This window comes from Streptomyces flavochromogenes (genome assembly GCF_000717595.1).
Lineage (GTDB): Bacteria > Actinomycetota > Actinomycetes > Streptomycetales > Streptomycetaceae > Streptomyces > Streptomyces flavochromogenes.
The window spans coordinates 1-108,167 of the sequence record NZ_JNZO01000023.1 but is presented as its reverse complement, the minus strand read 5'-3'; the positions used below and the strand labels follow the sequence as shown (position 1 = coordinate 108,167).

Annotated in this window: 90 protein-coding genes; 32 read left to right on the top strand and 58 right to left on the bottom strand. The window is 71.6% G+C overall.

Features of this window, described 5'->3' with window-relative positions; genetic code table 11:
• Positions 1–321 precede the first annotated feature (321 nt).
• The 3 genes from IF00_RS0127260 to thyX all read right to left on the bottom strand — a co-directional run bounded on the left by IF00_RS0127260 (position 322) and on the right by thyX (position 3,926).
• A complete protein-coding gene (locus IF00_RS0127260) occupies positions 322–2,007 on the bottom strand; it encodes a ribonuclease J (RefSeq protein WP_030322473.1) in 1,686 nt (561 codons plus the stop codon).
• A gap of 99 nt (positions 2,008–2,106) precedes the next feature.
• Entirely contained in the window at positions 2,107–3,006 is a 900-nt protein-coding gene (dapA, locus tag IF00_RS0127255; RefSeq protein WP_030322471.1) for a 4-hydroxy-tetrahydrodipicolinate synthase, read from the bottom strand.
• Between the two features lie 179 nt (positions 3,007–3,185).
• Positions 3,186–3,926 carry an FAD-dependent thymidylate synthase gene (gene thyX / locus IF00_RS0127250; protein WP_030322469.1) on the bottom strand — a complete coding sequence of 247 codons (741 nt, stop codon included), beginning with the start codon at positions 3,924–3,926 and terminating at the stop codon, positions 3,186–3,188.
• Between the two features lie 155 nt (positions 3,927–4,081).
• Here thyX and IF00_RS0127245 point away from each other — a divergent pair, with 155 nt between their 5' ends.
• Together IF00_RS0127245 and IF00_RS0127240 are read left to right on the top strand one after the other, a co-directional pair.
• On the top strand, positions 4,082–4,321 hold the full coding sequence (locus IF00_RS0127245; protein ID WP_030322468.1) for a hypothetical protein: 240 nt from the start codon (positions 4,082–4,084) through the stop codon (positions 4,319–4,321).
• Positions 4,322–4,375: 54 nt separating this feature from the next.
• Entirely contained in the window at positions 4,376–4,936 is a 561-nt protein-coding gene (locus IF00_RS0127240) for a membrane protein (RefSeq protein WP_030322466.1), read from the top strand.
• Here the strand turns inward: IF00_RS0127240 and IF00_RS0127235 are convergent.
• From IF00_RS0127235 to eccD, 6 genes are all read right to left on the bottom strand, one after another.
• Positions 4,926–5,378, bottom strand: coding sequence for a hypothetical protein (locus IF00_RS0127235; RefSeq protein ID WP_030322464.1), 453 nt, complete (start codon positions 5,376–5,378; stop codon positions 4,926–4,928). The two genes, IF00_RS0127240 and IF00_RS0127235, sit on opposite strands and share 11 nt — an antisense overlap.
• A gap of 5 nt (positions 5,379–5,383) precedes the next feature.
• On the bottom strand, positions 5,384–6,136 hold the full coding sequence (gene dapB, locus IF00_RS0127230; protein ID WP_030322462.1) for a 4-hydroxy-tetrahydrodipicolinate reductase: 753 nt from the start codon (positions 6,134–6,136) through the stop codon (positions 5,384–5,386).
• 25 nt (positions 6,137–6,161) lie between these two features.
• Positions 6,162–7,541, bottom strand: a complete 1,380-nt coding sequence (locus IF00_RS0127225; RefSeq protein WP_030322460.1) for a M16 family metallopeptidase — start codon at positions 7,539–7,541, stop codon at positions 6,162–6,164.
• Entirely contained in the window at positions 7,538–9,757 is a 2,220-nt protein-coding gene (locus tag IF00_RS0127220) for a polyribonucleotide nucleotidyltransferase (RefSeq protein ID WP_030322457.1), read from the bottom strand. Before IF00_RS0127220 ends, IF00_RS0127225 begins: the two co-directional genes overlap by 4 nt.
• Before the next feature lie 283 nt (positions 9,758–10,040).
• A complete protein-coding gene (gene rpsO, locus IF00_RS0127215) occupies positions 10,041–10,331 on the bottom strand; it encodes a 30S ribosomal protein S15 (RefSeq protein WP_015036567.1) in 291 nt (96 codons plus the stop codon).
• A 182-nt stretch (positions 10,332–10,513) separates the two neighbouring features.
• Positions 10,514–11,992, bottom strand: a complete 1,479-nt coding sequence (eccD, locus tag IF00_RS0127210; protein ID WP_030322455.1) for a type VII secretion integral membrane protein EccD — start codon at positions 11,990–11,992, stop codon at positions 10,514–10,516.
• A 183-nt stretch (positions 11,993–12,175) separates the two neighbouring features.
• Here eccD and IF00_RS0127205 point away from each other — a divergent pair, with 183 nt between their 5' ends.
• Together IF00_RS0127205 and IF00_RS41610 are read left to right on the top strand one after the other, a co-directional pair.
• Complete coding sequence (locus IF00_RS0127205; protein ID WP_030322453.1) at positions 12,176–16,144, top strand: type VII secretion protein EccC; 3,969 nt, start codon at positions 12,176–12,178, stop codon at positions 16,142–16,144.
• A 99-nt stretch (positions 16,145–16,243) separates the two neighbouring features.
• Positions 16,244–16,537 carry a DUF397 domain-containing protein gene (locus IF00_RS41610; RefSeq protein WP_030322451.1) on the top strand — a complete coding sequence of 98 codons (294 nt, stop codon included), beginning with the start codon at positions 16,244–16,246 and terminating at the stop codon, positions 16,535–16,537.
• A 92-nt stretch (positions 16,538–16,629) separates the two neighbouring features.
• Here IF00_RS41610 and IF00_RS0127195 read toward each other — a convergent pair whose 3' ends face one another.
• From IF00_RS0127195 to eccB, 4 genes are all read right to left on the bottom strand, one after another.
• The gene (locus IF00_RS0127195; protein WP_030322450.1) at positions 16,630–16,917 is read right to left on the bottom strand and encodes a WXG100 family type VII secretion target; all 288 of its coding nucleotides are present in this window, start codon (positions 16,915–16,917) and stop codon (positions 16,630–16,632) included.
• Positions 16,918–16,964: 47 nt separating this feature from the next.
• The gene (locus IF00_RS0127190) at positions 16,965–17,315 is read right to left on the bottom strand and encodes a WXG100 family type VII secretion target (protein WP_030322449.1); all 351 of its coding nucleotides are present in this window, start codon (positions 17,313–17,315) and stop codon (positions 16,965–16,967) included.
• A gap of 190 nt (positions 17,316–17,505) precedes the next feature.
• Entirely contained in the window at positions 17,506–18,624 is a 1,119-nt protein-coding gene (mycP, locus tag IF00_RS0127185; RefSeq protein ID WP_425338344.1) for a type VII secretion-associated serine protease mycosin, read from the bottom strand.
• A 195-nt stretch (positions 18,625–18,819) separates the two neighbouring features.
• Entirely contained in the window at positions 18,820–20,376 is a 1,557-nt protein-coding gene (gene eccB, locus IF00_RS0127180) for a type VII secretion protein EccB (RefSeq protein WP_030322447.1), read from the bottom strand.
• Positions 20,377–20,567: 191 nt separating this feature from the next.
• Between eccB and eccE the strand changes: the two genes are divergently transcribed.
• From eccE to IF00_RS0127140, 8 genes are all read left to right on the top strand, one after another.
• Positions 20,568–21,869 (top strand): type VII secretion protein EccE, encoded by a 1,302-nt coding sequence (gene eccE, locus IF00_RS0127175; protein ID WP_030322444.1) that lies wholly within the window; start codon positions 20,568–20,570, stop codon positions 21,867–21,869.
• Positions 21,869–22,684, top strand: coding sequence for a hypothetical protein (locus IF00_RS0127170; RefSeq protein ID WP_030322443.1), 816 nt, complete (start codon positions 21,869–21,871; stop codon positions 22,682–22,684). The genes eccE and IF00_RS0127170 overlap by 1 nt, the downstream gene beginning before the upstream one ends.
• A 227-nt stretch (positions 22,685–22,911) precedes the next feature.
• On the top strand, positions 22,912–26,295 hold the full coding sequence (locus IF00_RS0127165) for an SCO5717 family growth-regulating ATPase (RefSeq protein WP_030322441.1): 3,384 nt from the start codon (positions 22,912–22,914) through the stop codon (positions 26,293–26,295).
• 192 nt (positions 26,296–26,487) lie between these two features.
• A complete protein-coding gene (locus tag IF00_RS0127160; protein WP_030322440.1) occupies positions 26,488–28,323 on the top strand; it encodes an ABC transporter substrate-binding protein in 1,836 nt (611 codons plus the stop codon).
• Between the two features lie 3 nt (positions 28,324–28,326).
• Positions 28,327–29,388, top strand: coding sequence for an ABC transporter permease (locus IF00_RS0127155; RefSeq protein ID WP_030322438.1), 1,062 nt, complete (start codon positions 28,327–28,329; stop codon positions 29,386–29,388).
• The gene (locus tag IF00_RS0127150; RefSeq protein ID WP_030322436.1) at positions 29,385–30,299 is read left to right on the top strand and encodes an ABC transporter permease; all 915 of its coding nucleotides are present in this window, start codon (positions 29,385–29,387) and stop codon (positions 30,297–30,299) included. The genes IF00_RS0127155 and IF00_RS0127150 overlap by 4 nt, the downstream gene beginning before the upstream one ends.
• Positions 30,296–31,270, top strand: coding sequence for an ABC transporter ATP-binding protein (locus tag IF00_RS0127145; RefSeq protein ID WP_030322434.1), 975 nt, complete (start codon positions 30,296–30,298; stop codon positions 31,268–31,270). Before IF00_RS0127150 ends, IF00_RS0127145 begins: the two co-directional genes overlap by 4 nt.
• On the top strand, positions 31,267–32,277 hold the full coding sequence (locus tag IF00_RS0127140) for an ABC transporter ATP-binding protein (protein WP_030322433.1): 1,011 nt from the start codon (positions 31,267–31,269) through the stop codon (positions 32,275–32,277). Before IF00_RS0127145 ends, IF00_RS0127140 begins: the two co-directional genes overlap by 4 nt.
• A gap of 69 nt (positions 32,278–32,346) precedes the next feature.
• Here IF00_RS0127140 and IF00_RS0127135 read toward each other — a convergent pair whose 3' ends face one another.
• The 9 genes from IF00_RS0127135 to rimP form a co-directional block, all read right to left on the bottom strand.
• Complete coding sequence (locus IF00_RS0127135) at positions 32,347–33,315, bottom strand: bifunctional riboflavin kinase/FAD synthetase (protein WP_030322431.1); 969 nt, start codon at positions 33,313–33,315, stop codon at positions 32,347–32,349.
• Positions 33,316–33,346: 31 nt separating this feature from the next.
• Entirely contained in the window at positions 33,347–36,991 is a 3,645-nt protein-coding gene (locus tag IF00_RS0127130; RefSeq protein WP_030322430.1) for a S1 family peptidase, read from the bottom strand.
• Between the two features lie 226 nt (positions 36,992–37,217).
• A complete protein-coding gene (truB, locus tag IF00_RS0127125; RefSeq protein ID WP_030322428.1) occupies positions 37,218–38,117 on the bottom strand; it encodes a tRNA pseudouridine(55) synthase TruB in 900 nt (299 codons plus the stop codon).
• Positions 38,114–38,554, bottom strand: a complete 441-nt coding sequence (gene rbfA / locus IF00_RS0127120; RefSeq protein WP_030322427.1) for a 30S ribosome-binding factor RbfA — start codon at positions 38,552–38,554, stop codon at positions 38,114–38,116. Before rbfA ends, truB begins: the two co-directional genes overlap by 4 nt.
• Positions 38,555–38,585: 31 nt before the next feature.
• Complete coding sequence (locus IF00_RS0127115; RefSeq protein WP_030322425.1) at positions 38,586–38,879, bottom strand: DUF503 domain-containing protein; 294 nt, start codon at positions 38,877–38,879, stop codon at positions 38,586–38,588.
• A gap of 148 nt (positions 38,880–39,027) precedes the next feature.
• Complete coding sequence (infB, locus tag IF00_RS44050; RefSeq protein ID WP_078944866.1) at positions 39,028–42,141, bottom strand: translation initiation factor IF-2; 3,114 nt, start codon at positions 42,139–42,141, stop codon at positions 39,028–39,030.
• Positions 42,142–42,287: 146 nt separating this feature from the next.
• On the bottom strand, positions 42,288–42,569 hold the full coding sequence (locus tag IF00_RS44045; RefSeq protein WP_078944865.1) for a YlxR family protein: 282 nt from the start codon (positions 42,567–42,569) through the stop codon (positions 42,288–42,290).
• A 74-nt stretch (positions 42,570–42,643) separates the two neighbouring features.
• Positions 42,644–43,639, bottom strand: a complete 996-nt coding sequence (gene nusA, locus IF00_RS0127100) for a transcription termination factor NusA (RefSeq protein ID WP_030322420.1) — start codon at positions 43,637–43,639, stop codon at positions 42,644–42,646.
• A 2-nt stretch (positions 43,640–43,641) separates the two neighbouring features.
• Positions 43,642–44,148, bottom strand: coding sequence for a ribosome maturation factor RimP (gene rimP / locus IF00_RS0127095; RefSeq protein WP_030322419.1), 507 nt, complete (start codon positions 44,146–44,148; stop codon positions 43,642–43,644).
• A gap of 179 nt (positions 44,149–44,327) precedes the next feature.
• Between rimP and IF00_RS0127090 the strand changes: the two genes are divergently transcribed.
• From IF00_RS0127090 to IF00_RS0127075, 4 genes are read left to right on the top strand one after another with little or no spacing between them, the layout of a single operon-like run.
• Entirely contained in the window at positions 44,328–44,906 is a 579-nt protein-coding gene (locus tag IF00_RS0127090; protein ID WP_030322417.1) for a hypothetical protein, read from the top strand.
• Positions 44,903–45,319, top strand: coding sequence for a ferritin-like domain-containing protein (locus IF00_RS0127085; RefSeq protein WP_030322416.1), 417 nt, complete (start codon positions 44,903–44,905; stop codon positions 45,317–45,319). Before IF00_RS0127090 ends, IF00_RS0127085 begins: the two co-directional genes overlap by 4 nt.
• A gap of 31 nt (positions 45,320–45,350) precedes the next feature.
• Complete coding sequence (locus tag IF00_RS0127080) at positions 45,351–46,250, top strand: aminoglycoside phosphotransferase family protein (RefSeq protein WP_030322414.1); 900 nt, start codon at positions 45,351–45,353, stop codon at positions 46,248–46,250.
• 45 nt (positions 46,251–46,295) lie between these two features.
• Positions 46,296–47,252: a slipin family protein gene (locus tag IF00_RS0127075; protein WP_030322412.1), complete on the top strand. Its 957-nt coding sequence runs from the start codon at positions 46,296–46,298 to the stop codon at positions 47,250–47,252.
• 61 nt (positions 47,253–47,313) lie between these two features.
• Here IF00_RS0127075 and IF00_RS0127070 read toward each other — a convergent pair whose 3' ends face one another.
• The 10 genes from IF00_RS0127070 to IF00_RS0127025 form a co-directional block, all read right to left on the bottom strand.
• Positions 47,314–49,014, bottom strand: coding sequence for a proline--tRNA ligase (locus IF00_RS0127070; protein WP_030322411.1), 1,701 nt, complete (start codon positions 49,012–49,014; stop codon positions 47,314–47,316).
• A gap of 69 nt (positions 49,015–49,083) precedes the next feature.
• Positions 49,084–49,629 (bottom strand): GNAT family N-acetyltransferase, encoded by a 546-nt coding sequence (locus IF00_RS0127065; protein ID WP_030322409.1) that lies wholly within the window; start codon positions 49,627–49,629, stop codon positions 49,084–49,086.
• A 28-nt stretch (positions 49,630–49,657) separates the two neighbouring features.
• The gene (locus IF00_RS0127060) at positions 49,658–50,503 is read right to left on the bottom strand and encodes a GNAT family N-acetyltransferase (RefSeq protein ID WP_030322408.1); all 846 of its coding nucleotides are present in this window, start codon (positions 50,501–50,503) and stop codon (positions 49,658–49,660) included.
• 169 nt (positions 50,504–50,672) lie between these two features.
• Positions 50,673–51,830, bottom strand: coding sequence for a flavodoxin-dependent (E)-4-hydroxy-3-methylbut-2-enyl-diphosphate synthase (gene ispG, locus IF00_RS0127055; RefSeq protein WP_030322406.1), 1,158 nt, complete (start codon positions 51,828–51,830; stop codon positions 50,673–50,675).
• Positions 51,831–51,933: 103 nt separating this feature from the next.
• Complete coding sequence (locus tag IF00_RS0127050; protein ID WP_030322405.1) at positions 51,934–53,241, bottom strand: M50 family metallopeptidase; 1,308 nt, start codon at positions 53,239–53,241, stop codon at positions 51,934–51,936.
• Positions 53,238–54,488, bottom strand: coding sequence for a 1-deoxy-D-xylulose-5-phosphate reductoisomerase (dxr, locus tag IF00_RS0127045; RefSeq protein WP_030322403.1), 1,251 nt, complete (start codon positions 54,486–54,488; stop codon positions 53,238–53,240). Before dxr ends, IF00_RS0127050 begins: the two co-directional genes overlap by 4 nt.
• Positions 54,489–54,522: 34 nt before the next feature.
• The gene (gene aroA, locus IF00_RS0127040; RefSeq protein WP_030322401.1) at positions 54,523–55,773 is read right to left on the bottom strand and encodes a 3-phosphoshikimate 1-carboxyvinyltransferase; all 1,251 of its coding nucleotides are present in this window, start codon (positions 55,771–55,773) and stop codon (positions 54,523–54,525) included.
• A gap of 240 nt (positions 55,774–56,013) precedes the next feature.
• Positions 56,014–57,936: an acyl-CoA dehydrogenase family protein gene (locus tag IF00_RS0127035; protein WP_030322400.1), complete on the bottom strand. Its 1,923-nt coding sequence runs from the start codon at positions 57,934–57,936 to the stop codon at positions 56,014–56,016.
• Between the two features lie 183 nt (positions 57,937–58,119).
• Positions 58,120–59,565 (bottom strand): aldehyde dehydrogenase family protein, encoded by a 1,446-nt coding sequence (locus IF00_RS0127030; RefSeq protein ID WP_030322398.1) that lies wholly within the window; start codon positions 59,563–59,565, stop codon positions 58,120–58,122.
• A gap of 303 nt (positions 59,566–59,868) precedes the next feature.
• Complete coding sequence (locus IF00_RS0127025; protein ID WP_245234651.1) at positions 59,869–60,933, bottom strand: EamA family transporter; 1,065 nt, start codon at positions 60,931–60,933, stop codon at positions 59,869–59,871.
• A 165-nt stretch (positions 60,934–61,098) separates the two neighbouring features.
• Between IF00_RS0127025 and IF00_RS0127020 the strand changes: the two genes are divergently transcribed.
• Positions 61,099–61,296, top strand: a complete 198-nt coding sequence (locus tag IF00_RS0127020) for a hypothetical protein (protein WP_030322395.1) — start codon at positions 61,099–61,101, stop codon at positions 61,294–61,296.
• 120 nt (positions 61,297–61,416) lie between these two features.
• Here the strand turns inward: IF00_RS0127020 and IF00_RS0127015 are convergent, their stop codons facing one another.
• Together IF00_RS0127015 and IF00_RS0127010 are read right to left on the bottom strand one after the other, a co-directional pair.
• Positions 61,417–62,973 carry a PucR family transcriptional regulator gene (locus IF00_RS0127015; protein WP_030322393.1) on the bottom strand — a complete coding sequence of 519 codons (1,557 nt, stop codon included), beginning with the start codon at positions 62,971–62,973 and terminating at the stop codon, positions 61,417–61,419.
• Positions 62,974–63,124: 151 nt separating this feature from the next.
• On the bottom strand, positions 63,125–65,296 hold the full coding sequence (locus tag IF00_RS0127010) for a type IV secretory system conjugative DNA transfer family protein (protein ID WP_063740695.1): 2,172 nt from the start codon (positions 65,294–65,296) through the stop codon (positions 63,125–63,127).
• Positions 65,297–65,813: 517 nt separating this feature from the next.
• Here IF00_RS0127010 and gabT point away from each other — a divergent pair.
• Both gabT and IF00_RS0127000 read left to right on the top strand, forming a co-directional pair.
• Positions 65,814–67,148 (top strand): 4-aminobutyrate--2-oxoglutarate transaminase, encoded by a 1,335-nt coding sequence (gabT, locus tag IF00_RS0127005; RefSeq protein WP_030322389.1) that lies wholly within the window; start codon positions 65,814–65,816, stop codon positions 67,146–67,148.
• A 292-nt stretch (positions 67,149–67,440) separates the two neighbouring features.
• Positions 67,441–68,205, top strand: coding sequence for a phosphatase PAP2 family protein (locus IF00_RS0127000; protein WP_078944864.1), 765 nt, complete (start codon positions 67,441–67,443; stop codon positions 68,203–68,205).
• On the opposite strand, the gene IF00_RS0126995 is transcribed toward IF00_RS0127000, so the two are convergent.
• The 8 genes from IF00_RS0126995 to IF00_RS0126960 all read right to left on the bottom strand — a co-directional run bounded on the left by IF00_RS0126995 (position 68,141) and on the right by IF00_RS0126960 (position 78,006).
• Positions 68,141–69,991 carry a chitinase gene (locus IF00_RS0126995; protein ID WP_245234650.1) on the bottom strand — a complete coding sequence of 617 codons (1,851 nt, stop codon included), beginning with the start codon at positions 69,989–69,991 and terminating at the stop codon, positions 68,141–68,143. The two genes, IF00_RS0127000 and IF00_RS0126995, sit on opposite strands and share 65 nt — an antisense overlap.
• 179 nt (positions 69,992–70,170) lie before the next feature.
• The gene (locus IF00_RS0126990; RefSeq protein ID WP_030322384.1) at positions 70,171–70,641 is read right to left on the bottom strand and encodes a bifunctional DNA primase/polymerase; all 471 of its coding nucleotides are present in this window, start codon (positions 70,639–70,641) and stop codon (positions 70,171–70,173) included.
• Positions 70,642–70,766: 125 nt separating this feature from the next.
• A complete protein-coding gene (locus IF00_RS0126985) occupies positions 70,767–72,185 on the bottom strand; it encodes an NAD(P)/FAD-dependent oxidoreductase (protein ID WP_030322382.1) in 1,419 nt (472 codons plus the stop codon).
• A gap of 37 nt (positions 72,186–72,222) precedes the next feature.
• The gene (locus IF00_RS0126980) at positions 72,223–73,017 is read right to left on the bottom strand and encodes an ABC transporter permease (protein ID WP_015036516.1); all 795 of its coding nucleotides are present in this window, start codon (positions 73,015–73,017) and stop codon (positions 72,223–72,225) included.
• Positions 73,017–73,949: an ABC transporter permease gene (locus IF00_RS0126975; protein ID WP_030322380.1), complete on the bottom strand. Its 933-nt coding sequence runs from the start codon at positions 73,947–73,949 to the stop codon at positions 73,017–73,019. The genes IF00_RS0126980 and IF00_RS0126975 overlap by 1 nt, the downstream gene beginning before the upstream one ends.
• Positions 73,946–75,124, bottom strand: coding sequence for an ABC transporter ATP-binding protein (locus IF00_RS0126970; protein ID WP_030322379.1), 1,179 nt, complete (start codon positions 75,122–75,124; stop codon positions 73,946–73,948). The genes IF00_RS0126975 and IF00_RS0126970 overlap by 4 nt, the downstream gene beginning before the upstream one ends.
• Positions 75,125–75,167: 43 nt before the next feature.
• Entirely contained in the window at positions 75,168–76,415 is a 1,248-nt protein-coding gene (locus IF00_RS0126965; RefSeq protein ID WP_030322377.1) for an ABC transporter substrate-binding protein, read from the bottom strand.
• 73 nt (positions 76,416–76,488) lie between these two features.
• On the bottom strand, positions 76,489–78,006 hold the full coding sequence (locus IF00_RS0126960; protein WP_030322375.1) for a gamma-aminobutyraldehyde dehydrogenase: 1,518 nt from the start codon (positions 78,004–78,006) through the stop codon (positions 76,489–76,491).
• 175 nt (positions 78,007–78,181) lie between these two features.
• Here IF00_RS0126960 and IF00_RS0126955 point away from each other — a divergent pair, with 175 nt between their 5' ends.
• Positions 78,182–78,733: a riboflavin biosynthesis intermediates N-glycosidase gene (locus IF00_RS0126955; protein WP_030322372.1), complete on the top strand. Its 552-nt coding sequence runs from the start codon at positions 78,182–78,184 to the stop codon at positions 78,731–78,733.
• Positions 78,734–78,903: 170 nt separating this feature from the next.
• On the opposite strand, the gene IF00_RS0126950 is transcribed toward IF00_RS0126955, so the two are convergent.
• Positions 78,904–79,596 carry a DUF4190 domain-containing protein gene (locus tag IF00_RS0126950; protein WP_030322370.1) on the bottom strand — a complete coding sequence of 231 codons (693 nt, stop codon included), beginning with the start codon at positions 79,594–79,596 and terminating at the stop codon, positions 78,904–78,906.
• A 75-nt stretch (positions 79,597–79,671) separates the two neighbouring features.
• Between IF00_RS0126950 and IF00_RS0126945 the strand changes: the two genes are divergently transcribed.
• The 6 genes from IF00_RS0126945 (at position 79,672) to IF00_RS0126920 (ending at position 85,499) form a co-directional block, all read left to right on the top strand.
• Positions 79,672–80,703, top strand: coding sequence for an adenosine deaminase (locus IF00_RS0126945; protein ID WP_030322368.1), 1,032 nt, complete (start codon positions 79,672–79,674; stop codon positions 80,701–80,703).
• 38 nt (positions 80,704–80,741) lie between these two features.
• Positions 80,742–81,485, top strand: coding sequence for a glycerophosphodiester phosphodiesterase (locus IF00_RS0126940; RefSeq protein ID WP_051820637.1), 744 nt, complete (start codon positions 80,742–80,744; stop codon positions 81,483–81,485).
• Positions 81,482–82,267 (top strand): SAM-dependent methyltransferase, encoded by a 786-nt coding sequence (locus tag IF00_RS0126935; RefSeq protein WP_030322364.1) that lies wholly within the window; start codon positions 81,482–81,484, stop codon positions 82,265–82,267. Before IF00_RS0126940 ends, IF00_RS0126935 begins: the two co-directional genes overlap by 4 nt.
• Positions 82,268–82,302: 35 nt before the next feature.
• Complete coding sequence (locus IF00_RS0126930) at positions 82,303–83,493, top strand: sensor histidine kinase (RefSeq protein WP_425338343.1); 1,191 nt, start codon at positions 82,303–82,305, stop codon at positions 83,491–83,493.
• Positions 83,490–84,203: a response regulator gene (locus IF00_RS0126925; RefSeq protein ID WP_030322361.1), complete on the top strand. Its 714-nt coding sequence runs from the start codon at positions 83,490–83,492 to the stop codon at positions 84,201–84,203. The genes IF00_RS0126930 and IF00_RS0126925 overlap by 4 nt, the downstream gene beginning before the upstream one ends.
• 96 nt (positions 84,204–84,299) lie before the next feature.
• The gene (locus IF00_RS0126920) at positions 84,300–85,499 is read left to right on the top strand and encodes a serine hydrolase domain-containing protein (protein ID WP_030322359.1); all 1,200 of its coding nucleotides are present in this window, start codon (positions 84,300–84,302) and stop codon (positions 85,497–85,499) included.
• Here IF00_RS0126920 and IF00_RS0126915 read toward each other — a convergent pair.
• From IF00_RS0126915 to IF00_RS0126900, 4 genes are all read right to left on the bottom strand, one after another.
• The gene (locus IF00_RS0126915) at positions 85,496–86,035 is read right to left on the bottom strand and encodes a hypothetical protein (protein ID WP_030322358.1); all 540 of its coding nucleotides are present in this window, start codon (positions 86,033–86,035) and stop codon (positions 85,496–85,498) included. The genes IF00_RS0126920 and IF00_RS0126915 overlap by 4 nt on opposite strands.
• 30 nt (positions 86,036–86,065) lie before the next feature.
• Positions 86,066–86,596 (bottom strand): HXXEE domain-containing protein, encoded by a 531-nt coding sequence (locus tag IF00_RS0126910; RefSeq protein ID WP_030322356.1) that lies wholly within the window; start codon positions 86,594–86,596, stop codon positions 86,066–86,068.
• Positions 86,597–86,608: 12 nt separating this feature from the next.
• On the bottom strand, positions 86,609–87,775 hold the full coding sequence (locus IF00_RS0126905) for a polyamine ABC transporter substrate-binding protein (protein ID WP_030322354.1): 1,167 nt from the start codon (positions 87,773–87,775) through the stop codon (positions 86,609–86,611).
• Between the two features lie 143 nt (positions 87,776–87,918).
• The gene (locus IF00_RS0126900; RefSeq protein WP_030322352.1) at positions 87,919–89,355 is read right to left on the bottom strand and encodes a gamma-aminobutyraldehyde dehydrogenase; all 1,437 of its coding nucleotides are present in this window, start codon (positions 89,353–89,355) and stop codon (positions 87,919–87,921) included.
• 205 nt (positions 89,356–89,560) lie between these two features.
• Here IF00_RS0126900 and IF00_RS0126895 point away from each other — a divergent pair, with 205 nt between their 5' ends.
• The 5 genes from IF00_RS0126895 (at position 89,561) to IF00_RS0126875 (ending at position 94,755) form a co-directional block, all read left to right on the top strand.
• Positions 89,561–90,052: an Lrp/AsnC family transcriptional regulator gene (locus tag IF00_RS0126895; RefSeq protein ID WP_030322349.1), complete on the top strand. Its 492-nt coding sequence runs from the start codon at positions 89,561–89,563 to the stop codon at positions 90,050–90,052.
• Entirely contained in the window at positions 90,037–91,416 is a 1,380-nt protein-coding gene (locus IF00_RS0126890) for an aspartate aminotransferase family protein (protein WP_030322348.1), read from the top strand. The genes IF00_RS0126895 and IF00_RS0126890 overlap by 16 nt, the downstream gene beginning before the upstream one ends.
• Before the next feature lie 214 nt (positions 91,417–91,630).
• Positions 91,631–92,359: an ABC transporter ATP-binding protein gene (locus IF00_RS0126885; RefSeq protein WP_030322347.1), complete on the top strand. Its 729-nt coding sequence runs from the start codon at positions 91,631–91,633 to the stop codon at positions 92,357–92,359.
• Entirely contained in the window at positions 92,341–93,492 is a 1,152-nt protein-coding gene (locus IF00_RS0126880; protein ID WP_030322345.1) for a hypothetical protein, read from the top strand. Before IF00_RS0126885 ends, IF00_RS0126880 begins: the two co-directional genes overlap by 19 nt.
• A 99-nt stretch (positions 93,493–93,591) precedes the next feature.
• Positions 93,592–94,755 (top strand): LOG family protein, encoded by a 1,164-nt coding sequence (locus IF00_RS0126875; RefSeq protein ID WP_037639155.1) that lies wholly within the window; start codon positions 93,592–93,594, stop codon positions 94,753–94,755.
• A gap of 495 nt (positions 94,756–95,250) precedes the next feature.
• Here the strand turns inward: IF00_RS0126875 and IF00_RS0126870 are convergent, their stop codons facing one another.
• The 11 genes from IF00_RS0126870 to rpsB all read right to left on the bottom strand — a co-directional run bounded on the left by IF00_RS0126870 (position 95,251) and on the right by rpsB (position 107,409).
• On the bottom strand, positions 95,251–95,898 hold the full coding sequence (locus IF00_RS0126870; protein ID WP_030322339.1) for a dihydrofolate reductase family protein: 648 nt from the start codon (positions 95,896–95,898) through the stop codon (positions 95,251–95,253).
• A gap of 78 nt (positions 95,899–95,976) precedes the next feature.
• A complete protein-coding gene (locus IF00_RS0126865; protein WP_030322337.1) occupies positions 95,977–97,005 on the bottom strand; it encodes an ABC transporter ATP-binding protein in 1,029 nt (342 codons plus the stop codon).
• Positions 97,005–98,618: an ABC transporter permease gene (locus IF00_RS0126860; RefSeq protein WP_030322336.1), complete on the bottom strand. Its 1,614-nt coding sequence runs from the start codon at positions 98,616–98,618 to the stop codon at positions 97,005–97,007. Before IF00_RS0126860 ends, IF00_RS0126865 begins: the two co-directional genes overlap by 1 nt.
• A gap of 38 nt (positions 98,619–98,656) precedes the next feature.
• The gene (locus IF00_RS0126855) at positions 98,657–99,751 is read right to left on the bottom strand and encodes a thiamine ABC transporter substrate-binding protein (protein ID WP_030322333.1); all 1,095 of its coding nucleotides are present in this window, start codon (positions 99,749–99,751) and stop codon (positions 98,657–98,659) included.
• A gap of 237 nt (positions 99,752–99,988) precedes the next feature.
• A complete protein-coding gene (gene rlmN, locus IF00_RS0126850; protein ID WP_030322331.1) occupies positions 99,989–101,095 on the bottom strand; it encodes a dual-specificity RNA methyltransferase RlmN in 1,107 nt (368 codons plus the stop codon).
• 47 nt (positions 101,096–101,142) lie between these two features.
• The gene (locus IF00_RS0126845) at positions 101,143–102,759 is read right to left on the bottom strand and encodes an MFS transporter (protein ID WP_030322330.1); all 1,617 of its coding nucleotides are present in this window, start codon (positions 102,757–102,759) and stop codon (positions 101,143–101,145) included.
• A gap of 119 nt (positions 102,760–102,878) precedes the next feature.
• The gene (locus IF00_RS0126840) at positions 102,879–103,982 is read right to left on the bottom strand and encodes a phosphatidate cytidylyltransferase (RefSeq protein ID WP_078944862.1); all 1,104 of its coding nucleotides are present in this window, start codon (positions 103,980–103,982) and stop codon (positions 102,879–102,881) included.
• Entirely contained in the window at positions 103,982–104,539 is a 558-nt protein-coding gene (gene frr, locus IF00_RS0126835; protein ID WP_030322321.1) for a ribosome recycling factor, read from the bottom strand. Before frr ends, IF00_RS0126840 begins: the two co-directional genes overlap by 1 nt.
• Positions 104,540–104,633: 94 nt before the next feature.
• The gene (gene pyrH / locus IF00_RS0126830) at positions 104,634–105,398 is read right to left on the bottom strand and encodes a UMP kinase (protein WP_030322320.1); all 765 of its coding nucleotides are present in this window, start codon (positions 105,396–105,398) and stop codon (positions 104,634–104,636) included.
• Positions 105,399–105,561: 163 nt separating this feature from the next.
• Positions 105,562–106,398 (bottom strand): translation elongation factor Ts, encoded by an 837-nt coding sequence (tsf, locus tag IF00_RS0126825; RefSeq protein WP_030322319.1) that lies wholly within the window; start codon positions 106,396–106,398, stop codon positions 105,562–105,564.
• A 102-nt stretch (positions 106,399–106,500) separates the two neighbouring features.
• Positions 106,501–107,409, bottom strand: a complete 909-nt coding sequence (gene rpsB / locus IF00_RS0126820) for a 30S ribosomal protein S2 (RefSeq protein WP_030322316.1) — start codon at positions 107,407–107,409, stop codon at positions 106,501–106,503.
• Positions 107,410–107,664: 255 nt separating this feature from the next.
• On the opposite strand from rpsB, the gene IF00_RS0126815 reads away from it, so the two are divergent.
• Positions 107,665–108,114, top strand: a complete 450-nt coding sequence (locus IF00_RS0126815; RefSeq protein ID WP_030322314.1) for a murein hydrolase activator EnvC family protein — start codon at positions 107,665–107,667, stop codon at positions 108,112–108,114.
• The last annotated feature ends 53 nt before the right edge of the window (positions 108,115–108,167 follow it).

Genomic DNA, 108,167 nt, shown 5'->3' with positions numbered 1-108,167 from the left:
GACGCTTCCTTTGTACTCACCCTCTCGGGCTTTCCTCCGGGCTTCCCTTCGGTCTTGCGTTTCCGACTCTATCAGATCTTTCCGACCCGATTTCCTCGGTGCCTTCCGGTCCCTTTTGTTTTCACTCCGGGGGCCTTTCGGCGATTCCGACTTTATCAGAAGATCCGAGTCGGTTTTTCCGCCTCCCGGTGAAGCGTTCGGACGCACGTCGGCGCCGGGGCTTCCCGTTCTGGCGGAGCCGTAAACGTACTGGAGCGGGGCGCCCCGATGCAAATCGAGGGGCCCCGCTCCGGTGCTGCGCTGGTCAGGCCGTCAGACCTGTCAGACCTCTACGACGACCGGGAGGATCATCGGGCGCCGGCGGTAGGTGTCGGAGACCCACTTGCCGACGCTGCGGCGGATCAGCTGCTGGAGCTGGTGGGGTTCCACGACGCCGTCCTGGAACGACTTGTTCAGGGCCTGGTCGATCTTCGGGAGCACCGCGTCGAACGCGGAGTCGTCGATGCCCGAGCCACGGGCGTGGACGTGCGGGCCGCCCACGATCTTGCCCGTCGAGGAGTCGACCACGACGAAGACCGAGATGATGCCCTCCTCGCCGAGGATCCGGCGGTCCTTGAGGGAGGTCTCGGTGACGTCGCCGACCGAGAGGCCGTCGACGTACACGTAACCCGCCTGGACCTTGCCGGTGATCCGGGCGCGGCCGTCGACCAGGTCGACGACGACGCCGTCCTCGGCGATGACGATGTGGTCCTTGGGGATACCCGTCATCGCGCCGAGCTCGGCGTTGGCGCGCAGGTGGCGCCATTCGCCGTGGACCGGCATGAGGTTCTTCGGGCGGCAGATGTTGTAGAAGTACAGCAGCTCGCCGGCCGAGGCGTGGCCCGAGACGTGGACCTTGGCGTTGCCCTTGTGGACGACGTTCGCGCCCCAGCGGGTCAGGCCGTTGATCACGCGGTAGACCGCGTTCTCGTTGCCCGGGATCAGGGACGACGCCAGGATCACGGTGTCGCCGGGGACGATCCGGATCTGGTGGTCGCGGTTGGCCATGCGGGACAGGGCCGCCATCGGCTCGCCCTGGGAACCCGTGCAGACCAGCACGACCTCGTCGTCCGGCAGGTCGTCGAGGGTCTTCACGTCCACGACGAGGCCGGCCGGGACCCGGAGGTAGCCCAGGTCGCGGGCGATGCCCATGTTGCGGACCATCGAGCGGCCGACGAAGGCGACCCGGCGGCCGTACTCGTGGGCGGCGTCGAGGATCTGCTGGATGCGGTGCACGTGGCTGGCGAAGCTGGCCACGATGATGCGCTTCTGGGCGTTCGCGAAGACCGTGCGCAGGACGTTGGAGATGTCCTTCTCCGGCGGGACGAAGCCCGGGACCTCGGCGTTCGTGGAGTCCGAGAGGAGGAGGTCGATGCCCTCCTCGCTCAGACGCGCGAACGCGTGGAGGTCGGTGAGGCGGCCGTCCAGCGGGAGCTGGTCCATCTTGAAGTCGCCGGTGGCGACGGCCATGCCCGCGGGGGTACGGATCGCGACCGCGAGCGCGTCCGGGATGGAGTGGTTGACCGCGATGAACTCGCAGTCGAACGAGCCCAGGATCTCCCGGTCGCCTTCCTTCACCTCAAGGGTGTAGGGGCGGATGCGGTGCTCCTGGAGCTTGGCCTCGATCAGGGCGAGGGTCAGCTTGGAGCCGATCAGCGGGATGTCCGGCTTGAGCCGGAGCAGGTAGGGGACGGCACCGATGTGGTCTTCGTGGCCGTGCGTGAGCACGATGCCTTCGATGTCGTCGAGGCGGTCCCGGATGATGGTGAAGTCCGGGAGGATCAGGTCGACACCGGGCTGCTCCTCTTCGGGGAAGAGGACGCCGCAGTCGACGATGAGCAGACGGCCGTCGAATTCGAAGACCGTCATGTTCCGGCCGATTTCACCGAGCCCGCCGAGCGGGATGACGCGCAGGGCGCCCTTCGGCAGCTTCGGCGGGGCACCGAGTTCAGGATGCGGATGACTCAAAAGACTCTCCTCACCACGCACGCCACGTACCCCTTGGCACGTGGCGCGCATGACATTCGTGCACTTGCTGTTGTCAGTGTTCAGTTGTGAAGTCCGTTGTCAGAGCTCTACCCCGCCGGCGGCCAGGTCGATCTTGAGCTGGGCGGTCTCCTCGGGGGACAGCTCCACGAGGGGCAGCCGCAGGGGGCCGGCCGGGAGGCCCTGGAGGGCGAGGGCGGCCTTGGTGGTCATGACGCCCTGGGTGCGGAACATCCCGGTGTAGACCGGGAGCAGCTTCTGGTGGATCTCGGTGGCCTTCTGGATCTCGCCGCCGAGGTGGGCTTCGAGGAGGGCGCGGAGCTCCGGGGTGACGACGTGGCCCACGACGGAGACGAAGCCGCAGGCGCCGACGGAGAGCAGGGGCAGGTTGAGCATGTCGTCGCCGGAGTACCAGGCGAGGCCGGAGCGGGCGATGGCCCAGCTGGCGCGGCCGAGGTCGCCCTTGGCGTCCTTGTTGGCGACGATGCGCGGGTGCTCGGCGAGCCGGACGAGGGTCTCGGTGTCGATCGGGACGCCGCTGCGGCCGGGGATGTCGTAGAGCATCACCGGGAGCTCGGTGGCGTCGGCGATGGCCGAGAAGTGCCGGTACAGGCCCTCCTGCGGGGGCTTGTTGTAGTACGGCGTGACGGCGAGCAGGCCGTGCGCGCCGTCGCGTTCGGCGGTGCGGGCGAGCTCGATGGAGTGGTGGGTGTCGTTGGTGCCGATGCCGGCCACGACGTGGGCGCGGTCGCCGACCGCCTCCAGTACCGCTCGTACCAGCTCCGATTTCTCCGCGTCGCTGGTGGTGGGGGACTCGCCGGTGGTGCCGTTGATGACGAGGCCGTCGTTGCCTGCGTCCACCAGATGGGTGGCCAGTCGCTGGGCACCGTCGAGGTCGAGTGCGCCGTCCGCCGTGAAGGGCGTGACCATGGCGGTGAGGACCCGCCCGAAGGGGGTCTGCGGAGTGGAGATCGGAGCCATGGGTAACACGCTACTCGCTGCTCAGCGCCGGGTGTCCCCCTGGGGGGACAGGAGAAAGGGAGCCCGGCGCTGCCTGCTCGGGGGTTCAGGCAGCGCCGGGTCCGTTTGATCAGCCTAGATGAACTTCACGAAACGTCGCAATACGGACACTTCGCTCGGGTGGTTCGGACATCTGTGCCCTATGGGGCCACACGGCCGTTCTTGTTGAAGGCTCCATGAGTCAGCGGCATCAGCCGGGCCCAGTGCTCCTCCATCTTCTCGCCGACCATCTCGATCTCCCGCTGCGGGAAGGACGGGACCGCGGCCAGCTCGTGCTGGGTGCGCAGACCGAGGAAGTGCATCAGCGAGCGCGCGTTGCACGTGGCGTACATCGAGGAGAAGAGACCGACGGGGAGGACCGAGCGGGCGACCTCGCGGGCGACGCCGGCGGCGAGCATCTCCTGGTAGGTGGCGTACGCCTGACGGTACGAGTCCTCCATCGCGCGGCTGACCAGGTCGTGCTGCTCCTGGGTGCCGTCGACGAAGACGTACTTGCCGGGGCGGCCCTCCTGGACGAGCTTGCGGGAGGCGTCAGGGACGTAGAAGACCGGCTGGAGCTCCCTGTAGCGGCCCGATTCCTCGTTGTACGACCAGCCCACGCGGTGCCGCATGAACTCGCGGAACACGAAGATCGGGGCGCTGATGAAGAAGGTCATCGAGTTGTGCTCGAAGGGGCTGCCGTGGCGGTCCCGCATCAGGTAGTTGATGAGGCCCTTCGAGCGCTCCGGGTCCTTCTGGAGCTCTTCGAGGGACTGCTCGCCCGCCGTGGAGACCCGGGCTGCCCAGAGGACGTCGGAGTCGGCCGCCGCGCTCTTGACCAGCTCGACGGTGACGTCGCTCCGGAAGTCGATCTTCACGTTCTCGGTGGGGCTGTCGGTCACCAGCGGTCCTTCCAATCGGCTGTTGCAGTCGCCCACTCTAACGACGTCCTACCGGAGGATGAGATTCGGCTGCTTTGGTGAAATAGGGCACCAAAACCCCGGTTCTGTCGTCTCTCCCTGTGACGCATGACGACAACCCGAGGAGAGTGGCTCCGATGTTCAGCCGGAACGAGTCCGTACCGTTCGCGTTCGTCGCGGAGGCCGACCACTTCCGCAGTAACGTCACTCCACCACCCCGGGAGCGCCTCGGCGCCTCGCAGATCGTGGGCCGTACCCTGCTGGGCCTGACCGTCGTGGCCGGCCTCGTGGGCTCGTTGATCTTCGGGATGCCGTCCCTTGAGGCGGGCGACTCCGCCACTCGTCAGCAGCAGTCCGAAGCCTCCGACAACCGCTGAGGTAGCCTCACCGGGCACTGCCCCTTCGAGCGTGCTTGTGAGTGAGGACCTGTCGTGCCCCTGCCCTTTCTGACGGCCGACCGTGCTTTTGACACGACCGACCACGTCGCCCTGCCGTTCGACGACCACGACCAGTGGCGCCGTCCGTACCGGCCGGGGTCCTGGCGGGTCGGGGCGGCGGCGCTCGCGCTGCTGCTGGCCTCTTTCGTACTCCTCGCCGCGGTGATCATCACCGCGGCCGGAGGATTCAGCGGTGGGGCCGCCACCCTGGCCACCGCCGTACTCGTCATCCTGGCCGCCCTGCGGATGCTGCGCATGGGCACCTGGGTGAGCCGCGCCGGGATCCGCCGCGTGGCCTTCTTCTCGACCGTCACCGTGCCGTGGGCGAAGGTGACCTCCGTCCGCACCGTGCAGCAGCCGGTGCGCTGGCTGGGGCTCCCGCGTACGGTCCAGGGCCAGGCCCTGACGCTCGGCCGGCTCGGTGGTGAGCCGCTGATGCTGCTCACCGACCACAACGCCGACTTCCTCTCCCGTGTCGAGGCCTTCGACCGGGCGGCCGACACGGTCGAGGCCTGGAACGCCGAGTACGGCGTGACCCCGGCCGCTACGCGCTGACCGGACGCCCCTCGTGGAGGGCGATGGCCCGCTGCATCGCCTTACGGGCCCGCGGGGTGTCTCGGGCGTCGTGATAGGCCACCGCGAGCCGGAACCAGCAGCGCCAGTCGTCCGGCGCGTCCTCCGTCTCGGCCTTGCGCCGGGCGAAGACCTCGTCGGCCGAGTCGCGGTCGATCCGGCCGCCCTCGGTGCGCTTCAGCTCGTCGACGGGCAGGCCGCCCTCCGCCTCCAGTTCGGTGGCGAGGCGGCCGGCCCGGCGGGCGAACCGGGTGTTCTTCCAGAGGAACCAGCCGCCGACCGCGGGCAGCAGGAACGCCACCGCACCCATGCCCATGGCGGCCGGCTCGCCCGTGAGGAGCAGCAGGACGCCCTCCATCGCCACCACGCCGAAGACGAGCACGAGCACGGTGGAGAGGAAGATGTACGTGATCTTTCCGCCCATGGCCGTCAGCCCAGGTCCAGGAAGTGCTCCAGGCCGAAGGTGAGGCCCGGAGTGCTGGGGACACGGCGGGCGCCCAGAAGGATGCCCGGCATGAAGCTGGAGTGGTGCAGCGAGTCGTGGCGGACCGTCAGGGTCTCGCCCTCGCCGCCGAGCAGCACCTCCTGGTGGGCCAGGAGGCCCGCCAGGCGTACGGAGTGGACGCGGACGCCGTCGACGTCGGCGCCGCGCGCCCCGTCCAGGGCGGTCGCGGTGGCGTCCGGCTGGGCGCCGAGTCCGGCCTCGGCACGGGCGGCGGCGATCAGCTGGGCCGTCCGGGCGGCGGTGCCGGAGGGGGCGTCCACCTTGTGCGGGTGATGCAGCTCGACCACCTCGACGGACTCGAAGTACGGGGCCGCGAGCTGGGCGAACTTCATCGTGAGGACCGCGCCGATGGAGAAGTTCGGAGCGATGAGGACGCCGGTCTCCGGAGAGGCGGCGAGCCAGGTCCGCAGCTGCGCGAGGCGCTCCTCGGTCCAGCCGGTGGTGCCGACGACCGCGTGCATGCCGTGGCGCACGCAGAAGTCGAGGTTCTCCATGACCGAGGCCGGAGTGGTCAGCTCGACGACGACCTGGGCGTCCGCCTCGACGAGGCGCTCCAGCTTGTCGCCGCGGCCCAGGGCCGCGACCAGTTCCATGTCCTCGGCGGCCTCGACGGCCCTCACGGCCTCGGAGCCGATACGGCCCTGTGCACCGAGGACCGCCACGCGCAGCTTGCTCATTGCTCTTCCTTAGGGGACTTGTGGGTCAGGAGACCGCTTGGTGGAGGCGGTCCGCCTGCTTGTCCTTCAGCGGGCCGATCACCGAGAGCGAGGGCCGCTGGTCCAGTACATCGCGCGCGACCTCCCGGACCTCGTCCGGGGTGACGGCCGCGATCCGGTCCAGCATGTCGTCGACCGACATCTGGGTGCCCCAGCAGAGCTCGCTCTTGCCGATGCGGTTCATCAGCGCGCCGGTGTCCTCGAGGCCGAGCACGGTCGAACCGGAGAGCTGACCGACGGCGCGGGCGATCTCGTCGTCCGTGAGGCCGTCGGACGCGACCTTGTGGAGCTCGTCGCGGCAGATCTTCAGGACGTCGTGGACCTGGCCCGGGCGGCAGCCCGCGTACACCCCGAAGAGGCCGCAGTCGGCGAAGCCCGAGGTGTACGAGTACACGCTGTAGGCCAGACCGCGCTTCTCGCGGACCTCCTGGAAGAGGCGGGAGGACATGCCGCCGCCGAGGGCGGTGTTCAGCACGCCGAGAGCCCAGCGGCGCTCGTCGGTGCGGGCCAGACCCGGCATGCCGAGGACCACGTGGGCCTGCTCGGTCTTGCGGTTCAGGAGCTCGACGCGGCCCGCCGCGCGCAGGGTGCGCAGGCCGTCGCGCGGGGCGACGGGGACGGCGTCGGTACGGGTGAGGGCGCCGGCCTTCTCGAAGGCGCGGCGCACCTGGCGTACCACCGTGGCGTGGTCGACGTTGCCCGCGGCTGCCACGACCAGGTGGGTCGGGTCGTAGTGCTTCTTGTAGAAGCGGGCGATCTGGCCGCGGCTGAGCGCGTTGACCGTGTCGACGGTGCCGAGGACCGGGCGGCCCAGCGGGGTGTCGCCGAACATGGTCTGCGCGAAGAGCTCGTGCACCACGTCACCGGGGTCGTCCTCGGTCATCGCGATCTCTTCGAGGATGACACCGCGCTCGGCGTCCACGTCCTCGTCGAGGATGAGCGAGCCCGTGAGCATGTCGCAGACGACGTCGATCGCCAGCGGCAGGTCGGTGTCGAGGACCCGGGCGTAGTAGCAGGTGTACTCCTTCGCCGTGAAGGCGTTCATCTCGCCGCCGACCGCGTCGATCGCGGCGGAGATGTCGAGGGCGGACCGCTGGTGGGTGCCCTTGAAGAGGAGGTGCTCCAGGTAGTGGGTGGCGCCGTTGAGCGCCGGGGTCTCGTCACGGGATCCGACGTGCGCCCAGATGCCGAAGGTGGCGGAGCGCACGGAAGGAAGGGTCTCGGTGACGATCCTGAGGCCGCCGGGGAGGGTCGTACGGCGAACCGTGCCGATGCCGTCCTTGCCCGGGAGAAGCGTTTGGGTACGGGCGACGGCCCGCCCCTCCGAGGAGGGGCGGGCCGTCGCGCGGGAACTACGGGACGTCACTGGTCGGTGTCGCCCTTGTCGTCGGCGGCGCCGTCCTCGTCCGCGATCACGGGGATCAGGGACAGCTTGCCGCGCTGGTCGATCTCGGCGATCTCGACCTGGACCTTGGAGCCGATCGCGAGCACGTCCTCGACATTCTCCACGCGCTTGCCACCGGCGAGCTTGCGGATCTGCGAGATGTGCAGCAGGCCGTCCTTGCCCGGGAGCAGGGAGACGAAGGCACCGAAGGTGGTGGTCTTGACGACCGTACCCAGGTAGCGCTCGCCGACCTCCGGCATGGTCGGGTTGGCGATGCCGTTGATCGTGGCACGGGCGGCCTCGGCGGCCGGGCCGTCGGCGGCACCGATGTAGATGGTGCCGTCGTCCTCGATCGTGATCTCGGCGCCGGTGTCCTCCTGGATCTGGTTGATCATCTTGCCCTTGGGGCCGATGACCTCACCGATCTTGTCCACCGGGATCTTGACGGTGATGATGCGCGGCGCGTTCGGGGACATCTCGTCCGGAACGTCGATCGCCTCGTTCATCACGTCGAGGATGTGCAGACGCGCGTCGCGGGCCTGCTTCAGCGCGGCGGCCAGGACCGAGGCGGGGATGCCGTCGAGCTTGGTGTCGAGCTGGAGGGCGGTCACGAACTGCTTCGTGCCGGCGACCTTGAAGTCCATGTCGCCGAAGGCGTCCTCCGCACCGAGGATGTCGGTGAGGGCGACGTAGTGCGTCTGGCCGTCGATCTCCTCGGAGATCAGACCCATGGCGATACCGGCGACGGCGGCCTTCAGCGGCACACCGGCGTTCAGCAGCGACATGGTGGAGGCGCAGACCGAACCCATCGACGTCGAGCCGTTGGAGCCGAGGGCCTCGGACACCTGGCGGATCGCGTAGGGGAACTCCTCGCGCGTCGGCAGCACCGGCACGATGGCGCGCTCGGCGAGCGCGCCGTGGCCGATCTCGCGGCGCTTGGGCGAGCCCACGCGGCCGGTCTCACCGACGGAGTACGGCGGGAAGTTGTAGTTGTGCATGTAGCGCTTGCGGGTCACCGGGGAGAGGGTGTCCAGCTGCTGCTCCATGCGGAGCATGTTGAGGGTGGTGACGCCCAGGATCTGGGTCTCGCCACGCTCGAACAGCGCCGAGCCGTGCACGCGCGGGATGGCCTCGACCTCGGCCGCGAGCGTACGGATGTCCGTGAGGCCACGGCCGTCGATGCGGACCTTGTCCTTGATGACGCGCTCGCGGACCAGCTTCTTGGTCAGCGCGCGGTAGGCGCCCGAGATCTCCTTCTCCCGGCCTTCGAAGGCCGGGAGGAGCTTCTCGGCGGCGAGCTCCTTGATGCGGTCGAGCTCGGCCTCGCGCTCCTGCTTGCCGGCGATGGTGAGCGCCTTGGTGAGCTCACCCTTGACGGCGGCGGTGAGCGCCTCCAGGACGTCGTCCTGGTAGTCCAGGAAGACCGGGAACTCGCCGGTGGGCTTGGCGGCCTTGGCGGCGAGGTCCGACTGGGCCTTGCAGAGGACCTTGATGAAGGGCTTCGCGGCCTCGAGACCTGCGGCGACGACCTCCTCGGTCGGCGCCTCGGCGCCGCCCTTGACGAGCTCGATCGTCTTCTCCGTGGCCTCGGCCTCGACCATCATGATCGCGACGTCGCCGTCCTCGAGGACGCGACCGGCGACGACCATGTCGAAGACGGCGTCCTCGAGCTCGGTGTGCGTCGGGAACGCGACCCACTGGCCCTTGATCAGGGCGACACGGGTGCCGCCGATCGGGCCGGAGAAGGGCAGGCCGGCCAGCTGCGTGGAGCAGGAGGCGGCGTTGATCGCGACCACGTCGTACAGGTGGTCGGGGTTGAGCGCCATGATCGTCTCAACGATCTGGATCTCGTTGCGCAGGCCCTTCTTGAAGGAGGGGCGCAGCGGGCGGTCGATCAGGCGGCAGGTGAGGATCGCGTCCTCGGAGGGGCGGCCCTCCCGGCGGAAGAAGGAGCCGGGGATCTTGCCTGCCGCGTACTGCCGCTCCTCGACGTCCACCGTGAGGGGGAAGAAGTCGAGCTGGTCCTTGGGACGCTTCGAGGCGGTCGTCGCGGAGAGGACCATGGTGTCGTCGTCCAGGTAGGCGACGGCCGAACCGGCGGCCTGCTTGGCGAGGCGGCCGGTCTCGAAGCGGATGGTGCGGGTACCGAAGACGCCGTTGTCGATGACGGCCTCGGCGTAGTGGGTCTCGTTCTCCACTAGCGGTTTCTCCTACGTGTTCGTCTTTGCGTCCGGGGCCCGTGTGGCCGGGGACGGTGTGCGACGGGGGCGGAGAAGCACGCCTCGGGTGCTGGCCGGTCTTCGATCGAAGCACCCGGGGATTCGTTCCGGGGGCCACTACCGAGGACCGGCGGCGAGCCGGCGGCTCCTCGCTCGTCGTTATGGGGGTTGTGCGACCAGCCTACGGGCCGATGCGCACTTTGTGCACGTACAGCAAAGGGAGCGGCCCCCTGAAAGGGGGAACCGCTCCCTCAACGGCGTCTTACTTGGCGCCGCCGGCCGCACCGCGACGGATGCCGAGGCGGTCGACCAGCGTACGGAAGCGCTGGATGTCCTTCTTGGCCAGGTACTGCAGCAGGCGGCGGCGCTGGCCGACCAGGATCAGCAGACCACGACGGGAGTGGTGGTCGTGCTTGTGCTGCTTGAGGTGCTCGGTCAGGTCCGAGATGCGACGGGACAGCATCGCGACCTGGACCTCGGGGGAGCCGGTGTCGCCCTCCTTGGTGCCGAACTCGGCCATGATCTGCTTCTTGACAGCGGCGTCGAGAGCCACGCGGATCTCCTCTTGGGTGTTCGTGCGCCCGCGAGTGCCCCTGGTCTTGATCTCAGGGGAAGCTTCCGTGACTCGACGGGCGAAGGTCCGATGGGCGCAGCTTCCAGAGGATTCCGGGAGCGCGTACACAAACGGCCGTCACACAGCGTACCAGCTCGCCGGAGCGCCCCCGGAGCAGACCCCTACTTGCTGGTCAAGGACCGGACCGTGGAGAAGACGTCGAGGACCGCGAGGCAGAGCGGGACGAGGGAGAGCAGGACGAAGCCCTCGGCCAGGTCGAGGAGGCGGCCCCAGAACGGGGAGAGGCCCTTCCTCGGGATGATCAGGCCGATCGCGGTGATCAGCGCGGCTCCGGCGGCGACCGACGCGGTGAGCCAGATCGTACGGATGTCGAGGCCGCCGCGGTCGCCGTACATGAGGAGGTCCTTGACCAGGTCCGCCGGCGGGTTGAGGGAGAGGCCGAGGACGAGCAGCGCGATGGCGGCGATGCCGGCGACCAGGACGCAGACGACCTGCGAGGTGTAGCGGAAGAGGCGGGCGCGCAGCAGCATCGCCAGGCCGGCGGCGAGGGCGAGGAGCTGGCCCCAGACGTTTCCGGCGAAGCCGAGGACGGCCGCGGAGCCGACGACGACCGCGGCGCAACCGCCGACCAGGCCCAGGAGCATCTCGTGGCCGCGGCGGGCCTGGAGTGCGATGCGCTCCCCGTCGACGGGCTGCAGGTCGTCGCCGGCCGGCTGCTGCGGGTCGCCGTGGAACTCGTCGTCGACGGCGCTGCGGGGGGCGGCGTAGCCGATGGGGAGCCGGGCGAAGCGGGCGGAGAGGCCGGGCAGGAAGGCGACGAGGCCGATGGCGACGGGGGCGCAGGCGGCGGCCGTCTCGGTGGCGGTCGACTCGGTGAGGATCGCCACGAAGGTCGCGAGGGTGCCGACGGTGGCGAGGAAGGTGGCGGCGACGAAGGGTGCGTCGCCGCTCGGGGTGAGTGCGACGAGCGCCACCGAGGCGACCAGGACGGTGACGCAGCCGAGCAGGAACTGGAGGCGGCCCGGGCCCTGGCCGGCGTCGGGACCGACGATGCCGGAGCCGGCGATGAGCAGCAGCGGCAGCGCGCCCAGGCCGAGGGCGACGGCGGTGGCCCGGTCGCCGTAGACGCGGGCGCGCACTCCGGCGAAGGCGGTGAGGAGGAATCCCGCGGCGCCCGCGATGATCCCGGGCAGGCTGTGCATGTCGTGCCGGATCGGGTCGGCGAACCAGAGCACGAAGCCCATCAGGACGAGGAGCAGCACGCCGCCGAGGAGTCCGGCGCCGCGCAGCAGTTCGTCGCTCCACAGGTGCCGGTCGCGGGTGACGGCTGAGGCGACGGCGTCGGACACGTCGTCGTAGACGGCCGGCGGCAGGGACTGGGCGAACGGGCGCAGGGAGAGCACCTCGCCGTCGAGGACCTGCTGGGCCGCGAGGGTGCGGGCCCCGTCGAGGACGGATCCGTCGCGGCGGACCAGGTGGTAGCCCGTGGGCGTACCGGCGGCCTGTGTCTGTCCGGTGAGGCGCAGGATCTCCGGGTAGACGTCGGCGACGGCGATGTCCTCGGGGAGCGCGACGTCGATGCGACTGTCCGGCGCCACGACGGTGACGCGGCAGAAACCGGTCGCTGCGGTCGTACTCACGTGTCTGGACCCCCTGATTCGCGGTTGCGCACGATGCGCGCGCCACCCTACCGGGGACGGCGGGTGAGGGCTGCAAGTAGGATCGCCGTCCCATGGGGGAAGTCCGTGTGCCCGGCTGCCGACAGGGGCGCCGGGCGGATGCTCCCGCCACGAGCCCGCCTCCAACGAGGGATTGATGCGCCGGTGAGCCAGATCGTCGTCAAACGCCCGCCGAGGTCTCTTCCGCCGGAAGTGCCCGGTGGGGAACTGGTCCTGGAGTCTCCGCCGGAACTCCCGCGGGGACAGCAGGAGTCGGCGTTGATGCAGCTCCTGCCGATGCTCGGCATGGGTTCTTCGGTGGTGTTCTTCTTCATGACGCCGTCGCCGATCATGCGGATCATGGGCACGCTGATGCTTGCCTCGACGGTCGCGATGGCCGTCGCCCAGTTCGTGAGATTCCGTCGCGGTACGCAGGGGCAAATGTCCGATGTCCGCCGCGACTACCTCAAATACCTCGCGCAGACCCGGCGTACGGTCCGGCGCACGGCCCACAAGCAGCGGGACGCGCAGCTGTATCTGCACCCGTCCCCCGAGCAGTTGTGGTCGGTCGTGGCCGAGGGCTCGCGGGTGTGGGAGCGCCGGGTCGGCGACCACGACTTCGGGCAGGCGCGGATAGGGCTCGGGGCGCAGCAGTTGGCGACGCCTCTCGTGGCGCCGGACACGGCTCCGGTGGACGAGCTGGAGCCGCTGTGCGCGGGTGCGATGCAGCAGTTCCTCGCGGTGCACGGCACCCTGGACGGGCTGCCGATGGCGGTCTCGATGCGGGCGTTCTACCACGTGACGGTGTCCGGTGAGCCGGAGTCGGCGCAGGCGGCGGCGCGTGCCCTGGTGGCGCAGCTGGTGACCCTGCACTCCCCCGATGACCTGATGCTCGCGGTGGTCGCGGCCCGTCCGGCGCAGGAGCGCTGGGACTGGACGAAGTGGCTGCCGCACACGCAGGTGCCGGGGCAGGTCGACGGGGCGGGCACGAAGCGTCTGTTCGGCGACGACCTCGGTGAGCTGGAGCAGTTGGTCCGCTCGAAGCTGGACGGCCGGCCGCGGTTCTCCCGGGAGAACCAGCCGGTGCTCGACCAGCCGCACGTGGTCGTGGTCCTGGACTCCAATTCCACCCGCGGTGGTCTGGTGCCGCCGGACTCGCTGCTCGCGGCCGCCGAGGGCCTCCAGGGCGTGACGATCGTGGAGGTCGTCTCCGGCGACCTCGACGAGCCGCGCGGTGGTCTCTCCGTGGTCGTACGGCCGGGCCGGCTGCGGCTGGAGTCGGGCGGCGGTTTCGCGTACGAGGGTCTGCCGGACGGCGTTTCGCTGCCCGCGGCGGAGGCGCTGGCGCGCCAGCTGGCCCCGCTGAGGATGGGCGGCGGGGACGACGACGAGCCGCTGCTCGCCAATCTGGACTTCACGGATCTGCTGAACCTGGGCGACGCGGCCTCGGTGGACGTGGCGCGGACCTGGCGGCCCCGATCGGTGGCCGAGCGCCTCCGGGTGCCGATCGGTGTCGGCGAGGACGGCCAGCCGGTCATGCTCGACCTCAAGGAGGCCGCTCAGGAGGGCATGGGCCCGCACGGTCTGTGCGTGGGCGCCACAGGTTCCGGAAAGTCGGAGCTGCTGCGGACGCTGGTCCTCGGCCTCGCGGTGACGCACTCCTCGGAGACGCTGAACTTCGTCCTCGCGGACTTCAAGGGCGGCGCGACCTTCGCGGGCATGTCGCAGATGCCGCACGTGGCGGCGGTCATCACCAACCTGTCGGACGACCTGACGCTCGTCGACCGCATGGGCGACGCGATCCGCGGTGAGCTGCAGCGGCGTCAGGAGCTGCTGCGGTCGGCGGGCAACTACGCCAACATCCACGACTACGAGAAGGCGCGCGCGGCGGGCGCCCCGCTCGAACCGCTGGCCTCGCTGGTCCTGGTGATCGACGAGTTCTCCGAACTCCTCACCGCCAAGCCCGACTTCATCGACATGTTCATCCAGATCGGCCGCATCGGCCGCTCGCTGGGTGTGCATCTGCTGCTCGCCTCGCAGCGCCTGGAGGAGGGCAAGCTGCGCGGCCTGGACACGTACCTCTCGTACCGGATCGGTCTGCGGACCTTCTCGGCGGCGGAGTCGCGGACGGCGATCGGTGTGCCGGACGCGTACCACCTGCCCTCGGTGCCGGGTTCGGGCTATCTGAAGTTCGGTACGGACGAGATGACCCGCTTCAAGGCGGCGTACGTCTCGGGCACGTACCGGACGGGCGGGCCACGTCTGGAGATCGGGCACATGCCGGTGGAGCGGCGTCCCGCGCTGTTCACGGCGGCTCCGGTGCCCGTCGTGTACGCGGCGCCGGACCCGGCGTACCTCGCGCGGCAGCGGGCGGAGGAGGACGACGCGCTCGCGGACACCGTCCTCGACGTGATCGTGCGCCGTCTGGAGGGCCAGGGCGTGCCCGCGCACCAGGTGTGGCTGCCGCCGCTCGACCAGGCGCCGTCGCTCGACCAGCTGCTCCCGGGTCTCGCGCAGACCGCGGACCGGGGGCTCACGGCGACCGAGTACACGCGTCAGGGCGGGCTCACGGTGCCGCTCGGCCTCATCGACAAGCCGTTCGAGCAGCGGCGTGAGGTGCTGTACCGGGACTTCTCGGGCGCGGCGGGCCACATGATGGTGGTCGGTGGTCCGCAGTCCGGCAAGTCGACGATGATGCGCACGCTCATCTCGTCGTTCGCGCTCACCCACACCCCGGCCGAGGTGCAGTTCTACTGCCTGGACTTCGGTGGCGGCGGCATGGTGTCGCTCGCCGATCTGCCGCACGTCGGCGGGGTGGCGTCCCGGCTGGACCCGGAGCGGGTGCGGCGTACGGTCGCCGAGGTGATGGGCGTCCTGAACCGGCGCGAGGAGTTCTTCCGCTCGCACTCCATCGACTCGATCGCGACCTACCGGCGCAAGCGGGCCGCGGGCGAACTGCCCGGCGAGGCCTGGGGCGACGTCTTCCTGGTCGTGGACGGCTGGGGCGGTTTCCGCAACGACTACGACGTCCTGGAGCCGATCGTCTCCGACATCGCCGCGCGCGGTCTCGGCTACGGCATCCATGTGGTGATCACCGCCTCCCGGTACATGGAGGTGCGTGCGGCGCTGAAGGACCAGATGCTGGGCCGGCTCGAACTGCGGCTCGGTGACGTCATGGACTCCGAGTTCGACCGCAAGGTCGCGGCGAACGTGCCGGCCGGCGTGCCGGGTCGTGGCCAGGTTCCCGAGAAGCTGCACTTCATGGGCGCGCTGCCGCGGATCGACGGATCGAGCTCGGCCGCCGACCTGTCGGACGGCACGGCGGCGTTCGTACGGTCGGTGCAGGCGTCCTGGACCGGTGCTCCGGCCCCCGCGGTGCGGCTGCTGCCGCGCAAGCTTCCGGCGGAGCGGCTGCCGAAGGGCTTCGAGTACCCGCAGCACGGCATCGCGATCGGCATCGACGAGACGAACCTGGAGCCGGTGTTCGTCGACTTCGAGTCGGACCCGTTCTTCCTGATCTTCGGCGAGAGCGAGTCCGGCAAGACGGCGCTGCTGCGGCTCATCGCCAAGCAGCTGTGCGAGCGGTACACCCCGGAGCAGGCGCGGATCGTGGTGGGCGACTACCGGCGGACGATGCTGGAGGCGGTCGCGCCCTCGCACCTCCTGGAGTACGCGCCGATGGCCTCCGCCATGCAGATGCACATGGAGGCGATCAACACGGTGATGACGAAGCGGGCGCCCAAGCCCGACATCACACCGCAGCAGCTGCGTGACCGCAGCTGGTGGACGGGTCCGCAACTGTACGTCCTGGTCGACGACTTCGAGCTGGTGGCCACCAACTCGGGGAACCCGCTGGCGCTCCTGGTGGAGAACCTGCCGTTCGCGCGGGACGTCGGCATCCGGTTCATCGTGGCGCGCAGTGCCGGTGGCGCCTCGCGGGCGATGTACGAGCCGTTCATGCAGCGCGTGAAGGAGCTGGGCGCGCAGGGCGTGATCCTCTCCGGCGACCCGCAGGAGGGCGACATCCTCGGCAACGTCCGGGCACGGCCGATGCCTCCGGGCCGGGGCACGTTCGTGTCGCGGAAGCGGGGCGCACCGCTGGTGCAGCTGGGCTGGCTGCCGGAACAGCACTGACGGAGCGGGCCGGACGGGCGGGGCGATTCCCGCCGACCGGGTACGGCGGTCCCACTACTGTGGGAGGGACCGCCGTACCACCGCGAAGGGAACGCGCCGATGACCGACGCAGACACGAGCACGACCGGCGCCGACGGCGCCGCCGACGCCGCTCGGGCCGCCGAGAAGCAGCGCCAGAAGGACGAGCTGTACGCGCTCGACATCTCCGGCGTCTCGTGGGAGGGCGCTCCCGGGACGAGCCCGGACGAGGAGCGTGTGGAGATCGCCCGGCTCCCCGAGGGGGCGGTGGCGATGCGGTCGTCCCTCGACAAGGACACGGTGCTGCGGTACACGAAGGCCGAGTGGGACGCGTTCGTCCTCGGGGCCAGGGACGGCGAGTTCGACCTGCGGTGACCCGCGGGCGTACGTGCCTGCGGTGACCCGCGGACAAGCGTGAGGGGGTGGCCCGTCGTACGGGCCACCCCCTCACGCGTGCTCGCCGGATCTCACATCCGGAACCGGGCGGCGTTGCCCCGGTCGGTGTCCTGGTAGCCGACGACCGACTCGTCGAGGAGCTGGGCGATGCGCGCCAGGTCCTGGTTCATGCCGGCCATGTCGCGGGTCAGGCGGTCCTGCGTCTCGCGGTACGCGATCTTGGCCTCACCCTCCCAGTTGTTGGCGACGCGGTTGACCTCGGCCATGAGGTCGTCCAGCTTCTGGGTGAGGGTGGTGGAGGTCAGGCGGGTGTCGGCCGCCGCCTGCGTCACGGTGTCGTAATTGACCGCAGTGGTCATGATGATGACTCCTGAGTGAGAGTGGCCCGGTGGACTGGTCGAGTGGCTCAGACGCCGAGGATGGCGCTCTGGTTGCCGCCGGAACCGGCGCCGCCGCCGGTGTCCATCGAACGGAAGGACCGCAGACGGTCCTCCTCCTCGCGCGAGAACCCGTCGGCGCTCATGCGCATCATCTCTTCGAGGTTGGAGAGCTCCTGGCGCATGCTGCGCAGGCGCTGGTTCAGGTCGTTCTGGACCCGGTCGTACTCCTTGCTCGCAGCACCCTGCCAGCCCGCCTGGACGCGGTCCACCACGCTGTTGAGCGAGGTGATGCGGGACTGGAGCTCGTCGGAGAAGTCCTGGATCCGGCCGGCGAGCTTGACTTGTTCGGCACTGGTTACGTTCAGGTCTTTCGACATCTTGCCCCTTCTTCCTTCGGTGACGTCGACGGCTGGGCCGTCGGGCCATCCGGTCGTGATGCGGACGGGAATCTTCTGATGCCGCCCCCGTGCTGGGATCGCACTGCCGTACGCCCCGCGGTCACTTTAGCCATTGACGGCGGCAGTTCCAACTGCAAAGGGGGGTCGGGATACTTGACCGATACGCCGGTCAACGGGCCCCCCTTCGCCGTCGGCTGTCGCGGATCACGATGGCGGTCCCGGCGACCACGGCCACCAGGACGACACCGATCCCCAACGTGTAGGTGGCGAGCCGTTCGGAGCGCTCCTGAGGCGTCTCCGACAGCGCCAGACGCGCCGGCTCGGGAGCCGGCGGCTTGGGCGGGCGGGGGTCGGGCGTGGGCGCCGTGGGCGGCGTCCCCGGGGTGTCGGCGAGCGCCCGTACCGGGTCGACCACGCCCCAACCGACGTAGTCGTCGCGTCCGTTGATCGAGCGGACGGCGGTCTGCTCGATCCGGGCGACGATCTGGGCCGCGCTCCAGTCGTGGTGCTTCGCGCGGAGCAGGGCGGCGACACCGGCGACGTACGGCGCGGAGAAGCTGGTGCCGTTGTCGACGCACTGGCCGCCGCCGGGAACCGTGGAGACGATGTCGACGCCGGGGGCGGCGACACCCACCATGGGGCCGGCCTGGGAGAACGCGGCGCGCTCGTTGTTCCGGTCGGACGAGGCGACCGCGAGGACACCGGGGAAGGCGGCAGGGTAGGTCTTCTTGAGGGTGCCGTCCATGCCGTCGTTGCCGGCGGAGGCGACGACGACGACATCCCGCTTGATCGCCTCGGCCACCGCCCTGCCCATCGGCGAGTCCGGCTTGAGCGCCTGGGTGGTGTCCTGCGAGATGTTGATGACGTGGGCGCCCTTGGCGACGGCCCACTTGATGGCCTCCGCCATCGTGTCGGACTGGCCGCTGTTCTTCTCGTCGTTCTGCCGGATCGGGATGATCGTCGCCTCGGGCGCGAGCCCGACGAATCCGGTGCCCTCGCGGGGGCGGGCGGCGATGATGCCGGCGACCTTGGTGCCGTGGCCGACCTGGTCGACGGTGCCGTCGGTCTTGCCGCGCTGCTCGTCGCCGAAGCCGGGGTTCTTCTTGTCGGGCTTGAGGTAGTCCTTGCCCGCCTTGGCGTCGACGGCCTTCTGCAGCTGCGGGTTGACGTCGTCGACGCCCGTGTCGATGACCGCGACCCTGACACCCTTGCCCTTGGTGTCCTGCCACAGCTCGTCGAGGAGGACCCGCTGGAGCGGCCAGGGGGTGTCCGCGATCTGCTTCCTCATGGGGAAGGTGCACTCGCCGCTGCCGTCGAGGACGGGTCCGTCGCCGCGCTCCGCGGCGGGCGCGGCCGAGGCCGCGCCGGGTGCCGCGAGGAGGGCGGTGAGGGTGCCGGCGGCCAGCAGCGCGGCCGTACGGGACGGCGTGCGGGACGCCCCGCGGGGCGTCGTGCGGTGGTTCTTCTTCACCGGTGCCACCCCCTAGGAACCCTGCGGCTGACGCGCGCTGTTGGCGTCGAGCCGGGGGCCCTTCGAAAGGAACTCGGACCATTCGATGGGGACGCGGGCCGGCACGACCTTGTCGTAGCCGAGACGCTTCTGGGCGTCGCTGGGTTCCGGGCGTCCGTCGGTCGGCTTCTCCTTGGCCCCGGTGCCGATCTCGGAACGGGCTGAGTCGCTGTCGCCGTTGGCCTGGACCGCGTAACGGAGGCCCGTGTCGGTGACGAGGAACAGCGAGCCGCCGGGCGTCTTCTGCTTGCCCTGGATCTGGGTGTAGAGCAGGCCGGTGCCGGGGGTGACGTACGTGCTGCTGCCGCCCGCGGTGATGTCGGCGGGGTACTGGGTGCCGGCCCAGGTCGTGAGGGTCGTCTGGCCCTGCTCGCCGACGCTGGTGAGGACGCTGCAGACGGTGTCGCGGGCGTCCGCGCCGGTGACGGAGTTGGCCTGCGCGGACCTCGCCTTCGGCCAGTTCACGCCGCCGTGGAAGACGGTCGGGTCCGGGACGAAGTCGGAGGCGTTGGCAGGGGTGGCCTTGCCGTCCATGTCGAGGGAGCTGGTCTGCGGGGAGTTGATGAGCAGCCAGGCGGTGAACGGCGTGACCGGCTGCACCTTGCCGGCGAGTACGACGTAGTGCTGGGGCCCCGATCCCGTCGGTGCGAGCAGGACGTTGCCGATCCGGCTCTCGGTGTCGGACAGGGTGGCGCCGGGGATCCGGGTGTGGCGGCCGACGTCACCGCCCTCGATGCGCGGGAAGTCGATCTCGTCGCCGGTCTTCAGCGTGGCGAGCCAGTCGTCGGTGACCGGCTGCGGCTCCTTGCCGAGGCCGACGAGCGCGGTGAGCAGCCCGGTGGTCTCGGACTTCACCGGGTACTTGGTGCCGGTGTGGTCGACGAGGAACTGGGCGGCACCCGTCTGCCCCTTGACGTACAGGATCTGCCCGTCCTTGAGCTGGTTGGCGCCCTGGGTGAGCTTCTCGTCCCGCTCGGCGAAGATGAAGGTCGCCTTCTGGACGCTGGCGCCCGCACCGCCGCCGGGCTGTTCGCAGACCGCCCAGCGCTTGGGCTTCCCTGCCTCTTCCGCAGTGGGAAGCCGGTCGGGGGCGTACGGGATGCCGAGGATCGGGCCGCGCGGGGGCGTGCCCTTGCCCTGGTCGAGCGTCTTGTCGGCGACCTGGACGACCTGGAACTGCTCGGGGTCGAGGAGGAGCCGCGCGGAGGCGAGGTTGAGCACGGGGTGGAGCAGCTTCTTCGCGTCCTTGCCCTTGCCGGTCTCCAGGACCACGTACCGGGACGTCGACTGCTTGCCGACGATCACCCGGGTACCTGGGGTGTCCCAACCCTTCGGGGCCTGCGGGCTGAACATGCCCCAGGCGCCGAAACCCGCCGTCACGAGCGCGGCCGCGATCAACCCGGGAAGGATCGCGCGCAGCGGCTTCGGTGCCCCCTCCTCCGTGCCGGAGGGCGAGGGTTGCAGGAATGCCGCCACCGTGCGCTTCTTCGCAAAGGTGTACGCGTTGAGCTCGTCCCGCCGCGATGCCATGAGTCCCCATTCTCGTCAGGCGCGATCTTCGCGCGGGAGCCTGGGGGAGATGACACCCGGGCCCCGGCCGTCGGACCGGCCCCCTACTATGCCTGCTGTCCCGTGGGGTTCGTGGGGCGGGTAGGGTGATCCGGCCGCCAAAGCCCTGGCGGGCCAGGGTGATCGGGATGAATTGAGGGGGATTCTCCATCATGGTTTCCGCGACGCGGACGCGGCCCGCCGCGGCCACCGCCTCCGCACCCCCGTCCACGGGGCCTGTTTCCTCGGTCTCGCCGAAGCTCCAGGCGCGCCCGGGACACTTCGGTTCGTTCCAGTTGCAACAGCTCGTACTGATCGAGGTGGCGGCGGCACTGATGCTCGTCGCCTGGGTCGTCGAGCCGGTGCTGATGGTTCCCGCGGGCGTGGTCGCCGTCGTGCTCGTGCTGATGGCGGTCGTCCGCCGGCACCGCCGCTCGCTTCCCGAGTGGCTCGGAACGTTCCTCGCGCTGAGGACGCGTTCCCGCAAGGCGTCCTCGTTCACGGTGCCCGAGGGCACAGAGCCGGGGCTCGCGCCGGTCGTGGAGTGCGACCCGGCCCTGCGGACCTACACGTACAGCGATCGCGACCGGCGGCCGGTCGGCATGGTCGGCGACGGCACCTTCCTGACCGCGGTCCTGCGGGTCGAGGCGGACGGCACGGCACTGCGCCCGGACCGCGCGGCCGCGCCGCTGCCCGTCGGGCTCGTCCGGGACGTCCTGAGCGTGGACGGCATCCGCCTGGAGTCGGCGCAGATCGTGCAGCACACGCAGCCCGCTCCCGCGCCGCACCTGCCCGCGCAGTCGATGGCCGCACGCAACTACGGGCCGCTCCAGGCGCAGACGGGTTCGCCCGCCGTACGGATCACCTGGATCGCGCTCAAACTCGACCCCGAGCTCTGCCCGGAGGCGGTCGCCGCGCGCGGCGGCGGCCTCAAGGGCGCGCAGAAGTGCGTGGTGCGGGCGGCGGACCAGCTGGCGAGCCGGCTCGCGGGCGCGGGGTTCTCGGCGAGCGTGCTGACGGAGCAGGAACTCGTCTCGGCGCTGGCCACCTCGACCTGCGCCAGCCCGATGGCGATAGCGCAGGCGGGCCGGGGTCAGACACAGGGGCGCCGGACCCAGGAGACCGCGCGGACCCTGCGGGTGGACGACCGGCGGCACACGACGTACTGGGTGGGGCGCTGGCCCCAGCTCGGCGGGCAGGGCGGCTCGGGGGCCTCGATGCCGCAGCTGGTGGCCCTGCTGACCTCGCTGCCCGCGCTCGCGACGACGTTCAGCCTGACGCTGAGCGGCGGGGACCGGCAGGAGGTGACGGTGACCGGCCACGTACGGATCACCGGGCGCAGCGACGAGGAACTGGTGGCCGCGCGGCACGAACTGGAGCGCGCCGCGCGCGGGGTGAGGACGGGACTCGTGCGACTCGACCGTGAACAGGTGCCGGGCATCCTCGCGACTCTTCCGCTGGGAGGTGCGCGCTGATGTCCCATGCCGCCTCCTCTCCCTCCTTCGGCACGCCGGCCCGTCCGGGCGCCGGTGGCACCGGCCGGGCCGCCTCCCGGGGCGCCGGTTCCCGGGGTACGGGCCGGGGCACGAAGCCCCGCTTCGGCTTCGGGCTCGTCGGGCCGCGCCGCGACCGGCACTCCGTCCCCCTCGACCAACTCGAGGCGCTGGCCCTGCCGGTGGGTGACGACGGCATGGTGATCGGCGTCGACGCCGAGAACCGGCCCGCCGTGCTCGGCATCAACCGGCCCGTCCCGTACGACATCACGCTCATCGGCGGTCTGTGGACGGCCCAGGTGCTGGCGCTCCGGGCCGCCGCCACGGGCGCCCGGGTGGCGGTCGAGACCGGCCGCGCGCAGGCCTGGACGGCGCTCGCGCAGGCCGCCGGCGGCGGCCAGCCGTGCATCTCGCTGCACGACGTGGGGCGGGTGCCGCCGCAGGGCGCGTCCGCGGGCAGTCCCGTGGTCGTGATCCGCGACTGCGGCATGCGGCCGCCGCGTGGCCGCGTCGTGTCGGCGCCCTGGCAGTCGGTGGTCACGCTGCTGCCCTATCTGAGCCCGGTCGCGCCCCGGCTCCTGGAGAAGTCCTCGCTGGTCGGCGTCCAGCGGGTCTCCCCCGACGAGGCCACGCAGATCGGCCGCATCATGAGCCTGCCGCGCCACGAGTACGAGGCGCTCTCCACGCTCGCGGACGGAGTGACGCTCTGGTGCACGCCGAGCGACCGCCAGTTCGTCATGACGCAGGGCACCGACGCCGAGACCGGATTGTTGGGCGCCGCGCGCAGGATGGACTGAACGGCACCGAACGGCATGAAGTCGTTCAAGTACGTCCGTTTTTGCATCGTTTTGAACGGTGGGGGTTCTCACTCTGCGGCGCGGTCAGGTCACTTGGTGACCGGGCCGGGTCACGGGGACGGGCGCGGAGGGGCTGTCGGGCCTGCCCGGGGGTTGCCCGCGCCGATTAGGGTGGAAGAGCCCCGCCCACAACGGCACAAGGGTGCTCGACCACACCAGGAGGCAAAGTGAACGGCGATCGCGACGAGATCCACGGGGGTTGGAGTCCGCCCGCCGACGATCAGTCCGACGCGGATCCCGCCGAGATGACGGGTGAGTTCACCATCGACTACACCCCGCCGGCCTGGTACACGCAGAACGCGTCGGGCGGTGCGGGGGCCGGCGGTGCCACTCCCCCGCCACCGAGCGGGGCGCCGGTCCCGGTCCCGGGCCTCCCGGCGGGCAGCGGCTTCGAGCCGAGCTGGAACACGGGGACTCCGGTGGCGGGTACGCCTGCCGGGGGCACTCCCGTGGCGGGCACGCCCGTGGTGGGGGGACCTGCGACGGGTACGCCTCCGGCTGCCGGGCACGTGCCTCCGGCGGGGATGCCTCCGGTCGCGACGCCTCCTGTGGCCGGGTCTCCTGCTGTTGCCCCTCCCGCCGTGACGCCTCCGGTCGCCACTCCCCCGGTCGCCACTCCCCCGGTGGTCACGCCTCCCGTCGTCACGCCTCCCGTCGTCGCGGCTCCCGACACCTCGGCGCCGGGTGCCTTCCCGCCGCCCGCCCCGCTGCCGGGTGCTGCGGTGCCCGCGCCCGCGGCGCCGTTCGGGGGCGGGGACGTCGAGAGCGGCTCGACCATGCGCTTCTCCCCCGCCGCGCTCCAGCGCGAGATCGCGGAGCGTTCGGCGGAGGCCGCCCCGGCCGCTCCCGCCGCCTCGGCGACGCCCGGGGCCGGCGCCGAGGAGCCGACCGCGACCGCCGACGACAGCGCGCCGGCCGAGGCCGATGCGGCCGACGTCGAGGCGGCGGACGTGACGGAGTCCGGCACGCAGGACGCCGTCTCCGCCGCGGAATCCGAGGCGCCCGAAGCGCCCGAAGCGCCCGAGGTGCCGGAAGCCCACGGCGAGGCCGCGTCCGGCCTGGCCGCCGACGCCGCGGTGAGCACCAGCCCGGAGGACGCCGGGGCGGACTCCGACGCGGACTCGGGACCCGTCACCGACGCCGTACCCGCGGACGCCACCGGCGACACGGCGCTTCCGGACGCCGTCCCGGCCGCTCCCGAAGCACTGACGGAGCCGATGGCACCCGTCCCCTACCCGCCCGCCGACGCCGCGCCGCAGGGCTTCGGTCCGGATGCCGCTCCCGGTCCGTTCCCCGGTGCCGCTCCGGCTCCCGCGCCCGGGCAGCCCTTCCCCGCCACCGGGCCGCAGGCCGGCGCCGGTCTGCCCCCGCTGCCGCCGTCGTTCCAGCCGGCCGCTCCCGGGCCCGCCCAGCAGTGGCCCGCGCAGCCGGGCGCCCAGCCGCAGCCCCAGGCCGCGCCGTTGCCGCCCGCCGCGGCATGGCCGCCGCCCGGCACTCCCGGCGCGCCCGGCCCCGTACCGCCGCAGGCCCAGCCCCAGGCGCCCGGCGCCTACGGCTACCCGCAGGCCCCACAGCCGCCCCACGCCCAGCAGGCGCCGCACGACCAGCCCCCGGCTCCCGGCGGTTACGGCTACCCCCAGGCCCCCCAGGCTGCCCAGGCCCCGCAGCCCCAGCCCTCGGCTCCGGCTCCGGCCCCCCAGGGCGGCTACGGCTTCCCGCAGCCCGGGACGCCTCCGCAGCAGGCCGGTTACGGCTACCCGCTGGGGGCACCTCCCGGGCCGCAGGGCCCGGAGGGCCGGCCCGGGACTCCCGGTGGCGTGCCGCCGCAGGCCCAGGGCGGTTACGGCTACCCGCACCCCGCCGCCGTACCCCCGCAGGCCCCGGTCCCCCAGCCCCCGCACGACGGGCAGCCCGTCGACCCGCGGACCGGGGCCGCCTGGCCCTCGCCCGTGACGCACGATCAGCGGGAGCGGTCCGTGCCGGGCGCCCCGCTCGGCTACAACGCGGCCGTCGAGCTGTCCTCCGACCGCCTTCTGCGGAACAACAAGCAGAAGCCCAAGTCCAGCCGGACGCCCGGCGGCGGCGCCGCCCGCTTCAAGCTCGGCGGCAAGAAGGAAGAGGCGGAGCGGCAGCGGAAGCTGGAGCTGATCCGGACGCCCGTCCTCTCCTGCTACCGGATCGCGGTCATCTCGCTCAAGGGCGGTGTCGGCAAGACCACGACGACGACCGCGCTGGGCGCGACCCTGGCGACCGAGCGGCAGGACAAGATCCTGGCGATCGACGCCAACCCGGACGCCGGCACCCTCGGCCGCCGTGTGCGGCGCGAGACCGGAGCGACCATCCGCGACCTGGTGCAGGCGATCCCGTACCTGAACTCGTACATGGACATCCGCCGCTTCACCTCGCAGGCGCCCTCCGGTCTGGAGATCCTCGCCAACGACGTGGACCCGGCCGTCTCCACGACGTTCAACGACGAGGACTACCGACGCGCGATCGACGTCCTCGGCAAGCAGTACCCGATCATCCTCACGGACTCGGGTACGGGTCTGCTGTACAGCGCGATGCGCGGGGTGCTCGACCTCGCCGATCAGCTGATCATCATCTCCACGCCGTCCGTGGACGGCGCGTCCAGCGCGTCGACGACGCTGGACTGGCTCTCGGCGCACGGCTACGCGGACCTGGTGCAGCGTTCCATCACGGTCATCTCCGGGGTCCGCGAGACCGGCAAGATGATCAAGGTCGAGGACATCGTGCAGCACTTCCAGACCCGCTGCCGCGGTGTCGTGGTCGTGCCCTTCGACGAGCACCTGTCGGCCGGCGCCGAGGTGGACCTCGACATGATGCGGCCGAAGACCCGGGAGGCGTACTTCCACCTCTCGGCGATGGTGGCCGAGGACTTCGTACGGGCGCAGCAGGCGCAGGGCCTGTGGACCGGCGACGGCCAGGGCGCGCTGCCGCCGCACATGGCCCCGCCGATGCCGGGCCACCAGATGCCCGGACAGCCCATGCCCGGTCAGCAGATGCCCGGCCAGCCGGTGCCCGGGCAGTTCACGCCCGGACAGCCCGTACCGGGGCAGCCGTACGGTGCCCAGCCGATGCCCGGACAGCCGGCGCCCGGACAGGCGTTCCCGGGGCAGCCGATGCCCGGCCAGCCACCGACCGGTCAGCCGTACCCGCCGCAGCAGCCGTACGGTCAGCAGCCGACGCCGGGTCAGCCGTACGGCGCGCCTCCCGCGCCCGGACAGCCCTACGGGGCCCCGCCCGCGCCGGGGCAGCCGATGCCCGGGCAGCCGGCGCCGGGTCAGCCGTACGGAGCACAGCCCGCGCCCGGACAGCCGTACGGCGCGCCTCCCGGCCAGCCCGGTATGCCGCAGGGCTGGCAGCAGCCGCAGCCGGGCCAGCCGCTGCCCCCGCACGCCGATCCACAGGATCACGGTCATGGGCAGCCGCAGGGTCAGGGGCAGGGCCATGACCAGGGACAGGGGCAGGTCCCACCGCCGAACTGGTCGCAGGAGCAGCCTCCACAGGCTCCGCCAGCCCCTCAGCAGTAAGGCGTCACAGGAGTAGACCAATGAGGCCCCGTACCGGTTCACCGGTACGGGGCCTCTTGGCATTCCCGCAGCCCACAAGGGGTTTGAGGGATCGTTGACGACGGCAGACCACCGCTGATAAACCTTCGCTTCACTCACCGTCAGCCCAAGATCCACGACAGATCCCCCGACGCGAGGTCACGTCCCATGGTCATGGTCACGAAGGTCCCACCCCGTCACACCCCCCCTCACAGAGCGCTCCGCCTGCTGCTCGCCTCCGGTGTCACCGCCGTCTCGCTCGTGGCCGTCCCCGGTACCGCCGCCGCCGAGGACGACAAGTCCGCGGGGAACACGCTCACCGTCGCCGTCTCGCAGAGCATCGACTCGCTGAGCCCCTTCCTCGCCCAGAAGCTCACCTCGACCAGCATCCACCGGCTGGCGTACGAGTACCTCACCAACTACGACGCGAAGGACGCCCGCACGGTCCCGGGCCTTGCGACGGCGTGGACCCCCTCGGCGGACAAGCTGACCTGGACGTACACGATCCGCGATAACTCGAAGTGGTCCGACGGGAAGCCCGCCACCGCCGAGGACGCGGCCTGGACCTTCAACAAGATGATGACCGACCCGAACGCCGCCACCGCCAACGGCAGCTTCACGGCGAACTTCGCGCAGGTCACCGCACCCGACCCGAAGACGCTCGTCATCCGCCTGAAGAAGCCGCAGGCCACGATGACCGCGCTCGACGTGCCGATCGTGCCGAAGCACGTCTGGGAGAAGGTCGGCGACTTCTCGAAGTTCAACAACGACAAGCAGTTCCCCATCGTGGGCAACGGGCCGTTCGTCATCACCGACTTCAAGGTCGACCAGTACATCAAGCTCAAGCCGAACAAGACGTTCTGGCGGGGCGCGCCGAAGTTCGACGAGCTGGTCTTCAAGTACTACAAGGACGGCGACGCCGCCGTCGCCGCCCTCCAGAAGGGCGAGGTGTCCTTCGTACCGAATCTGACGCCCGCCCAGGCCGCCGCGCTGAAGACCCAGAAGAACATCAAGGTCAACGACGCCCCCGGCCGCCGCTTCTACGCCATCGCCACCAACCCCGGGGCGAAGGCCCAGGACGGCAAGACCTTCGGCAACGGCCACAAGGCGCTGCTCGACCCCGCCGTCCGCAAGGCGCTCTTCCTCGCGGTCGACCGCACCACCCTCGTCGACAAGGTCTTCCAGGGCCACGCCGTCGAGGGCGAGGGCTACATCCCGCCGCGCTTCGGCTCGTACTTCTGGAAGCCCTCCGACGCCCAGAAGCGGTCGTACGACCCCACCGCCGCGGACAAGGTCCTCTTCGCGGCCGGCTACCGGAAGAACGCCGAGGGCAAGCGGGTCGGCAAGGACGGCAAGCCGCTGGACTTCCGGATCCTCTGCCACGCCACCGACCCGAACGACAAGGCGGTCGGCAAGTACCTCCAGGAGTGGTGGGGCGCGCTGGGCATCGGCCTGAAGGTCGACTGCCTGGACAGCGTCTCGGACCCGTGGGTCAAGGGCGACTACGACCTCGCGTTCGACGGCTGGTCGGTCAACCCCGACCCCGACTACGTCCTGTCGATCCACACCTGCGGCACGCTCCCCGCGACGCCGAAGGACTCCGGGGCCACCGACAACTTCATCTGCGACACGGAGTTCGACGGGCTCTACGCACAACAGGCGGTGGAGTACGACACCGCCAAGCGGGCGGATCTGGTGAAGCGGATGCAGTCCCGGCTGTACGACACGGGGTACATGAACATCATGGCCTACCCGAACGCCCTGGAGGCGTACCGCACGGACCAGATCGCGTCCATCACGACCATGCCCGAGGCCGCAGGAAACCTGTGGGGCCAGGACGGCTACTGGAGCTGGTGGTCGGCCACGCCCACGGCCTCCGCGTCCGACGGCGACAGCTCCGGCTCCTCGACGACCGTCTGGCTGATCCTCGGCCCCGTCGCGCTCGTCCTCGTCGCCGTGGGCGTCTGGACCGCCCGTCGCCGTCGCACCACCGCCGACGACCGCGAGTAGTCCGTGACGACAGCGAGCACCCCCGCCGACGTGGTGCGGGCCGAAGAGGCCCGCGCCACGGACGGCGCACCCCGCACCGGTTCCTCCCTCGGCTATCTCCGCCACGCGGCGGGCAAGCTGGGCGGCGCACTCGTCTCCCTCTTCGCCGTCCTCGTCACCAGCTTCTTCCTGTTCCGGATCATCCCCGGCGACCCGGTGAAGGCGATGACACACGGCGTGCCCACCTCCGCCGAACAACTCGCCACCCTGCGGCGTCAGTTCGGGCTCGATCTGCCGCTGTGGCAGCAGTTCACCGACTACTGCGCCAAGGCACTGAGCGGCGACCTCGGCACCTCGTTCCAGTTCCGCGCCCCGGTCGGCGACCTGATCGCGGAGAAACTGCCCGCGACGCTGCTGCTCACCGGCGTCGCCGTGGTGATCTACTCGGCGCTGGGGCTCTGGCTCGGCACCCGCTCGGCCTGGCGCCACGGCGGGCTCGGCGACAAGCTGAACACCGGGATCGCACTGACGCTCTGGTCGGTGCCCTCCTTCTGGCTCGGGCTGCTGCTCATCATCGTGTTCTCGGTCGGCATCGGCCCGATCCCGGGGCTCTTCCCGACCGGCGGCATGGAGTCGGGCACGGGCGAGACCGGCTTCGCGTACGTCCTCGACGTCGCCCACCACCTCGTCCTGCCGGTCGTCACGCTCGTGGCCGTCGGATACGCGCAGACCCTGCTCGTGATGCGCTCCTCACTCCTCGACGAGATGGGCGGCGACTATCTGACGACGGCGCGCGCGAAGGGGCTGCGGGACGACGACGTACGGCGCCGGCACGCCGTGCCGAACGCGCTCCTGCCGACCGTGACCATGATCTTCATCAACCTGGGCCATGTGGCGGCCGGCTCGATCCTGGTGGAGACGGTGTTCTCCTGGCCGGGGCTCGGCGGGCTGTTCTACCAGGCCCTGAGCGTGCCCGACCTGCCGCTCGTCCAGGGCCTGTTCGTGGTCTTCGCGGGAGCGATGATCCTGATGAACCTGATCGCCGACCTGCTGTATCCGCTGCTCGACCCCAGGGTGGGCCGATGACCTCGACCGAGCCGACACTGCCGTCGGCGGCCTCCCTGCGGTGGGAACGCCGCCGGAGTTCGGTGTCCCGCTTCTGGAAGGCGTACCGCACCCACCGCGCCGGACTCTACGGCCTCGCCGGGCTCGCCCTCATCGCGCTGCTCGCGCTGACCGCCCCACTGACCGTCGGCGCCGACGTGCAGTCCGTGACGCAGGCCCCGGGCACCGCCCTGGAGTCACCGAGCTCCGAATTCCCGCTGGGAACGGACCAGTTCGGGCGCTCGCTGCTCGGCCTGCTGATCTGGGGAGCGCGGATCTCACTGCTCGTCGGGCTGCTGGCGGCGGCACTCTCGGTCGCCATCGGCACCCTCGTGGGGATCATCGCCGGGCACTACGGCGGCTGGTTCTCGACCGTCGTCATGCGGATCACCGACTGGTTCCTCGTGATGCCGACCCTGGTCCTCGCGATCGTGCTCGCCACCGTCATGTCCCGGTCGATGTGGACGGTCGTCATCGCCATCGGGGTGACCTCATGGCCGACCACGGCCCGCCTGGTGCGGGCCCAGACGATCGCCGTCGAGTCCCGCCCGTACATCGAACGGGCGACCGCGCTCGGCGGCGGCCACGGGCACGTCATGAGCCGGCACGTGCTGCCGAACGTGATGCCGCTGGTGCTCGCGCAGACCACGCTCGGCATCTCGACCGCCATCCTCACCGAGGCGACCCTCGCCTTCCTCGGACTCGGCGACCCGACGGTCGTCTCCTGGGGCGGCATGCTCCAGGACGCCCGCGAGGCCGGCGCGGTCTCCTCCGGGCACTGGTGGTACCTGGCTCCGCCCGGCATCGCCATCGCCCTGGTCGCGCTGGCGTTCACGCTGTGCGGCCGCGCCGTCGAGTCCGTACTCAACCCGAAGCTGGGGGTGAGCCGATGAACGCCCAGAGCCTCCTGGAGGTACGGGACCTCAGGGTGACGTACGGCTCGGGCGCGTCCGCCGTGCCCGCCGTGCGCGGGGTCGACCTGACCCTGGAGCCGGGCCGCAAACTCGGCGTGGCGGGCGAGTCGGGCTGCGGCAAGTCCACACTCGCCCTCGCGCTGCTGCGCCTGCTTCCGGCGTCGGCGCGGATCGAGGGTCGGATCCTGCTCGACGGCGACGACGTCCTCGCCATGAAGTGGGGCCGGCTCCGGGCCGTGCGCTGGGCAGGGGCGTCGATCGTCTTCCAGGGCGCGATGCACTCGCTCAACGCCGTGCACCGGATCGGGGACCAGATCGCCGAACCGCTGCTCGTCCACGGCAGGGCCACCCCGGCGGCGGCCCGCAGGAAGGCCGGCGAACTGCTCGAACACGTCGGTCTGCCCGCCGCGCGCGCGGCCGCCTATCCGCACGAACTGTCCGGTGGACAGCGGCAGCGCGTGATGATCGCGATGGCGCTGGCCTGCGATCCGCAGCTGATCGTCGCGGACGAGCCGACGACCGCGCTCGACGTGATGATCCAGGCGCAGATCCTGCGGCTGATCGAGCGACTCGTCGCCGAGCAGTCCATCAGCCTCCTGATGATCAGCCACGACCTGGCGGTCCTCGCCGACACCTGCGACCGGCTCGCCGTGATGTACGCGGGCCGGGTCGTCGAGGAGGGGCCGGCCCGCGCGGTGTACGAGGCCGCTCGGCACCCCTACGGCCGGGCGCTGTCCTCGGCGTTCCCGCGCGTCGGTGACCTCGCGTCCCGGCGTGCGCCGCGCGGACTGCCGGGCGACCCGCCGGACCCGGCGGACCTGCCCGGCGGCTGCACCTTCCATCCGCGCTGTCCGGTGGCGGTGGACGCGTGCGGGGAACTCGATCTGGAGCTAAGGGAGGCGGGCACGGATCACCGGGCCGCCTGCGTCCATGTGGGGAGCGCGACATGAGTACGGAGACGGCCGTGCGTACGGAGACGACGGCGGCGGCACTGCTGTCGGCGCGCGGGCTGCACGTCACCTTCCCCGGGCGGCGGGGCGCGCCGCCCGCACGGGCGGTCGACGGGGTGGACCTGGACATCGGCGCGGGCGAGATCGTCGCCCTCGTCGGGGAGTCGGGCTGCGGCAAGACGACCCTGGCCCGGTCGCTCCTCGGTCTGGTCCGGCCCACCTCGGGGACGGTCGCCTTCGACGGGAAGCCCCTCGCGTACGGCGCCGGGGCCCTCAAGGCGTACCGGAAGCGGGCCCAGCTGGTCCTCCAGGACCCGAGCGGCTCGCTCAACCCCCGGCACACGGTGTACGACGCGGTGGCCGAGGGGCTGCGGATCCACGGGTACACGGGGGACGAGCGGGAGGCGGTCGCCGGCGCCCTCGCACGGGCCGGGCTCCGCCCCCCGGAGCGTTTCTTCCTGCGCTACCCGCACGAACTGTCCGGCGGGCAGCGCCAGCGCGTCGTCATCGCGGGCGCGCTGGTCCTGGAGCCCGAACTCATCGTCGCCGACGAACCGGTGGCCTCGCTGGACGCCTCCGTCCGGGGCGAGATCCTGGCGCTGCTGCTGCGCCTGCGCGACGAACTCGGCCTTTCCGCCCTGGTGGTGACGCACGACCTGGGTCTCGCGTGGAACATCGCGGACCGGGTGGCGGTGATGTACCTGGGCCGGGTCGTGGAGACCGGCACGGTGGAGTCCGTCCTGACCAGGCCCCGGCATCCGTACACCCAGGCGCTGTTGTCGGTGCTTCCGGAGTCCGGCGGCGCTCCGGTCGTGCTGACCGGTGAGCCCCCGGACCCGTCCCGCATCCCGTCCGGCTGCCGCTTCCACGCCCGCTGCCAGGTCCTCGCATCGGGCGAGGCGCTGGCGGTCGCGGACCGCTGCCGCGGCGAGAGCCTGCCGGTCCTGGGCGGCGGCGGGGAGCAGGAGGTGGCCTGCCACTGGGTGGCGCGGGAGGCGGTGGTCTGAGCCGGCGGGAGGCGGTGCGCGCCTCCCGTCCCGCGGCCGACCGGGACCCGACGGGCGTACGGCGGCGGGCTAGCCGGCCTGGGGGTTCTCCAGGTCGTACGCCTCCGTCAGCTCCCGGCAGCGCTTCACGTCGCCGGCCATCGCTTCGAGCAGGTCGTCCAGGGTGTCGAACTTGAGCATCCCGCGGACGTACGCGAGGAAGTCCACGGCCACGTGCAGCCCGTACAGGTCGAGGCCCTCGCGGTCGATCGCGTAGGCCTCCACCGTCCGCTCCGTGCCGTCGAACTGCGGGTTCGTGCCGACGGAGATGGCCGCCGGCATCCGCTCCCCGGCGGCCGTCAGCCAGCCGGCGTAGACGCCGTCGGCGGGGATGGCGGTGTGCGGGAGGGTCTCGACGTTGGCCGTCGGGAAGCCGAGTTCGCGGCCGCGCTGCGCGCCGCGGACCACGATGCCCTCGACGCGGTGCGGACGGCCGAGGATCTCGCCGGCTCCGGCCATGTCTCCCTCGGCCACGAGCCGGCGGGTGAGGGTGGAGGAGAAGGGGTCGCCGCCGCCGGCCGTGCCGCTGACGTAGAGGTCGATGACCTCGACCTCGTAGTCGTAGGTGGCGCCGAGCTCGGACAGGAAGGCGACGTTGCCGGCGGCCCGGTGTCCGAAGCGGAAATTGGGGCCCTCGATGACGGCCTTCGCGTGCAGCTTGTCGACGAGCACCTTGACGATGAAGTCGGCAGGGGACAGCTGGGAGAACTCGGCGGTGAACGGCAGCACGAGCACCGCGTCCACGCCGAGGCCCGCCATCAGCTCGGCGCGCCGGTGGTGCGGGGCGAGCAGCGGCGGGTGGCTGCCGGGCCGCACGACCTCGGAGGGGTGCGGGTCGAAGGTGACCACCACGGAGGGGACACCGAGTTCCCGGGCGCGCTCGACGGCCCGTCCGATGATCAGCTGGTGCCCGCGGTGCACACCGTCGTAGGAGCCGATGGTGACGACGCTGCGCCCCCAGTCCTGGGGGATGTCCTCCAAGCCACGCCAGCGCTGCACTGTGACCGCTCCTCGTCCGCCTGTTCGCCGATTACGCAGGTCTAAGACTGCCATGCCCACGGCCTTCGGTTCGCATCGGCATGGAAGTGCCGTGGCTCCGCAGCGCCCGGAGGGTCTCCGGACCGAGCAGCGGCGCCCACTCGGCGGGGTCGCCGACCGTCCAGCGGGCGAGCAGCGTGGCGAACGCGGGCCGCGCGCGGACGTGTCCCGCGAGGTCCGGGTCGAGCAGCCGCATGCCTTCGGGGGTACGGGCCCACAGGGTGGCGACCCGGTGGGTGAGCGCCCGGGTGCGCGGCTCGCTGCGCCGCTCGGCGCCCTCCGCGGCGGCCTCCAGGAGGGCGGCCAGGACGGTGAACTCCCCCGTCTCGGCCTCGTACCGCTCGTGCTCCAGGAGTACGTCGAGGAGTTCCGCCCGCAGATGGCGGGAGGCTCCGGTGCCGGGCGCGGCGAGGACGGGGGCGAGAGCGCGGCGGACCCGCGCGGGGCGGCCCCGGATCAGGCCGGATACCAGGGGGAAGAGGACGGCTCGGGCGGCCGGGCCGTGCTCGAAGCGCCGGTCGACGAAGTCGGCCACGTGCCCGGCGCCCTCGGGGTGGCGGGCGACGTATCCGCGGACGAGTGGGGCCACCCGGCGGGCGAGCGCGGGCGTGTCGACGTCGGCGAGCGCGCGCAGGGCGGCGGCGGGCACCTCGCCCGTGCCGTCCAGCCGGGCCCCGAAGGCGGCGAGGACCGGTCCGGGGTCGGCCGGGAGGGCGTCGACGAGGGCGCACGCGGGCACCCGGGGCTCGGCGAGGGCGCGGGGCAGGTGGCGGTCCCGGGTGTGCGGGTCGCGGATCAGCAGGCCGAGGGCGGCGCCGTGGAGGGACTGGTCGCCGGGGCGGGCGAGCAGGGCGAGGGCGGCGAAGCGCAGGAGTTCCCGGTCGGCGGGGCGGGTCGCGTGAACGGCCACCAGCTGCCCGTACGTGGCGGCCGCGACCCGCCGTTCCGGGCGCCCGTCGTCGTGGGCCCAGCGGTCGACGGCCCGGCAGACGGCGGAGGGCTCGTCCTCCACGAGGGCGGCGAGGAGGCCGTCGGCGAGCGGGTGGGCGGTGGCGACGAGCGCCTCGCACAGATCGTCGACGGCGAGCGCCCGATGGGTGTGCAGCAGGGCCTGGGCGGCGGTGGCGACGGTCGCGCCCGGGACGGCGGGGAGGGCGCGGTCGTCGCCGAACCAACGGCAGAGCAGCGGCTGCACGCCCCGGGGGTCGGCGGCGAGCATCCCGGCGACGGCGGCGAGGGACCGCTCGCCGGGACCCTCGCCCGGGTCCTCTCCGCGGTTCTCGCCGCGGTTCTCGCCCGGCGGCGGGTCGGCGGGGACGAGCCGCCGCAGCAGGTCGATCCGCTCGTCCTCCCCGAGCGGCAGCCCCAGCCAGAACCCGGGCCCGAACGCGGCGAAGACGGCATGCCGCCCGCCGCGGGCGTCGGCACCGCCGCCGCCCGCCCCGGGCGGCTCGGCGCCTGCCCCGATCCGGTCGGCGAGAAGCCGCAGGACGGGCAGGTACGGCCGGGGGTCCGGCAGCCTGCGCACACTCTCGCCGAACAATCGCGCGGCCCACCAGGGCCCGTCGCCGGAGGCTGGGCCCTTCTCGCCGGCGTACCGCCCGAGGGCCTCGGCGAGCACGGCGAGCCGGGGGGCGAGGGCGGCCGGGCCGCGCTCCCGGTGGAGCAGCAGGAGCGCCTGGAGGACGGGGCCGATGCGGTGACGCGGCACCGGCGGGGGCGCTTCGTCGGGGGTCCGCTGCCGGGGGACGGCGGGCGGCGCGACGGGTCCGGCGGGTCCGGCGGGTCCGGCGGGTCCGGCCGCGTCCACGGGACCGGCCGGTTCTTCGGGACGGGCCGCGTCCTCGGGACAGGCGGGAGAACCGAGGCCCGGGGAGAGCAGTGACTCCAGGGCGCCGTCCAGGTCCAGGTGGGCCGCCTGCACCCAGTCCGCCACTTCCTCGTGGGCGAAGCGGTACCCGGAACCGGCCGGGACGAGCAGTCCTTCGGTGAGGACCGCCGAGGCCCAGCCCGCCCGCCAGGGGAAGAGCTCCTCGAAGGAGGCCCGGTCGAGGACGCCGTGCCCCGGGCCGAGGCAGCGGCGGGCCGCCTCGTGGACCTGGCCCGTGACGCGGGCGGCCAGACGGCGTACGGCGCTTCCCGGGGGCAGGGGCCGGGAACCCGCGGCGATCCGGACGGCGATCCGCAGACACATCAGGTCGAGGTACGCGGTGAAGATCTCCTCGCGCCCCGGCCGCCCGGGGACGTCCGCCGGCAGCGCGGCCCGCACCTCGGCGAGCAGCCGCAGGGCCAGCGGGTGGCGGGCGTCGGCCTCGGCGAGGTCCGTCTCCCCGAGCCCGTACCCCTCGCGTACGGCCTGTGCCTCGGCCACGGAGTACGGCCCGAGGACGAGGGCGGCCGGCAGTCCGCCGGGCGCTCCGTCCCGGGGGCCCGTCGCCGGCCGGTGCAGCGCGCCCGGCAGGTAGAGCGCGCCCGCGCGTTCCCAGTGCTCGGGGCGGCAGGCGGTGACGAGATGGACGTGGTGGGCGCGGAGCCAGTCCTCGGTGGCGGTCGTCCAGTCGGCGAGCCGGTGGGCGAGGTGCGGTGGCATCTCCTCGGGGCCGTCGAGGACGACGAGCAGCGGGCGGCCCGCCTCGTGGGCGAGGGCGGCGGCCCGTTCGGGGGTGGCGGTGGTGGTGTCGCCGGGCGCCCCGGAGGCGGCGACGATCCGGCCGGCCTGCTGGAGTGCGCGGCCGACGGCCTCGGCGAGCGAGCGGTCCCCGGCGCGCAGGTCGGCGCCGCGCAGCCGGACGGTCGGGGCGGGCGCGACGCCCCGGGCACGGCGGGCGCAGAGGGCGGCGAGGGCGGTGGTGCGGCCGGTGCCGGGAGCGCCGACGAGGGCGAGGACCGGCGCCTCGCCCGCTGCGAAGCGGGCGAACTCGCGGACGCACTCAGGACGTTCGACGGGCTCGGGCCAGGGGTCCGGGTCCTGCACGGGGCCGGTGGAGGTGGCGGTGAGTTCCAGGATTCCGGCGAGGTTCAGATCGGGTCCGTAGGCGGGGACGGTGGCCGCGTTGCGCCGCAGGAGCGCGGTGAGGGCACCCTCGGGGTGCAGTCGCACCGCGTATCCGGCGGCCGGGCGGTCGCCGTGCAGGGCCGTGCCGAGGACGGCGAGGACGGTGCCGGTGGTGATGTCGACGACGGGGCCGCCGGCGGCCTGTCCGCCGAGGCGGAGGGCCTCCGCGCCCTCGGTCCCGATGGCGAGTTCGACGGCGTCGGCGAGCGTGTGGAAGCGGTCGGTGGCGGTGTACGTGACGGCGGCCGGTCCGAGTACGCGCGCCTCGCGCCAGCCGTGGGCGGCGATCCGTACGTATGTGCCGGGTTCGATCTCGGTTCGGGTCGCGAGCGGCAGCGGCCGTACGCCGAGGCCCTCGGTCCGTACGAGCGCGAGGCCGCTCTCCGGCAGCGGGGTGACGGCTTCGGCCTCGGCGAGCCAGGTCCGCTCGCCGGGGGCGTGCAGGACGACACGGCTGAGCCCGTCGACGGCTTCGTGACTGGTGACGACCGTTCCGTGGTGGTCGGCGAGGAATCCGGTGCCGCGAGGCCGGCCCGCCAGATCGCAGATCCGCACCAGCGTCGCCAGGTCCCCGCGTCCCATGGTGTCGACGGTAGGTCGCCGGTGATCACGCGGAGGACCACGAGGGGGGAACGCGCCCCCTGACACTCCCCCCTTCACTCCGAGCGCCTCCCTGATCGGGTGATTCTTCGGTGTTCTGCCGGACAGGCTGTCGCAGGGGGAAACAGAGGGGGGAGACACGTGAGGGCGGGCACGCGTGCGTGCCCGCCCTCACTGTGAGCCGACGATGAGCTCGGAACCGCTCCGATCAGCCGAAGACGGCGAGGCTCTTGGCCTTGCCCCGCTGGTCCTCCACGAGCGCAAGGAGCGTCCCCCCGGGCCCGAAGACCGCGACGGGACCCGCCGGGTACTCCGGCATCTCCAGGCGGACGCCGTTGAGCAGCAGCCTGGCCCGCTTCTCGTCGACGTCCCACCGGGGGAACGCCGCCGAGGCCGCGTCGGCGACCGGCATGACCGTGAGCTCCTGCTGGAGCTGGTCGAGCGTCTTCGCCGAGTCCAGCTTGTACGGGCCGACCCGGGTGCGGCGCAGCGCGGTCAGGTGCCCGCCCACGCCGAGGCCCGCGCCGAGGTCCCGGGCGAGCGCCCGGATGTACGTACCGGAGGAGCAGACGACGGAGACGACCAGGTCGACGACGGGGGTGCCGTCCTCGGCGGTCGCCTCACGGACGTCGTACACCTGGAAGGAGGAGACGGTGACCGGGCGGGCCGGGATCTCGAACTCCTCGCCGCCGCGCACGCGCGCGTACGACCGCTTGCCGTCGATCTTGATCGCTGAGACCTTCGAGGGCACCTGCATGATGGCGCCGGTCAGCTCGGCGACGCCCTCGTCGATGCCCTCCCGGGTCACCTTGGAGGCGTCGACGGAGGCCGTGATCTCGCCCTCGGCGTCGTCGGTGATCGTCGTCTGGCCCAGGCGGATGGTGCCCAGGTACTCCTTCTCGGTCAGCGCGAGGTGGCCGAGGAGCTTGGTCGCCCGCTCCACACCGAGGACGAGGACGCCGGTGGCCATGGGGTCGAGCGTGCCGGCGTGGCCGACCCGGCGGGTCTTCGCGATCCCGCGCATCTTGGCCACGACGTCGTGCGAGGTGAAGCCCGACGGCTTGTCGACGATGACAAGGCCGTCGGGCACCTTTGCTGCGTTGCTCATTCGGCGGCTTCGTCCTCGCCCGGCTTCTTGTAGGGGTCGGCGTCGCCCGCGAAGTGGGCGCCCGAGGACGCCTCCCGCACCTGGGCGTCCGAGGCCCGCGCCTTGTCGAGGAGGTCCTCGATCGTCTTGGCGTTCTCCGGGAGCGCGTCGGCCACGAAGGCCAGGGTCGGGGTGAACTTGGTCCCCGCCGCGCGGCCCACGGCCGAACGGAGGATGCCCTTGGCGCTCTCCAGTCCGGCTGCGGCGCTCGCCCGCTCCTCGTCGTCGCCGTAGACCGTGTAGAAGACCGTGGCCTCCCGCAGGTCGCCGGTGACCCGGGTGTCCGTGATGGTCACGTGCGTGCCCAGGCGGGGGTCCTTGATGCCGCGCTGCAGCTTCTCGGCGACCACCTCCCGGATGAGGTCTGCCAGCTTCTTCGCCCGCGCGTTGTCGGCCACTGGTCCTTCTCCTTCTTTGCCTTGCTCAACATCAGTCTTCATCAGTGTGGAGCCTGCGGCGCACCGACAGCAGCTCCACCTCGGGGCGGGCGGCGACGAGCCGCTCGCACCGGTCCAGTACGTCGCTGAGGTGTCCCGGGTCCCCCGACACCATCGCGACGCCGATCTCGGCCCGTCGATGGAGGTTCTGGCCGCTGACCTCCGCCACGCTCACCGCGAATTTCCGCTGGAGCTCGGCGACGATCGGCTTGACGACGGAGCGTTTCTCCTTCAACGAACGAACGTCGCCGAGGAGCAGATCGAAGGACAGTGTCCCCACATACATGTATGTCCGGATGTCCCGCCGGTTCGGGTTCGGTGTGCCCGCCGACCACTCGGCGGGGACATCCGAAACCGTACACGCAACGGCCGGGGCCGATCGACGGAATAGTTTCCGCCGACCGGCCCCGGCTCACTGCTGCGATCGGACGCGATCAGGCGCGCGGCTTCTCGCGCATCTCGTACGTCGCGATGACGTCGTCGATCTTGATGTCGTTGAAGTTTCCGAGGTTGATACCACCCTCGAAGCCTTCGCGGATCTCGGTGACGTCGTCCTTGAAGCGGCGCAGACCGTGGATCGTGAGGTCCTCGGCGATGACCTTGCCGTCGCGGACGAGGCGCGCCTTGGTGTTGCGCTTGACCTCGCCGGAGCGGATGAGGACACCGGCGATGTTGCCCAGCTTGGACGAGCGGAAGACCTCGCGGATCTCCGCCGTACCGAGCTCGACCTCTTCGTACTCCGGCTTGAGGAGGCCCTTGAGCGCCGCCTCGATCTCCTCGATCGCCTGGTAGATGACCGAGTAGTACCGGACGTCGACGCCCTCGCGCTCCGCCATCTGCGCGGCACGGCCGGCCGCACGGACGTTGTAGCCGATGACGATGGCGTCGGAGCCCATGGCCAGGTCGATGTCCGACTCGGTGACCGCACCCACACCGCGGTGCAGGACACGGATGTCGACCTCTTCGCCGACGTCGAGCTGGAGCAGCGAGGCCTCGAGGGCCTCGACCGCACCGGACGCGTCGCCCTTGATGATGAGGTTGAGTTCCTGGACGAGACCGGCCTTGAGCACCTTGTCGAGGTCCTCGAGGGACACCCGGCGGACGCGCTTGGCGAAGGCGGCGTTGCGCTCACGCGCGGCGCGCTTCTCGGCGATCTGACGGGCCGTACGGTCCTCGTCGACAACCAGGAGGTTGTCGCCGGCACCCGGGACGTTGGTGAGACCCAGGACCAGGACGGGAGTCGACGGGGTCGCCTCCTCGACGTTGTTGCCCTTGTCGTCGAGCATCGCCCGGACGCGGCCGTACGCGTCGCCGACCACCACGGTGTCGCCGATGCGCAGCGTTCCGCGCTGGACCAGGACGGTCGAGACGGCACCACGACCGCGGTCGAGGTGGGACTCGATCGCGATGCCCTGCGCGTCCTGGTTCGGGTTGGCCCGCAGGTCGAGCGAGGCGTCGGCGGTGAGGACGACGGCCTCGAGCAGGGAGTCGATGTGCAGACCCTGCTTGGCGGAGATGTCGACGAACATCGTGTCGCCGCCGTACTCCTCGGCCACCAGACCGAACTCGGTCAGCTGACCGCGGACCTTGGTCGGGTCCGCACCCTCGACGTCGATCTTGTTGACCGCGACGACGATCGGGACGCCGGCGGCCTTGGCGTGGTTGAGCGCCTCGATCGTCTGCGGCATGACGCCGTCGTTGGCCGCGACCACGAGGATCGCGATGTCGGTCGACTTCGCACCACGGGCACGCATGGCGGTGAACGCCTCGTGACCCGGGGTGTCGATGAAGGTGATGCGACGCTCTTCGCCGTTGACCTCGGTACCCACCTGGTAGGCACCGATGTGCTGGGTGATGCCACCGGCCTCGCCCGCGACGACGTTCGTCTTGCGGATCGCGTCGAGAAGTCGGGTCTTACCGTGGTCGACGTGACCCATGACGGTGACGACCGGCGGACGGGAGACCAGAGCCTCTTCGCCGCCCTCGTCCTCGCCGAACTCGATGTCGAAGGACTCGAGGAGCTCGCGGTCCTCTTCCTCCGGCGAGACGATCTGAACGGTGTAGTTCATCTCCTCGCCGAGCATCGTCAGCGTGTCGTCGGAGACGGACTGCGTCGCCGTGACCATCTCACCGAGGTTCATCATCACCGCGACGAGCGACGCCGGGTTGGCGCCGATCTTCTCGGCGAAGTCGGTGAGGGAGGCACCGCGCGACAGGCGAATGGTCTCGCCGTGGCCGCGAGGCAGCATCACGCCGCCCACGGACGGGGCCTGCATGGCCTCGTACTCCTGGCGCCTCTGACGCTTCGACTTGCGACCGCGACGCGCGGGACCGCCGGGACGACCGAAGGCGCCCTGCGTGCCACCACGGCCACCCGGACCGCCGGGACGGCCACCGAAGCCACCGGGACGACCGCCGAAGCCGCCGCCACCGCCGCCGGGACCACCCGGACGACCGCCGCCGCCACCGGGACCACCGGGACGACCGGCGAAGCCGCCGCCGCCACCGCCGGGACCGGCCGGACGACCGGCGAAGCCGGGACGACCGCCGCCGCCACCGCCGGGACCACCCGGACGGCCGCCGGGGCCACCGGGACCACGGCCACCGCCGCCGGGACCGGGACGCGGGCCGGCAGCGGGACGCTGCGGCATCATGCCCGGGTTGGGACGGTTACCGCCGGGCGCGCCGCCCGGACGGGGAGCCTGCGGACGAGGCATGCCACCGGGGGTGGGACGAGCGCCGCCCTGACCCTGCGGACGCGGAGCGCCGCCGGGGCCACCCTGCGGACGCGGGGCGCCCGGAGCGGCACCGGGGCCGCCGGGACGGGGAGCACCGCCACCGGGACGGGGCGTCTGCGGACGCGCCATGCCGGTGGAGCCACCCGAGGTGAAGGGGTTGTTGCCCGGACGCGGTCCGGCCGGACGGGCACCGCCCGGACGGGGAGCGCCCTGGCCCTGCGGACGCGGGGCACCCTGGCCCTGCGGACGCGGTGCGCCCTGACCCGGACGGGCCGGACGCTCGGGGCGGTCGCCGGTGGGACGGGGTCCCTGGGCGGCGCCACCGGGGCGCTGACCGGCGGCGGGAGCCGACGGAGGCGCGGTGAACTCGGGCGCGGCCGGAGCCGGGGTGACCGGCTTGGGCGCGGGCTTCGGGCCCGGGCGGGGGCCCGAGGCGGCCGGAGCCGGAGAGGGGGTGCTGCTCGCGGCGGGCGCGGCCGGAGTGACCGGGGCCGGCGCCGCAGGCGCGGCGGGGGCCGGCTTGGGGGCCGGGGCGCCGGGCTTGGGGGCAGCGGGACGTGCCGCGGCGGCCGGAGAAGGCGCCGCGGGCTTGGAGGGGGCGGCCTTGCGAGGCGCGCCAGGCTTGGCAGCGGTCTTGCCGGCGTTGCCGCCGGGACCCTGCAAAGCGTCAGTCAACTTGCGCACGACCGGCGCCTCGATCGTCGAGGACGCCGAACGGACGAATTCACCGAGTTCTTGGAGCTTGGCCATGACGACCTTGCTCTCCACGCCGAACTCCTTGGCGAGTTCGTATACCCGGACCTTAGCCACTTCGCTCCTTTGAGGTCCGGGTTACCGCCGGACCGTCGCTACTTCATGGGCGTACTCATCGCGTACTCATCGAGTGCTCATCGCAATCTCGACCTACTTCCAACTCGCGAGGTACCTGACCGCACGGTGTTCCGTGCCGTACTTCTTCACTGCGGTGCCGGCCGTTCGACGTGGTGACGTAGTTCCGCTGTTTCGAGCGGGCCCTGGACCTTGAAGGCCCTCGGCAACGCTCGGCGGCGGACCGCCAGGTCGAGACAAGCCACGGCGGGGTGCAGGTATGCACCCCGGCCGGGCAGCGTACCGCGATGATCAGGAACGCACTCGTCCTTGTTCACCACGATCCGCAGTAGATCGCTCTTGGCCGCTCGCACCCGGCATCCCACACAGGTTCGCTCAGGGCACGCGCGGGCATGCGTCCGGCCAGACACTATTAAGTCTACCTCCCCGTACCGACCTCACCTGTTTGGGGCAAGAATCGAACAGTTGTTGGCCTAAAACGGTCTCAGTCCTCCGGACCGCTCGGCTCGGTGTCGGGACGGATGTCGATGCGCCAGCCGGTGAGCCGCGCGGCGAGGCGGGCGTTCTGGCCCTCCTTGCCGATCGCCAGCGACAGCTGGTAGTCCGGCACCGTCACCCGGGCGGAACGGGCCGCCATGTCGACGACCTCGACCCGGGACACCCGCGCCGGGGAGAGCGCGTTCGCCACCATCTCGGCCGGGTCGTCCGACCAGTCGACGATGTCGATCTTCTCGCCGAGGAGCTCCGCCATCACGTTGCGGACGCGGCTGCCCATCGGGCCGATGCAGGCACCCTTGGGGTTCAGGCCCGAACGGGTGGAACGGACGGCGATCTTGGTGCGGTGACCGGCCTCACGGGCGATGGCCGCGATCTCGACCGAGCCGTCGGCGATCTCCGGCACCTCGAGGGCGAAGAGCTTCTTCACCAGATTGGGGTGGGTGCGCGAAAGGGTGACGGACGGACCGCGGACACCCTTCGCCACCCGGACGACGTACGTCCGCAGCCGCAGACCGTGCGTGTAGTCCTCGCCCGGCACCTGCTCCTGCACCGGAAGAATGGCTTCCAGCTTGTCGTCCAGACGGACCAGGACGTTCTTCGGGTCCTTGCCCTGCTGCACGACACCGGCGACGACGTCGCCCTCGCGGCGCGCGTACTCGCCGAACGTCACGTCGTTCTCGGCGTCCCGCAGACGCTGCTGGATCACCTGGCGGGCGGTGCTCGCCGCGATCCGGCCGAAGTCCGACGGGGTGTCGTCGAAGTCCTTGGGCTCCTGGCCCTCCTCCAGATCGGAGGGGTCTTCCTTCGCCCACACCGTCACGTGACCGGTCTGCCGGTTCAGCTCCACACGCGCGTGGCGGCGGGCGTCGGGGGTGCGGTGGTAGGCGATGAGGAGGGCCGACTCGATCGCCTCGACCAGCAGGTCGAAGGAGATCTCCTTCTCATTCGCCAAGCCCTTGAGCAGCTTCACGTCGATGTCCACGGCTACGCCTCCTCTTCCTTCTTGTCCTTGCGGTTGAACTCGATCTCGACACGGGCCTTGGCGATGTCGGCGAACGCGACCCGGCGGGCGGTGGGCTTGCGCCCCTTCACACCCGGCACTTCGAGGTCGAGGCCGTCCTCGTCCACGGCCATGATCCGCGCGACCAGTTCCTCGGCGGCGCCGTCGGTGGTCAGCTGGAACCTGGCGAGGCGGCCGGTGGCCCGCACGTAGTGGCGGTGCTCGGTCAGCGGGCGGTCGGCGCCGGGGGAGCTGACTTCGAGGACGTACTCGCCCTCGCCCATCGCGTCGGTCTCGTCGAGCTTCTCGGAGATCGCACGGCTCAGCTCGGCACAGGCGTCCAGTTCCACGCCCTCGTCCGAATCGACGACGATCCTCAGCAGTCCGCGGCGGCCGGCCCGGGACACCTCGATCTCCTCGAGATCCAGGTCCCTCGCGTGGACGAGCGGCTCCACGAGTCCGCGCAGCCTGTCGCTCTGGGTGGTGCTCATCCGGGTGACTCCTCGGCCGCGTGTGCTGTTGTGGGTTCGTCGCGCTTTGCTCGCGTGTCAGACCAAAGGGTATCCGGTCCGGGAGGGTGTTGCCGTCCACCGCCCCGGGGCCCGCGGGTACGCTCGCCTGCGGTGATCCCGACGATCTTCGACGACGTACCACGGCTGAGGGAGAGAGCGTGACGACGACGGGCAGGCGCGCACTCCTGACGGCGGGGGTCTCGGCCGCCGCCGCGGCGGCGCTCTCGGGCTGCACCGCCTCCGGGGACCCGGGTCCCCGGAAGCCCAGTCCGGCCGAGGTGGAGGCCGAACGGGTGGCGCGTGCCGAGGCCGCGCTGCGGCTGCGCTCCGTGACCGCCTCCAGGACCCTGCTGGAACGTTACGACGCGGCGCTCACCGCCCATCCCGCCCTCGCGCCCCGGCTCACCCCGCTGCGACGCTCCGTGGCGGCGCACGCCAAGGCGCTCGGCGAGGGCGGTACGACGGTGCGACCGGCGACGGCCCCACCGGCCGCCACCGCTTCCGCTTCCGCTTCCACCGGGGCTTCCGCCTCCGCGCGGCCCACCGCGCCCCCCGTGCCCGTCGCGACCGACCCCCGGGCGGCACTGAAGGAGCTCGCGGCGGCCGAACGCACCGCCGCCGACGCCCACACCGCCGCCCTGGTCACCGCCCCGCCCGAGTACGCCCGGCTGCTGGCCTCCGTGGCCGCCGCCGGCGCCGCCCACGCCTACCTGCTGACCGAAGGAGCCCGGGCATGAGCGCCCTCGACGCGACCCAGGCCGCGCTGGCCGCCGAACACGCGGCGGTGTACGGGTACGGGGTCGTCGGCGGCCGGATCGGGACGGAACGGCGGGCCGAGGCCACCGCCGCGTACGAGGCGCACCGGGCACGCCGGGACGCGCTGCGCCGGAGCGTGCGCGACCTCGGCGGTACGCCGGTGGTGGCGGCGGCCGCGTACGAGCTGCCCTTCCGGGTCGCGGACCCGGCCGGCGCCGTACGGCTCGCGGCCGTCATCGAGGACCGGGTGGCCGGGGTCTGCTCCGACCTCGTCCGGGCCACCGAGGGCCCTCGGCGCCGCGAGGCGGCCGCCGCGCTGCGGGAGGCGGCGGTACGCGCAGTCCGCTGGCGCGGCAGCGACGTAACCTTTCCTGGGCTCGCCGAGCGGGTGTGAGCCCCGCCCCGACCGAAGGAACAACGTACGCATGGGTTTCGAACCGCCGCAGCGACTGATCAGGACGCTCGGCGAGACGTACGGGGACGCCGCGGCGGCCGAATGGCTCGGGAGCCTGCCCGAGCTCGCCGATCAGGTACTCGACCGCGCCGCCCTGGAGAGCGAACGGGTGATGGCACCCGGCGGACGCAGCAGCCTGGTCGTGCTCGTCCGGCGGTCCGACGGCTCCCCCGCCGCGCTCAAGATCGCACCCTCGTTCGCCCGGCCCGACCTGGAGCGGGACGCGCTCGCGCACTGGAACGGCTGGGGCGCGGTCCAGCTCCTCGACGAGGCCGCGGAGGGCGCGCTCGTCCTCGAACGGCTGCACCCCGAGGTCTCGCTCCGCTCGCTCCCGGAGGCGAAGGCACTGCTGGAGGCGGCCGGGACCGTACGCAAGCTGTGGGTCGAACCGGCGGCGGAGCACGGCTTCGAGACGGTGGCCGAGCGGACCGCCCGGCAGGCGGCGGCGATGGTCCCCCACCTGGCCGGGACAGGAACCGCCGAGCTGACGACGGCGGCGCTCGCGGCGCGCGAGGAGCTCGTCCACGGCTCCTCGGAGACGGTGCTGCTGCACGGGAACTTCCGGCAGGGCAAGGTGCTCGGCGGTGACCGGGCGCCCTGGCTGGCCGTGGGCCCCGAGCCGCTGGTCGGCGAGCGGGCGTACGACCTCGCCCGGCTCGTGCGGGACCGGGTCGAGGACCTGGTGGCCGCGTCCTCGGGTGCCTCGGCGGCCCGGCGGCGGGTCAACAAGCTGGCGGACTCCCTGGACCTGGACCGGGAGCGGCTGCGCGGCTGGACGCTGTTCCGCGCGGTCGAGTCGGGCACGCGGGCGCTGACGGCGGGGCGCCGGCAGGATGCCGAGCTGCTCCTGGAGTTCGCGAGCTGGCTGTAGGGGAATACCCTTTCTGTACCGTTCGGCTCAATCCAGGGGGCCGTGATGATCGAAGATCTGCTGGTGGCGGCGGCCGGCGTGGCCGCGGCGGCCGCCGTGTACGCGGGGGCGGCCGCACGGGTCGTGAAGCAGTACGAGCGAGGAGTCGTCTTCCGCTTCGGCCGGCTGCGCAACGACGTGCGCGCGCCCGGATTCACGATGATCGTTCCGGGGGTGGACCGCCTCCACAAGGTGAACATGCAGATCGTCACGATGCCCGTGCCCGCGCAGGAGGGCATCACGCGGGACAACGTGACGGTGCGGGTCGACGCGGTCGTCTACTTCAAGGTCGTCGACGCCGCGGAGGCGCTGATCCGGGTCGAGGACTACAAGTTCGCGGTCTCGCAGATGGCGCAGACGTCCCTGCGGTCGATCATCGGCAAGAGCGATCTCGACGACCTGCTGTCGAACCGGGAGAAACTCAACCAGGGCCTGGAACTGATGCTGGACTCCCCCGCGATCGGCTGGGGCGTGCAGATCGACCGGGTCGAGATCAAGGACGTCTCCCTGCCGGAGACGATGAAGCGCTCGATGGCCCGGCAGGCGGAGGCGGACCGGGAACGCCGGGCGCGGGTGATCAACGCGGACGCGGAGCTCCAGGCCTCGAAGAAGCTGGCGGAGGCGGCGGCGGTCATGTCCGACCAGCCGGCGGCGCTGCAGCTGCGGCTGCTGCAGACCGTGGTGGCGGTGGCGGCGGAGAAGAACTCGACGCTGGTCCTGCCGTTCCCGGTGGAACTGCTGCGATTCCTGGAACGGTCGACGATGGGGTCCGCGGCCGCCGTGGGCGAGGCGTCCGCCGAGGCGCCCACCCCGCCGACAGCGCCCGCCCCGCCGACAGCGCCGACACCGCCGGTCAGTGACGCGTACCTGAAGGGCGCGGCCCATGCGGCCGAGGGAGTGGAGCCGGTGGGTGACCTGACGGGGGCGTCGGTGGATCCGGCTCCGCCCGACGAAGGCGCCTGAGCGTCCCACGACGGGAGGGGCGGGGGCCTCGGGCCCCCGCCCCTCCCTCACGTCTCCCGCGTCAGGCGGTCAGGCGGGCGAGCGCCTCGTCGACCGTCAGTTCCTCGCGGTCGCCCGTGCGGCGGTCCTTCAGCTCCACGACGCCCTCCGCCGCACGGCGGCCCGCGACCAGGATCTTCGGGACGCCCATGAGCTCCGCGTCGGTGAACTTGACGCCGGGCGAGACGCCCGCGCGGTCGTCGACCAGGACGCGGAGGCCCGCGGCGGACAGCTTGTCGGAGACCTCCAGTGCCAGCTCCGTCTGGAGCGCCTTGCCCGCGGCGACGACGTGGACGTCGGCCGGGGCGACCTCGGCGGGCCAGCACAGGCCCTTCTCGTCGGCCGTCTGCTCCGCGAGCGCGGCGACGGCGCGCGAGACGCCGATGCCGTACGAGCCCATGGTCACGCGGACCGGCTTGCCGTGCTGGCCGAGGACGTCGAGCTTGAGGGCATCGGCGTACTTGCGGCCCAGCTGGAAGATGTGGCCGATCTCGATGGCGCGGTCCAGCTTGAGGCCGGTGCCGCACGTGGGGCACGGGTCGCCCTCCTGCACGACGACGACGTCGACGTACTCCTCGACCTCGAAGTCACGGCCCGCGACGACGTTCTTCGCGTGCATGCCGTCCTTGTTGGCACCGGTGATCCACGCGGTGCCCGGCGCCACGCGCGGGTCGGCGATGTACGTGACCTTCTCCAGGCCCTGCGGGCCGACGTAGCCCCGTACGAGGTCGGCGCGCTCGGCGAAGTCGGTCTCGGTGACCATCTCGACGGTCGCCGGCGCGAAGTGCTCCTCGACCTTGCCCATGTCGACCTCGCGGTCGCCGGGGACGCCCACCGCGACGATCTCGCCGTCGACCTTCACGAGGAGGTTCTTCAGCGTGGCGGAGGCCGGGACGCCGAGGGAGGCGGCCAGGGTCTCGATCGTCGGGGTGTCCGGGGTGGGGATCTCCTCGGCGGCCGCGACGGCCGAGCCGTCGACCGGCTTGAGCTCGTACGAGATCGCCTCGGTGTTCGCCGCGAAGTCGCAGTTCGGGCAGTCGGCGAAGGTGTCCTCGCCGGCCTCGGCCGGGGCCAGGAACTCCTCGGACTTCGAGCCGCCCATGGCTCCGGCGGTGGCCGCGACGATGCGGTAGTCGAGGCCGAGGCGCTCGAAGACCCGCTGGTAGGCCTGGCGGTGCAGGGCGTAGGACTGGGCGAGGCCCTCGTCCTCCGTGTCGAAGGAGTACGAGTCCTTCATGAGGAACTCGCGGCCGCGCAGGATGCCGGCGCGGGGGCGGGCCTCGTCACGGAACTTGTTCTGGATCTGGTAGAGGATGACCGGCAGGTCCTTGTACGACGAGCACTGGTCCTTGACCAGGAGCGTGAAGATCTCCTCGTGCGTCGGGCCGAGGAGGTAGTCGCCGCCCTTGCGGTCCTGGAGACGGAAGAGCTCGGCGCCGTACTCGTCCCAGCGGCCCGTCGCCTCGTACGGCTCACGCGGCAGCAGCGCGGGGAGGGTGACCTCCTGCGCGCCGATCGCGTCCATCTCCTCGCGGACGATGCGCTCGATGTTGGAGAGGACCTTCTTGCCGAGGGGCAGCCAGCTCCAGATGCCGGCGGCGGTGCGGCGCACGTAGCCGGCGCGGACGAGGAGCTTGTGGCTGAGGACCTCGGCGTCGGCCGGGTCGTCGCGCAGCGTCTTCGCCATCAACTGGGACATGCGCTGGACCGGTGCGTTGGCCATGGTTCTCGTACTCCTGCCGGGTAAGGATGATGGCCCCGAGATTAGCCGGGCCTCCCCGGGTCGGAGAAATCAGTTCCGGCGCTTGAGCGGCAGGGCCGCGCCCATGACCGCGTACGGGCGGACCGCGCTCGGGAAGTGCACCTGGCGGGCGAGGTCCTGGTAGCCGAGGGAGCGGTAGAGGCCGCGGGCCGGGCTGTCGGTGTCGATCGCCGAGAGGATCGAGCGCGGTTGGGCGGACTCGTCGGTGATGGTGGTGATCAGCTCGCGGCCCACACCACGCCCCTGGTGGGACGGGTGGACGTGGAGTTCGGTGATCACGAAGGAGTCGTCGAGCCAGTCGACGGTGCCCGTGGCGCGCAGATACGACTCGACGACGGTGGACCACCAGTGCCCGCGGTCGTTGGGCATCCCGTACACGAACCCGACGAGCTTCCCCTCGGGGGTGGTGGCCCCGTAGGCGCGCGCGCCGGGGTTCAGCAGGTGGCGCAGCACGATGTGGCGGCGTACGGCGATCTCGTCCTGGTCCAGGCCGAAGGCGAGCGCCTGCACGGCGAGTGCCTCGTCCACCCGGGCTGCGAGATTGACCGGCCCGATCATGATCTCTGCGTCATCCATGCGGCGCACCCTACAAGCGGCCGGGTCCTCAGAACAGCACGCTCATGAAGGCACCGGTCTCCTGGAACCCGACCCGGCGGTACGAGGCCCTCGCCGGGGTGTTGTAGTCGTTCACGTAGAGGCTGACGACGGGTGCGACGTCCGCCAGGGCGTACTGGAGGACGGCGGCCATGCCCGACTCGGAGAGACCCTTGCCGCGGTGCTCGGGGGCGACCCAGACACCCTGGATCTGGCAGGCCTGGCGGGTGGCGGCGCCGATCTCCGCCTTGAAGATCACCTTGCCGTCCTCGATACGGGCGAAGGAACGGCCGGCGCCGACGAGCTCGGCGACCCGGGCCTGGTAGAGCAGTCCGCCGTCGTTGGCGAGCGGGGAGATGCCGACCTCCTCGGTGAACATGGCCACGCACGCGGGCATGATCACCTCCATCTCGTCCTTGCGGACGCGGCGCACGAGCGGGTCGGGCGCGACGGTCGCGGAGGGCTCCTCGGCGACCATCAGCGGCTGACGGGCGCGGACGTCCCGCGCGGGGCCCCAGCTGGGCTCCAGGAGCCGCCACAGCTCGGTGGTGGGCTCGGCGGGCCCGACGATGGAGGAACAGCGGCGGCCGGTCCTGCGCGCCCGGTCGGCGAAGGCGCGAACGGCCTCGGGCGTCGCGCAGAGCGGCACGAGGTTGGCACCGGAGTAACAGAGCGACCGCAGCCGCCCCTCGCTGTACCAGCCCCACATCTCGCCGCCGAGGCGCCAGGGATCGAGCCCGGCGACCTGGACGCGGGCGGTCACGAAGGCGTTCTCGACGGGGGCGCTCTCCAGAACGGCGAGTGCGGCGCCGAGGTCGGCGGGTTCGAGGACCCGGGTGGCGGGTTGTGTCAGCACGAAGGGGGCCTCACCGTACGGTTCTACGTGGTCTCCGCACTTTACCCCTCTCGCCTGTGGCGGGGCCCTCCACGCACACGAAGCCCCCTCCTCCCCGGAGGGAGGAGGGGGCTTCGGGAGGGACCGGGGATCCGGGAGGAACCGGGCCTTCGGGACGAGCCGGAAACACTCAGCCCGCGACGGCGACCGACGGTTCGCCGCTGGCGACGCCGTCCTTCTCCATCTGCTCGGCGATCTTCAGAGCCTCTTCGATGAGGGTCTCGACGATCTTCGACTCGGGGACGGTCTTGATGACCTCGCCCTTCACGAAGATCTGGCCCTTGCCGTTGCCGGAGGCGACGCCGAGGTCGGCCTCGCGGGCCTCGCCCGGGCCGTTGACGACGCAGCCCATGACGGCGACGCGCAGCGGGACGGTCATGCCGTCGAGGCCGGCGGTGACCTCCTCCGCGAGCTTGTAGACGTCGACCTGGGCGCGGCCGCAGGACGGGCAGGAGACGATCTCCAGGCGGCGCTGGCGCAGGTTCAGCGACTCCAGGATCTGCATGCCGACCTTGATCTCCTCGGCCGGCGGCGCGGAGAGGGAGACGCGGATGGTGTCGCCGATGCCCTGGGACAGCAGCGCGCCGAAGGCGACGGCCGACTTGATGGTGCCCTGGAAGGCCGGGCCCGCCTCGGTGACGCCGAGGTGGAGCGGGTAGTCGCACTGGGCGGCGAGCTGACGGTAGGCCTCGACCATGATCACCGGGTCGTTGTGCTTGACCGAGATCTTGATGTCGCGGAAGCCGTGCTCCTCGAAGAGGGACGCCTCCCAGAGGGCGGACTCGACGAGCGCCTCGGGGGTGGCCCGGCCGTACTTCTTGAGCAGCCGCGCGTCGAGCGAACCGGCGTTGACGCCGATGCGGATCGGGGTGCGGGCGTCGGAGGCCGCCTTGGCGATCTCCTTGACCTTGTCGTCGAACTGCTTGATGTTGCCGGGGTTGACGCGGACGGCCGCGCAGCCGGCGTCGATCGCCGCGAAGACGTACTTCGGCTGGAAGTGGATGTCGGCGATCACCGGGATCTGCGACTTCCGCGCGATGACCGCGAGGGCGTCGGCGTCGTCCTGGGTGGGGCAGGCCACGCGCACGATCTGGCAGCCGGAGGCCGTCAGCTCGGCGATCTGCTGCAGCGTGGCGCCGATGTCGGACGTGCGGGTCGTGGTCATCGACTGCACGGAGACGGGTGCGTCACCGCCGACGGCCACGCTGCCGACCTGGATCTGGCGGCTCTTGCGCCGCTCGGCGAGCCGGGTCGGGACGGTCGGGATACCGAGAGAAATCGCGGTCATCTTTTGTGCAACCTCAAGGTTGTGCGTCGGCGGGCTCAGGTCTCCGAGGTTACCGCCCCGGGGGCGGGGGGCCGGACACCACCGGGTCCGGCCCCCCTGTGGACTACGTGATCTTCACCGGGTTGACGAGGTCGGCGGCGAGGACGAGCAGCGTGAAACAGACGAAGACTCCGGCCACCACGTACGCGGCGGGCATCAGCTTCGCCACGTCGAACGGGCCCGGGTCGGGGCGCTTGAAGATCCGGGCCGTGTGACGGCGTACGGACTCCCACAGGGCACCCGCGATGTGACCGCCGTCGAGCGGCAGCAGCGGGAGCATGTTGAACAGGAACAGCGACACGTTGAACCCGACGAGCAGGTTCATGAACATCACGAGGATCGTCGTCGGCGGGGCCTCGACGGTCATCAGTTCACCGGTGATGCGGGCGGCGCCGACGACGCCGACCGGCGAGTCGTCGGCGCGCTCGCCGTCGCCGAAGGTGGCGTCCCACAGACCGGGGATCTTGCCGGGGAGGGCGATCACCGAGTGGACGCCGTTCTCCAGCAGGTCGCCCATGCGGTCGGTGGTCTCGACGAAGGTGAGGGGCGCGACCTCGGTCTTGGACTGGAAACCGAGGTATCCGGCCGGTTCGTAGTCGAGCGGCTGGACGACCTTGCCGTCCTCGTCCTTCTTCGGCACCTCGTTGGAGACGAGGGTGGGGTGCAGGTCGATGCGCTGCCCGGCCCGCTCGACGGTGACCGTCGCCGGGCCGATGGTGTCGCGGATGCGGTCGGACAGGGTGTCCCAGTCGCTCACCGGCGTGCCGTTGAAGGCGACGATCTTGTCGCCGTCCTTCAGACCCGCCTTGAAGGCCGGGGAGACGGGGTCGCCCGCCGCGCACTTCTCGCGCTTCTCGCTCTGCTTGATGACGCACTTCTGGACGGCGGCGACGTCCGTCGTCTGGCCCTCGATGCCCAGCGTCATCATCGAGCCGAAGAACAGCGCGACCGCCAGGACCAGGTTCATGAACGGTCCGGCGAACATCACGATCACGCGCTTCCACGGCTTGCGCGTGTAGAAGAGCCGGGTCTCGTCGCCGGGCTTGAGCTCCTCGTACGAGGCCTCCCGGGCGTCCTCGATCATCGAGCGCCAGGGCGAGGTGGAGCGGGCCTCGATCTTGCCGTCCTCGCCCGGCGGGAACATGCCGATCATGCGGATGTAGCCGCCGGCGGGGATGGCCTTGATGCCGTACTCGGTCTCACCGCGCCTCTTCGACCAGATCGTCGGGCCGAAGCCGACCATGTACTGCGGCACGCGGATGCCGAAGAGCTTGGCCGTGGAGAGGTGGCCCAGCTCGTGCCAGGCGATGGAGACGAGGAGGCCGAGGGCGAACAGCACGAGGCCCAGGATGTACAGGAGCATTTCGGTCATGCGCGGGCCTCCGCTGTTGCCTTCGCTGCGAGCTCTCGGGCCCGGGCTCGCGCCCAGGTCTCCGCTTCGAGGACGTCCGGCACGGTGAGGGAGGTTCCCGCGGCGGGAACGCCGTGCTCCGCGACGACCGCTGTGACCGTATCCATGATTCCGTTGAACGGCAGCCGTCCGTCGAGGAACGCCTCGACGCACTCCTCGTTGGCCGCGTTGAAGACGGCGGGGGCGGTGCCGCCCAGCTCGCCGACGTGGCGGGCCAGGCCCACCGACGGGAACGCCTCGGTGTCGAGCGGGAAGAACTCCCAGGTGGAGGCCTTGCTCCAGTCGAAGGCGGGGGCCGCGTCCGGGACCCGCTCGGGCCAGCCGATGCCGATGGCGATCGGGCCGCCCATGTCGGGCGGGGTGGCCTGGGCGAGCGTGGAGCCGTCGGTGAACTCGACCATCGAGTGCACGTACGACTGCGGGTGGACGACGACCTCGATGCGGTCGAACGGGATGTCGTAGAGGAGGTGCGCCTCGATGACCTCCAGGCCCTTGTTGACCAGGGTGGCGCTGTTCACCGTGATCACCGGGCCCATCGCCCAGGTCGGGTGGGCGAGCGCGTCCTCGCGGGTGACGTGGGCGAGCTGCGCGCGCGTACGGCCGCGGAACGGGCCGCCCGAGGCGGTGACGACCAGCTTGCGGACGTCGGCGCGGGTGCCCGCGGCGAGCGCCTGGAAGAGGGCGGCGTGCTCGGAGTCGACCGGGATGATCTGGCCGGGCTTCGCGAGCGCCTTCACCAGGGGGCCGCCGACGATCAGCGACTCCTTGTTGGCGAGGGCGAGGGTACGGCCGGCTTCGAGGGCGGCCAGGGTCGGCGCGAGGCCGATGGAACCGGTGATGCCGTTGAGGACGGTGTGGCACGGCGAGGCGGCGAGCTGGGTGGCCGCGTCGGGGCCGGCGAGGAGCTCGGGCAGCGGCTCGGAGCCGTACAGCGCCTTCAGGGCCGTACGGAGCTCCTCCACCACGTCCTCGCGGGCCACGGCGACCGCGGCGACCTTCAGCCGGTGCGCCTGCTCGGCGAGCAGCGCGACCCGGCCGCCCGAGGCGGCCAGGGCGGTGACCCGGAAGCGGTCGGGGTTGCGCAGCACCAGGTCGATGGCCTGCGTGCCGATGGACCCGGTCGAGCCGAGGACGACGATGTCCCGGCGTCCTTCGGAGACGTCGAAGGCGATATGCGGGTCGGCGAGAGGAGAGGGGCGGTCGCTCATGCCCCCCATTCTTGCCGCAAACGCCGTGCGGTCTTCACGGGGTGTGGACAAACGTGTCGAAGACCCGGTGGAAGTCGGGGAACGTCTTCTTCACACAGCCGGGGTCGTCGAAGGTGATGCCGGCTGTGCGCAGGCCGGTGACCGCGAACGACATGACGATCCGGTGGTCGCCGTGAGTGGCGATCTCGACGGGCCCGGCCGGCGTTCCGGGGTGGATCTCGATCCAGTCGGGGCCGGTCTCGACGGTGATGCCGAGGCGGCGCAGGTTGTCGGCACAGGCGTCGAGGCGGTCGCACTCCTTCACCCGGGTGTTGGCCACGTCCTCGATGCGGACCGGGCCGTCGGCGAAGGGCGCGATGGCGGCGAGGGTCGGCATGGTGTCGGAGATGTCCCGCATGTTGACCGTGAGGCCGCGCAGGGTTCCGGTGGAGCGGACGGTGGTGCCCGTGGCGGTGATGTCGACGTCGGCGCCCATGCGGCGCAGCACGTCGACGAAGCCGAGGTCGCCCTGGAGGGCGCCGGTGCCGAGACCGGGGACGGTGACGGAGCGGCCGGGTGCGAGAGCGGCGGCGGCGAAGAAGTAGCTGGCGGTGGAGGCGTCGGGCTCGATGCCGTAGGCACGGGCGCGGTAGCCGGTGGGGGCGACGCGGTAGGTACGGCCGCCGTCCTCGGTTCGCTCCTCGGCGATCTCTGCTCCGAAGTCGCGCATCATCGCGAGGGTGATCTCGACGTACGGCTCGGACACCAGGTCGGTGACGGTGATGTCGAGACCCTCGGCGGTGAGCGGACCCAGCATGAGGAGGGCCGTCAGGTACTGGGAGGACTGGCCGGCGTCGAGGGTGAGCGCGCCGCCCTTCACGCCGTGGGCGTGGACGTCGAGGGGATGGTGCCCCTCCTGCCCTCCGTGCCGCAGGTCGACGCCGAGCTCGCGCAGGGCGGTGCTGAGCGGGCCGAGGGGGCGCCGCCGCATCTGGGCGGAGGCGTCGAAGCGGTAGGTGCCGTGGCCTGCGGCGGCGAGGGTGGGCAGGAAGCGGGCGGTGGTGGCGCCGTCACGGCAGTAGACGTCGGCGGAGTCCGCGCCGGGGCCGGCGGGGCGGCCCTCGATGTGCCAGGCGTCGCTCTCGCGGCGGACGGCGTAACCGAGGGCGGTCAGACCCTCGGCGAAGCCCTCGGTGTCGTCGGAGACGAGGGGGCGGAGGAGGGTGGTGGTGCCCTCGGCCGCGGCGGCGAGGAAGAGCGCGCGGGCGGTGACGGACTTGGAGCCGGGGATGTGGATGACGGTCACGGGATCATCCTGCCGTGCGGCACGGGGCCGTCGCGCCGCGGTCCGCACCGTGGACGGGGGTGAGCCGTGCGGGACTGCGGGCCGCGCCTCGCGGGGCGGTGCCTCGCCACCGCCGCAGGGGCGATCGTCCCGCTCGGGGGTCCCCCTGGACGAAGTCCTGGGGGCGGGTGGGCGCCGTTCCGTTGCGCCCACCCGTTCCGTCCCGGCGGATGCCCCGACGTGGGGCCGGGGCGCCGGGGGTCAGGGGACTCGGCGGTGGGCGTTCGGTTCCGTCGAGGGGCCCGGTGTCGCGTCCGCGATCCACGGGCCCTCGTCGCCCGGGTCCACGATCCCCTCCTCCAGCCACTCGTACCGGCCCGCCAGGACCCCCTCGGCGACCCGCCCGTCGACCTCGTCCGTGTTGGACCGGAGCCGTCCGAACAGCTCCTCGATCCGCAGGCGGGCCTGCCGGCAGAACGCGTCCGCGAGCTGCTGGGCCTCCCGGCCGTGGTCGCCGGTGGTGCGCAGGAGTTCGGCCCGTACACAGGCCGCGCTCATCGCGAAGAGTTCGGCGCCGATGTCGACGATCCGGCCCAGGAAGGCCTGCTTGAGCTCCATGCGGCCCTGCCAGCGGGACATCGCGTAGAAGGTCGAGCGGGCAAGCCTGCGCGAGGTTCGTTCGACGTATCGGAGATGCACCGCCAGCTCGCCGAACTCGCCGTACGAGCTCGGCAGTTGCCCCGGACCCGTCACGAGTCCCGGCAGCCAGCGGGCGTAGAAGCCGCCCGCCCGCGCGCCCGCTCTCGCCTTGTCGGCGAGTGACTTCCCGGGGTCGATGAGGTCCCCCGCGACGGAGAGGTGGGCGTCGACGGCCTCGCGGGCGATCAGCAGGTGCATGATCTCGGTCGAACCCTCGAAGATCCGGTTGATCCGCAGGTCGCGCAGGACCTGCTCGGCGGGGACGGCGCGTTCGCCGCGGGCGGCGAGGGAGTCGGCGGTCTCGTAGCCGCGGCCGCCCCGGATCTGGACGAGTTCGTCGGCGATGAGCCAGGCCATCTCGGAGCCGTACAGCTTTGCGAGGGCGGCCTCGATGCGGATGTCGTTGCGGTCCTCGTCGGCCATCTGGGAGGCGAGGTCGACGACCGCCTCCAGGGCGAAGGTGGTGGCCGCGATGAAGGAGATCTTGGTGCCGACGGCCTCGTGGCGGCCGACCGGCCCGCCCCACTGCTCGCGGACGCCCGCCCATTCGCGGGCGATCTTCAGGCACCACTTGCCGGCGCCCGCGCAGGTGGCGGGGAGCGAGAGCCGGCCGGTGTTGAGGGTGGTGAGGGCGATCTTGAGGCCGGCGCCCTCGGGGCCGATGCGGTTCTCGGCGGGGACCCGGACGCCGTGGAAGCGGGTGACGCCGTTCTCGAGTCCGCGCAGGCCCATGAAGGCGTTGCGGTGCTCGACGGTGATGCCGGGCGAGCCGGCCTCGACGACGAAGGCGGTGATGCCGCCGCGATGCCCGTCCGAGGCGGGCACACGGGCCATGACGACGAGCAGGTCGGCGATGACGCCGTTGGTGGTCCAGAGCTTCACGCCGTCGAGGACGTACGTGTCCCCGTCCGGTACCGCCGTGGTGGCCAGCCGCGCCGGGTCGGAGCCGACGTCCGGCTCGGTCAGCAGAAACGCGGAGATGTCCGTACGGGCCAGCCGGGGCAGGAAGGCGTCCTTCTGCTCCTGGGTGCCGAAGAGTTTCAGCGGCTGCGGTACGCCGATCGACTGATGCGCGGAGAGCAGGGCGCCGACCGCGGGGCTCGCGGAACCCACGAGCGCGAGGGCCCGGTTGTAGTACAGCTGCGTGAGGCCGAGACCGCCGTACTTCCGGTCGATCTTCATCCCGAGCGCGCCGAGCTCCTTGAGGCCGGCGAGCGTCTCGTCGGGGATGCGGGCCTCGCGCTCGATCCGCGCGCCGTCGATCCGGGTCTCGCAGAACGTGCGGAGGGCGGCCAGGAAGGCCTCGCCGCGCCGGGCGTCCTCGTCGGCGGGGAGCGGGTGGGGATGGACGAGGTCGAGCCGGAACCGGCCGAGGAAGAGTTCCCTGGCGAAGCTCGGCTTGTGCCAGTCCCGCTCACGTGCGGCCTCGGCGGTCTGCCGGGCCTCGTGTGCGGTGACCTTGGGCCGCTGGGTGGGGGCGGACATGGACACCTCCTCGGTCTCACTGTCCGTCGTACCCGATTTCTGCGGGTACGGACAGGCGGAAGACCGGCCGGAGCCCCGGCCGTACGGCGAAAGGCGGCCCGAACCCCCGCACAGTGGGTTCGGACCGCCCGGTCTCGTGGACGTGCGCCGTACGAGGTACGCCGCGCGCCGCGCGCCGTACGCCTAGAGGGCGAGGCCCGTCAGGACGAGGACGCGCTCGTAGGTGTAGTCGTCCATCGCGTACTTGACGCCCTCGCGGCCGACGCCGGAGCGCTTGGCGCCGCCGTACGGCATCTGGTCGGCGCGGTACGAGGGGACGTCGCCGACGATCACGCCGCCGACCTCCAGCGCGCGGTGGGCGCGGAAGGCGGCCTGGAGGTCGTGGGTGAAGACACCGGCCTGGAGGCCGAAGTCGGAGTCGTTGACCGCGGCGAACGCCTCGGCCTCGCCGTCGACCCTGGCGATGGTCAGGACCGGGCCGAAGACCTCGGCACGGGCCAGCGTGACGTCCGCCGGGAGCTCGGTGAGCACGGTCGGGGCGTAGGTCGCGCCCTCGCGCTTGCCGCCCACGAGGAGCTTGGCGCCGGCGGCGACGGCCTCGTCCACCCAGGACTCGACGCGCTTCGCGGCGGCCTCGTCGACCAGCGGGCCGACGTCGGTGGCGGCGTCGGACGGGTCACCGGTGACCTGCGCCTCGACGGCGGCGACGATCTTCGGCAGCAGGCGGTCGTGGACGGAGGAGTCGACGATCACGCGCTGGACGGAGATGCAGGACTGGCCGCCCTGGTAGTTGGAGAAGGTGGCGATACGGCTCGCCGCCCAGTCCAGGTCCTCCTCGGAGGACCAGTCGGGGAGGACGACGGCCGCGGCGTTGCCGCCGAGCTCCAGGGTGCAGTGCTTGTGGGGCACCGACTGCTGGATGGCGTAGCCGACGGTGTCGGAGCCGGTGAACGAGATGACCGGAAGGCGCTCGTCCTTGACGAGGGCGGGCATGCGGTCGTTCGGCACGGTCAGGATCGACCAGGAGCCGGCCGGCAGGTCGGTCTCGGCCAGGATCTCGCCCAGGATCAGGGAGGAGATCGGAGTCGACGGCGCCGGCTTGAGGATGATCGGGGCGCCGACGGCGATGGCCGGGGCGACCTTGTGGGCGCTGAGGTTCAGCGGGAAGTTGAACGGCGCGATGCCGAGGACGACACCCTTGGGGATACGGCGGGTCAGCGCGAGGCGGCCCGCACCACCGGCCTCGGTGTCCAGGCGCTGGGCCTCGCCGGCGTTCCAGCGGCGGGCCTCCTCGGCGGCGAAACGGAAGACGGAGACGGCACGGCCTACCTCGCCGCGGGCCCACTTGATGGGCTTGCCGTTCTCGGCGGAGATCACCAGGGCGATCTCCTCGGTGCGCTCGGCGAGCCGCTTCGACACGTGGTCGAGGGCGGCGGCGCGGACGTGCGCCGGGGTCGCGGCGAACTCGTCGACGACGGCGTGCGCGGCGGCGACGGCCTCCTCGACCTGGGCCTCGGTGGGCACGCTGACCTTGCCGACCAGACGTCCGTCGAAGGAGTTCGTGACGTCGAAGGTGGCCTCGCCGGTGGCCTCGCGGCCGGCGAGCCAGAAGGCGTGGGTGGTCGTCATTGCGTCCCGGCCCTTTCCGTATCGGGGGGTGCGAGCGATTGCTCTCGTGACACGTTAGGGCCGGGGCGGCGGGCGTGGGCTTGTCCGGTGTGGAGTGATGGGTCGGAACCTCTGTCCGAATTGGCCGAAGAGGGGGAGTCGCCTCAGGGGACGGGAGCGTTCTGGGGCCGCCACACGGGAGAACGTTCGGGCGGCGCCGCACGGGAGGAGGTGCTGCGAGGCGAGAACGATCAGGAGGTGCGCGGGAAGACGATCAGGAGGTGCAGAGGACGGCCAGGAGGTGGCGCACCGGAGGCCGCCGGGTCATCCGCGCCGTTCCGTCGAGACGATGAGACAGACTCCGCCGACGACGATCGCGCCGCCGAGGACGATGGGCCACGACAGCGCCTCGTTCAGGACGAGGGCACCGAGGGCGACCGCGACGACGGGGTTCACGTACGCGTACGTGGCGACGAGCGAGAGCGGTGCGGCCTGCAGGAGCCACGCGTACGCGGTGAAGGCGATCAGCGAGCCGAAGACGATCAGATAGCCGAGCGCGACCCACGAGCGGGTCGAGATCTCGGCCAGGTCGAGGCCGTGGTGCTCGCCCCGGAACAGGCCGAGGGCCGCGCCGGCGAGACCGCCCGCGATCATCTCGTACGCACTGGCGGTGAAGGGGTTCGCGGGCATCGGGAGGCGCGCGGAGGAGAACGACCCGACGGACCACAGCAGGGTCGCGACCACGACGAGGACGACCCCGCCGACCTTCACCTCACCGCTGATCCCCGGCAGGGTGAGCACGGCGAGCCCCACGAGCCCCAGGAGCACTCCGGCGAGACCGCCCGCGCTCGGCCGCCGGCCGGTGGCGGCCTTCAGGATCACGACCCAGGCCGGGACGACGGAGATGAGGAGGGCGGCCAGGCCGGAGGGTATGGAGGTCTCGGCGAGGACGACGAGGGCGTTGCCGCCGAGGATCAGGAGCAGACCGACGAGCACGGCCGACCCGAGCTGCCGCCGGTCGACCTTGAGGGCGGCGGGACCCTGTCGCCAGGCGATGATCCCGGCGAGGAGCAGGCCGGCGGTGACGAAGCGGACGCCGGAGGAGAGGAACGGCGGCATCGTCTCGACGGCGATCCGGATGCCGAGGTACGTGGAGCCCCAGACGACGTACACGATGCCGAGCGCGGCCCAGACGGCCCCGGAGATCCGACGGGTCGCGGCGGCGGTCGCGACGGCGGGGACGGGCGTCGCGGTGAGCCCTGCGGTCGCGGTGGTCACGGTCGTCGGGGTGGTCACGGTCGTCGCGGTCGCACGCGCGGGGGTACGGGACTCGGGTTCGGGAGCGGCCTGGGGTGCCTCGGGGGCCGGATCGACGGCGGGGCTTGTCATGAGCAGGAGAGTAGGGACTGAAAGGCCCGATGACCAAGAGAATTGCCCGCATTCGGGCAGGCGGAGGCCTGTACGCGGGCGCGCGGTGAACGTTTTCGGGTAATGACAGGATGTCCGGACCCGCCGCGGAAGCGGTGGAGGGAGACGAAACACAGGGGGACTCGCATGATCGTGCTCGCGTTGACCGGCGTCCTGGTGCTCGCGATCGGAGGCTGCGTCTGCGTGGTGTGGGCCGCTCGGGGCGGCCCCCGCTGGGTGCGAGGGGTCGCCGCCGTGACCCTGGCGCTCGGGAACGTGGTGCGCAGCGGCAACCGACGCAGGAGGGTCGGGGGCGGCGGGGACGACGGCGGCGGGGACAACTAGGGTCCCTGCGGCACCGGGGACGGAGGCGCCCAGCGGGGGCCGCACCACGGACGGCACGCGGCGGGGAGACCGACCACCACCAGCCGCGCTACTCCACCACTCCGCTACTCCGCCACATCGCTACTCCGTGCCGTCCTCCCCCGTCGCCTTCAGCGCCAGCCACAGCTCCATCCGTACGTCCGGGTCGTCGAGCGAGCGGCCGAGGATCTCCTCCACCCGCCGCATCCGGTAGCGCAGGGTGTGCCGGTGGACGCCCAGGTCGGCCGCGGCCGCGTCCCACTGGCCGTGCCGGGAGAGCCAGGCGCGCAGCGAGGCGACGAGATCGCCGCGGCCCGTCGCGTCGTGGTCCCGGAGGGCGCGGAGCATCCCGTCGGCGAAGGCGCGGACGGCGTCGTCGGCGAGGAGCGGCAGGACCGAGCCCGCCGCGAGGTCCTCGTGCTCGACGAGAGCCTTGCCGCGCCGCCTCGCCACCGAGAGGGCCTGTTCCGCCTGCTTGTACGCGGTGGCGGCGGTGATCGGGCCGGCCGGGGCCGAGAGGCCGATGGTGAGGCCCGCGTCCTCGGCGTCCCGTTCGGCGTAGCCCTCGCAGGCGGCGACGACCGCGCCCGCGTCGCCGGCGAGGACGACGAGCCGCTGTTCGCTCTCGGGGACCGCGAGCACCGCCTCGCCCGCGCGTGCGGCCGCCGACTCCAGGGCCTCGGCGAGGACCTGCAGCGCCGGCTCGCCGGTGGGGTCGCCTCCGGCGGGTTCGGCGACGAGGAGCCGGAAGGGGGCGTCGAGCAGCCCGCCGTACACATCACCGGCCACCGCACGCGCGTGGTCCGGCTGACCGGCGAGCATCATCTTCAGGACCGCGGCGCCGAGGCGCTGTTCGGCGGCCTGGAGCGAACGGGAGCGTTCCGTCGTGAGGGTGAGCAGGGCGATCGCCGAGTGCACCGCGTACCGCTCGGCAGTCCCGAGGGGTGCGCCGGTGCCGACGGCGAGGGCGCCGCGGACGCGCCGTCCGGTGCCGAGCGACTGGAGCTCGACGCGGTCGTCCGTACCGCCGACGACGGCGCTGGCGGGCGCGGGCCGGTCGCGCAGCCGCTCGACGTCGGGGGTGAGGCGGGCGGCCCGGCGCGCCGCCCAGTCGGGCGACACGGCGACGACGGTGCCGGAGGTGTCGTAGAGCGCGGCCCAGCCGTCGACGTGGGCGGCGAGCCGGGCGACGACGGCCTCGGGGCCTTCGGCGAGCGCGGCGCGGGTCAGCTCGCGCTGGGCCTCGAAGCCGGCGGTGACGGCGCGGTACTGGTCGGCGGAGATGGCCGCGGACACGGCCTTGCTGATGGCGAGGAAGGGGGTCCGGCGCGGCACTTCGAGGAGGGGCAGGTGCTCGTCGCGGGCGGCGTCGAGCAGGGCGGGCGGGATCTCGTCGTAGTTGACCCCGACGGCGAAGCCGAGCCCGACGACCCCCGCGCCGAGCAGCCGCCGCACGTAGCGGCGCATCGCCTCCAGGTCCTCCGCGTCGAGCGTGAGCGCGGTGGTGAGGAGGAGCTCGCCGCCCTCCATGTACGGAACGGGGTCGGCGAGCTCGCTGACGTGCGCCCAGCGGACGGGGGTGTCCAGCCGGTCCTCCCCCGCCCGGACGACGAGCTTCAGGGAGGAGTGCTGGACGAGGGAGGCGAGGGTGGGCGGCATTGGGGACCGTCGGACCTTTGAGCGAGGGGGCGCCGCTCAGCCGAGCGGCGCCCCCGATTGTGCCAGGGCGGACCGATGCCCGCTCCGGCTCGGGACGCGCGGATGACGCACCGCGGGACTCGACGCCGCCCCCGGTCCGCCCCGACCCGTCTCAGCCCCGCAGGTCCACGAGCAGGGGCGGCGCGTGCTCGCCCCGCACATGGGTGAGGGACAGAACGGCGTGCCCGGCGGGGACGTCGTGGGCGAGATCGGACGCCGACCACCGCTGCCGCTCCACTTCCCGTACAGTCACGGCTTCGGCGGTCGTCGCCTTGCCGGTGACGAGACGCCGCATGAAGTGCAGGGCCTTGGTGAGAGGCTCGTCGGAGATGATCTGCCGGTTGGTGACATCACGGGTCTGCACCCATTCGGTGCCCCATGTCTCCGCAAACCGCCCGCCGTCCCACGGCGCGATGCCGGAGAAGGCCATCCGGCAGCCGACCGCCCCGAGCAGCGGACCGCGCAGCGCCTCGGGGACGTCCTCCAGGCTGCGCAGGGCGAGAAGCACGCCCGCGTTGGCCGAGCGCAGCCGCTGGAGGGCACGGACGGACTCGCCGGTGACGGTGTACGTGGCGTCGTCGAGGACCAGGCAGGCGAAGAGGGAACGGTCTCGACGGGCGAGAGCGGCCTCGGCGAACTGGGCCAACAGCAGCCGGGAGACGATCCGTGAGGCCTCGGCATGTCCGCGCTGGGGGAGGTCGACGCGGACACGGAGAGGGTGTTCGACGGCGCGGAGGGAGAACTGAGGGCCCTCGCCCTCCGAGCGTTCCGTCCGGAAGAAGCGGGCGAAGGCGGGCCGGTCGAGGAAGGCGATGCGCTCCGCGAGCAGGACTCCGACTTCGTCACCGCGTTCCGCCTGGCGCTGCCGGGCATCGAGCTCGCGCAGCTGGGCGGGGTCGTCCGCGACGGCCTCGCGCAATGCGGCGAGCGCCCCGGGCGTCCCGGCGAGCAGCTCGCGCAGCTCGGGCACGCCGGGGAAGCGGCCGTACGCGGCAAGGAACGGCCCGATCAGCTGGGCGAGCGCGGTGGCGGCCCGTCGGCTGTCGGGGACCAGGTCCCCGACGAGCCCCTCGGCAAGGATCCGGGCGGCCTCGTCGGGGTCGTCGGCCCCGCCGTACAGGTCGAGGTCGTGGGTGGACTCGGGCCGCCCGATGGAGACGACCACGTCGAAGGACCCGTCGGAGCCGACCGACGCGCCGTGGGAGGTGACGGCCACGACGACGGCGCGGTTGGCGAGGGCCTGCAGACAGAGTGACTCGACGACGGGACGGACGAGGCGCACCGTCTTCCCGGCCCCGGCGGGCCCGACGGCCAACAGCGAGGTCCCGAGAAGACCTGGTTCAAGGGCGACGCCTGTGGTGCGGCGCGCGTACGGGTTGCGGGGGTGGTCGGCGACTGTGCCGATGAGCACCTGCTCGGTGGCCAGGTCGTGGGTGGCGGTCCGAACCGGTAGGTCACGCAGACCCGAGGGGTGACCGCAGGCGGCGGCGCCCCGGCTGCGCACGGCCTCGGTGAAGGCGGCGAGCCGCTCCGGCCGGGTGCGCACGCCCTGCCAGGCACGGCGGATCCGGGCGTAGTCGACGTCCCCGAGCACACCCTGGCGGGTGGCCTCGGCGAGCTGATCGGCGGTCGCGGCCAGGCCGGCGTCGCGCAGCTCCGGCCACCCGACGGGATCTACGGCCGATGAGGCCGGACGCGTCGGGGTGGCGGCCGCCGAACCCCCGGCATCCAGACGCCGCCGCACGGGAGGCCAGACACCAACCCGCCCGATGGCCGCGACGAGGGCGGCGATCAGGAGCACGTAATAGACGTTCGAAAGCCAGGCGAACCAGGTCACGGTGCGCGGCATCTCACGCCAGACGCCCGGCAGGAGTACGAACACGGGCCATACAGGAACGCCGTAGCGCTGCCAGACCTCACGCCAGTTGCCCACACGGCCGAAGCCGAGAGAGAACAGGCCGAGGATGACGCCGTACCAGAGAAACTGCGCTGCAAGGTACAGCTCCAGGTCGGAACTCTGAGGGTTCCGCCAGTCCGCAGGCACGAGCCACAGCATCGGCAACTGCCACCAGTTGTCGACGAAGATCCATCCTCCCTCGAGGTAGCCGTTCCACAGCAACGACCACAACAGCCAGCCACAGAGGTATGCGATCACCGCTCCCGTGATCAGCTGGCGACCCGCCACCACGTCCGGCTCCTGCTCGGGCCGCTCACGGTGCCCGAGCCGCCAGACGCCGACAGCGGCGGCGGGGCGCGGGATCCGGAGCCAATCGGCGATGCCCATACGAGCAGGCGGTTGAGACGGGGGTGGCGGCACACGGGGCGATGCCTGCTGCACCTGCCCGCTCTGCCCCGCGTACGGCACAGGGGGTGGCCCCTGGGGCGGCGGGCCGGACGGCACGGGTGGACCCGCCGGACGCGGGACCGCCGCACCCCCCCGGGTGTCGCGCGACTCGTACGTGCCGTCGGTCTCCATGAACCCCTGCCCCCTGACCAGCCAGGTCGCCGTCTCTGTGCCACCGTCAATCTAGTGGCCCGGGGACGCCCCGGAGGGGTTTCACCCACCCGTGTGCCCGCGCACCGGCGGGAGCCTCCGCCGGTGCCTGTGTCCGCGCACCGGCAGGAGTCCCGCGCCCGTGTGTCCCCGCACCCGCAGGAGCCTCCCTTCACCCCGCCCTATCCATCCCGGACAACGACACACCCCCCACCACTCCCGATCGGCGCATGCCCCCGCCCCTCCCCCGCGCCTAGCCTGCGGAGGAAACCCGCAAGTGCGTCCAGAACACCCCCAGGAGCCCCGCATGAACGCTGTCCCGCAGGAGCGGCGCATCGTCACCGCCATCCCCGGTCCGAAGTCGCAGGAGCTTCAGGCCCGCCGTCTCGACACGGTCGCCGGTGGCGTGGGCTCCACGCTCCCCGTCTTCACCAAGCGGGCCGGCGGCGGCATCATCGAGGACGTCGACGGCAACCGTCTGATCGACTTCGGTTCCGGCATCGCCGTGACCTCGGTCGGCGCCTCCGCCGAGGCCGTCGTGCGCCGCGCCTCCGCGCAGCTCCAGGACTTCACCCACACCTGTTTCATGGTGACGCCCTACGAGGGTTACGTGGAGGTCTGCGAGGCGCTCGCCGAGCTGACCCCGGGCGACCACGCCAAGAAGTCCGCGCTGTTCAACTCCGGCGCCGAGGCCGTCGAGAACGCGGTCAAGATCGCCCGTTCGTACACCAAGCGCCAGGCCGTCGTCGTCTTCGACCACGGCTACCACGGCCGTACGAACCTCACGATGGCGCTGACGTCGAAGAACATGCCGTACAAGCAGGGCTTCGGTCCGTTCGCGCCCGAGGTCTACCGCGTGCCGGTGGCCTACGGCTACCGCTGGCCCACCGGCCCGGAGAACTGTGGCCCCGAGGCCGCCGCCCAGGCGATCGACAACATCACCAAGCAGATCGGCGCCGACAACGTCGCCGCGATCATCATCGAGCCGGTCCTCGGCGAGGGCGGCTTCATCGAGCCGGCCAAGGGCTTCCTGCCGGCGATCGTGAAGTTCGCCAACGACAACGGCATCGTCTTCGTCGCCGACGAGATCCAGTCCGGCTTCTGCCGTACCGGCCAGTGGTTCGCGTGCGAGGACGAGGGCATCGTCCCGGACCTCATCACCACCGCCAAGGGCATCGCGGGCGGTCTGCCGCTCGCCGCCGTCACCGGCCGCGCCGAGATCATGGACTCCGTCCACGGCGGCGGTCTGGGCGGCACCTACGGTGGCAACCCGGTGGCCTGCGCCGCCGCGCTGGGCTCCATCGAGACGATGAAGGAGCTCGACCTCAACGCCAAGGCCCGGCGCATCGAGGAGGTCATGAAGGCCCGCCTCACCGCCATGCAGGAGAAGTTCCCGGCCATCGGTGACATCCGTGGCCGCGGCGCCATGATCGCCATCGAGCTGGTCAAGGACCGCGAGACCAAGGAGCCGTACGCGGAGGCCGCCGCCGCGCTGGCGAAGGCCTGCCACGCCGAGGGTGTGCTGGTCCTGACCTGTGGCACCTACGGCAACGTGCTGCGCTTCCTGCCGCCGCTGGTCATGGGCGAGGACCTGCTGAACGAGGGCCTCGACGTCATCGAGAACGCGTTCGCCCAGATCTGACCCAGCGGGTCCGGCAGCGGACCTGTGGCAGGTCCGGACACGGACCGGAGTTCGGTCGCGGTCCGGACCGGGGGCCGGGACCGCAGCTTGGACCGGGGCCAGGACCGCAGCCCGGACCGGGGTCAGGGGCGCGGTTCGGGTCGGATCCGGGCCGCGGTTCGCATCGGAGTTCGGATCGCAGTTCGGATCCGACCTCGGATCTGACACTCCGTGTGAAGACTGTGTGGGGGGCCGATGGCGGGACGCGTTTCCGGCTGTCGGTCCCCCCTTCTCTGACGTACGGTTTCTGCAGATGAGAGAAACACCCCGGGCGGAGCCTCCCCAGCCCCGCCCACACCGTGCCGTCGCGCACACCCCTGGAGCCTCGTGCTCCGGAACTCCTCACCGATCGGACGGCCGCCCGCCCCACACCCCCCGGGGCGTGCGGCGATCCGATCCTCTCGGCCGCTCTGGAACCACCCCCCCTGTTCCAGGGCGGCCGGCTCTCTTCTCGGCGCTCGTCGCCCTCGTCGTCGTGACCTGGCAGGTGCTCGTCCACGGCCCCTTGGCCAGGCTCGACGAGCGGGTGTCCCGGGCCGTGGTGGACTCGGCCCCCCGGCGCCTCTCCGAACTCGCCGCCGACCTCGGCAACATGACCGTCGCCCTCCCCGTCCTCGCCTGCGCGATGGCGTACGCGGTGTGGCGCGGCCGACGGCTCGCCGCCCTGTACGCGGGTCTCGCCATGGCGGCCGTGCCCCTGCTCGTGATCCCCCTCAAGGAGTGGACGGCCCGTCCCGGTCCGCTGGAACCCTGGGCGCACGGCTACTACCCGTCGGGGCACACGGCCACGGCCGCCGTCGCCTACTTCGGCGCGGCCTTCCTGGTCTCGAAACGCCTGGTCCCCGTCGCCGCCGTGCTGACGGCGGTGACGGGGACCGGGCTGGTGCTGCGGGGTTTCCACTGGCCGCTCGACGTGCTGGCCAGCCTCTGCCTCTCGCTGCTGATCCTGGCGGTCAGCTCCAGTTGTACGCGTCGAAGTTGTTCGAGAACTGCCACTGGTTGTAGCGGTCCCAGTTGATCGACCAGGTCATCAGGCCGCGCAGGGCCGGCCAGGTGCCGTGGGTCTGGTAGGTGCCGCAGTTGGTCTTCCTGGTCAGGCAGTCCAGGGCCTTGTTCACCTCGGCCGGGGCCGTGTGGCCGTTGCCCGCCTGGGTGGAGGCCGGGAGGCCGATCGCGACCTGTTCGGGGCGGAGGGCCGGGAAGACGCGGTCGGTGTTGCCCGCGACCGGGAAGCCGGTGAGCAGCATGTCGGTCATCGCGATGTGGAAGTCGGCGCCGCCCATCGAGTGGTACTGGTTGTCGAGGCCCATGATGGAGCCCGAGTTGTAGTCCTGGACGTGCAGCAGGGTGAGGTCGTCGCGCAGGGCGTGGATGACCGGCAGGTAGGCGCCGGCGCGCGGGTCCTGGCCGCCCCAGGGGCCTGAGCCGTAGTACTGGTAGCCGAGCTGGACGAAGAAGGTCTCCGGAGCCATGGTCAGGACGAAGTTCTGGCCGTACTTGGCCTTGAGGGTCTTGACCGCCTGGATCAGGTTGACGATGACCGGGCTGGTCGGGTTGCGGAAGTCGGTGTCGCCGGTCTGGAGGGACAGCGAGTGGCCCTCGAAGTCGATGTCGAGGCCGTCGAGGCCGTACTCGTCGATGATCTTCGAGACGGAGGAGACGAACGTGTCGCGGGCGGCGGTGGTGGAGAGCTGCACCTGGCCGTTCTGGCCGCCGATCGAGATCAGGACCTTCTTGCCGGCGGCCTGCTTGGCCTTGATGGCCGCCTTGAAGTCGGCGGCCGACTCGACGTTCGGGCACTCCGTCGCCGGGCACAGGCTGAAGCGGATGTCGCCCGAGGTCACCGAGGTCGGCTCGCCGAAGGCGAGGTTGATGACGTCCCAGGAGGCGGGGACGTCGGCCATGCGGGTGTAGCCGGAGCCGTTCGCGAAGCTGGCGTGGAGGTAGCCGACGAGGGCGTGTGCGGGCAGGCCGGGGTTGCCCGGGTTGCCGCCGCTGGTCGTCGTCGCGCTCACGGTGGCCGACTTCGGGGACTCGCCCGCGCTGTTCACGGCGCTGACCTGGAAGGTGTACGCGGTGGAAGCGGTGAGTCCGGTGACGGTGGCCGAGGTGCCGCCGACCGTCTGGACCTTGGTCGTCCCCCGGTAGACGTTGTACGAGGTGGCGCCGGAGACCGCGGACCAGGTCAGCGGGACGGTGGTGGAGGTCGGGGAGCCCGCCGCGAGGCCGGTGGGGGCGGCCGGGAGCTGCACCGGGTCGCCGCCGGGGCCGAAGAGGGAGAGGTCGTCGGCCTGGTAGGCCGGGGTGCCGTACCAGCCGTGGGTGTAGATCGTGACCGAGGTCGTCGAGGCCCCCGTCGTGAACGAGGTCGCGAGCCGCTGCCAGTCGGGGGCGGAGCCCGTCCAGGTGGAGACGTCGGTGGTGCCCGTACCGGTGGCGCCCAGGTAGACGTAGCTGCCGCGCACCCAACCGCTGAGCGTGTAGGAGGAGTTGGGCTTGACGGTGACGGTCTGGGAGCAGCGGGCGTTGTCGCTGCCGGCGGGGGTCGCCTGGAGTGCCTTCGTGCCGCTGTGGGTGGGGGTGGAGACGACGGCGCCGCTGCCGGCGGTGCAGGTCCAGCCGTCGAGGCCGGCCTCGAAGCCGCCGTTGCGGGCGAGTTCGGCGTCGGCGGCCTGGGCGGCGGGGCCGAGCGCGGCGAGTCCTCCGGCGGCTAGGACGCCCGCGAGGAGCAGGGTGAGAGGTCTGGCGCGGTCCACAACTGCCTCCGGGGGTGGGGGAATCGACGTGGGAGCGCGCCACAGCATGGTCCAGACCAATCAAGTGGTCAAGACCTCTGCCCTCGACGTCCGCACGGCGGACGGACCGATCCGCCCACCGTACGAACCCCACCGCTCGGGCCCGCCCACCGCACGCACCACATCGCCCCGATCCGCCCACCGCACGGGCCCCGCCCCTCCGGACCGGCCCGCACGGGCCGCCCGGGTCACGACGTTCCTCCCGCCCGCCCGAGCCGCCCCGCCGCCTCGTGCATCGCCAGTTCCAGGAGCGAGGCGTCGGTGAGGGTGCCCGCGCCGTCCGGCGCCACCAGCCAGCGCACCCCGCCGGTCGCGCGGCCCGGGTACGGGACCACGATCCAGGTCCCGGCGCCCGCCCCGCGCACTCCGGTGCCGAGCCAGCGGGTCGCGGTGCCCGGCGGTACGAAGAAGCCCATCCGGGCGTCGCCGAAGTCGGCGAGGACCGGGCCCGGCCGGCCCACCAGGCGGGCCAGGACGTCGAGGGTGGGATAGCCGAGCTCCGCCGGAAGGATCAGGACGTCCCAGCGCCTGCCGGCGGGGAGCAGCGCGACCCCGTGCGGGTTGCGCTCCCACTCCCACCGGCAGGCGTCCGGATCGGGTGCGACCGAAGCCAGCCACTCCACCGCGCTCTTGGCGCCCGAGGCCCCCGTACCAGTCATCGCAACGGTCTCCTTCCGTGTGGACACGGTGTCCGTACGGAGAGAGCGATTCAGGCGGCCGCTCTTACGCGGTTTCAGCTACCCATCAGTTGTGGTGTAGGTCACACAGAGGGCCTCGTGGAGTCTCAGCTGTCGAAGCCGAGGCCCATCCGGTCCATCGCCTTCAGCCACAGGTTCCGGCGGCCGCCGTTCTCGTCGGCGCGCGCCATCGCCCACTTGGTGATGCCGATGCCGGCCCAGGCGATCGGCTCGGGCGGGAACGGCAGCGGCTTGTGGCGGACCATCTCGAGCGCGGTGCGCTCGGTCCGCTCCCCCGCGAGCAGGTCGAGCATCACGTCGCCGCCGAAGCGGGTGGCGCCGACGCCGAGGCCGGTGAACCCGGCCGCGTACGCCACCTTGCCCTGGTACGCCGTACCGAAGAAGGCCGAGAAGCGGGAGCAGGTGTCGATGGCGCCGCCCCAGGCATGGCTGAAGCGGAGCCCTTCCAGCTGCGGGAAGCAGCGGAAGAAGTGCTCGGCGAGCGTGAGGTAGGTCTCCGGGCGGTGGTCCATCTCGGCGCTGACCTTGCCGCCGAAGGGGTAGATCGCGTCGTAGCCGCCCCAGAGGATGCGGTGGTCGGCGGTGATCCGGAAGTAGTGGAACTGGTTGGCGGAGTCGCCGAGTCCCTGCCGGTTCTTCCAGCCGACGGAGGCGAGCTGCTCGGGGCTGAGCGGCTCGGTCATCAGGGCGTAGTCGTAGACCGGGACGGTGTACGCGCGCACCCGCTTGACCAGCGACGGGAAGACGTTGGTGCCGAGGGCGACCCGGCGGGCGAGGACGCGGCCGTACGGGGTGCGCACGCCCATGCCGGCGCCGACGGAGACGAGGTCGAGGCCGGGGGTGTTCTCGTAGATCCGTACGCCCAGGTCCAGGCAGGCCCGCTTGAGGCCCCAGGCCAGTTTGGCGGGGTTCACCATGGCGACGCCTCGGCGGTCCCAGAGACCGCCGAGGAAGGTCGGCGAGTCGACCTCCGCCCGGACGGCGTCCCGGTCGAGGAGCTCCAGGCCGTCCGCGAGACCGAGCCGGTCGATCTCCTCGTACATCTCGTGGAGTTCGTCGAGCTGGTACGGCTCGGTGGCGACGTCGATCTCGCCGGTGCGCTCGAAGTCGCAGTCCAGGGAGTAGCGGGCGACCGCCTCCTCGATGCCGTCGAGGTTGCGCTCGCCGAGCTCCTCCAGCTTCGGCAACTCGCCCGGCCAGCGGGCGAGCCCGTTGCCGAAGCCGTGCGTGAGGGAGGCGGCGCAGAAGCCTCCGTTGCGGCCCGAGGCGGCCCAGCCCACCTCGCGGCCTTCGATCAGTACGACATCCCGGGCGGGGTCGCGCTCCTTGGCGAGGAGCGCGGTCCACAGTCCGCTGTAGCCGCCGCCGACGACGAGAAGGTCGCACTTCTCGGTGCCGGTGAGGGCGGGCAGGGCGCCGGGCTTGCCGGGGTCTTCCAGCCAGAAGGGGACGGGCTGGGCGTCGGAGAGAGATTGTGCAGCGAGACGCATGGCGACTGGGGCCATGGTTTCCAACTCCTTCGGTGCCTGAGCTGCGTTCTGCTCAGGCCGTTGCTGTTTTCTTGCGCCGGTTCGTAATGATTTGCCCGGCCACGACCACCAGTACCGCGAGGACGAACATCGCGGTGCCGATGACGTTGATCTGAACGGGGGTTCCTCGCTGCGCCGAGCCCCAGACGAACATGGGGAAGGTGACGGTGGAGCCCGCGTTGAAGTTGGTGATGATGAAGTCGTCGAACGAGAGCGCGAAGGCGAGCAGGGCGCCGGCGGCGATGCCGGGGGCCGCGATCGGCAGGGTCACGCGCAGGAAGGTCTGCGTGGGCCCCGCGTAGAGATCGCGCGCGGCCTCCTCCAGGCGCGGGTCCATGGACATGACCCGGGCCTTGACCGCCGTCACGACGAACGACAGACAGAACATGATGTGGGCGATGAGGACCGTCCAGAAGCCGAGCTCGATGCCCATGTTGAGGAAGAGCGTGAGCAGCGAGGCGGCCATGACGACCTCGGGCATCGCCATCGGCAGGAAGATCAGCGAGTTGATCGCGCCGCGGGCCCGGAAGCGGTAGCGGACGAGCGCGAAGGCGATCATCGTGCCGAGGACGACGGCGCCGACCGTCGCCCAGGCGGCGAGCTGGAGCGAGAGGGAGAGCGACTCGCACATGTCGGCGACGCCGCAGGGGTCCTTCCAGGCGTCGAGCGAGAACTCCTGCCAGGAGTAGTTGAAGCGCCCCTTCGGCTTGTTGAAGGAGAACGCCATCACGACGAGGTTCGGCAGGATCATGTAGGCGAGCGTCAGCAGGCCCGCGATGACGACAAGGTTGCGACGGATCCAACGCATCAGACCAGATCCTCCGTTCCCGCTCGGCGGATGTAGACGGTGACCATGATCAGCACGATCGCCATGAGGATGAAGGAGAGCGCGGCCGCCGTCGGGTAGTCGAGGACCCGCAGGAACTGCGACTGGATGACGTTGCCGACCATCTTGGTGTCGGTCGAGCCGAGCAGTTCGGCGTTGACGTAGTCGCCGCTCGCCGGGATGAAGGTGAGCAGGGTGCCGGAGACGACGCCGGGCATCGACAGCGGGAAGGTCACCTTGCGGAAGGTGGTCGCCGGGGAGGCGTACAGGTCCTGCGCGGCCTCGTGCAGCCGGCCGTCGATCCGCTCCAGGGAGGTGTAGAGGGGCAGGATCATGAAGGGCAGGAAGTTGTACGTGAGACCGCAGACGACCGCCATCGGGGTGGCGAGGACACGGTCGCCCTCGGTCCAGCCGATCCAGCTGGTCACGTCGAGGACGTGCAGCGCGTTCAGCGCGTCGACGACGAGGCTGTCGTCGGCGAGGATCGTCTTCCAGGCCAGCGTCCGAATGAGGAAGCTGGTGAAGAAGGGCGCGATGACGAGGACGAGGAGCAGATTGCGCCAGCGGCCGGCCTTGAAGGCGATGAGGTACGCGAGCGGATAGCCGAGCAGCAGGCAGAGCAGGGTCGCGGTCCCGGCGTAGAGCAGGGAGCGGACGAACTGCGGCCAGTACTCCTGGAAGGCGTCCCAATAGGTCTGGAAGTGCCAGGTGACCTGGAAGCCCGCTTCGAGGGAGCCGGTCTGGACCGAGGTCGAGGCCTGGTAGACGAGCGGCAGCGCGAAGAAGACGAGCAGCCAGATGATGCCGGGCAGCAGCAGCCAGTAGGGGACGAGCCGCTTGCGGGTGGAGGGCTTGCGCAGAACCGGTTCCTCGACCGGTGCCGCCTCCTCCTTCTGGAGCGTGGACGTGGTCATCCGGCGTCCTCCACCGTCTCCACACCCGCGTCGATGTCCTGGGCGGCGTCCAGACCGAAGGTGTGCGCCGGGTTCCAGTGCAGGACGACCTCCGCGCCGGGGCGGAGTCGCGCATCCCTCTCGATGTTCTGCTCGTAGACCTGGAGCTCCGCACCGGCCGGCGAGTTCACCACGTACTGGGTGGAGACGCCGATGAACGAGGAGTCGGCGATCCGGCCGGTGACCCGGTTGCGGCCGTCGGCTATCGAGCCCGCGTCGTCGGCGTGCGCGAGCGAGATCTTCTCGGGGCGGACGCCCACGAGCACCTTGCCGCCCTGGCGGACGGCGGAGGTACAGCGGTCGCCGGGGACGCGGAGCTTGCCGCCGCCCGCCGTGACGAGTACGTCCGCGCTGGTGGGGCCTGTCTCCAGGACCTCGGCCTCGATGAGGTTGGAGGTGCCGAGGAAGTTGGCCACGAAGGTGGTCTGCGGGTTCTCGTACAGGTCGGCGGGGGCGCCGAGCTGCTCGACGCGGCCGCCGTTCATCACCGCGACCTGGTCGGCCATGGTCATGGCCTCCTCCTGGTCGTGGGTGACGTGCACGAAGGTGATGCCGACCTCGGTCTGGATGCGCTTGAGCTCCAGCTGCATCTGGCGGCGCAGCTTGAGGTCGAGGGCGCCGAGCGGCTCGTCGAGGAGCAGTACCTGCGGGTGGTTGATGAGGGCGCGGGCCACGGCGACGCGCTGCTGCTGGCCGCCGGAGAGCTGGTGCGGCTTGTGCCGGGCCTTGTCGCCGAGCTGGACGAGCTCCAGCATGTCGTCGACCTGCTTCTTCACCGACTTGATGCCGCGGCGGCGCAGGCCGAAGGCGATGTTCTCGGTGATGTCCATGTGCGGGAAGAGCGCGTAGGACTGGAAGACGGTGTTGACCGGCCGCTTGTAGGGCGGGAGGTCGGTGACGTCCTTGTCGCCGAGGAAGACGGTGCCGGTGCTGGGGTCCTCCAGTCCGGCGATCATCCGCAGGGTGGTGGTCTTGCCGCAGCCCGAGGCGCCGAGGAGGGCGAAGAAAGAGCCCTGAGGGACGGTCAGGTCGAGCGGGTGGACGGCGGTGAAGGAGCCGTACGACTTGCTGATCCCGGTGAGACGGACGTCGCCGCCGCCCGTGGTCTTTCCAGTGTGAGCAGTCTTGTCAGTCATGGGTTGTGGTCCCAGGGAGTGAGAGAGGTGGACGACGGGGGCCTCAGGCGCCGATGAGCTTGGCGAACTTCTCCTCGTACGCCGTCTCCTCCGCGCTGGTGAGCGAGCGGAAGGCGTGCGACTTCTTGGCCATGGCCTTGTCCGGGAGGATCAGCGTGTTGTTCGCGAGTTCGGGGTCGATCTTGGCGAGCTCGTCCTTCACCCCGTCGACGGGGCACACGTAGTTGATGTACGCGGCGAGCTGGGCGGCGACGGGAAGCTCGTAGTAGTAGTCGATGAGCTTCTCGGCGTTGGTCCTGTGCCGGGCCTGTGCGGGGACGAGCAGGTTGTCGCTGGAGGTGATGTAACCGGCGGACGGGATGGAGAACTTGATGTCCGGGTTGTCCGCCTGGAGCTGGATGATGTCGCCGGCCCAGGCGAGGCAGGCTGCGATGTCGCCCTTGTCCAGGTCGGAGGTGTAGTCGTTGCCCGTGAAGCGGCGGATCTGCTTCTTGTCGACGCCCTTCTGGAGGCGTCCGATCGCCGCGTCATAGTCGGCGTCGGTGAAGTTCCCCGGGTCCTTGCCGAGGTCGAGCAGCGTCATGCCGACGGAGTCCCGCATCTCGGTGAGGAAGCCGACCCGGCCCTTGAGCGAGGGGTCGTCGAGGAGCTGGGTGACCGAGTCGACCTTCTTCCCGCCGGTCGCCTTGGCGTTGTACGCGATGACGGTGGAGATTCCGGTCCACGGGTACGAGTAGGCGCGGCCCGGGTCCCAGTCGGGGCTGCGGAACTGGGTGGAGAGGTTCGCGTACGCGTGGGGGAGGTTCGAGGGGTCCAGCTTCTGGGCCCAGCCGAGCCGGATCATCCGGGCGGCGAGCCAGTCGGTGACGCAGATCAGGTCGCGGCCGGTGTCCTGGCCGGCCGCGAGCTGCGGCTTGATCTTGCCGAAGAACTCGACGTTGTCGTTGATGTCCTCGGTGTACTTGACGTTGATCCCGGTGCGCTTCGCGAACGCCTCCAGGGTCGGCCGGGACTTCTCGTCCTCGCTGACGTCCATGTACTCGGTCCAGTTGGAGAAGGCGAGGGTCTTCTCCTTGGCCGACACGTCGATGGACGCGGGCCCCTGGCCCTCCCGCTTGGCCGGCGGGATGCCGCAGGCGCTCAGGGAGGCGAGGCCTCCGACGGTGAGCGCGCCGACACCGCCCGCGCGCAGCATCGAACGGCGGGTGAGGGCGCCCCGGCCGCTCGTCAGGCTGCGGCGTATCGCCGCCGTCTGCGCGGCGGAGAGGCTGTCGGGCTCGTACTGCTCCATGCGCTGTGCCCTTTCGGGAGGGTTGCGCCGCTGGTCGGGCGGCGAATGCCACACGGCGGTAGCCGCGTATCGATTACGGACGGTCCCCGAAGATAGTGCGGTGCCAGTCCTTCGCGGCGACCGCGGTGTTGTCGAACATCACGTGCTTGACCTGGGTGTACTCCTCGAAGGAGTAGGCCGACATGTCCTTCCCGTAGCCGGATGCCTTGGTGCCGCCGTGGGGCATCTCGCTGATGATCGGGATGTGGTCGTTGACCCAGACACAGCCGGCCTTGATCTCACGGGTGGCGCGGTTGGCCCGGTAGACGTCCCGGCTCCAGGCCGAGGCGGCCAGGCCGTACGGGGTGTCGTTGGCGAGCCGGATGCCCTCGTCGTCGCTCTCGAAGGGCAGGGCCACCAGGACCGGGCCGAAGATCTCCGACTGCACGACCTCGCTGTCCTGCGCGGCACCGGTGATCAGGGTCGGACGATAGTACGCACCGTCCTTGAGGTCTCCGCCAGGTGCTTCCCCGCCGGTGACGACGGTGGCGTAGCCGCGGGCCCGCTCCACGAAGGCGGCGACGCTGTCGCGGTGGCGGTGGCTGACGAGGGGGCCGAGGTCGGTGGCGGGGTCGAAGGGGTCGCCGAGCCGGACGGTCTCCATCAGTTCGGCGACGCGCGCGACGAACGCGTCGAAGAGCGGGCGCTGGACGTACGCGCGCGTGGCGGCGGTGCAGTCCTGGCCGCTGTTGATGAGGGAGGCGGCGACGGCACCGTGCGCGGCGGCCTCCAGGTCGGCGTCGTCGAAGACCACGAAGGGGGCCTTGCCGCCGAGTTCGAGGTGGAGGCGCTTCACGGTGGCGGTGGCGATCTCGGCGACCCGCTTGCCGACGGGGGTGGAGCCGGTGAAGGAGGTCATGACGACGTCGGGGTGGCCGACGAGGTGTTCACCGACGGTCTTCCCCGCCCCGTTGACGATGTTGACCACACCGTCGGGGATGCCGGCCTCCTTCGCCGCCTGCGCGAACATCAGGGAGGTCAGCGGGGTGAGCTCGGCGGGCTTGAGGACGATCGTGTTGCCGGCGGCGATGGCCGGGAGGATCTTCCAGGCGGCCATCTGGAGCGGGTAGTTCCAGGGGGCGATGGAGCCGACGACGCCGAGGGGTTCGCGGCGGATGTACGAGGTGTGGTCGCCGCTGTACTCGGCGGCGGACTGGCCCTGGAGGTGGCGGGCGGCCCCCGCGAAGAAGGCGGTGTTGTCGACGGTGCCGGGCACGTCGAACTCGGTGGTGAGCTTGAACGGCTTGCCGCACTGGAGGGACTCGACGCGGGCGAAGTCCTCGGCCCATTCGGCGAGGACGCCGGCGAAGCGGTGGAGCGCGTCGGAGCGCTCGCCCGGGGTGGCGCCGGCCCAGCCGGGGAAGGCGGCCTTGGCGGCGGCGACGGCCTCGTCCACGTCGGCGGTGGAGGCGAGCGTGTAGGTGTACACGCTCTCCCCGGTCGCCGGATCGATCACGCTGTGTTCCTGACCGGACGTTCCGGCGCGGAGCCGCCCGCCGATGTACTGTGCGCCGTCCGCGAAGCGGTCCGTCACCTGGAAGCGGTTGCCCATGACGCTCTCCGTTGTTCCAGCTCGAATTGAGTGCCGATCCTGACAGAGGGACGATGTCCCAACAAGTGATTCCGTTGTTGCCTTTTGGTTACGCGACGGAATCGGTCGACCATGTGTCGAGGCGGCCGGAATATCTCCGTACTAAGTGTCCGTGGCGGATGCCACACTCGCGTGCATGAGCGAGCTCGAGTCTCTGATACAGCAGGTCAGCAGGGGTGACCGGGTGAAGTGGCTGCACTTCTGGGGTCACCGTCCGCACCCGGACGGTCGCCTCTCGGCGAGCTGTCTCAGCCAGTGGTGGCCCGCCCCCTTCGTGGTCGACGGCGTGTCGTACGCGACGGCCGAGCACTGGATGATGGCGGCCAAGGCCCGGCTCTTCGAGGACGCCGAGGCGGAGCGGGCCGCGCTGTCCGCCCGGACCCCGGCCGAGGCGAAGAAGGCGGGCCGGCTCGTCCGGGGCTTCGACGAGGCGGTGTGGGCGCGGGAGCGCTTCGGGGTCGTCGTCGAGGGCAGCGTCCACAAGTTCTCCTCGGACGAGGCCCTGCGCGCCTATCTCCTCGGCACCGGCACCCGGGTCCTGGTGGAGGCGAGCCCGGTGGACCGCGTCTGGGGCATCGGCCTGGCGGCCGACGACCCCCGCGCCCACGACCCGGCGAGCTGGCGAGGCGACAACCTCCTGGGCTTCGCCCTGATGGAGGCACGGGAGCGGCTGCGCCAGGGGGCGTGAGAAGCGCCGGGGGACGTCGAGGACTCCGGAAGGGGCCGGAGGGACGCCCGGTGTCGGGAAGCGCGGGGGACGCCGAAGGTCCGGAAGCGCCGGGGGACGCCGAAGGCCCCGCACCTCACGAGGTGCGGGGCCCTTGCCGTGCGATCACCCGGCGTGACCGCGGGGGTCGCTCAGCGGCTGCCGCTCTCGACCACCAGGCTCGACGCGAACGGGTCCTCGTCGTAGCCGGAGTCCTCGAAGGACGTCGAGTCCTGGCTGACCGCCCAGATCACGAAGCCCAGGAAGACGGCGCTCACCAGGGTGCCGATGGCGCCGAGCACGATGCCCGCGATGGCCATGCCCCGGTTGGTCGCCTCGCCCCGGCCGCACTTCTTGATGCCGATGATGCCGAAGATCAGCGCCAGGATGCCGAGGATCACGCCCAGGCCGTACATGCAGAAGCCCGCCACCGCGATGATGCCGAGCACCATCGAGGCCGTCCCCATGCCGTTGGACGGGGACTGCTGCCAGCCGGTCTGGCCGGGGTAGCCGCCGGGCGCCGAATAGCCGGGATAGCCGTACCCGGAGCTCGTCGGGGCGGGCGGCGGGGTCGCCGACGGGTACCCGTATGCGCCGGACGTGTCCGCCGCCGGGTATCCGTACGCGCCGGGCGTGGCCGCGGGCCCGCCGGGTGCCACCGGTGGCGGCGGCACGTCGGTGGGGCCGGGCTGCGCGAGCGGAAAGGACGTGACGGTCTGCTGGTCGTGCACCGGCGACGGCGACGGAGTCGTCGGCTTGCTCAGTTCCACCCCGTCACGGTTCGGCGGAGCCCACGGGTCCGTCGGGTCGTAACCGCCCCGCGACTGGTCTTGGTTGTCAGACATGGGCCTCCCCCATCATGGTCCCGCCATGCTACGGCCTCACCCCTCAGGGGTAACCGTCCGGCCTACGATGACGGGATGACCGATCTCCATCCCTTCATCGCGGGCCTGCCCAAGGCGGAGCTGCACGTCCACCACGTCGGCTCCGCCTCGCCCCGGATCGTCGCCGAGCTCGCCGCCCGGCACCCCGACTCCAAGGTCCCCACCGACCCGGAGGCGCTGACCGACTACTTCTCGTTCACCGACTTCGCGCACTTCATCGACGTCTACCTCTCGGTCGTCGACCTGGTCCGCACTCCCGAGGACGTCCGGCTGCTGACCTTCGAGGTCGCCCGTGACATGGCCCGGCAGAACATCCGGTACGCCGAGCTGACCATCACCCCCTACTCCTCCACCCGCCGGGGCATCGACGAGCGTGCCTTCATGGCGGCCATCGAGGACGCCCGCAAGGCGGCCGAGGCCGAGTTCGGCACCATCCTGCGCTGGTGCTTCGACATCCCGGGCGAGGCCGGCCTGGCCTCCGCCGAGGAGACCGCCCGCCTCGCCACCACCGACGGGCTGCGCCCCGAGGGCCTGGTCTCCTTCGGCCTCGGCGGCCCGGAGATCGGTGTGCCGCGCCCGCAGTTCAAGCCGTACTTCGACCAGGCCCGGGCAGCCGGCCTGCACTCCGTCCCGCACGCGGGCGAGACGACCGGCCCGCAGACGATCTGGGACGCGATCAACGACCTGGGCGCCGAGCGCATCGGCCACGGCACCAGCTCGGTCCAGGACCCGGCGCTCCTCGCCCACCTGGCGGAGCACCGTATCGCCCTGGAGGTCTGCCCGACCTCGAACATCGCCACCCGGGCCGTCGCCACCCTGGACGAGCACCCGATCCGGCAGATGGTGGACGCCGGCGTCCTCGTCACGGTCAACAGCGACGACCCGCCGATGTTCGGCACCGACCTCAACAACGAGTACGCGGTCGCCGCCCGGCTCCTCGGCCTCGACGAGCGCGGTGTCGCCGCCCTCGCGAAGAACGCGGTGGAGGCCTCGTTCCTCGACCCGGCCGGAAAGGCCAGGATCGCCGCCGAGATCGACGCGTACACCGACACCTGGCTCGCGCGCTGACGACTGGCTCGCCCGCCCTCGACGGCGAGAATGGGCCCATGGACTCCGACACCGCCCTGGACCCGACCGCCGTCGCGAAAGCCGCCGAGGCCACGGCCTCCGTCACCGTCGTGGGCCATCGCGGCGACCCGTACCGCGTCCGCGAGAACACCCTCGGCTCGATCACCTCGGCGATCGAGCTGGGGGCGGACGCGGTCGAGGTGGACGTCCGGCTGACGAAGGACGGCGTGCCCGTCCTCCTCCACGACGACACCCTGAAGCGCCTGTGGGGCCACGACCGGCCGCTCTCCGCGCTCTCGTACGAGCAGGTCCGGGAGCTGACGTACGGCGGGGTCCCGACCCTGCGCGAGGCCCTGCTCACCGCCGGGGAGAAGCGGCTGATGCTGGACCTGCCGGGCGGCGACGAGGACTCGGTCCGCGCCATCGTCCGTACGGTCCGCGAGTGCGGCGCCGGGGAGCGCGTGTACTACTGTGCCGGGGCCGTCGCCATGCTCCAGGTGCGCGCCGCCGACCCGGCCGCCGAGATCGCCCTCACCTGGACCTCGCTCGCCCCGCCCCGCCCGATCCTCCTCGACGTGGTCCGGCCGCGCTGGCTCAACTACCGCTTCGGCCTGGTGAGTCGGGCCCTCTCCGACCGGGTGCACCGGGACGGTCTCCTCGTCTCGGCCTGGACGGCGGACACCTCCCGCACCATGCGTAAGCTGATCACGAACGGGGTCGACTCGATCACCACGAACCGGGTCGACGCACTCGCCGCCGTCCTGCGAAAGGCCCAGGCATGAACGACCGGATCCGGACCGACATCGCTCACAACGCCCGGGTGTGGAACTACTGGCTGGGCGGCAAGGACAACTACCCGGTCGACCGCGCGGTCGGCGACCAGGTCACCGGTTTCTACCCGAGCATCGGCGAAGTGGCCCGCGCGGACCGGGCGTTCCTCGGCCGCGCCGTCACGTTCCTCGCCGCGGACGCCGGGATGCGCCAGTTCCTCGACATCGGTACGGGCCTGCCGACCGCCGACAACACCCACGAGGTCGCCCAGCGCGCCGCCCCCGACGCCCGGATCGTCTACGTCGACAACGACCCGATCGTGCTCACCCACGCCCGCGCGCTCCTGACCAGCGCGCCGGAGGGCGTCACCGAGTACGTGGACGCCGACGCCCACGACCCGGAGAAGATCCTGGCGGCGGCCGGCGCGACGCTCGACCTCTCCCGGCCGGTCGCCGTGATGATGCTCGGCATCCTCAACTTCGTCCTGGACACCACCGAGGCCCGGGCGATCGTCCGCACCCTGATGGACGCCGTCCCCTCCGGCAGCCACCTGGTCCTGACCCACCCCACCCTGGAGCCGGAGCTCGGCGGCGAGGGCAACAGGGCCGCCATGGCCTTCTGGAACGAGAACGCGACCCCGCCGATCACCGCCCGCAGCCGCGCCGAGTTCGCCTCCTTCTTCGACGGCCTCGACCTCCTGGAGCCGGGCATCCTCTCCTGCTCGCGCTGGCGCGCGACGACCGAGGACGCCTCCGTGGTGGCGCAGTTCGGCGCGGTGGGCCGCAAGCCGTAATGGCCCTGAGAGGGAATCCGCGCAGCCGGGGGGAGGTGCGCGACCGGGGGGACCTGCGCATACGGCAGGAGCTCCGCGACCGGTGGGAGCGGGCACGGAGCTGGAGCGGCGCCAACCCGTGGGCGGTGGACCTCGGCATCGCGCTGCTGGTGCAGGCGGCGATGACGATGCCGTTCGTGGTGCCGCGCCCGCCCGAGATCGAACCGGCGACCTGGCCCGCGTACGGGCTGACGACGCTCACGGTGGTCCCGTTGGTCTGGCGGCGGCGGGCACCGATCGCCGTGCTCCTCGCGATCCTGGCGACGAGCACGCTGTACATCCTGGCCCTGGAGGGACCGGGCCAGCCGCTGCCGTACACCGGGCTCGTGATCGTCTACACGATCGCGCTCCACTCCCCGCCGAGGAAGCGGCTCGCGACGGCGGGGCTCATGGTCGTCGCGGTGCCCGTCTCGGTCTGGCTCAACACCCGGTCGGCCCGTGAACTGACCTTCTCGCTCTTCGTGTTCGGAGCCGCCTATGTCTTCGGCCGGCTCCAGGACGCCCGGCAGCGGGCGCATCTGGTCGAGGCCGAGCGGGCCGCGGCCCGTGAACGGGCCCGGATCGCACGGGAGATGCACGACATCCTGTCGCACGCGGTGAGCCTGATGATCGTGCAGGCGGAGGCGGGCCCGGTGGCGGTGCGGGCGGCGCCGGACCGCGCGGAGGCCGCGTTCGAGGCGATCTCGGAGACGGGCCGCGAGGCGATGACCCAGCTGCGGCAGATGCTGGGGCTGCTGCGGGAGGGGCCCGAGGGAGCACCGCCCCGCGAGCCGCAGCCGGACCTCTCCGGGATCCCCGCGCTGGTGGAGCGAGTGAGGTCCGGCGGCCTGCTGGTGGAGTACACGACGGAGGGCGGGGTACGGGCGCTGCCGGCGGCGACCGGCGCGAGCGCCTACCGGATCGTGCAGGAGGCCCTGACGAACGTCGTCAAGCACGCGGGCGCCCGCCGGGCAGACGTCCGGCTCGCCCACGCCGACGGCGTCCTGCGGGTCACGGTCACGGACGACGGACGCGGCCCCGCGCCGGGGCCGCCCGGACGCGGCTGCGGCGGCCACGGTCTCACCGGCATCCGGGAGCGGGCCGCCGCGCACGGCGGGACGGCGACGACCGGCCGGGGACCGGGCGGCCGGGGGTTCGAGGTGCGGGTCCTGCTGCCCGTACCCTCCACGGCGGAGGTGGGGACATGACGACGATCCGGGTGGTGGTCGCGGACGACCAGGAACTGGTCCGCAGCGGCTTCGCGATGATCCTCGACGCGCAGCCGGACATCGAGGTCGTGGCGGAGGCCGGGGACGGCGCCGAGGCGGTCGAGGCGGTGCGCCGGCACGCCCCGGACGTGGCGCTCCTCGACATCCGGATGCCCGGCACGGACGGCATCGAGGCCTGCCGGGCGATCAGCGCGGGCACCGGCTGCCGGACGGTGATCCTGACGACCTTCGACACCGACGCGTATGTGTACGAGGCGCTGCACGCGGGCGCGAGCGGCTTCCTCCTCAAGGACGTGCGCCGGGACGATCTGGTGCACGCGGTACGGGTGGTGGCCGCGGGCGACTCGCTGCTCGCGCCGTCCGTGGCCCGCCGTCTGGTGGAGCAGTACACCGCGGGCGGCCCTCGCAGGACCGCCCCCGACCCCCGGCTCGACGTGCTGACGGGCCGGGAGCGGGAGACCCTGCTGCTTCTCGCGCGCGGTCTCTCCAACGCGGAGATCGCCGCGGAGCTGGTGGTCAGCGACCACACGGTGAAGACGCACGTGGGCAATGTGCTCGCCAAGCTCGGCCTGCGGGACCGGATCCAGGCGGTGATCTGCGCGTACGAGACGGGTCTGGTCGCGGCGGGCTCTCCCCCGCCCGGGGGAGGCGAGGGGCCGGGCCCCTCCCCCGTGTCGGCGAGGAACTGACCGGCGGAAGACCGCCGGTGCGGGCGATCCGCCGATCGCCGCGGGTCAGCAGGATGGAGCCATCGAGAACAACGGCTCACACCACCGGAGTTGACCATGAGGAAGTCCACCCGCACGCTGCTCGCCGCCGCCCTGGTCCTGGGGGTCGCGGCGGGCCCGGCCCTGACCCCGGCCTTCGCGGCCTCGGCCTTCGCACCACCGGCCTTCGCGACGTCCCCGGCGGCCGCGTCGCCCGCACGCCCGGTGAGCCCGGACCTGAGTGAGGTGATCGCCGGACTCCCCCGGGCCGATGCCACGGCCGCGCTCGTCCGGGTCGGCGGCACCGAGGGTTCCTGGCAGGGCGTTTCAGGGGTCCACGACCTGACGACCGGCGCCCCGGCGGACCCGGCCGCCCGATTCCGTGCCGGATCGGTGACGAAGGTCTTCACGGCGGCGACCGTCCTCCAGCTGACGTCCGAACGCCGGATCGACCTGGACCGCACGGCCCGTTCGTACCTGCCGGAGCTGATCCCCGGCCGGTACGCCACGGTGACCGTGCGCCAGCTCCTGAACCACACTCACGGCATCCCGGCTCCCGAGACGGCCGTCGGCGACACGGTGGAGGAGTGGTACGCCCACCGCTTCGACGTCCATGACCCGGAGGCCATGGTCCGCTCGGCGACGGCGAAGCCGCGCGAGTTCCGGCCCGGCACGAAGCAGCACTACCTCAACATCGGTTACACGATCGCCGGTCTGATCGTGGAGCGGGTGACGGGCGACTCGTACGAGCACCAGGTGGAGCGGCGGATCCTGCGCCCGCTGGGCCTGCGGGACACCTACCTCCCGGGCGAGGCGGCCGGGCTCGTCGGCCCGTACAACCACGGCTACCAGACCATGCGGCTCGACGACGGGACGACCGGTCTGCGTGACGTCTCGGAGTGGGGGGTGACGGACGGCTGGGCGGCCGGCGACCTGGTCTCGACCACGGCCGACCTGGAGCGGTTCACCCGCGCCCTGTTCGCGGGCCGGGTGGTGCGCGGGCCGATCCTGGAGGAGATGTTCACCCTGCCGAAGGTCGCGGACCTGAAGTCGGGCGATCCGGCCGCGTACTCCGCGGGTCTGTCGATGAAGAAGCTCGGCGGCCGCGAGGTCTGGGGCAAGACCGGCGGCCGCTGGGGGTACAACGCGGCCATCGCCTCCACCCGCGACGGCGCGCGCACCCTCGTCTACAGCGTCAACTCCACCGACGCGAAGGGCCAGGACATGAACCCGACCGCCCTGAACCTCATGGTCGCGGCGTACGGCCTGCCGGACTAGCGGGCGCCGGCCGGCACGGGCTCCGGCGCCGTGGCGGCCTCGAGCCGCTTGATCAGCCGGCGTACGTGGAGCAGCGGCAGGATCCCGATGACGCCGAAGGACATGTCGATGACCGACCACCAGAAGGGGATGCCCCGGAGGGGCCCGCAGATCAGGGCCAGCGGGATGATGCCGACACAGGCGATCATGCCGAACTCGACGACCCAGATGTTGCGGACGGGGTCGCGGTGGACGCCGTAGAAGGCGACCGCGATGACGAGGTGGGCGAAGGCGAGCCAGTCGGTGCCGTAGAGCAGGTACGGGGCCTGCTCGTCGGCGGTCTCGAGGCCACCCCGCACCCGGTCGATCCATTCGGCGAGCCCGGGGAGGAGGTCGGCCACGGGAGCCGCCCACCCGTCGAGCGAGGAGTCCAGCAGCCGGAGTTCGGTGACGAGCGGGAACGCGGTGATCCCGCTCAGGACCAGGCAGACGACGAAGACGATCAGCCAGACGCGGATGCGCGTGAGAAGGGCTCTCGGCCCGTTCGAGTCGCTCATGAGGGCAGCCTACGCCCATCTTGAACGCGTTCAGAAACGAGGGGTCAGTCGTCGCGCCACCGCGTGCGCGACGACGGTGGCGGCCGCCGCCACCCCCAGGCCGGTGACCGTGCCCCGGAGTCCGGCCGGGCGTAGCACGCCCGCCCGGCGCAGCCGGCCGCGCGCCCAGAGGGTGAAGGGGATGACCACGAGCGGCGAGGTGACGGAGCCGGGTGTCACCCCTCGCACGACGACCGCCTGCGCGAGGTGGACGAGGCCGTGCAGCCCGAAGCCGTTCAACGCCCCCTGGTAGAAGGTGGATCGGCCGCCGGTGCGGGCCCCGGCCACGGCGGCGGCGCCGACGACGGTCGCCATCACCCCGACGGCGAGCGCGAATTCGCGCTCGTCGACGGACTCGGCGGCCTTCCAGACCACCTCCGGCACTCCGGGGAAGCGCTCGCGCAGCATCGGCAGGTTCTCCCGCAGCCAGCGGGGTCCGAGGGCCAGCTCCTCGGCGTCGTGGACGGCCCAGGCGAGGAACAGTCCGTAGGTGGCGAGCGAGTTGGGGTGGGATGCGGTCACATCCGGCTCAACTCACAGGCCCACGATAGCGTTCCACCTCTTCGTGAAGTCCTGCCGCTCCTGCGCCGTGATGTCCCGGGCGATCGCGAGGCGTCCCCGCATGGCCGCGTCCGGGAAGATCAGCGGGTCCTCCGCGAGCGCCACGAGCTCCTCGTCGCCGGAGTCCGCGAGGACGTTCTGCGCGCCCGGCACCGGGCAGACGTAGTTGACCCAGGCGGCGAGTTCGGCGGCGACCTCGGGCTCGTAGTAGTAGTCGACGAGCTTCTCGGCGTTGGCCTTGTGGTGCGCGAGGTTGGGGATCAGGAGGGACTCGGCCCACAGTTCGGCGCCCTCCTCGGGGACGACGAACTCGATGTCCGGGTTGTCGGCCTGGAGCTGGATGACGTCGCCCGAGTACGCCTGGCAGGCCAGCACGTCGCCGGTCGACAGGTCCTTGATGTAGTCGTTGCCGGTGAAGCGGCGGATGTGCCGCTTCTTCACGAGGCCCTCGATCTGCTCGCACAGGGCGTGGAAGTCGTCGCCTGTCCACCGGGTGACGTCGACGCCCCGGCCCATCATGAGCAGCGCGAAGGACTCGTCGAGCCCGGACAGCAGGGTGACCTTGCCGCGCAGGTCGTCGGCCCACAGCTCCTTGGTGGAACGGAGTTCCCGGCCGAGCTTCCTGCGGTTGTACGCGATGCCGGTGATCCCGGACTGCCAGGGGACGCTGTGCAGCCGGCCCGGGTCGAAGGCGGGCGAGCGGAGCTGCGGGTCGAGGTGCTCGGCGACGTTCGGCTGGGTGGCGCGGTTCATCTCCTGGGCCCAGCCGAGGCGGACGAAGCGGGCGGCCATCCAGTCGCTGACGACGATCAGATCGCGGCCGGTCTCCTGGTGGTTCATCAGGGACGGGCTGATCTTGCCGAAGAACTCGTCGTTGTCGTTGATCTCCTCGGTGTACCGGACGGCGATCCCGGTGCGCTTCCTGAACGCGTCGAGGGTCGGGCGCTTCCTGGCGTCCTCGTCATCGGTGTCGATGTAGAGCGGCCAGTTGGCGAAGTCGAGCGTCCGGTCCCGGGCGGAGAGGTCGCGGCCGGCCCGGTCGCTCTCGTCGACGTAGGCGGCGGGGACCCCGCATCCGGCGGCGAGCAGGCTCGCGGCCCCGGCACCGCCGATGCCCCGCAGCAGGGACCGGCGGGAGATGTTGTTCCTGGCTGTCGCTCTCACCCGTGCAGCATCGCGGCAGGCCACCGGCCGGGGCAATGGACGCTCCGTCGAGCGACGCGACGCGGCCCCGACACCCTGTCGACCGGGGTGCCGGGGCCGCGTGGCGTTCAGGCGGGGGTTCAGCCCAGGGAGGTCATGACGTGCTTGATGCGCGTGTAGTCCTCGAAGCCGTAGGCGGAGAGGTCCTTGCCGTAGCCGGACTTCTTGTAGCCGCCGTGGGGCATCTCGGCGACCAGCGGGATGTGGGTGTTGATCCACACACAGCCGAAGTCGAGCGCCTTGGACATGCGCATCGCGCGCGCGTGGTCCTTGGTCCAGACGGAGGAGGCGAGGGCGTACTCGACGCCGTTCGCGAACTCCAGGGCCTGGGCCTCGTCCGTGAAGGACTGGACGGTGATGACCGGGCCGAAGACCTCGTTCTGCACGATCTCGTCGTCCTGCTTGAGGCCGGAGACGACGGTCGGTGCGTAGAAGTAGCCCTTCTCGCCGACGCGGTGACCGCCGGCCTCGACCTTGGCGTGGGCCGGGAGACGGTCGATGAAGCCGGTGACCTGCTTCAGCTGGTTGGCGTTGTTGAGCGGGCCGAAGAGCACGTCCTCGTCGTCCGGCTGGCCGGTCTTGGTCTCGGCGGCGGCCTTGGCGAGGGCGGCGACGAACTCGTCGTGGATCGACTCGTGCACGATGACGCGGGTGGCGGCCGTGCAGTCCTGGCCGGCGTTGAAGAAGCCGGCCACGGAGATGTCCTCGACGGCCTTCTCGATGTCGGTGTCCTCGAAGACCAGGACCGGGGCCTTGCCGCCCAGCTCCAGGTGGACGCGCTTGACGTCCTTGGCCGCCGACTCGGCGACCTGCATGCCGGCGCGCACGGAGCCGGTGATGGAGGCCATGGCCGGGGTCGGGTGCTCGACCATCGCCTTGCCCGTCTCGCGGTCGCCGCAGACGACGTTGAAGACGCCCTTCGGGACGATCTGGCCGATGATCTCCGCCATCAGGACGGTCGACGCGGGGGTCGTGTCCGAGGGCTTGAGGACGACGGTGTTGCCCGCGGCGAGCGCCGGGGCGAACTTCCACACGGCCATCATCATCGGGTAGTTCCACGGCGCGACCTGGGCGCAGACACCCACGGGCTCGCGGCGGACGATGGAGGTCATGCCCTCCATGTACTCGCCGGCGGAGCGGCCTTCGAGCAGCCGGGCGGCGCCCGCGAAGAAGCGGATCTGGTCCACCATGGGCGGGATCTCTTCGCTCGCGGTGAGGGCGACCGGCTTGCCGGTGTTCTGGACCTCGGCGGCGATCAGGTCCTCGGCGCGCTCCTCGAAGGCGTCGGCGATCTTGAGGAGTACCTTCTGGCGCTCGGCCGGCGTGCTGTCGCGCCAGGCGGGGAAGGCGGCCGCGGCGGCCTCCATCGCGGCGTCGACGTCAGCCTGGCCCGAGAGCGGGGAGGTGGCGTACACCTCGCCGGTGGCCGGGTTGACCACCTCGATGGTGCGGCCGTCGGCCGCGTCGCGGAACTCCCCGTTGATGTAGTTACGCAGCCGGCGCAGCTCGGTGGTCACTTGCCACCCCTCCTGTCACGTTCTGTCGTCGCACGTCCTTGTGCGGTGTCCCGATGGGCGAGACACCTCAGCCTAGTCGCTCGGCTGACGCTTTCAACAGGCCCACCCCCCTCCAACTTCGGATTCCGTGAGTTTCGAGCCCTTCCGCAACGAATTACATCGCTCCGGGGTTGCAAGACCGACATTCTCGGTGCACAGTGAAGCCGTGGCCAGTCGAAGCACAGAACCCAGAACCGGAACCGGTTCGTCCCCGACGATCGACGCCGTCTCCCTGGCGATCATCGAACAGCTCCAGGAGGACGGTCGCCGTCCCTACGCGGCGATCGGCAAGGCCGTGGGCCTCTCCGAGGCCGCCGTACGGCAGCGCGTCCAGAAGCTGCTCGACCAGGGCGTCATGCAGATCGTCGCCGTCACCGACCCGCTCACCGTGGGTTTCCGGCGCCAGGCGATGGTCGGCATCAACGTCGAGGGTGACCTTGATCCGGTTGCGGAGGCCCTGACGGCCATGGCCGAATGCGAGTACGTGGTGATGACCGCGGGCTCCTTCGACCTGATGGTGGAGGTCGTCTGTGAGGACGACGACCACCTGCTGGATGTGATCAACAAGCGCATCCGCACCCTCCCCGGCGTGCGCTCCACCGAGAGCTTCGTCTACCTCAAGCTCAAGAAGCAGACCTATATGTGGGGAACTCGATAATCGTGACCCAGGACCTCTCCAAGACCGCGTACGACCACCTGTGGATGCACTTCACCCGGATGTCGTCGTACGAGAACTCGCCCGTTCCCACCATCGTGCGTGGTGAGGGCACCTACATCTTCGACGACAAGGGCAAGCGCTACCTCGACGGTCTCGCGGGTCTCTTCGTGGTCAACGCCGGACACGGCCGCAAGGAACTGGCCGAGGTCGCGTACAAGCAGGCCCAGGAGCTCGCGTTCTTCCCCGTGTGGTCGTACGCGCACCCCAAGGCCGTCGAGCTCGCCGAGCGCCTCGCGGACTACGCGCCGGGCGACCTGAACAAGGTCTTCTTCACCACCGGTGGCGGCGAGGCCGTCGAGACCGCGTGGAAGCTCGCCAAGCAGTACTTCAAGCTGCAGGGCAAGCACACCAAGTACAAGGTCATCTCGCGTGCGGTCGCCTACCACGGCACCCCGCAGGGCGCCCTGTCCATCACCGGCCTGCCGGCCCTGAAGGCCCCCTTCGAGCCGCTGGTCCCCGGCGCGCACAAGGTGCCGAACACCAACATCTACCGCGCCCCGATCCACGGCGACGACCCCGAGGCCTTCGGCCGCTGGGCCGCCGACCAGATCGAGCAGCAGATCCTCTTCGAGGGCCCCGACACCGTCGCGGCCGTCTTCCTGGAGCCGGTGCAGAACGCCGGTGGCTGCTTCCCGCCGCCGCCCGGCTACTTCCAGCGCGTCCGCGAGATCTGCGACCAGTACGACGTGCTGCTCGTCTCCGACGAGACGATCTGCGCCTTCGGCCGCCTCGGCACGATGTTCGCCTGTGACAAGTTCGGCTACGTGCCGGACATGATCACCTGCGCCAAGGGCATGACGTCGGGCTACTCCCCGATCGGCGCCTGCATCGTCTCGGACCGCATCGCGGAGCCCTTCTACAAGGGCGACAACACCTTCCTCCACGGCTACACCTTCGGTGGCCACCCGGTGTCGTCGGCGGTCGCCATCGCCAACCTCGACATCTTCGACAAGGAAGGCCTGAACCAGCACGTCCTCGACCAGGAGGGCAACTTCTTCGACACCCTGAAGAAGCTGCACGACCTCCCGATCGTCGGCGACGTCCGCGGCAACGGCTTCTTCTACGGCATCGAGCTCGTCAAGGACAAGGTCACCAAGGAGTCCTTCACGGACGAGGAGACCGAGCGCGTCCTGTACGGCTTCCTCTCCAAGGCGCTCTTCGAGAACGGTCTGTACTGCCGTGCCGACGACCGCGGCGACCCGGTCATCCAGCTCGCCCCGCCGCTGATCGCCGACCAGGGCACCTTCGACGAGATCGAAGGCATCCTGCGCTCGGTGCTCACCGAGGCCTGGACCAAGCTCTAAGGTCCCCGCCGCGCGAGGCACACGACATCACGCCGCCCTCACGGCGTGACCCCGGCCCGGGCATGCCGCCATCCGAGTGGATGGCGGCGGCCCGGGCCGCGTGCTGTCCGTACAAACGGATCCGAATACTTACGGTGCCCAGTGACCGACAGGCCCGTCCCTTCGTTCCCCCGGACGGGGGACACAGATCGGATCCGACATCGAGGTGTACGCGATGGCCCCACCGGACAACGACGTGCTCTGGGCGCGTTCCCTGCACTGCGCCCTGGGCGGTTCGGACGCCCTCAGCGGCGTCTCCCTCGGCGTCCGCGAAGGCGAGATCCTCGCCCTCGTCGGCCCGCGCGGCAGCGGCAAGACCACCCTCATGCGGTGCCTGTCCGGCCAGCTCATCGCCCAGCAGGGCGAGGTCTGGTTCAACAGCAGCCCCGTGCACACCCTGAGCCCCGCCGACCGCGAACGACTCCGGCGCGACCGCTTCGGCTGGATCGACCCCGAGCCCGGCCTCGTCCCCGAGCTCACCGGCTGGGAGAACGTGGCCCTGCCGCTGCTGCTCCGCGGCACCTCCCACCGGGCCGCGAAGACCGCCGCCGTGGAGTGGCTGGAGCGCCTCGACACCGGCGACTGCGCCGGCAAACGCCCGCACGCCCTCACCCACGCGCAGCGCCAGCGCATCGCCATCGCCCGCGCGCTGGTCACCACCCCGTCGGTGCTGTTCGCCGACGAACCCACCGCGATCCTGCACCGGGCCGACGGCGCCCAGGTCCTGCGCACCCTGACCGCCGCCGCCCGCTCGCACGGCATCAGCGTGCTCCTCGCCACCCACGACGCCGAGGTCGCGGCGCTCGCCGACCGCACGGTCGCACTCCTCGACGGCCGCCGGGTCGGCACCGTACCCCCGGCGTCAGGGGCGGAGGGCGTCGCGGCGTGCTCGCTCTCCGTCTAGCCCGCGGGGCCCACCCCCTCGTCCAGACGCGCCGGCTCCTCGTCGCCGTCGCGGCGGCGGGGGTGGGCTTCCTCCTGCTCTGCACCCTCGGATACGCGGTCGGGCACCCGGAACGGTCCTCGGCGTCCGTGCTGCGGCTGCTCTGGTGCGTCCTGCCGCTCGCCGCGACCGTCCAGTTCGCGGTCGCGGTGGCCCGGACCGACCCCAGCACGCGCCCGCGTCCCGGGCTCTCCGCGATCGGCCTCGGCCCCGCCCGCCTCACCGCGATCGCCGCCGCGTCGACGGCCGTCGCCTGCTCGCTCGGCTCCATGATCGCGCTGCTGTTCTACCTCCACCTGCGCGGCGACATCACCGGCCTGCCCTTCGACGGGGCCGCCGCCGACCTCCTCGCCGCCGACCAGCCGATCCCGCTCGCCGCCGCCCTCACCCTGCTCGCCGTCCTCCCGGTCGTCGCTGCCACGGCCGCGGGCCTGGCCCTGCGGCCGCGCACCGCGCCCGCCGCGCCCGAGGGCGCGGAGAAGCCGGTGCCGTCCGGGCTGCCGTGGGGGATCGCCCTGGTCGCGGTCGGCCTGGCGGTCGAGACGTACGCGGGCCGCAGGGGCGCCGCCGACGGGCTCCCCCTGCCGGGCCGCTTCGACGGCAACCCGGCGGGCGTCCTGGCCGGCTGGGTCATCGTCGCCGTCGGCCTCGCGATGGCGGGCCCCGGTCTGGTCCACGGCTGCGGCCGCCTCCTCCAGTCCGTCCGGCCGGGCGCCACACGGCTGCTCGCGGGCCGCGTCCTGATGGACGAGTCCCGGCGTATCGGCCGCCCCCTGGGCGTGGTCACCGCGGTGTTCTCCGGGACGCTCGCGGCGGCGGCCCTGCACGACACGGGCACCGGCCCCGGCGCCTTCGGCCCGCTCACCGGCCTGGGCGCGGCCCTCGTCCTGGCCTGCACGACGGCCACCCTCCTCACCGCGGCCCTGGAGTCCAAGCAGTGCCGCGCCCACACCACCGAGGCCCTCCTCCGCATCGGCGCCCCGCCCACGGTCCTCCGCTCGGCGGCCCTGATGCGCGCCGGCGTGCTGCTCGCGGTCTTCCTCCCCCTGACATGGGCCGTGGCGGAACTGGCGGCACTGCCGCTGACCGGCTGAGACACCGAAGAACCGTCCTGCGGGTCAGGCCGCGAGCCCGGCCCGAACGGCACGACACCCCCGGGGGCGGCACCACGGTGCCGCCCCTATCGTGGGCCCATGGCGACGCTTCCCCCGGCACACCGGCCGCCCGGACCGCGCGGGCACGGGCGCGAGATCCACACGCTCGAAGCGTTCGACGAGGCGGTCGCCCGGCCCGGTTCGCTCGCCGGGTACCGCGTGCAGTCGGTCGACCTCACCGACCGGACCTTCGCCCTGCTGACCGCCGTCACCACCGAGGCCGTCTTCCTCGGCTGCCGGATGCAGCCGGAAGGGTCCGCCAAGGTCCGTGCCGACGGCGCGCTCGTCTTCCCGCCCGTGCCCGACCTGCCCTTCGACCCGTACCGGGCAGCCCTCTACTCCCCCGAGGAGCTGTTCGACGGGCTCGCGGACACGGGATACGAGGGGACGCCGGACGCCCTCGCGTACGCGTGGTTCGGCCGGACCCGGGCCGACGGCGACATCCTCGCCTCGATGATCCGCTCGATCCACGACGACGCCGTCTCCGACGCCCTCGACGAACTCCTCGACGGGACCCGGGTCGTCGGTGTGATGGGCGGCCACGCGATGGGCCGGGGCACGGAGGCGTACGCGGGCGCCGCCAGGCTCGGCAGAGCACTGGCGCGCGCCGGTCTCACCGTGGCGACCGGTGGCGGCCCCGGCGCCATGGAGGCAGCGAACCTCGGCGCGTACGTGGCACCGTTCACCGACGAGGCCCTGACCGAGGCGCTCGCCGAGCTCGCCGCGGTCCCGTCCTTCGCGCCCTCGGTGACGGACTGGGCCCGCGCGGCCTTCCGGGTACGGGCCCGCCTGCCGCACGGCGGCGACTCGGTCGGCATCCCCACCTGGTTCTACGGCCACGAGCCGCCGAACGCCTTCGCGGGCCACATCGGCAAGTACTTCGCCAACGCCACGAGGGAGGACGGCCTCCTCTCCCGCTCCACGGCGGGCGTCGTCTTCTTGCCGGGCGCGGCGGGCACCGTCCAGGAGATCTTCGACAACGCGACCCCGAACTACTACCCGTCCCACGGCCCGCCGACCCCGATGGTCCTGGTCGACCGCGCCCACTGGACGGAACGCCTCCCGGCCTGGCCGCTCCTGGAGGCCCTGGCGGCCGGCCGGCCGATGGCGGCCCGCATCGCCCTCGTGGACTCGATCGACGAGGCCCCGGACGCCCTGGAGCGGCTGGCGAAGGCCTGGCAGGGGGCCGGCGGGGGCGGCTGACGAGGGACGGCGCGGGCCTGCTCCCGGAGCCGTACGCACGCCTCCGCCGCGCGGCGGAGCGGGACGCGACCACGGGCCGACGCCCCCCGGTGCGCTCCCCGCGAGGCTCGGCCCATGACGCCGAGGACACTTCCGGCCGACCGGCCCTCCGGGGCGGGTCGCGCCGCCCTCCTTGGTCGCTGCTGTACGCCACGGGCGCGGCGCTCGCCGCCCTCATCGGGCCCGCGTGCGCCGCCGCCTGCCCCGGCCGCCGTTGCTCGCACTCGGCTGGGCCGGGGCGGGAGCGCTCGCCCCGTTCGGGGCGTTCCTGGCCGCGACCGGCGTACCGGCCCGGACGGGGGCGGTCAGCCCGGACCTCGTCGACCCCACCCCCTGGGTGTTCGCCGTCGCCTATGGCGGCTTCTCCCCTCTACGGCCTCGCCCTCGGCCGCGCCACGCTCCTCCACCGGCGCTCGGCGGCCAGGACGTGCGACCGCTGCCAGAGACGCCCTCGGGTCACTTCCGCCAGAAGAGGTGGTGCGTCACCGCACCGCCCGGGCTGGGCACGACATCGCAGTGGAACCGGTCGAGCAGCTCGTCGGGCGACTCCCAGAGCCGTACCCCGGAGCCGAGCTTCACCGGCGCGACCGCGACGTGCAGGGTGTCGACGAGGCCGGCGTCGAGGAACTCCCGGATGACGGTGGCACCGCCGCCGAGCCGGACGTCCTTGCCGTCCGCCGCCTCCTTCGCCCGCGCCAGCACGCTCGCCGGGTCGCCGTCGACGAAGTGGAACGTCGTGTCGGACAGCGTGAACGAGGGACGCGGGTGGTGGGTCATGACGAACACCGGCGTGTGGAACGGCGGCTCGTCGCCCCACCAGCCCTGCCACTCGAAGTCCTGCCAGGGCCCGCGCTGCGGTCCGAACTTGTTGCGGCCCATGATCTCGGCGCCGATGTTCCGGGAGAAGTCCCGCGTGAAGTAGTCGTCGAGGCCACGGCTGCCCCCGGGGTCGGTGCGGTTGGGCCAGCTCGCCGTGGCACCCGCCCAGGAGAACATGGCCCCGGGATCCGCGTGCCCGAAGGGATGCTCCAGGCTCTGGCCCTCACCCGTACCGAATCCGTCGGACGAGACCATGAAGTTCTGGACTCTGAGCAGCTGGCCCATGGGGTTCCTCCCGCGTGGTCGACAAGACGTGACGAACACCAAGGAGACTCCACCGGACCGGAAAACTCATCGCACCGACTACGGAATGTCGTCCCCCAGCACCACCACGTCCTCCGCCCGGAACTCCACCCCGACCGCGGCGCCCTCCCCCGGCGCCTCCCGCAGCGGAAGCTCCGCGTCCAGCGGCGGTCCGTCCACCGGGCGGAGCCGTACGGCCACATGGCTGCCCCGGAAGGTCCGGGACTCGACCGTCCACTCCGGCCCCTCATCGACGGGCACGAGCCGCACCCCGCCGGGCCGGACGAGGAGCCGCCGCTCGCCCTGCGGCGAGCCGTCCGGCACCGGGACCTTCCCCCAGGCGGTCTCCGCGACCGGCCCGGTCACCCGTGCCGCCACCACGTTGTCGAACCCGAGGAAACGGGCCACGAACTCCGAGGCCGGCCGCGACCACACCTCGACGGGTGCACCCGACTGGGCGATGCGCCCGTCCCGCATGACCACCACCCGGTCGGCCAGCGCGAACGCCTCGCCCTGGTCGTGGGTCACCGCGAGCACCGTCGTGCCGAGCCGCCCGAACAGCTGCCGCAGCTCCACGACGAGACGCTCCCGAAGCCCCCGGTCGAGCTGACCGAGCGGCTCGTCGAGCATCAGCAGCCGGGGCCGGGGCGCCAGCGCGCGGGCCAGCGCCACCCTCTGCTGCTCACCGCCGGAGAGCGCGGCGACGGACCGCCGCCCCGCGCCCGGCAGTCCGACGAGGTCGAGCAGCTCCGCCACCCGCTCGGCCTGCTCGGCCTTCCCGGCCCCGCGCATCCGCAGCCCGAAGGCGACGTTGCCGTCGACGTCCCGCTGCGGGAACAGCTGGTGGTCCTGGAACATCAGTCCGACGCCGCGTCGGTGCACCGGCACGCCGCGCTGGTCGGCGCCGCCGAGGAGCACCCGCCCGCCGTCCAGGGCCTGCAGCCCCGCGACGGCCCGGAGCAGGGTGGACTTGCCGCTGCCGCTCGGCCCGAGCACGGACACGATCTCGTGGTCGGCGACCTCCAGGTCCACGGCGTCGAGCGCGGCCCGCTCCCCGAACCGTACGGTCGCCCCGTCGAGCACCAGCATCAGAACTCCCCCGAGGTGCGCTCGGTCCGGAGCCGTTCGAGCAGCAGCAGGGACACCGCGCACACCACCATGAGGATCGTCGAGAGGGCCATCGCCTGGCCGTAGTTGAGTTCGCCGGGCCGGCCGAGGAGCCGGGCCACCGCCACCGGAAGCGTCGGGCTGTCCGGGCGGGCGATGAAGACGGTCGCGCCGAACTCGCCGAGCGAGACGGCGAACGCGAACCCGGCCGCGATCAGCAACGCCCGTCGCACCAGCGGCAGGTCCACCTCCCGCCAGGCCCGCCACGGCGAGGCGCCGAGCACGGCCGCCGCCTCCCGCAGCCGCTCGTCCACCGCCCGCAGCACCGGCAGCATCGTCCGTACGACGAAGGGCACACCGACGAGTGCCTGCGCCAGCGGTACGAGGATCCAGCTGGCCCGCAGGTCGAACGGCGGCTCGTCGAGCGTGATGAGGAAGCCGAAGCCGACGGTCACGGCCGAGACCCCGAGCGGCAGCATGAGCAGCGCGTCGAAGCCCCGTACGAGCCGCCCGGCGCGCCGAGTCAGCGCGGCCGCGGCGAGGCCGCCGATGACGAGGGCGATCAGGGTGGCGACGACGGCGTACCGCAGCGAGTTCCCGATCGTGTCGAGCAGGGGCACGAGGAAGGTGCCGGAGGGGTCGGGGGTCTGCAGGGCCCGGTAGTAGTCGAGCCCGTAGCCGTGGGAGGTGGCGAAGGACCGCTCGACGAGCACACCGAGCGGCAGCACGATCAGCAGGGCGACCGAGAGCAGGACGGCCGCGAACAGCGCCCACTGGCCGATGCCCCGGGGCCGGCGCGCCGTCTCCTCGGGTGCCACCATCCTCAGCGCCGTCTCCCGGCGGCGGACCGTCCGGGCGTGTACGGCGAGGACGACGCCGACGGCGACGAACTGCACCATCGTGAGGACGGCCGCCGTCGTCAGGTCGAAGCGGACGACGGTCTGCCGGTAGATCTCCGTCTCCAGGGTGGAGTACGTGGATCCGCCGAGGATCTGGACGACGGCGAAGGAGCTCGCGGTGAACAGGAAGACCATCAGCGCCGCCGCGGCGACCGACGGGGCCAGCGCCGGCAGGGTCACGGTCCGCCACGCCTTCCAGCGGGACGCGCCGAGGACCCTGGCCGCCTCCTCCTGACGCGGGTCGAGCTGCGCCCACAGGCCGCCGACGGTCCGCACGACGACGGCGTAGTTGAAGAACACATGGGCGATCAGGATCGCCCAGACCGTGGTGTCGAGGCGTACGCCCCACAGCTCGTCGAGGAGCCCGCCGCGGCCGACGAGCGCCAGGAAGGCCGTACCGACCATGACGGTCGGCATCACGAAGGGCACGGTGACGACCGCGCGCAACAGCCCCTTGCCGCGGAAGTCGAAACGCGCGAAGACGTACGCGCCGGGCAGCGCGATCAGCAGGGTCAGCCCGGTGGAGGCGAGCGCCTGCCAGAGCGTGAACCACAGGACGTCGAGGATCTCCGGCCGGCTCAGGGTCTCGCCGAACCGGCCGAACTGCCACACGCCGTCGACACGCAGCCCGCGCTCGACGATCGAGACGACGGGCCAGGCGAAGAAGAGCGCGAAGAAGGCGACGGGCACGACCATCAGGCCGAGCCGCGCCGCGCTTCCCCGGCGGTCGGGGACTACTTCAGAACGAGCGACGACCACTGCTGGATCCACGGGTCACGCTTCTCGGCGATCTTCTCCGGCGCCATCGTCTCCGGCTTGTCGACGACCACGCCGTGCTTGGTGAACAGCTCGGGCAGGGCCGCGTCCTTCGCCACCGGGTTGACGAACATCTGGAGCGGCATGTCCTCCTGGAACTTCTTGGAGATCAGGAAGTCGATCAGGGCCTTGCCGCCCTCGGGGTTCTTCGCGCCGTTCAGCAGGCCCGCGAACTCGGTCTGCCGGAAGCAGGTCCCGGTGGACACCCCGGTGGGGGCCACCTTCGGCTGCGGCTCACCGTAGAGCACCTCGACCGGCGGGCTGGAGGCGTACGACACGACGAGCGGCCGGTCGCCCTTGGCCTGCTTGCCGCCGGCCGAGCCGGAGAACTCCTGGTTGTAGGCGAGCTCCCAGCTGTCGACGGTCTTCACACCGTTGGCCTTGAGCTTCGTCCAGTAGTCCTGCCAGCCCTCGTCGCCGTACTTGGCGGCCGTACCGAGGAGGAAGCCGAGGCCCGGGGAGGACCGCTCGGGGTTCTCGACGACGAGCAGGTTCCTGTACGCCGGCTTCGCCAGGTCGTCGAAGGTCACCGGCGGAGCCAGCTTCTTGTCGGCGAAGTACTTCTTGTCGTAGTTGACGCAGATGTCACCCGAGTCGATCGGCGTGACCCGCTGCTCCTTGTCGAGCCGGTACGCGGCCGGGACACGGTCCAGGCCCTTCGCCGCGTACGGCACGAAGATGCCGTTGTCGAGGGCGCGGGACAGCAGGGTGTTGTCGACGCCGAAGAAGACGTCGCCCTGCGGGGAGCCCTTGGTCAGGATCTCCTTGTTGACGGCCTCGCCCGCGTCGCCGCTCTTCAGGACCTTGACGGTGAAGCCGGTCTGCTTCGTGAACTCGGCCAGCACCTCCTTGGAGGCGTTGAACGAGTCGTGACTCACGAGGGTCACGGTCTTCGGCGCGGGCGCGCCGGACTTGCCCGCCGCCTCGCGGACGTCGTCCGTGCCGCAGGCGGCGAGGGTGGTGACGCCCAGCGCCGCGACGAGCGCGGCGGCGGCGGCCTTCTTGATGCTCACCGGATTGGTGCTCACTGAGATTCCTCCTGGGTATGACCAGGAAGAGACGCGGCCCTGCCCACGACCGGCGAACCGGACGCGGGCAGGGCGCAACAGCTTGAGTAAACGACCGAACTTCCTACCCAGAATGACCTGGGCAAGGTTCAGAGGGTCTGCGGTCCTACGGTGACCGCACTCTCAGCGCTGTGGCGCTCCCCTGTCGGAATATGGAGATGTGTTCGAGCTCAGACTACAAGGTCAGCGCTCGGCGGCTGCCAGCTGTCCACAGGCACCGTCGATCTCCTGGCCGCGGGTGTCCCGCACGGTCACCGGCACGCCGTGGCGGGCGATGGCCTCGACGAAGGCCTTCTCGTCCTCCGGACGCGACGCCGTCCACTTCGAACCCGGCGTCGGGTTCAGCGGGATCAGGTTGACGTGCACCCGGCGTCCCTTGAGCAGTCGGCCCAGCAGGTCACCGCGCCACGCCTGGTCGTTGATGTCCCGGATGAGCGCGTACTCGATGGAGATCCGGCGGCCCGACTTCTCCGCGTACTCCCAGGCGGCGTCGAGGACCTCGCGCACCTTCCACCGCGTGTTGACCGGCACCAGGGTGTCGCGGAGCTCGTCGTCCGGGGCGTGCAGCGAGACCGCGAGCCGGCACTTGAAGCCCTCGTCGGCGAACCGCAGCATCGCGGGCACGAGCCCGACGGTGGAGACGGTGATCCCGCGCTGGGACAGCCCGAGACCGTCCGGCTCGGGGTCGGTCAGCCGCCGGATGGAACCGACGACCCGCTTGTAGTTCGCGAGCGGCTCGCCCATGCCCATGAACACGATGTTGGAGAGCCGCGCCGGTCCCCCGGGCACCTCCCCGTCCCGCAGCGACCGCATGCCGTCCACGATCTGGTGCACGATCTCGGCGGTCGACAGGTTCCGGTCGAGCCCGGCCTGCCCCGTCGCGCAGAACGGGCAGTTCATCCCGCAGCCGGCCTGCGAGGAGATGCACATGGTCACCCGGTCCGGGTAGCGCATGAGCACCGACTCGACGAGCGTGCCGTCGTGCAGCCGCCACAGGGTCTTACGGGTGGTGTCGTCGTCGCACGAGATGTGCCGCACCACGGACATCAGATCGGGCAGCAGCTCCCCGGCCAGCTTCTCCCGCGAGGCGGCCGGAATGTCCGTCCACTCGGCGGGATCGTGCGCGTACCGCGCGAAGTAGTGGGTGGACAGCTGCTTGGCGCGGAACGGCTTCTCGCCGATCGCGGCGACGGCCTCCTTCCGCTCGGCGGGCGTGAGGTCGGCCAGGTGCCGCGGCGGCTTCTTGGCTCCGCGGGGGGCGACGAAAGTGAGTTCTCCGGGCTTGGGCATGGTGCTACCAGTGTCGCAGACGCGCACCCATGGCCCGGTTCGCCGTTTCAGGGTGCGGGTGACCGGGGCTGGGTGCGGGGGATGCGGTGGGTGAAGAAGAGTGCCACGACGGACGCGCCGGCCAGGATCGCGAGGGCGGCCTTGAGGCCGTCCAGGCGGGCGGCCTCGTTCGCCTCCAGTGCGGCCTCGGCCACCTCCTCGCTCGTGCCCGCCTCGTCGAGAGCGGTCGTCAGCTGGGCGTCCGAGAGGAACGGGACGCCGCTCTGCAGCTCGACCACGGCCTGGCTCTTCACCTCGGCCGGGATCGCCTCGTTCCGCTCCACGGCGCCCAGGAACGAGGTCGTCAGCGCGGCGATCATCAGGGAGCCCGCGAGCGCCGTACCCATCGAGGAGCCGAGGTTGGTGACGGCGTTCTGGATGCCTCCGACCTCCGCGCTCTGCCGGTCCGGGACCGCGGACACCGTGACCGATCCGAGCTGGGAGGCCAGGGCCCCCATCCCGAACCCGATCAGCAGCAGCGGGACGGTGACGATCTCCGCTCCGGCGTCCGCGTCCAGCGCGGCCATCAGGGCGACCGCACCGGCGAGGAGCGCCGCCACCCCGATCCGTACCACCCGCCGCGGCGAGACGTCGGGAAGGAAGCGCGGGATGAGGACCGCGGCGGCCAGCAGCGTCAGCGAGAGCGGCAGGATCCGGGCGCCCGTCTGCAGCGCGGACAGACCGAGGGCCACGGACAGATAGAGCGGGACGACGAAGAAGACGCCCATCTGCACGAGGTACTGGAAGAAGAACATCGTCAGACCGCCGGTGAGCTGCTTGTTCCGCAGCATGGCCGGGTCGACGAGCGGATCCCGGCCCCGCTCGACGAGCCGGGCCTCCCAGCGGAGGAACAGGTACACCAGGAGCAGCCCCGTCAGCATCAGCCACACGGTCATCGACACCCCGAGCCAGGCGGGCGCGTCGGCCTTGGGCTGGACCCAGCCCCATTCGTCCGAGCGCAGGACGCCGTAGACGAAGATCCCGAGCCCGGCGGCGGAGAGGACCGCGCCGAGGAGATCGATGCGCGGGTGTTCCTCGTCGCCGGCGTCGGCGATGCGGCGGGCGAACACCAGGATGACGAGCACGACCAGGACCTCGCCGGCGAAGACCCAGCGCCAGGAGAAGTAGGTCGTGGCGATGCCTCCGATGAGCGGTCCGAGCCCGATGGCCACGGCGCCCGCCGCCGCCACGATGCCGTACGCCGCGGCCCGGCCCTCGGTGGGGAAGTTGCCCGCCACCAGCGCCACGATCGACGGAAGGATGAGCGCCGCCCCGATGCCTTCGAGGAACGACCAGCCGACCAGCAGAACGGGCAGGTTCGGCGCGAGAGCCGTGGTCAGCGAGCCGCAGCCGTAGATCACGCAGCCGATCATGAACGCGCGCCGACGGCCGATCAGCACCCCGACCTTGCCCCCGGGGATCATGAACATCGCCATCACCAGCGTGTACGCGGTGATGGCGCCCTGGATCCCGGTCACCGTCGTGCCGACGTCCTCGGCCACGGTCGCGATCGCCACGTTCATGACGGAGCTGTCGAGGGCCATCAGGAACTGGCCCGCCGCGAGGGTCAGCAGGACGAGCCGTGCCCCCGCGGGTGCGCCGTCGGCGCCTGCCTTCGATGCCATGAGCGCATTCTCCCCGTACGCCACGGTTTCGGCTCGGCGGCCGAACGCACATGCCGCCCCCATGCGTCAGGGCCCGTCACCCCGGAGGGTGACGGGCCCTGACGACACACGCGTACGGATCAGGCCGAACCGACGAAGATCACGAACAGCAGCCACACGACCGGAGCCGTCGGCAGCAGCGAGTCCAGCCGGTCCATGATCCCGCCGTGCCCCGGCAGCAGGGTGCCCATGTCCTTGATGCCCAGATCCCGCTTGATCATCGACTCGCCGAGGTCGCCGAGCGTCGCACTCGTCGCCACCGCGAGACCCAGCAGCAGACCCTGCCACCAGACACCGTCGTCGATCATGAACTGCATGCACAGCGCACCCGCCGCCATCGCGAAGGCCACCGCCCCGAACAGCCCCTCACGGGTCTTTCCGGGACTGATCCTCGGCGCCAGCTTGCGCTTGCCGAAGCGCCAGCCGATCGCGTACGCACCCGTGTCGCTGACCACCGTCAGCACCAGGAACGTCAGCACCCGCTGCGGGCCGTCGTCGGCGGTGAGCATCAACGCCACGAACGTCGCCAGGAACGGCACGTAGAACGCCGCGAACACACCCGCCGTGACGTCCTTCAGATAGCCCTCGGGAGGCTCCGTCATCCGCCAGACGAGCACCGCGAGCGCCGTGAGCGCCATCGCCACCCAGGCGCCCTCGGGCCCCCGGACGTAACCGGCGACGACCATCGCCGCGCCGCCGACCGCGAGCGGCACCAGCGGAGCGTTGATGCCCTTGCGCTCCTGGAGGCGAGAGGTCAGCTCCCACAGCCCGACCACCACGGCGACCGCTATCACCCCGACGAACGCCGGCGGCCAGATGTACAGCGAGGCGATGATGACGGCCCCGAGGCCGACCCCGACCCCTATGGCCGCGCCCAGATTGCGCCCCGCGCTCTTCTTCTGCCGTGGCGCCGAAGGCGCGGGCGGCGGAGGCGGGGTGGGGCTGGGCATGGGCTCCTGCGGGTGCTCGTGCGGCGTCTCGTCACGGAACAGGGGACCGCTCTGGTGAGCGGCCCCCCGGCCGTGACCGTCCTGGAATCCGCCGGCGGGAACGTCGGGCACGATGGGCATGGGCCGAGTCTGCGCCGCCTGATGCCGATCGTATGCGGGACCCGCCGGGACGGGCCCCTGGTCGGGTCCCCCACGGCCGGAACCGGCCGGGGCCCCCCAGGAAGAGTCGTTCATCAGACCTCGAGCAGCTCGGCTTCCTTGTGCTTGAGCAGCTCGTCCACCTGCGAGACGTACTTCGCGGTGGTGTCGTCGAGCTCCTTCTCGGCGCGGCGGCCCTCGTCCTCGCCGACCTCGCCGTCCTTGACGAGCTTGTCGATGGTCTCCTTGGCCTTGCGGCGGACCGAGCGGATCGAGATCTTCGAGTCCTCGGCCTTGCCCTTGGCGACCTTGATGTACTCCCGGCGGCGCTCCTCCGTCAGCTCGGGGAACACCACCCGGATGATGTTGCCGTCGTTGCTCGGGTTGACGCCGAGGTCCGAGTCCCGGATCGCCTGCTCGATGTTGCGCAGCGCGCTCTTGTCGAACGGGGTCACCACGGCCATCCGCGGCTCCGGGACGGAGAAGGACGCCAGCTGGTTGATGGGGGTGATGGCACCGTAGTAGTCCGCCACGATCTTGTTGAACATCGCCGGGTGCGCACGGCCGGTGCGGATCGCGGCGAAGTCCTCCTTGGCGACCACGACGGCCTTCTCCATCTTCTCCTCGGCCTCGAGGAGGGTCTCTTCGATCACCACATGCTCCTGCGTGTCGTCGCGTTGTGTCCTGCACGGTGTACGACCGGCAGGGCTCTGTCCATCCCCTTGCGGGGCGGTTCCCCGGTTCGGGTCAGGCCCGGGTGCCCTGGTCGCTCACGAGCGTGCCGATCTTCTCACCCTTCACCGCGCGAGCGATATTGCCCTCGGTGAGCAGTTCGAAGACGAGGATCGGGAGGTTGTTGTCCCGGCACAGGGTGATGGCGGTGGCGTCGGCGACCTTGAGGTCGCGGGAGAGCACCTCGCCGTACTCCAGTGCGTCGAACTTGACCGCGTCGGGGTTGGCCTTCGGGTCGGAGTCGTAGACGCCGTCCACGCCGTTCTTGCCCATGAGGAGCGCCTCGGCGTCGATCTCCAGGGCGCGCTGGGCGGCGGTGGTGTCCGTGGAGAAGTACGGCATGCCCATGCCCGCACCGAAGATGACCACGCGGCCCTTCTCCAGGTGGCGCACGGCGCGCAGCGGGATGTACGGCTCGGCGACCTGGCCCATGGTGATGGCGGTCTGGACGCGGGAGTCGATGCCCTCCTTCTCCAGGAAGTCCTGGAGGGCGAGGCAGTTCATCACGGTGCCGAGCATGCCCATGTAGTCGGAGCGGGCCCTGTCCATGCCGCGCTGCTGGAGCTCGGCGCCACGGAAGAAGTTGCCGCCGCCGATCACCACCGCGATCTCCGCGCCGTCGCGGACGACGGCCGCGATCTCACGCGCGATGGCGTGCACGACATTGGGGTCGACGCCCAGGCCCGTACCGCCGGAGAAGGCTTCTCCGGACAGCTTCAGCATGTAGCGGCCGGCCTTCTTGCCGTTGTTGTCGTCGCCCTGTACGGCGCCCTGGTTCATGGAGATCTCCTCGTGCACATACGAAGGAGGCCATTGCCTTGGGTCCTCGCGGTTTCCCGTACGGCAATGGCCTCCTCGTCAGATCTGCGGTCGTCCTGCGCGTGCGCGGACGACTGCCTCAGACCCTACCGGGGTCCGGTGTCCGTCGCGTTCGCGTACGGACTCAGATGCCGACCTTGATGCGGCTGAAGCGCTTCAGGGTGACACCGGCCTCGTCCAGGATCTGCTGGACGGACTTCTTGTTGTCAAGGGCGTACGGCTGACCGAGCAGCGTCGCGTCCTTGAAGAAGCCGTTCACGCGACCCTCGACGATCTTCGGGAGCGCGGCCTCGGGCTTGCCCTCGGCGCGGGTGGTCTCCTCGGCGACGCGACGCTCGGTCTCGACGACCTCGGCCGGAACGTCCTCACGGGTGAGGTACTTCGGCGCGAAGGCGGCGATGTGCTGGGCGACACCCTTGGCGACGGCGGCGTCGGCCTTGTCGAACTCGACGAGGACACCGATCTGCGGCGGGAGGTCCGGCATCGTGCGGTGCATGTACGCGAAGACGAAGCCGTCGGCGTACTGCGTGAAGCGGTCCAGGACGATCTTCTCGCCGAGGTTGGCGTTGGCCTCGTCGACGAACGCCTGCACGGTCTTGCCGGCCTCGATCTCGGAGGCGAGCAGCGCGTCCAGGTCGGCCGGGGAGGTGGCGGCGACGTGGGCGGCGAGCTTGTCGGCGACGGCCTGGAACTTGTCACCCTTGGCGACGAAGTCCGTCTCGCACTTCAGCTCGACGAGGACGCCGGAGGTGTTGTCGTCGGCGATGAGGGAGACCACGGCGCCGTTCTCGGCGGAGCGGCCCTCGCGCTTGGCGACACCCTTCTGGCCCTTGATGCGCAGGGCCTCGACGGCCTTGTCGACGTCGCCGTCGGCCTCGTCGAGGGCCTTCTTGCAGTCCATCATGCCGGCGCCGGTGAGCTCGCGGAGCTTCTTGACGTCAGCGGCGGTGTAGTTCGCCATGAGTCTGTTTCTCTCTCGAAGTCTGAAAGATCGGGCGGGTCCACGGGTGGACGGCGGGGGCTTCGTGGGCCCCCGCCGTCGTCACCCGAAGGTCCTGAAGGGTCAGGCCTGCTCGGCGTCCGCGGCCGGAGCCTCGGTGGCCTCGGCAGCGGCCTCGGCCGGAGCAGCCTCGGCGGCGGGGGCCTCGGCAGCGGGCGCCTCGGCGGCGGGGGCCTCGGCGTCGTCGGCCTTCTTCTCACCCTCGAGCAGGTCGCGCTCCCACTCGGCGAGGGGCTCGCCGGCGGCCTTCTCGCCCGGCTTCGAGTCGCCGGTCGCGGCGCCGGAGCGGGCGATGAGGCCCTCGGCGACGGCGTCGGCGATCACGCGGGTGAGCAGGGTGACGGAGCGGATCGCGTCGTCGTTGCCCGGGATCTTGTAGTCGACCTCGTCGGGGTCGCAGTTGGTGTCGAGGATCGCGACGACCGGGATGTGGAGCTTGCGCGCCTCACCGACGGCGATGTGCTCCTTCTTGGTGTCGACGATCCAGACGGCGCTCGGCACCTTCTGCATCTCGCGGATACCACCAAGGGTCTTCTCCAGCTTGGCCTTCTCGCGGGAGAGGACCAGGAGCTCCTTCTTGGTGAGGCCGGACGCGGCCACATCCTCGAAGTCGATCTGCTCGAGCTCCTTGAGGCGCTGCAGACGCTTGTAGACGGTGGAGAAGTTGGTGAGCATGCCACCGAGCCAACGCTGGTTGACGTACGGCATGCCGACACGCGTCGCCTGCTCGGCGATGGCCTCCTGGGCCTGCTTCTTCGTACCGACGAACATGATGGAGCCGCCGTGCGCGACGGTCTCCTTGACGAACTCGTAGGCGCGGTCGATGTACGACAGCGACTGGAGCAGGTCGATGATGTAGATGCCGTTGCGCTCGGTGAAGATGAAGCGCTTCATCTTCGGGTTCCAGCGACGGGTCTGGTGACCGAAGTGGACGCCGCTCTCCAGCAGCTCCCGCATCGTGACGACGGCCATGGCCGTATCTCCTTGAGTTTCTCGGTTATGTTCCTGACGCCCCGACGCGCCATGCCCGCGAGGGACCGAAAGGCGCTGCCACGGCCGGTGAGGGTAGTGGCGGGGCGTGCGAAGTCGACCCGGTGACCCGGGTCGCCATAGGAAGTGTACGGGACCCCGGGAGCAGCGGGTGACGGCGCTGTCCACAACCGGCGGCTGGTCCACAGAAACCGTCCGCGCCCCCTGCGAACCGGACGGGCGGGGGAGCGTTCTCCCATGCACCTCACGGCACTGATCCTGACCCTCGGCCTCCTGTGGCCGGTGGGCCCGCCACCCCCGGAGATCCTCCGCGGCTGGCAGCCACCTCCGGGCCCCTACGCGGCCGGGCATCGCGGCGTCGACCTGGCCGCGCCACCGGGCACCCCGGTCCTGGCACCCACCGCCGGCACGGTCACCTTCGCGGGCCCGGTCGGCGGGCGCGGAGTCCTCACCCTCACCCTGCCGCACTCGGGCGCTCCCCCACTGCGGACCACGTTCACCCCGGTGACTCCGCTGGTGAAGCCCGGGACGCGGGTCGCGGCCGGCACCCCGATCGCCCGGGTCGCCCCCGGCACGCACTGCCCGGAGAGCTGCCTCCACTGGGGCCTGCTCAGAGGCGACCGCTACCTGAACCCGCTGCTCCTGACCCCACGCGCCCCGTCCCGCCTGCTGCCGGTCGGAGGCTGATCACGAGGCGACCGAGGTGACCGAGGACGGCGAGGGAGGGGGTGGGGCGGGGA

Excerpts from the sequence above, each read along its gene's own strand:
- IF00_RS0126980 (WP_015036516.1), bottom strand. The coding sequence starts at position 73,017 with ATGCGTTGGATCCGTCGCAACCTTGTCGTCATCGCGGGCCTGCTGACG.
- IF00_RS0126840 (WP_078944862.1), bottom strand. The coding sequence starts at position 103,982 with ATGAACGACTCTTCCTGGGGGGCCCCGGCCGGTTCCGGCCGTGGGGGA.
- IF00_RS0127130 (WP_030322430.1), bottom strand. The coding sequence starts at position 36,991 with ATGGGACGCGGGGACCTGGCGACGCTGGTGCGGATCTGCGATCTGGCG.
- IF00_RS0127190 (WP_030322449.1), bottom strand. The coding sequence starts at position 17,315 with ATGTCGAAAGACCTGAACGTAACCAGTGCCGAACAAGTCAAGCTCGCC.
- gabT (WP_030322389.1), top strand. The coding sequence starts at position 65,814 with ATGAACGCTGTCCCGCAGGAGCGGCGCATCGTCACCGCCATCCCCGGT.
- IF00_RS0127170 (WP_030322443.1), top strand. The coding sequence starts at position 21,869 with ATGTCCCATGCCGCCTCCTCTCCCTCCTTCGGCACGCCGGCCCGTCCG.
- IF00_RS0126870 (WP_030322339.1), bottom strand. The coding sequence starts at position 95,898 with ATGGGCCAGCTGCTCAGAGTCCAGAACTTCATGGTCTCGTCCGACGGA.
- IF00_RS0127025 (WP_245234651.1), bottom strand. The coding sequence starts at position 60,933 with ATGACAAGCCCCGCCGTCGATCCGGCCCCCGAGGCACCCCAGGCCGCT.
- IF00_RS0127235 (WP_030322464.1), bottom strand. The coding sequence starts at position 5,378 with ATGGGCGGAAAGATCACGTACATCTTCCTCTCCACCGTGCTCGTGCTC.
- IF00_RS0126865 (WP_030322337.1), bottom strand. The coding sequence starts at position 97,005 with ATGCTGGTGCTCGACGGGGCGACCGTACGGTTCGGGGAGCGGGCCGCG.
- IF00_RS0126990 (WP_030322384.1), bottom strand. The coding sequence starts at position 70,641 with ATGACTGGTACGGGGGCCTCGGGCGCCAAGAGCGCGGTGGAGTGGCTG.
- IF00_RS0126925 (WP_030322361.1), top strand. The coding sequence starts at position 83,490 with ATGACGACGATCCGGGTGGTGGTCGCGGACGACCAGGAACTGGTCCGC.
- IF00_RS0126970 (WP_030322379.1), bottom strand. The coding sequence starts at position 75,124 with ATGACTGACAAGACTGCTCACACTGGAAAGACCACGGGCGGCGGCGAC.
- rlmN (WP_030322331.1), bottom strand. The coding sequence starts at position 101,095 with ATGCCCAAGCCCGGAGAACTCACTTTCGTCGCCCCCCGCGGAGCCAAG.
- IF00_RS0126995 (WP_245234650.1), bottom strand. The coding sequence starts at position 69,991 with ATGCTGTGGCGCGCTCCCACGTCGATTCCCCCACCCCCGGAGGCAGTT.
- eccE (WP_030322444.1), top strand. The coding sequence starts at position 20,568 with ATGGTTTCCGCGACGCGGACGCGGCCCGCCGCGGCCACCGCCTCCGCA.
- IF00_RS0126985 (WP_030322382.1), bottom strand. The coding sequence starts at position 72,185 with ATGGCCCCAGTCGCCATGCGTCTCGCTGCACAATCTCTCTCCGACGCC.
- tsf (WP_030322319.1), bottom strand. The coding sequence starts at position 106,398 with ATGGCGAACTACACCGCCGCTGACGTCAAGAAGCTCCGCGAGCTCACC.
- IF00_RS0126955 (WP_030322372.1), top strand. The coding sequence starts at position 78,182 with ATGAGCGAGCTCGAGTCTCTGATACAGCAGGTCAGCAGGGGTGACCGG.
- IF00_RS0127245 (WP_030322468.1), top strand. The coding sequence starts at position 4,082 with ATGTTCAGCCGGAACGAGTCCGTACCGTTCGCGTTCGTCGCGGAGGCC.
- IF00_RS0127080 (WP_030322414.1), top strand. The coding sequence starts at position 45,351 with ATGGGTTTCGAACCGCCGCAGCGACTGATCAGGACGCTCGGCGAGACG.
- IF00_RS0126945 (WP_030322368.1), top strand. The coding sequence starts at position 79,672 with ATGACCGATCTCCATCCCTTCATCGCGGGCCTGCCCAAGGCGGAGCTG.
- ispG (WP_030322406.1), bottom strand. The coding sequence starts at position 51,830 with ATGACCGCGATTTCTCTCGGTATCCCGACCGTCCCGACCCGGCTCGCC.
- IF00_RS0126920 (WP_030322359.1), top strand. The coding sequence starts at position 84,300 with ATGAGGAAGTCCACCCGCACGCTGCTCGCCGCCGCCCTGGTCCTGGGG.
- IF00_RS0127145 (WP_030322434.1), top strand. The coding sequence starts at position 30,296 with ATGAACGCCCAGAGCCTCCTGGAGGTACGGGACCTCAGGGTGACGTAC.
- IF00_RS0126975 (WP_030322380.1), bottom strand. The coding sequence starts at position 73,949 with ATGACCACGTCCACGCTCCAGAAGGAGGAGGCGGCACCGGTCGAGGAA.
- IF00_RS0127140 (WP_030322433.1), top strand. The coding sequence starts at position 31,267 with ATGAGTACGGAGACGGCCGTGCGTACGGAGACGACGGCGGCGGCACTG.
- rimP (WP_030322419.1), bottom strand. The coding sequence starts at position 44,148 with ATGAGCACCACCCAGAGCGACAGGCTGCGCGGACTCGTGGAGCCGCTC.
- rpsB (WP_030322316.1), bottom strand. The coding sequence starts at position 107,409 with ATGGCCGTCGTCACGATGCGGGAGCTGCTGGAGAGCGGCGTCCACTTC.
- dapA (WP_030322471.1), bottom strand. The coding sequence starts at position 3,006 with ATGGCTCCGATCTCCACTCCGCAGACCCCCTTCGGGCGGGTCCTCACC.
- IF00_RS0127075 (WP_030322412.1), top strand. The coding sequence starts at position 46,296 with ATGATCGAAGATCTGCTGGTGGCGGCGGCCGGCGTGGCCGCGGCGGCC.
- IF00_RS0127065 (WP_030322409.1), bottom strand. The coding sequence starts at position 49,629 with ATGGATGACGCAGAGATCATGATCGGGCCGGTCAATCTCGCAGCCCGG.
- IF00_RS0126965 (WP_030322377.1), bottom strand. The coding sequence starts at position 76,415 with ATGGAGCAGTACGAGCCCGACAGCCTCTCCGCCGCGCAGACGGCGGCG.
- eccB (WP_030322447.1), bottom strand. The coding sequence starts at position 20,376 with ATGGCATCGCGGCGGGACGAGCTCAACGCGTACACCTTTGCGAAGAAG.
- IF00_RS0127195 (WP_030322450.1), bottom strand. The coding sequence starts at position 16,917 with ATGACCACTGCGGTCAATTACGACACCGTGACGCAGGCGGCGGCCGAC.
- IF00_RS41610 (WP_030322451.1), top strand. The coding sequence starts at position 16,244 with ATGACCGACGCAGACACGAGCACGACCGGCGCCGACGGCGCCGCCGAC.
- IF00_RS0127150 (WP_030322436.1), top strand. The coding sequence starts at position 29,385 with ATGACCTCGACCGAGCCGACACTGCCGTCGGCGGCCTCCCTGCGGTGG.
- IF00_RS0127050 (WP_030322405.1), bottom strand. The coding sequence starts at position 53,241 with ATGACCGAAATGCTCCTGTACATCCTGGGCCTCGTGCTGTTCGCCCTC.
- pyrH (WP_030322320.1), bottom strand. The coding sequence starts at position 105,398 with ATGAACCAGGGCGCCGTACAGGGCGACGACAACAACGGCAAGAAGGCC.
- IF00_RS0126915 (WP_030322358.1), bottom strand. The coding sequence starts at position 86,035 with ATGAGCGACTCGAACGGGCCGAGAGCCCTTCTCACGCGCATCCGCGTC.
- IF00_RS0127070 (WP_030322411.1), bottom strand. The coding sequence starts at position 49,014 with ATGGCCAACGCACCGGTCCAGCGCATGTCCCAGTTGATGGCGAAGACG.
- IF00_RS0126875 (WP_037639155.1), top strand. The coding sequence starts at position 93,592 with ATGGCGACGCTTCCCCCGGCACACCGGCCGCCCGGACCGCGCGGGCAC.
- IF00_RS0127000 (WP_078944864.1), top strand. The coding sequence starts at position 67,441 with ATGAGAGAAACACCCCGGGCGGAGCCTCCCCAGCCCCGCCCACACCGT.
- dapB (WP_030322462.1), bottom strand. The coding sequence starts at position 6,136 with ATGAGCAAGCTGCGCGTGGCGGTCCTCGGTGCACAGGGCCGTATCGGC.
- IF00_RS0126845 (WP_030322330.1), bottom strand. The coding sequence starts at position 102,759 with ATGGCATCGAAGGCAGGCGCCGACGGCGCACCCGCGGGGGCACGGCTC.
- IF00_RS0127115 (WP_030322425.1), bottom strand. The coding sequence starts at position 38,879 with ATGTATGTGGGGACACTGTCCTTCGATCTGCTCCTCGGCGACGTTCGT.
- IF00_RS0126950 (WP_030322370.1), bottom strand. The coding sequence starts at position 79,596 with ATGTCTGACAACCAAGACCAGTCGCGGGGCGGTTACGACCCGACGGAC.
- IF00_RS0127020 (WP_030322395.1), top strand. The coding sequence starts at position 61,099 with ATGATCGTGCTCGCGTTGACCGGCGTCCTGGTGCTCGCGATCGGAGGC.
- IF00_RS0127030 (WP_030322398.1), bottom strand. The coding sequence starts at position 59,565 with ATGACGACCACCCACGCCTTCTGGCTCGCCGGCCGCGAGGCCACCGGC.
- IF00_RS0126940 (WP_051820637.1), top strand. The coding sequence starts at position 80,742 with ATGGACTCCGACACCGCCCTGGACCCGACCGCCGTCGCGAAAGCCGCC.
- IF00_RS0126815 (WP_030322314.1), top strand. The coding sequence starts at position 107,665 with ATGCACCTCACGGCACTGATCCTGACCCTCGGCCTCCTGTGGCCGGTG.
- IF00_RS0126935 (WP_030322364.1), top strand. The coding sequence starts at position 81,482 with ATGAACGACCGGATCCGGACCGACATCGCTCACAACGCCCGGGTGTGG.
- IF00_RS0126960 (WP_030322375.1), bottom strand. The coding sequence starts at position 78,006 with ATGGGCAACCGCTTCCAGGTGACGGACCGCTTCGCGGACGGCGCACAG.
- IF00_RS0127160 (WP_030322440.1), top strand. The coding sequence starts at position 26,488 with ATGGTCACGAAGGTCCCACCCCGTCACACCCCCCCTCACAGAGCGCTC.
- truB (WP_030322428.1), bottom strand. The coding sequence starts at position 38,117 with ATGAGCAACGCAGCAAAGGTGCCCGACGGCCTTGTCATCGTCGACAAG.
- IF00_RS0127085 (WP_030322416.1), top strand. The coding sequence starts at position 44,903 with ATGAGCGCCCTCGACGCGACCCAGGCCGCGCTGGCCGCCGAACACGCG.
- dxr (WP_030322403.1), bottom strand. The coding sequence starts at position 54,488 with ATGAGCGACCGCCCCTCTCCTCTCGCCGACCCGCATATCGCCTTCGAC.
- IF00_RS0126860 (WP_030322336.1), bottom strand. The coding sequence starts at position 98,618 with ATGGTCGTGCCCGTCGCCTTCTTCGCGCTCTTCTTCGCCTGGCCCGTC.
- IF00_RS0127015 (WP_030322393.1), bottom strand. The coding sequence starts at position 62,973 with ATGCCGCCCACCCTCGCCTCCCTCGTCCAGCACTCCTCCCTGAAGCTC.
- IF00_RS0127035 (WP_030322400.1), bottom strand. The coding sequence starts at position 57,936 with ATGTCCGCCCCCACCCAGCGGCCCAAGGTCACCGCACACGAGGCCCGG.
- IF00_RS0127010 (WP_063740695.1), bottom strand. The coding sequence starts at position 65,296 with ATGGGCATCGCCGATTGGCTCCGGATCCCGCGCCCCGCCGCCGCTGTC.
- IF00_RS0126885 (WP_030322347.1), top strand. The coding sequence starts at position 91,631 with ATGGCCCCACCGGACAACGACGTGCTCTGGGCGCGTTCCCTGCACTGC.
- mycP (WP_425338344.1), bottom strand. The coding sequence starts at position 18,624 with ATGAGGAAGCAGATCGCGGACACCCCCTGGCCGCTCCAGCGGGTCCTC.